This window comes from Novosphingobium pentaromativorans US6-1 (assembly GCF_000767465.1).
GTDB lineage: Bacteria > Pseudomonadota > Alphaproteobacteria > Sphingomonadales > Sphingomonadaceae > Novosphingobium > Novosphingobium pentaromativorans.
The window spans coordinates 915496-1028627 of record NZ_CP009291.1; the positions used below are offsets into that span (position 1 = coordinate 915496).

123 protein-coding genes and 2 pseudogenes (1 of these 125 running past the window's edge) are annotated in these 113132 nt (G+C 59.9%); 73 read left to right on the forward strand and 52 right to left on the reverse strand.

Translation table 11 applies throughout. The features are described 5' to 3' along the window. Positions 1–425, reverse strand: partial view of a Fic family protein gene (locus tag JI59_RS04180; RefSeq protein ID WP_007015364.1) — the beginning only. It extends 706 nt beyond the left edge of the window; only the first 425 of its 1131 coding nucleotides appear in the window; its start codon is at positions 423–425; the stop codon falls past the left edge of the window. A 37-nt stretch (positions 426–462) separates the two neighbouring features. Here JI59_RS04180 and JI59_RS27015 point away from each other — a divergent pair, with 37 nt between their 5' ends. Beyond that, complete coding sequence (locus JI59_RS27015; protein ID WP_160289721.1) at positions 463–636, forward strand: hypothetical protein; 174 nt, start codon at positions 463–465, stop codon at positions 634–636. 13 nt (positions 637–649) lie between these two features. Further along, a protein-coding gene (locus JI59_RS04190; RefSeq protein ID WP_085997526.1) for an IS3 family transposase occupies positions 650–1821 on the forward strand; the annotation gives its coding sequence in 2 pieces (ribosomal slippage) (positions 650–914 and positions 914–1821; 1173 coding nt in all). Between the two features lie 418 nt (positions 1822–2239). On the opposite strand, the gene JI59_RS27960 is transcribed toward JI59_RS04190, so the two are convergent. Both JI59_RS27960 and JI59_RS25540 read right to left on the reverse strand, forming a co-directional pair. Beyond that, positions 2240–2368 (reverse strand): hypothetical protein, encoded by a 129-nt coding sequence (locus JI59_RS27960; RefSeq protein ID WP_274378222.1) that lies wholly within the window; start codon positions 2366–2368, stop codon positions 2240–2242. After that, a complete protein-coding gene (locus JI59_RS25540) occupies positions 2365–2820 on the reverse strand; it encodes a helix-turn-helix domain-containing protein (protein ID WP_138921437.1) in 456 nt (151 codons plus the stop codon). Before JI59_RS25540 ends, JI59_RS27960 begins: the two co-directional genes overlap by 4 nt. 246 nt (positions 2821–3066) lie before the next feature. Here JI59_RS25540 and JI59_RS04200 point away from each other — a divergent pair, with 246 nt between their 5' ends. Further along, positions 3067–3267, forward strand: coding sequence for a hypothetical protein (locus JI59_RS04200; protein WP_038575494.1), 201 nt, complete (start codon positions 3067–3069; stop codon positions 3265–3267). Positions 3268–3684: 417 nt separating this feature from the next. Further along, complete coding sequence (locus JI59_RS25545) at positions 3685–4428, forward strand: competence protein CoiA family protein (protein WP_160289722.1); 744 nt, start codon at positions 3685–3687, stop codon at positions 4426–4428. A gap of 313 nt (positions 4429–4741) precedes the next feature. Here the strand turns inward: JI59_RS25545 and JI59_RS04210 are convergent, their stop codons facing one another. After that, on the reverse strand, positions 4742–5884 hold the full coding sequence (locus JI59_RS04210) for an ImmA/IrrE family metallo-endopeptidase (RefSeq protein ID WP_007014031.1): 1143 nt from the start codon (positions 5882–5884) through the stop codon (positions 4742–4744). Beyond that, positions 5862–6272, reverse strand: coding sequence for a hypothetical protein (locus JI59_RS04215; protein WP_038575497.1), 411 nt, complete (start codon positions 6270–6272; stop codon positions 5862–5864). The genes JI59_RS04210 and JI59_RS04215 overlap by 23 nt, the downstream gene beginning before the upstream one ends. Positions 6273–6372: 100 nt before the next feature. Here JI59_RS04215 and JI59_RS27020 point away from each other — a divergent pair, with 100 nt between their 5' ends. After that, on the forward strand, positions 6373–6546 hold the full coding sequence (locus tag JI59_RS27020) for a hypothetical protein (RefSeq protein ID WP_153811641.1): 174 nt from the start codon (positions 6373–6375) through the stop codon (positions 6544–6546). A gap of 93 nt (positions 6547–6639) precedes the next feature. Here JI59_RS27020 and JI59_RS04225 read toward each other — a convergent pair whose 3' ends face one another. The 3 genes from JI59_RS04225 to JI59_RS04235 all read right to left on the reverse strand — a co-directional run bounded on the left by JI59_RS04225 (position 6640) and on the right by JI59_RS04235 (position 10509). Next, positions 6640–7452, reverse strand: coding sequence for a DNA adenine methylase (locus JI59_RS04225; RefSeq protein WP_007014028.1), 813 nt, complete (start codon positions 7450–7452; stop codon positions 6640–6642). Positions 7453–7598: 146 nt separating this feature from the next. Then, positions 7599–8639 (reverse strand): phage portal protein, encoded by a 1041-nt coding sequence (locus JI59_RS04230; protein WP_007014027.1) that lies wholly within the window; start codon positions 8637–8639, stop codon positions 7599–7601. Position 8640: 1 nt separating this feature from the next. Further along, positions 8641–10509, reverse strand: a complete 1869-nt coding sequence (locus JI59_RS04235) for a terminase large subunit domain-containing protein (RefSeq protein WP_007014026.1) — start codon at positions 10507–10509, stop codon at positions 8641–8643. A 188-nt stretch (positions 10510–10697) separates the two neighbouring features. On the opposite strand from JI59_RS04235, the gene JI59_RS04240 reads away from it, so the two are divergent. The 8 genes from JI59_RS04240 to JI59_RS25555 all read left to right on the forward strand — a co-directional run bounded on the left by JI59_RS04240 (position 10698) and on the right by JI59_RS25555 (position 16413). Beyond that, positions 10698–11576, forward strand: coding sequence for a GPO family capsid scaffolding protein (locus JI59_RS04240; protein WP_038575499.1), 879 nt, complete (start codon positions 10698–10700; stop codon positions 11574–11576). 55 nt (positions 11577–11631) lie between these two features. After that, on the forward strand, positions 11632–12660 hold the full coding sequence (locus tag JI59_RS04245) for a phage major capsid protein, P2 family (RefSeq protein WP_007014024.1): 1029 nt from the start codon (positions 11632–11634) through the stop codon (positions 12658–12660). A 157-nt stretch (positions 12661–12817) separates the two neighbouring features. Continuing rightward, a complete protein-coding gene (gene gpM, locus JI59_RS04250) occupies positions 12818–13546 on the forward strand; it encodes a phage terminase small subunit (protein ID WP_038575500.1) in 729 nt (242 codons plus the stop codon). A gap of 112 nt (positions 13547–13658) precedes the next feature. Further along, on the forward strand, positions 13659–14132 hold the full coding sequence (locus JI59_RS04255; protein ID WP_038576948.1) for a head completion/stabilization protein: 474 nt from the start codon (positions 13659–13661) through the stop codon (positions 14130–14132). Next, a complete protein-coding gene (locus tag JI59_RS04260; RefSeq protein ID WP_007014021.1) occupies positions 14132–14350 on the forward strand; it encodes a tail protein X in 219 nt (72 codons plus the stop codon). The genes JI59_RS04255 and JI59_RS04260 overlap by 1 nt, the downstream gene beginning before the upstream one ends. Before the next feature lie 4 nt (positions 14351–14354). Further along, a complete protein-coding gene (locus tag JI59_RS25550; protein WP_007014020.1) occupies positions 14355–14843 on the forward strand; it encodes a phage tail protein in 489 nt (162 codons plus the stop codon). Then, complete coding sequence (locus JI59_RS04270) at positions 14843–15313, forward strand: phage virion morphogenesis protein (protein WP_007014019.1); 471 nt, start codon at positions 14843–14845, stop codon at positions 15311–15313. Before JI59_RS25550 ends, JI59_RS04270 begins: the two co-directional genes overlap by 1 nt. Positions 15314–15501: 188 nt before the next feature. Next, positions 15502–16413 (forward strand): hypothetical protein, encoded by a 912-nt coding sequence (locus tag JI59_RS25555; RefSeq protein ID WP_138921436.1) that lies wholly within the window; start codon positions 15502–15504, stop codon positions 16411–16413. 89 nt (positions 16414–16502) lie between these two features. Here JI59_RS25555 and JI59_RS04280 read toward each other — a convergent pair whose 3' ends face one another. Continuing rightward, positions 16503–16829, reverse strand: a complete 327-nt coding sequence (locus JI59_RS04280; RefSeq protein ID WP_052117832.1) for a hypothetical protein — start codon at positions 16827–16829, stop codon at positions 16503–16505. Between JI59_RS04280 and JI59_RS27025 the strand changes: the two genes are divergently transcribed. Continuing rightward, on the forward strand, positions 16828–17007 hold the full coding sequence (locus JI59_RS27025) for a hypothetical protein (RefSeq protein WP_038575502.1): 180 nt from the start codon (positions 16828–16830) through the stop codon (positions 17005–17007). The two genes, JI59_RS04280 and JI59_RS27025, sit on opposite strands and share 2 nt — an antisense overlap. A gap of 98 nt (positions 17008–17105) precedes the next feature. Here the strand turns inward: JI59_RS27025 and JI59_RS04290 are convergent, their stop codons facing one another. From JI59_RS04290 to JI59_RS04320, 8 genes are read right to left on the reverse strand one after another with little or no spacing between them, the layout of a single operon-like run. Next, positions 17106–17555 (reverse strand): D-Ala-D-Ala carboxypeptidase family metallohydrolase, encoded by a 450-nt coding sequence (locus tag JI59_RS04290; protein ID WP_007014016.1) that lies wholly within the window; start codon positions 17553–17555, stop codon positions 17106–17108. A gap of 4 nt (positions 17556–17559) precedes the next feature. Next, complete coding sequence (locus JI59_RS27030; protein WP_007014015.1) at positions 17560–17721, reverse strand: hypothetical protein; 162 nt, start codon at positions 17719–17721, stop codon at positions 17560–17562. After that, on the reverse strand, positions 17718–18080 hold the full coding sequence (locus JI59_RS04295; RefSeq protein ID WP_038575504.1) for a hypothetical protein: 363 nt from the start codon (positions 18078–18080) through the stop codon (positions 17718–17720). Before JI59_RS04295 ends, JI59_RS27030 begins: the two co-directional genes overlap by 4 nt. Before the next feature lie 57 nt (positions 18081–18137). Further along, complete coding sequence (locus JI59_RS04300) at positions 18138–18380, reverse strand: hypothetical protein (protein WP_007014013.1); 243 nt, start codon at positions 18378–18380, stop codon at positions 18138–18140. Positions 18381–18393: 13 nt separating this feature from the next. Then, positions 18394–18774, reverse strand: a complete 381-nt coding sequence (locus tag JI59_RS27295) for a tail fiber assembly protein (RefSeq protein WP_007014012.1) — start codon at positions 18772–18774, stop codon at positions 18394–18396. 13 nt (positions 18775–18787) lie between these two features. Further along, positions 18788–21277: a gp53-like domain-containing protein gene (locus JI59_RS04310; RefSeq protein WP_007014011.1), complete on the reverse strand. Its 2490-nt coding sequence runs from the start codon at positions 21275–21277 to the stop codon at positions 18788–18790. A gap of 12 nt (positions 21278–21289) precedes the next feature. Beyond that, the gene (locus tag JI59_RS04315) at positions 21290–21844 is read right to left on the reverse strand and encodes a phage tail protein I (RefSeq protein WP_007014010.1); all 555 of its coding nucleotides are present in this window, start codon (positions 21842–21844) and stop codon (positions 21290–21292) included. Then, positions 21841–22737 (reverse strand): baseplate assembly protein, encoded by an 897-nt coding sequence (locus JI59_RS04320; protein WP_007014009.1) that lies wholly within the window; start codon positions 22735–22737, stop codon positions 21841–21843. The genes JI59_RS04315 and JI59_RS04320 overlap by 4 nt, the downstream gene beginning before the upstream one ends. A gap of 114 nt (positions 22738–22851) precedes the next feature. Between JI59_RS04320 and JI59_RS04325 the strand changes: the two genes are divergently transcribed. The 9 genes from JI59_RS04325 (at position 22852) to JI59_RS04360 (ending at position 30002) form a co-directional block, all read left to right on the forward strand. Next, positions 22852–23403, forward strand: coding sequence for a phage baseplate assembly protein V (locus JI59_RS04325; protein WP_038576957.1), 552 nt, complete (start codon positions 22852–22854; stop codon positions 23401–23403). Between the two features lie 40 nt (positions 23404–23443). Then, positions 23444–23800, forward strand: a complete 357-nt coding sequence (locus JI59_RS04330; RefSeq protein ID WP_007014007.1) for a GPW/gp25 family protein — start codon at positions 23444–23446, stop codon at positions 23798–23800. 10 nt (positions 23801–23810) lie between these two features. After that, entirely contained in the window at positions 23811–24938 is a 1128-nt protein-coding gene (locus JI59_RS04335; RefSeq protein WP_007014006.1) for a phage tail sheath subtilisin-like domain-containing protein, read from the forward strand. A gap of 24 nt (positions 24939–24962) precedes the next feature. Next, positions 24963–25472: a phage major tail tube protein gene (locus JI59_RS04340; RefSeq protein WP_007014005.1), complete on the forward strand. Its 510-nt coding sequence runs from the start codon at positions 24963–24965 to the stop codon at positions 25470–25472. Positions 25473–25594: 122 nt separating this feature from the next. After that, positions 25595–25930, forward strand: coding sequence for a phage tail assembly protein (locus tag JI59_RS04345; RefSeq protein WP_007014004.1), 336 nt, complete (start codon positions 25595–25597; stop codon positions 25928–25930). A 20-nt stretch (positions 25931–25950) separates the two neighbouring features. Further along, positions 25951–26070: a GpE family phage tail protein gene (locus tag JI59_RS26065; RefSeq protein WP_274378223.1), complete on the forward strand. Its 120-nt coding sequence runs from the start codon at positions 25951–25953 to the stop codon at positions 26068–26070. Position 26071: 1 nt separating this feature from the next. Further along, a complete protein-coding gene (locus JI59_RS04350; protein WP_007014003.1) occupies positions 26072–28615 on the forward strand; it encodes a phage tail tape measure protein in 2544 nt (847 codons plus the stop codon). Next, on the forward strand, positions 28615–28989 hold the full coding sequence (locus tag JI59_RS04355) for a phage tail protein (RefSeq protein WP_007014002.1): 375 nt from the start codon (positions 28615–28617) through the stop codon (positions 28987–28989). The genes JI59_RS04350 and JI59_RS04355 overlap by 1 nt, the downstream gene beginning before the upstream one ends. Further along, entirely contained in the window at positions 28989–30002 is a 1014-nt protein-coding gene (locus JI59_RS04360; protein WP_007014001.1) for a contractile injection system protein, VgrG/Pvc8 family, read from the forward strand. Before JI59_RS04355 ends, JI59_RS04360 begins: the two co-directional genes overlap by 1 nt. Before the next feature lie 21 nt (positions 30003–30023). On the opposite strand, the gene JI59_RS04365 is transcribed toward JI59_RS04360, so the two are convergent. The 6 genes from JI59_RS04365 to JI59_RS04385 form a co-directional block, all read right to left on the reverse strand. Continuing rightward, on the reverse strand, positions 30024–30491 hold the full coding sequence (locus JI59_RS04365; RefSeq protein WP_038575507.1) for a DUF6941 family protein: 468 nt from the start codon (positions 30489–30491) through the stop codon (positions 30024–30026). After that, a complete protein-coding gene (locus JI59_RS26070) occupies positions 30488–30919 on the reverse strand; it encodes a helix-turn-helix domain-containing protein (RefSeq protein WP_160289723.1) in 432 nt (143 codons plus the stop codon). The genes JI59_RS04365 and JI59_RS26070 overlap by 4 nt, the downstream gene beginning before the upstream one ends. Then, positions 30897–31385, reverse strand: coding sequence for a hypothetical protein (locus JI59_RS26635; protein WP_138921434.1), 489 nt, complete (start codon positions 31383–31385; stop codon positions 30897–30899). Before JI59_RS26635 ends, JI59_RS26070 begins: the two co-directional genes overlap by 23 nt. Before the next feature lie 40 nt (positions 31386–31425). Next, positions 31426–31884, reverse strand: a complete 459-nt coding sequence (locus JI59_RS27555; protein WP_338042175.1) for a DUF6161 domain-containing protein — start codon at positions 31882–31884, stop codon at positions 31426–31428. Next, positions 31830–32588, reverse strand: a complete 759-nt coding sequence (locus tag JI59_RS26640; protein WP_144401104.1) for a hypothetical protein — start codon at positions 32586–32588, stop codon at positions 31830–31832. The genes JI59_RS27555 and JI59_RS26640 overlap by 55 nt, the downstream gene beginning before the upstream one ends. A 90-nt stretch (positions 32589–32678) precedes the next feature. Beyond that, positions 32679–33071, reverse strand: coding sequence for a DUF6232 family protein (locus tag JI59_RS04385; protein WP_007013999.1), 393 nt, complete (start codon positions 33069–33071; stop codon positions 32679–32681). A 506-nt stretch (positions 33072–33577) separates the two neighbouring features. Here JI59_RS04385 and JI59_RS04395 point away from each other — a divergent pair. Beyond that, positions 33578–34749 (forward strand): IS3 family transposase gene (locus JI59_RS04395; RefSeq protein WP_085997526.1). Its coding sequence is split into 2 segments (ribosomal slippage): positions 33578–33842 and positions 33842–34749, totalling 1173 coding nucleotides; the frame shifts between segments, so codons are not numbered across the junction. A 57-nt stretch (positions 34750–34806) separates the two neighbouring features. Here the strand turns inward: JI59_RS04395 and JI59_RS04400 are convergent. The 3 genes from JI59_RS04400 to JI59_RS04410 form a co-directional block, all read right to left on the reverse strand. Next, a complete protein-coding gene (locus tag JI59_RS04400; RefSeq protein WP_038575514.1) occupies positions 34807–35625 on the reverse strand; it encodes a hypothetical protein in 819 nt (272 codons plus the stop codon). Between the two features lie 130 nt (positions 35626–35755). After that, entirely contained in the window at positions 35756–36814 is a 1059-nt protein-coding gene (locus JI59_RS04405) for a type I restriction endonuclease (RefSeq protein WP_007015835.1), read from the reverse strand. Between the two features lie 173 nt (positions 36815–36987). Beyond that, positions 36988–37185, reverse strand: coding sequence for a hypothetical protein (locus JI59_RS04410; RefSeq protein ID WP_007015834.1), 198 nt, complete (start codon positions 37183–37185; stop codon positions 36988–36990). An 81-nt stretch (positions 37186–37266) separates the two neighbouring features. Between JI59_RS04410 and JI59_RS04415 the strand changes: the two genes are divergently transcribed. The 6 genes from JI59_RS04415 to JI59_RS04440 all read left to right on the forward strand — a co-directional run bounded on the left by JI59_RS04415 (position 37267) and on the right by JI59_RS04440 (position 41992). Then, positions 37267–37539 (forward strand): hypothetical protein, encoded by a 273-nt coding sequence (locus JI59_RS04415; protein WP_038575516.1) that lies wholly within the window; start codon positions 37267–37269, stop codon positions 37537–37539. A 155-nt stretch (positions 37540–37694) separates the two neighbouring features. Further along, a complete protein-coding gene (gene tnpA / locus JI59_RS26075) occupies positions 37695–38024 on the forward strand; it encodes an IS66-like element accessory protein TnpA (RefSeq protein ID WP_203226079.1) in 330 nt (109 codons plus the stop codon). Next, positions 38021–38374: an IS66 family insertion sequence element accessory protein TnpB gene (tnpB, locus tag JI59_RS04425; protein WP_038575295.1), complete on the forward strand. Its 354-nt coding sequence runs from the start codon at positions 38021–38023 to the stop codon at positions 38372–38374. The genes tnpA and tnpB overlap by 4 nt, the downstream gene beginning before the upstream one ends. Before the next feature lie 50 nt (positions 38375–38424). Continuing rightward, complete coding sequence (gene tnpC, locus JI59_RS04430; RefSeq protein WP_007015831.1) at positions 38425–39978, forward strand: IS66 family transposase; 1554 nt, start codon at positions 38425–38427, stop codon at positions 39976–39978. Beyond that, positions 39975–40556 (forward strand): UPF0149 family protein, encoded by a 582-nt coding sequence (locus JI59_RS04435; RefSeq protein ID WP_007015830.1) that lies wholly within the window; start codon positions 39975–39977, stop codon positions 40554–40556. The genes tnpC and JI59_RS04435 overlap by 4 nt, the downstream gene beginning before the upstream one ends. 56 nt (positions 40557–40612) lie before the next feature. Further along, positions 40613–41992, forward strand: a complete 1380-nt coding sequence (locus JI59_RS04440) for an anti-phage dCTP deaminase (RefSeq protein WP_007013998.1) — start codon at positions 40613–40615, stop codon at positions 41990–41992. Positions 41993–42018: 26 nt separating this feature from the next. Here the strand turns inward: JI59_RS04440 and JI59_RS25560 are convergent, their stop codons facing one another. Beyond that, the gene (locus tag JI59_RS25560) at positions 42019–42678 is read right to left on the reverse strand and encodes an XRE family transcriptional regulator (RefSeq protein ID WP_052117833.1); all 660 of its coding nucleotides are present in this window, start codon (positions 42676–42678) and stop codon (positions 42019–42021) included. Between the two features lie 86 nt (positions 42679–42764). Here JI59_RS25560 and JI59_RS26080 point away from each other — a divergent pair, with 86 nt between their 5' ends. From JI59_RS26080 to JI59_RS04490, 10 genes are all read left to right on the forward strand, one after another. Then, positions 42765–43073 (forward strand): helix-turn-helix domain-containing protein, encoded by a 309-nt coding sequence (locus JI59_RS26080; protein ID WP_007013996.1) that lies wholly within the window; start codon positions 42765–42767, stop codon positions 43071–43073. After that, positions 43070–43522 (forward strand): hypothetical protein, encoded by a 453-nt coding sequence (locus JI59_RS04455; RefSeq protein ID WP_007013995.1) that lies wholly within the window; start codon positions 43070–43072, stop codon positions 43520–43522. The genes JI59_RS26080 and JI59_RS04455 overlap by 4 nt, the downstream gene beginning before the upstream one ends. A 3-nt stretch (positions 43523–43525) precedes the next feature. Continuing rightward, a complete protein-coding gene (locus JI59_RS25570) occupies positions 43526–43912 on the forward strand; it encodes an Ogr/Delta-like zinc finger protein (protein ID WP_052117835.1) in 387 nt (128 codons plus the stop codon). An 85-nt stretch (positions 43913–43997) separates the two neighbouring features. Further along, complete coding sequence (locus JI59_RS27035) at positions 43998–44171, forward strand: hypothetical protein (RefSeq protein WP_007013993.1); 174 nt, start codon at positions 43998–44000, stop codon at positions 44169–44171. Positions 44172–44188: 17 nt separating this feature from the next. Continuing rightward, the gene (locus JI59_RS04470; protein WP_007013992.1) at positions 44189–44389 is read left to right on the forward strand and encodes a hypothetical protein; all 201 of its coding nucleotides are present in this window, start codon (positions 44189–44191) and stop codon (positions 44387–44389) included. Further along, a complete protein-coding gene (locus JI59_RS27965) occupies positions 44386–44511 on the forward strand; it encodes a hypothetical protein (protein ID WP_007013990.1) in 126 nt (41 codons plus the stop codon). Before JI59_RS04470 ends, JI59_RS27965 begins: the two co-directional genes overlap by 4 nt. Next, positions 44508–44687: a hypothetical protein gene (locus JI59_RS04475; RefSeq protein ID WP_007013991.1), complete on the forward strand. Its 180-nt coding sequence runs from the start codon at positions 44508–44510 to the stop codon at positions 44685–44687. The genes JI59_RS27965 and JI59_RS04475 overlap by 4 nt, the downstream gene beginning before the upstream one ends. After that, the gene (locus JI59_RS04480) at positions 44684–44965 is read left to right on the forward strand and encodes a DUF2312 domain-containing protein (protein WP_052117836.1); all 282 of its coding nucleotides are present in this window, start codon (positions 44684–44686) and stop codon (positions 44963–44965) included. Before JI59_RS04475 ends, JI59_RS04480 begins: the two co-directional genes overlap by 4 nt. Before the next feature lie 2 nt (positions 44966–44967). Continuing rightward, entirely contained in the window at positions 44968–45165 is a 198-nt protein-coding gene (locus JI59_RS04485; protein WP_007013988.1) for a hypothetical protein, read from the forward strand. Continuing rightward, positions 45149–46204: a tyrosine-type recombinase/integrase gene (locus JI59_RS04490; RefSeq protein ID WP_038575520.1), complete on the forward strand. Its 1056-nt coding sequence runs from the start codon at positions 45149–45151 to the stop codon at positions 46202–46204. The genes JI59_RS04485 and JI59_RS04490 overlap by 17 nt, the downstream gene beginning before the upstream one ends. Positions 46205–46563: 359 nt before the next feature. On the opposite strand, the gene JI59_RS04495 is transcribed toward JI59_RS04490, so the two are convergent. Beyond that, positions 46564–47265 (reverse strand): VIT1/CCC1 transporter family protein, encoded by a 702-nt coding sequence (locus JI59_RS04495; protein WP_038576967.1) that lies wholly within the window; start codon positions 47263–47265, stop codon positions 46564–46566. A 323-nt stretch (positions 47266–47588) separates the two neighbouring features. Between JI59_RS04495 and JI59_RS04500 the strand changes: the two genes are divergently transcribed. Continuing rightward, complete coding sequence (locus JI59_RS04500) at positions 47589–47963, forward strand: SpoIIAA family protein (RefSeq protein ID WP_007013984.1); 375 nt, start codon at positions 47589–47591, stop codon at positions 47961–47963. A 44-nt stretch (positions 47964–48007) separates the two neighbouring features. Here the strand turns inward: JI59_RS04500 and JI59_RS04505 are convergent, their stop codons facing one another. The 4 genes and pseudogenes from JI59_RS04505 to JI59_RS04520 all read right to left on the reverse strand — a co-directional run bounded on the left by JI59_RS04505 (position 48008) and on the right by JI59_RS04520 (position 55920). After that, positions 48008–48811, reverse strand: a complete 804-nt coding sequence (locus JI59_RS04505; RefSeq protein ID WP_007013983.1) for a universal stress protein — start codon at positions 48809–48811, stop codon at positions 48008–48010. 75 nt (positions 48812–48886) lie between these two features. Beyond that, positions 48887–51349 carry a heavy metal translocating P-type ATPase gene (locus JI59_RS04510; RefSeq protein ID WP_007013982.1) on the reverse strand — a complete coding sequence of 821 codons (2463 nt, stop codon included), beginning with the start codon at positions 51347–51349 and terminating at the stop codon, positions 48887–48889. 109 nt (positions 51350–51458) lie between these two features. Further along, a pseudogene (locus tag JI59_RS04515) lies at positions 51459–54476 on the reverse strand (efflux RND transporter permease subunit); the annotation flags it as partial. Between the two features lie 74 nt (positions 54477–54550). Then, positions 54551–55920, reverse strand: a protein-coding gene (locus JI59_RS04520; protein WP_144401105.1) for an IS3 family transposase whose coding sequence is annotated in 2 segments (ribosomal slippage) — positions 54551–55570 and positions 55573–55920 — 1368 coding nt in all. Because the reading frame shifts where the segments join, the coding sequence is not laid out codon by codon here. Between the two features lie 85 nt (positions 55921–56005). On the opposite strand from JI59_RS04520, the pseudogene JI59_RS04530 reads away from it, so the two are divergent. The 6 genes and pseudogenes from JI59_RS04530 to JI59_RS26655 form a co-directional block, all read left to right on the forward strand. Then, positions 56006–59038, forward strand: a pseudogene (locus JI59_RS04530) (efflux RND transporter permease subunit); the annotation flags it as partial. After that, on the forward strand, positions 59017–59379 hold the full coding sequence (locus JI59_RS26085; RefSeq protein ID WP_138921433.1) for a copper-binding protein: 363 nt from the start codon (positions 59017–59019) through the stop codon (positions 59377–59379). The pseudogene JI59_RS04530 and the gene JI59_RS26085, both read left to right, overlap by 22 nt. 680 nt (positions 59380–60059) lie before the next feature. Further along, a complete protein-coding gene (locus tag JI59_RS04540; protein WP_038575523.1) occupies positions 60060–60704 on the forward strand; it encodes a class I SAM-dependent methyltransferase in 645 nt (214 codons plus the stop codon). Positions 60705–61046: 342 nt separating this feature from the next. Beyond that, complete coding sequence (locus JI59_RS28110) at positions 61047–61394, forward strand: hypothetical protein (protein ID WP_338042178.1); 348 nt, start codon at positions 61047–61049, stop codon at positions 61392–61394. Positions 61395–61409: 15 nt separating this feature from the next. After that, positions 61410–61808 (forward strand): hypothetical protein, encoded by a 399-nt coding sequence (locus JI59_RS26650; RefSeq protein WP_138921432.1) that lies wholly within the window; start codon positions 61410–61412, stop codon positions 61806–61808. Positions 61809–61865: 57 nt separating this feature from the next. Then, positions 61866–62099 carry a hypothetical protein gene (locus JI59_RS26655; protein WP_138921431.1) on the forward strand — a complete coding sequence of 78 codons (234 nt, stop codon included), beginning with the start codon at positions 61866–61868 and terminating at the stop codon, positions 62097–62099. A gap of 36 nt (positions 62100–62135) precedes the next feature. Here JI59_RS26655 and JI59_RS04550 read toward each other — a convergent pair whose 3' ends face one another. After that, the gene (locus JI59_RS04550; RefSeq protein WP_338042176.1) at positions 62136–62873 is read right to left on the reverse strand and encodes a DUF6629 family protein; all 738 of its coding nucleotides are present in this window, start codon (positions 62871–62873) and stop codon (positions 62136–62138) included. A gap of 125 nt (positions 62874–62998) precedes the next feature. Between JI59_RS04550 and cls the strand changes: the two genes are divergently transcribed. Together cls and JI59_RS04560 are read left to right on the forward strand one after the other, a co-directional pair. Beyond that, on the forward strand, positions 62999–64492 hold the full coding sequence (cls, locus tag JI59_RS04555; RefSeq protein ID WP_007013972.1) for a cardiolipin synthase: 1494 nt from the start codon (positions 62999–63001) through the stop codon (positions 64490–64492). A 186-nt stretch (positions 64493–64678) separates the two neighbouring features. Next, positions 64679–65977 carry an ATP-grasp domain-containing protein gene (locus tag JI59_RS04560; RefSeq protein WP_138921430.1) on the forward strand — a complete coding sequence of 433 codons (1299 nt, stop codon included), beginning with the start codon at positions 64679–64681 and terminating at the stop codon, positions 65975–65977. Positions 65978–66090: 113 nt separating this feature from the next. Here the strand turns inward: JI59_RS04560 and JI59_RS04565 are convergent, their stop codons facing one another. From JI59_RS04565 to JI59_RS04575, 3 genes are all read right to left on the reverse strand, one after another. Beyond that, positions 66091–66834, reverse strand: coding sequence for a Bax inhibitor-1/YccA family protein (locus tag JI59_RS04565; RefSeq protein WP_038575525.1), 744 nt, complete (start codon positions 66832–66834; stop codon positions 66091–66093). A gap of 204 nt (positions 66835–67038) precedes the next feature. Then, positions 67039–67635, reverse strand: a complete 597-nt coding sequence (locus JI59_RS04570; RefSeq protein ID WP_138921429.1) for a hypothetical protein — start codon at positions 67633–67635, stop codon at positions 67039–67041. 69 nt (positions 67636–67704) lie between these two features. Next, positions 67705–68502 (reverse strand): slipin family protein, encoded by a 798-nt coding sequence (locus tag JI59_RS04575; RefSeq protein WP_007013968.1) that lies wholly within the window; start codon positions 68500–68502, stop codon positions 67705–67707. 358 nt (positions 68503–68860) lie between these two features. Here JI59_RS04575 and JI59_RS26660 point away from each other — a divergent pair, with 358 nt between their 5' ends. The 13 genes from JI59_RS26660 (at position 68861) to ppk2 (ending at position 78173) form a co-directional block, all read left to right on the forward strand. Next, positions 68861–69112 (forward strand): hypothetical protein, encoded by a 252-nt coding sequence (locus tag JI59_RS26660; RefSeq protein WP_138921428.1) that lies wholly within the window; start codon positions 68861–68863, stop codon positions 69110–69112. A gap of 166 nt (positions 69113–69278) precedes the next feature. Beyond that, complete coding sequence (gene atpD, locus JI59_RS04580; protein ID WP_038575527.1) at positions 69279–70694, forward strand: F0F1 ATP synthase subunit beta; 1416 nt, start codon at positions 69279–69281, stop codon at positions 70692–70694. 3 nt (positions 70695–70697) lie between these two features. Next, on the forward strand, positions 70698–71090 hold the full coding sequence (locus JI59_RS04585) for a F0F1 ATP synthase subunit epsilon (protein ID WP_007013965.1): 393 nt from the start codon (positions 70698–70700) through the stop codon (positions 71088–71090). Further along, the gene (locus JI59_RS04590; RefSeq protein WP_007013964.1) at positions 71080–71418 is read left to right on the forward strand and encodes an AtpZ/AtpI family protein; all 339 of its coding nucleotides are present in this window, start codon (positions 71080–71082) and stop codon (positions 71416–71418) included. Before JI59_RS04585 ends, JI59_RS04590 begins: the two co-directional genes overlap by 11 nt. Then, positions 71411–71725, forward strand: a complete 315-nt coding sequence (locus tag JI59_RS26090; protein WP_039857584.1) for an ATP synthase subunit I — start codon at positions 71411–71413, stop codon at positions 71723–71725. Before JI59_RS04590 ends, JI59_RS26090 begins: the two co-directional genes overlap by 8 nt. Next, on the forward strand, positions 71715–72416 hold the full coding sequence (locus JI59_RS04595) for a F0F1 ATP synthase subunit A (protein ID WP_007013962.1): 702 nt from the start codon (positions 71715–71717) through the stop codon (positions 72414–72416). Before JI59_RS26090 ends, JI59_RS04595 begins: the two co-directional genes overlap by 11 nt. Positions 72417–72441: 25 nt before the next feature. Next, on the forward strand, positions 72442–72723 hold the full coding sequence (locus tag JI59_RS04600) for a F0F1 ATP synthase subunit C (protein ID WP_007013961.1): 282 nt from the start codon (positions 72442–72444) through the stop codon (positions 72721–72723). Positions 72724–72726: 3 nt separating this feature from the next. Next, entirely contained in the window at positions 72727–73596 is an 870-nt protein-coding gene (locus JI59_RS04605) for a F0F1 ATP synthase subunit delta (protein WP_007013960.1), read from the forward strand. Next, positions 73593–75215, forward strand: a complete 1623-nt coding sequence (locus JI59_RS04610) for an alternate F1F0 ATPase, F1 subunit alpha (protein WP_007013959.1) — start codon at positions 73593–73595, stop codon at positions 75213–75215. The genes JI59_RS04605 and JI59_RS04610 overlap by 4 nt, the downstream gene beginning before the upstream one ends. Next, positions 75212–76102, forward strand: a complete 891-nt coding sequence (locus JI59_RS04615; RefSeq protein ID WP_038575529.1) for a F0F1 ATP synthase subunit gamma — start codon at positions 75212–75214, stop codon at positions 76100–76102. Before JI59_RS04610 ends, JI59_RS04615 begins: the two co-directional genes overlap by 4 nt. 283 nt (positions 76103–76385) lie before the next feature. Beyond that, complete coding sequence (locus JI59_RS04620; RefSeq protein ID WP_038576986.1) at positions 76386–76658, forward strand: DUF2933 domain-containing protein; 273 nt, start codon at positions 76386–76388, stop codon at positions 76656–76658. A gap of 17 nt (positions 76659–76675) precedes the next feature. Beyond that, positions 76676–77365 carry a methyltransferase family protein gene (locus JI59_RS04625; RefSeq protein WP_038575531.1) on the forward strand — a complete coding sequence of 230 codons (690 nt, stop codon included), beginning with the start codon at positions 76676–76678 and terminating at the stop codon, positions 77363–77365. A gap of 31 nt (positions 77366–77396) precedes the next feature. Then, complete coding sequence (gene ppk2, locus JI59_RS04630; protein WP_007013955.1) at positions 77397–78173, forward strand: polyphosphate kinase 2; 777 nt, start codon at positions 77397–77399, stop codon at positions 78171–78173. Between the two features lie 266 nt (positions 78174–78439). Here ppk2 and petA read toward each other — a convergent pair whose 3' ends face one another. The 3 genes from petA to JI59_RS26100 form a co-directional block, all read right to left on the reverse strand. Next, positions 78440–79024, reverse strand: coding sequence for a ubiquinol-cytochrome c reductase iron-sulfur subunit (petA, locus tag JI59_RS26095; protein WP_081474001.1), 585 nt, complete (start codon positions 79022–79024; stop codon positions 78440–78442). Between the two features lie 332 nt (positions 79025–79356). Beyond that, complete coding sequence (locus JI59_RS04635; protein ID WP_238532573.1) at positions 79357–80229, reverse strand: lysophospholipid acyltransferase family protein; 873 nt, start codon at positions 80227–80229, stop codon at positions 79357–79359. A 206-nt stretch (positions 80230–80435) separates the two neighbouring features. After that, positions 80436–81208 (reverse strand): IS5 family transposase gene (locus tag JI59_RS26100; RefSeq protein WP_085997509.1). Its coding sequence is split into 2 segments (ribosomal slippage): positions 80436–80875 and positions 80875–81208, totalling 774 coding nucleotides; the frame shifts between segments, so codons are not numbered across the junction. A gap of 918 nt (positions 81209–82126) precedes the next feature. Between JI59_RS26100 and JI59_RS04655 the strand changes: the two genes are divergently transcribed. Together JI59_RS04655 and JI59_RS04660 are read left to right on the forward strand one after the other, a co-directional pair. Beyond that, entirely contained in the window at positions 82127–83011 is an 885-nt protein-coding gene (locus JI59_RS04655) for an SAM-dependent methyltransferase (RefSeq protein WP_274378220.1), read from the forward strand. Beyond that, on the forward strand, positions 83008–83715 hold the full coding sequence (locus tag JI59_RS04660) for a lycopene cyclase domain-containing protein (protein WP_007013947.1): 708 nt from the start codon (positions 83008–83010) through the stop codon (positions 83713–83715). Before JI59_RS04655 ends, JI59_RS04660 begins: the two co-directional genes overlap by 4 nt. A 71-nt stretch (positions 83716–83786) precedes the next feature. Here the strand turns inward: JI59_RS04660 and eno are convergent, their stop codons facing one another. After that, on the reverse strand, positions 83787–85064 hold the full coding sequence (gene eno / locus JI59_RS04665) for a phosphopyruvate hydratase (protein WP_007013946.1): 1278 nt from the start codon (positions 85062–85064) through the stop codon (positions 83787–83789). A gap of 496 nt (positions 85065–85560) precedes the next feature. Between eno and ppsA the strand changes: the two genes are divergently transcribed. The 4 genes from ppsA to JI59_RS04680 all read left to right on the forward strand — a co-directional run bounded on the left by ppsA (position 85561) and on the right by JI59_RS04680 (position 91372). Then, positions 85561–87987, forward strand: coding sequence for a phosphoenolpyruvate synthase (ppsA, locus tag JI59_RS04670; protein ID WP_007013944.1), 2427 nt, complete (start codon positions 85561–85563; stop codon positions 87985–87987). Continuing rightward, a complete protein-coding gene (locus JI59_RS04675; RefSeq protein WP_038575539.1) occupies positions 87984–88991 on the forward strand; it encodes a hydroxyacid dehydrogenase in 1008 nt (335 codons plus the stop codon). Before ppsA ends, JI59_RS04675 begins: the two co-directional genes overlap by 4 nt. Before the next feature lie 499 nt (positions 88992–89490). Next, on the forward strand, positions 89491–89655 hold the full coding sequence (locus tag JI59_RS27045; RefSeq protein WP_153811639.1) for a hypothetical protein: 165 nt from the start codon (positions 89491–89493) through the stop codon (positions 89653–89655). A 187-nt stretch (positions 89656–89842) separates the two neighbouring features. Beyond that, positions 89843–91372 carry a multicopper oxidase family protein gene (locus JI59_RS04680; RefSeq protein WP_007013941.1) on the forward strand — a complete coding sequence of 510 codons (1530 nt, stop codon included), beginning with the start codon at positions 89843–89845 and terminating at the stop codon, positions 91370–91372. Positions 91373–91552: 180 nt separating this feature from the next. Here the strand turns inward: JI59_RS04680 and JI59_RS04685 are convergent, their stop codons facing one another. The 5 genes from JI59_RS04685 to JI59_RS26665 all read right to left on the reverse strand — a co-directional run bounded on the left by JI59_RS04685 (position 91553) and on the right by JI59_RS26665 (position 98145). After that, positions 91553–93187, reverse strand: a complete 1635-nt coding sequence (locus JI59_RS04685) for an alpha-D-glucose phosphate-specific phosphoglucomutase (protein ID WP_007013940.1) — start codon at positions 93185–93187, stop codon at positions 91553–91555. 144 nt (positions 93188–93331) lie between these two features. Next, positions 93332–95146, reverse strand: a complete 1815-nt coding sequence (gene edd, locus JI59_RS04690) for a phosphogluconate dehydratase (protein WP_007013939.1) — start codon at positions 95144–95146, stop codon at positions 93332–93334. A gap of 155 nt (positions 95147–95301) precedes the next feature. Further along, a complete protein-coding gene (locus JI59_RS04695; protein ID WP_038576994.1) occupies positions 95302–96012 on the reverse strand; it encodes a CBS domain-containing protein in 711 nt (236 codons plus the stop codon). After that, positions 96012–97067, reverse strand: a complete 1056-nt coding sequence (locus JI59_RS04700; RefSeq protein ID WP_038575541.1) for a type II glyceraldehyde-3-phosphate dehydrogenase — start codon at positions 97065–97067, stop codon at positions 96012–96014. Before JI59_RS04700 ends, JI59_RS04695 begins: the two co-directional genes overlap by 1 nt. Before the next feature lie 244 nt (positions 97068–97311). Next, a complete protein-coding gene (locus JI59_RS26665; RefSeq protein WP_161601691.1) occupies positions 97312–98145 on the reverse strand; it encodes a hypothetical protein in 834 nt (277 codons plus the stop codon). Between JI59_RS26665 and JI59_RS04710 the strand changes: the two genes are divergently transcribed. Further along, complete coding sequence (locus JI59_RS04710; protein WP_203226080.1) at positions 98125–98718, forward strand: helix-turn-helix domain-containing protein; 594 nt, start codon at positions 98125–98127, stop codon at positions 98716–98718. The two genes, JI59_RS26665 and JI59_RS04710, sit on opposite strands and share 21 nt — an antisense overlap. Positions 98719–98784: 66 nt before the next feature. Here JI59_RS04710 and JI59_RS04715 read toward each other — a convergent pair whose 3' ends face one another. The 6 genes from JI59_RS04715 to JI59_RS04735 form a co-directional block, all read right to left on the reverse strand. After that, positions 98785–101136 carry a heavy metal translocating P-type ATPase gene (locus JI59_RS04715; protein WP_238532572.1) on the reverse strand — a complete coding sequence of 784 codons (2352 nt, stop codon included), beginning with the start codon at positions 101134–101136 and terminating at the stop codon, positions 98785–98787. Between the two features lie 12 nt (positions 101137–101148). Next, positions 101149–101334, reverse strand: coding sequence for a hypothetical protein (locus tag JI59_RS26670; RefSeq protein ID WP_007013933.1), 186 nt, complete (start codon positions 101332–101334; stop codon positions 101149–101151). A 24-nt stretch (positions 101335–101358) separates the two neighbouring features. Continuing rightward, positions 101359–102006 (reverse strand): RNA polymerase sigma factor, encoded by a 648-nt coding sequence (locus JI59_RS04720; RefSeq protein ID WP_007013932.1) that lies wholly within the window; start codon positions 102004–102006, stop codon positions 101359–101361. Positions 102007–102204: 198 nt separating this feature from the next. Continuing rightward, complete coding sequence (locus JI59_RS04725) at positions 102205–103134, reverse strand: DMT family transporter (protein WP_038575545.1); 930 nt, start codon at positions 103132–103134, stop codon at positions 102205–102207. A 241-nt stretch (positions 103135–103375) separates the two neighbouring features. Beyond that, on the reverse strand, positions 103376–104035 hold the full coding sequence (locus tag JI59_RS28170; protein ID WP_081473995.1) for an RNA polymerase sigma factor: 660 nt from the start codon (positions 104033–104035) through the stop codon (positions 103376–103378). A gap of 630 nt (positions 104036–104665) precedes the next feature. Next, positions 104666–105607 (reverse strand): 1-phosphofructokinase family hexose kinase, encoded by a 942-nt coding sequence (locus tag JI59_RS04735; protein WP_007013928.1) that lies wholly within the window; start codon positions 105605–105607, stop codon positions 104666–104668. A 469-nt stretch (positions 105608–106076) separates the two neighbouring features. Between JI59_RS04735 and otsB the strand changes: the two genes are divergently transcribed. From otsB to JI59_RS04755, 4 genes are all read left to right on the forward strand, one after another. Next, positions 106077–107651 carry a trehalose-phosphatase gene (gene otsB, locus JI59_RS04740; RefSeq protein WP_007013926.1) on the forward strand — a complete coding sequence of 525 codons (1575 nt, stop codon included), beginning with the start codon at positions 106077–106079 and terminating at the stop codon, positions 107649–107651. Then, positions 107644–110070 carry a glycoside hydrolase family 65 protein gene (locus JI59_RS04745; RefSeq protein WP_007013925.1) on the forward strand — a complete coding sequence of 809 codons (2427 nt, stop codon included), beginning with the start codon at positions 107644–107646 and terminating at the stop codon, positions 110068–110070. The genes otsB and JI59_RS04745 overlap by 8 nt, the downstream gene beginning before the upstream one ends. Before the next feature lie 171 nt (positions 110071–110241). Then, positions 110242–110631 (forward strand): DUF302 domain-containing protein, encoded by a 390-nt coding sequence (locus JI59_RS04750; RefSeq protein WP_038577000.1) that lies wholly within the window; start codon positions 110242–110244, stop codon positions 110629–110631. A gap of 9 nt (positions 110632–110640) precedes the next feature. Then, complete coding sequence (locus JI59_RS04755) at positions 110641–111135, forward strand: hypothetical protein (RefSeq protein WP_203226081.1); 495 nt, start codon at positions 110641–110643, stop codon at positions 111133–111135. Between the two features lie 358 nt (positions 111136–111493). Here JI59_RS04755 and JI59_RS04760 read toward each other — a convergent pair whose 3' ends face one another. Beyond that, the gene (locus JI59_RS04760; RefSeq protein WP_007013922.1) at positions 111494–113131 is read right to left on the reverse strand and encodes an L-lactate permease; all 1638 of its coding nucleotides are present in this window, start codon (positions 113129–113131) and stop codon (positions 111494–111496) included. Position 113132 lies beyond the last annotated feature (1 nt).

The following is a 113132-nucleotide window of genomic DNA, read 5'->3' on the forward strand; positions in this document are numbered from 1 at the left end:
TCATGCGTCCGGTAGCGCCCGACATCGGCAATATCCCGGCGTCCGTTCATCAACATCGCGTGCCACGCAAATAGCGTCTGATCGTCGAGTGGCGCTGCATGGTTCCGGTAAACATCGGCCATGAGCTCGGCGGCACCGGCCTCCGCCGCACTTGCACGGCGCGAATCTGTGGCAAAGCCCAGATGCTTGGCCAGCGACGATTGAACGCTGTCGCGGTCGAGAATTTCGCCCTCGATGGCGGAGCTCTCGACGACCTCCTGCGATATGAGTTCGACAGTCAGGCCATCGCGCGCATCGGCATCTAGGTGGTGCAGCGCGCCGATGACAACGCCGGAGCCTTTCAGGAACTGCTCTTCTGCCGCACGGATGCTATCCGCATCGAAGCGGAATTCAGGCCAATCGGGAAGCTGCCAATTCCAGCGCATGATGGATAAGATGCCTTTCTATCAATCATGATATAGCATGATTATGATTGATAAAGCGATAGCCAATCAATCACAAGCGGCCAAGATTTTCGGCTGCCGGTGGAAAGACACCGCATTGCACCCCTTTGAGTTCGCCAGCGGCGAAGGGGCGACAAGTGCGGTGACGTGGTGCTGGAAATCTGGACAGGGTGTTAAGCTCATCCCGACCTAAGGAATGGACGGGAATGAAGAAGACGAGAAAGCGCTACAGCGCGGAATTCAAGGCGAAAGTTGCGATGGAGGCGATCCGTGGTGAACTGACGCTGGCGGAACTGGCTGCGAAGCACGGCGTCCACCATACGATGATCGGGGGATGGAAGCGTCAGGCGGTGGACGGGATGGCCAGCCTGTTCGACGGCGGTGAGCAGGCGTCGAAGACGGAGACCGAAGCGGAAATCGAGAAGCTGCATGCCAAGATCGGGCAATTGCTGGTGGAGCGGGATTTTTTGGCGAAAGCCTCCGGTCGATGAGCGCGGGCCAGAGGCGATTGCTGATCGAGCCTGCTCACCAGCGCCTGTCGATCGCGGCGCAGTGCCGCCTGCTGTCGATCAGCCGGTCTTCCTATTATTATACGCCTGCGCCTCAGAGCGAGGAGACGCTGGCGCTGATGCGGGTAATCGACGAGACGTTCATGGACTGTCCGTGGTACGGCAGCCGGCAGATGGTGCGGCACCTGCAGCGGCTTGGTCATGCGGTGGGCCGCCGCCGGGTACGACGGCTGATGGCGCAGATGGGGCTGGCGGCGATCTACCAGCGCCCGCGCACGAGCGATCCGCACCCGGAGCATCGGATTTATCCCTATCTGCTGCGGGACATGAAGATCGAGCGGCCCAATCAGGTGTGGTGTGCGGACGTGACATATCTACCGATGCGCCGAGGCTTCCTCTATCTCGTTGCGATCATGGATTGGGCCACCCGCAAGGTGCTGGCCTGGCGATTGTCCAATACCATGGACGCGGCTTTTTGCGTCGAGGCTCTGGAGGATGCCATGGCCCGCTTTGGCAAGCCGGACATCTTCAACACCGATCAGGGCAGCCAGTTCACTTCGCAGGCCTTCACCGGCGTGCTGCGGGCGGCCGAAGTGAAAATCAGCATGGATGGCAAGGGGCGCTGGATGGACAACGTCTTCATCGAGCGCCTGTGGCGCTCGGTGAAGTACGAGTGCGTCTATCTGCACGCCTTCGAGACGGGTTCCGAACTGCGCGCAGGCCTGTCCCGCTGGTTCGCCTATTACAACCATCACCGGCCTCACTCACGCCTTGCAGGCAAAACCCCGGCAGAGGCATATGGGCAAATCGACGCTTCAGATCATGGGGGGCATGCCCCCCATGATCTGATCACCAGAATGGCGGCGTAAACAACAACCGGATGAGCTTAACTTAGCCGCAAACCTGTACAGGAAGGCGGGACCACCTCAGGGGCAAGCGCGGCGCGCGGGGTCGAGGAGGCCTGTCCTAGCCTTAGGGACCGAGCCTACCCCATGGCCATCACGCGCCTTTCGCAAACTCCAGGGACTGATGTTGACCTGCAGGATCTGCCGGAATGTTGGAATGCAGGCGACAGGCGAGCCCACCCACGCGAGGACATAGCCCACCCGGCGACAATGTTCTGAAGCCAAGCCAATTTGCTATGATAAGGTGATCACTTCGATATCGTAGCCTAGATGCTTGCTTCAGGTCCGATCGTGAATTCCCGCCCACGGAATAGGCACCGCCACCTTTCGTGAATTTCGACTACATCGCTAGGTCACGAAGACAGCGCTGCACTGTCAGTTGTCATCCAATAGTCCCGGTAAGCAACATTTTGAGAGCCAGCAGGTACATTGCAGCCATAGCAAAGCCAGCCGACCAAGCTTCTACAAGCAATTTTCGATTGCGTTTTTGACCGTCATCTTCCTTCCTCATGACAGCCCTCGCGAACCTAGTGCATTTTCGTTCATGATTTTTGCCCCCGCAAAAAGAGTGTCCATCTTCTGAAGCGTATCGTGAGAGAGGCGTAGAAAAGATCTGCGCGCATCGACAGGATCCGGGTACCTTTCGATCATTCCGCGCTCGACCAAGAGGTTGACCCAGCGCAGCGCTGTAGTGGCTGGAACTGCCGCGCCTATGCATGCGCTTGAGATGCTGATCCTGCGGTCTTGGACGGTGGCTACATAGAGGTCGAGAAGTATATCCCAGCCCGGTTCACCAAAGAGAATGCTGTCAAACGCCACATCACGCTTTCTGCGAAATGCGTAAAGTTTTTTGGCGCTAGCAGCAGGGTCATCCCCCAAGTGGGTTTGGGCCGAATCAGTGTCCGACGCTTGCTCAGCTGAATTGGCAAGCAAAGAATTTACGATTTCACGAATCTTGAACAAGTCTCTGCAGTCGTGCGTTCCCATGGCAATTCTGTCCCAAATCAGATCGAATCTATTCGGGCAAAGACTTAAGGGTATATATCCATGGCTAATGAGTTAATTTACTGAAAAACTCATTCCATCGAAGGTTAGCCATGCTTCGACGCAAAGGTGCAATCGGACCAAAGCAGCAGATTTGCGAACCTACATAGTTTCACGTAGTCAGACGAAATAGGTCGTGCCCAGCACATTCACATGAGTGCGTAAATGTTTGAAAATCTTCAAGACGCCAAGAGCGCCGTAACAGGATCCGCAAGCGTGCTGCGGGAGCTAATCGACCTCTACGACCGTCACGGTCTCTCCATCGCGGCGGCGCATTTATCGACGGCACTGGATGCCGCGTGCTCGGAAGCAGGGGTCGATCGGGCCATGCTGAGCGCCCAATTTGTCTCTTCAACGGATGAATAAGGCCTTCAACTCCCTCGATTCGCTTTCGGTGCGCGCAAGAGTGGGATTCGTGGTGGGACACGCACCAAGGGCCTGGCTCTCCGGTCCTGCGTAATTTCAATGCAAAGGGCGAGCAGTCGAGGCGCGTGTGAGCAAGCCCGGTGTGGGGGGCTAGATGAATTCTGAGAGAACCTCCCGCTGCAGGTCAATCGGGCATGCTACTTCCATGTGCTGCAATCCAACATCGTGTTGCAGTCTTCTGTTTCTTGACGACCTGATCGAGAAACGACTTCCTGTTCCCGGCGCATGAATTCTTAGGCAGCTAGAGGCGCATCGGGACATCGCAAACAACGGGTCTTCAAATAGAATTAGTCTCAGTTAAAATATACTATGCTTAACTCGCTGGGATTCGAGATTGGCGGTGAATGCGACGACCCAATGATGGTCGTCGCTCTAGATGCCTCTGGTGCTCTGGCTAGGATCGAACAGGTCGCTCGTGGTCTCGCTTGCTGCTGCACATGTGTCAGCTGCAAGGGGCCTCTCATCGCACGACAAGGTGAGATTAATGCTTGGTCATTCGCCCATGTATCAGGCGGGGATTGTGGCGCCAGAGAGAGCCAAGCGCATCTCTTCGGCAAGCAGATCATCGAGGCGGCCGGCGGACTGCATTTAGCAAGCCGCAAGAAATGGGGCGCGATTGACTCCGACTTTCAACCTTTGGACGAAATCGTCCTAGAGCAGCGCTTCGGTGATGTCCGTCCCGATCTTCTATGCAGCTATCGCGGCGCTGAACTCGCTATCGAGATCAAGGTTACGCACGCCTGCACCCCCCGCAAGCTGGCCATCTATCGGTCTGCGGACATTTCCGTGCTGGAGATAGATCTGAGCAGTGTCCGGCACAAACGCGACGAAGAGCTGGCCACAGCTGTCCTGAGGACCGCCCCCAGGCATTGGCTTCACCGCAGTGGGGGGCGTCTAGTCCCTAGCAAGCCACCCGAAATCGGAAGCTTGAAACAAACATCGACGCGCTTTGCGCGACCGAAGGGTATGAGGGCAGAAGAATGGCAGAACATGGGAACTCTCGAAAAAGTGGAGGCTGTCTATCCCGCGAGCCGGGAGCGCAAGATGCTCGAATCCAAACATGCGACATGGCACGGACGACACGGCAAACGTCATCCCTAAAAGTCATTTGAGCAATTGGATGGGAAGCTCCGCATGGTTGCCGAATTCGGAATAGCCAGTTTGCGGCGGAAATGCCCGTGTTTCAGTCGTTTGTCATCGCACTCGCGAAATCTGGAGGCCGCCGTTTACATTGACCAAATCGAAGGGCGAAGATCTCGGAGAGCGCTCATCCGATGCACATTGCGCGAACGTCTGCAACTCGACGAAACAAGCCTCGCAGCATCGCGGAAACACGTCAACCGACTCCGGGCACCGCCATCAGACGCATGGTGCGGAATCTCTCCGTATCCGAAGTCTGGATGCAGAAGTACGATTAGGGCCTGCCGTTCACATCAACAAAAATATCTCGAAACATCTCGTATTCGGTCTGAAGCGGGCCCCGGCGGCCATTGGGCTTGTCGAACATATCCGGCGGTGAATGCGGATGGGCATGGCACGCTGACCTGAAGTTCTCGTATCGCGCTGCGGCAGACGGATAGCCCGGCCCAAAGTCTAGCCCTGCAGTCCAGGCCTCAACCTCGACCCGGCTCCAGACATTGAAGAAAAGTGCGATCACCGACACCGAGACGGCACGGGCGGCCTCATACTCCGAAGTGTAAACCACATTTGGCGCGTTACCGGCATGTGATATTGCCTCGAACAGGCTTTCGAGGCCGCCTTTGTGCCATTTGCTTTCTTGCTCGCGGTACCAGAGCCCTGACATCATCATGTCCGCAATCGGCCCCTGACCGGTGACCGGCGGTTCCTCAGCAAAGACTGTTGGCGGAATATATATGTAGTCGAGAACCCATTTCGCGGCGATCTGGTCGGCCTCTAATTCCATGTTCTCCCTCGATTTGCGGCGACGCAGCGGGTTCCACGACGGGCGGTGGCGCAAGATATGAGCGAGCTCATGGGCGACGACAAAGCAGGCGAGCGAAATGAGCCTGAGAAAAAAATGCGTTGCGGTTTGGCGGGTGGCGCGCTCGCCCGTGTCCCGCAGTGTTCTTTCCAGGAAACACTGCCGCAGCCTTTCATCCTCCCGCCAAACCCCAGACTCGTTTCGGACAAAGTTCCTCGCCGAACGGGTGATAAGCTTCTTGATCTCCTCGTTTGTCAGGGTCGGTCCGTGAACGAGGCTGCCGTCAAAGGCATAGAGTGCCTCATAGGCAGTGTGGAGTTCGGAAATGTCGCGGATAAGCGACATCACACTCCGGCGGATGGTGATTGTCCCGCTTTTCAGGTCAGTGTTGGCATAGTATCCGGGCGTATTCTCAAAAACGAGATTGAATGTTTCAGGGGGTTGGACAGAATTGTCCGCATAACGCGAGGTTGCTACTAGCCTCTCAAGTGCACTGTCGAAGAGCGGCGCGGGGTTCTTGGAAATCGCATCGACGAATGCGGGCATGCACGCGACGTCCTCGAAGGCCGCCCGCGCCAGAGCCTCATAGTCTTCACGCGCTTGTGGGCTTGTCATCTTCCCGCATTTCCAGCGCGGCTGCCCGTGCTTTCGCAAGTTCCGCATGGGCAACGCGAAGCGCCTCCTGCGCCGCGGACAGAGTCTGGTCGGCTGTGTTCTTGCCATCAATGTAAATGTTGATGTGGCTGGCCGAATTCTTTTCCGTCAGCCAAACACCTACCAACCCGCCCGCGAGGAGTTCACCCGTCGTCCGGGTCAAACCCGCAAGTTCGGTGTGCTCATTGCGCGAAAGAAACCACCACAACAGGGCAAGCCCAATTATAGCTAAAATGGCTATTATGATCCGGCCATTTTGGGCGACAAACTTGCCCTCTGGCTGCCTCTGGCCTGGAACAGGGGTGAACCCCATGGCTTCCTGTTTCTTGAAAAACAGCACGGTTTCCACCTTTCCGCACAGTCACATTCACCTAACCTACACTGGACTTAGCGAAGACTCACGCGCTTTCCGTATTGAACCGCGCCGGGTTTGCAGGAGCCTACAACTCGTGAGAAGGATCGACATCACGAGAAAGACGGCGAACGAGTCTTCTCTTCAAGTGCGCGAGCGGGTCGTGCGGATGGTCTTCGACAACGACAGTCAGCATGGCCCAACCTCGCAGGCGATCATGTCGATCTCGGCGAAGATTGGCGGTGCGGATAGGGATATGAACCGCCGCTAGTGCGAGTCGGCATCCAAGACCTGCCCTTCCGCAACCGGCCAACTTCAGCCATTGGCAGTGATGCATCGACAAGATGTACCACTGCCCCCGGTCTCAGCCGGTGATGATCACCTCGCCCACGGCCTTGGCCTTGTCGCTGCCACCCACCGTGTAAGTCAGCCGCTCTTCGCGGAACTCGAACCCTTCGAAAATCCGCCGCACCTCGGGGTGATCATTGAGCGACAGGACGAACCGCCCCCGGATCCCGCGCAGCTGCTCGGCCATAAGCTCGAACTGGCCTCGGTCGAACAGATCGCGGCCATAGTCGCCCTCACAGCCGAAGTAGGGCGGGTCAAGGTAGAACAGCGTGCCCGGCCGATCGTAGCGCGCGATGAAATCCGACCAGGGCAGCCGCTCAATCACGACGCCGGCCAGGCGCTCATGCACTGCCTCGATCATCGGCCCCAGCTTCGTCACGTCGAAGCGGGCCGGCGTCGACGGATCCACGCCGAAGCCGCGCCCCCTGACCTTCCCGCCGAACGCCAAGCGCTGGAGGTAGAGGAACCGCGCCGATCGCTGCAGGTCGGTGAGCGAGCTGGGCTCCAGCGCCAGCAGCTTCTCGAACCCGGCCCGGCTCGTCACCTGCCAGCGAAGCATGTCCAGGAAGGCGAGGTAGTGGTGCTGGATCACGCGGAAGAAAGTGGCGACGTCTTCCGACCAGTCGTTGATCACTTCCGCCTTGGGCCGCTGGTCGCGGCGCAGGAACACGCCGCCCATGCCGACGAAGGCCTCGGCATACGTGCGATGCTCGATCGAGTTGATCAGCGCGACCAGGCGCTTGGCCAGCTGCCGCTTGCCGCCGATGTACGGCGCCAGCGGCCTCACCGGCTCGACCGGATCGAGGATGGATTGGGGATTCGACAGCATCGCCTTTGTTTCCTATTTGTTCTCCCGCCGATTCGGCAGGCGGGATGGTCCCGAGGCGGGACCGATCAGGATCATGACGAGCGTGCTTCGTCGGACTTGGGGCGTTGGCGCGCCCCGGTCCCCCGCCTATCGACGGGGCAATTTCATCAGCTGGCAGGCAACTGCATCGCGATGGCCGGTCTCTCGAACCTCACGGCCTCCACGCCCAGCCAGTCGTTCACCTCGCGCATGCGCTGCTGGATCGGCATGATCTCCATCTCGTAGAAGACGGCCGCCGCATCGGTGACATTGCCGAAACCGCCGGTGTTCTTGGGCACGATGCCGAGCAGCTGGGGCGGCACGCGGTGCGCGGCGAGCAGGTCCTGCGCGGTCACGTCCTTGATGTTGAGGAACTCGTCCTTGGCGCCCACCTCGGCGATCGGGATCACCTTCACGCCGTTCTCCTTGCCCTTCGGGATATGCAGGTAGAGGTTGCGGAAGTTGCCCGGCCCCTTGGCATCGCGCATCGCCTTGCGGATCATGTCGCTGTCGACGTTCCCCAGCCCTTCCTCCGAGATATAGAGGATGAAGCCCGCATGGCTGCCGTTGAGGTAGTAGCGGCGGCGGAACAGGGTCGCGCTCTCGTTGAGCAAGCCCGACTGCAGCGCCGAGAGATACTCGGGCATGCCGTAGATCTCCTGCATCGGATCCGGCTCGAGCAGGTGATGTACGCGCCCCGGCGCGAACTCTTTCGCATCGGAGATCGACCAGGTGCGCGGCACCCAGAAATACTGCTCCGGCTTGAGCCCTGCGCGCATGTAGGCGGCGGGCAGCGGCGTCACGGCCAGCGCCTTGCCGGAAATGCTGTCGAGCCGCTCGAGATAGGCATTGCCCATGATCAGCCAGTCGAGCGCCCAGCGCGCGAAGTCCGACCGGCTGAAGATCTTGCCGGGCACGAAGCTCGCCGCGAGCAGGTTGCGTTTGAACAGGATCGCGCTCTGGTGGTGCGGCGCCATGCGATAGGCCCGGCCAAGCCCTGCCTGCGAGATCGGCGGTTCGTACCACTTGCCGTTGTGAGCCACCTCGAACAGGTCGAAGATCTCGCGCCGGTCGATCACGCTTTCCGGATCGCCGAAGGTGAAGGCCTGCGCCGAGGGGACGGCCCCGCTGTCGTTCGCCGCCATCGGCAACGTCGTCTGCTCGGTCATTTCAGGAAATCTCCACGGTAGAACCCCCGCCGACAGGTTCGGTGATGTCGAGCGGTTCGAAGAACAGGGCGTGCATGATCGCCCAGGCAAGGTCGGCATGGCCTACGCCGCCGGCACGGCTCGCCACGTATGTCACTTGCGTGCCGCCCTTGGTGATCTCGGGCCGGATCGCCATGAAGGCCTGCATCACGTCCAGCCACCCGGCGTCGAACTCGAGGCGGCCGGTGCTGATGACGTTCTTCGCCTTCAGCACCATGCTCGTCTTGGTCTGGACCGAGTAGGTGATCGCCTGCGCCATCGGGAACCACTTGGACACGAGCTGGTGAACGGCCTTGCCTGCCCCGGTCGTATCGATGCCGATGCGCGTGACGTTGTACTTGGCGGCCATTTCGCGAATCGCGTCGGCCTGCCCCTGAAAGTCCCTGCCCTTCAGGCGTTTCTTTTCCAGAACGCGGAATTTGGCCCCAGGCCTGGTAGGCGCGGCGACGGCGACCAGCGCGGCGTCGTCACCCGTCCCGCTCTCACTGGCGTTGGGATCGTAGCCGATCCACACCTCGCCCGCGTAGGGCCGCAGGGCATAGGGCTGGTAGTCCTTCCACACGTCCCAGCTGTCGACCATGCAGCGGCGCATGATCTGGAACGGGAACATCGACTGGCTGTCGTCCAGGAAAATGCAGCGAAACAGGTTGTCGAATTCGTCGAGCGCGTACTCGAGCTGCAGCTCCTCCACGTCGACCAGGTTGAAGCCCCCGGCGATCGCGTCGAAGACGGTGACGATCTGGCGCCAGATCCCGTCCGTGCCCAGCACCCCGTCCTTCAGCGCATCGTGCCCGATGTCGATCTTGATCCGGTCGGCCTTGGCGCGGCGGCGGTTGAAACGCTCGCCCGTCCACATCGGGTAGGCCTCGTGCGCCAGCGTCGAGGGCGTCGAGAACAGCGTGCGCGTGTACTGCTTCTGCGTCGCCATGGCGCTGGCGACCTTGAACAGCTCCTCGAAGCCGTAGATCCAGAAGCACTCGTCGATGATGACGTCGCCGTGATAGCCCTGCGCCGTGCGGTAGTTGGTACCGAGGAAGTACAGCTCCACCGGCTCGAGGCCTTCGCCCTCCTCGCCCTCGCCGCGCTGGATCACGATGGGATCGCCCTTCAGCGTGATCCCGCAAACCTTCTGCACCCACTGGACGATGTAATTGCGGAAGATGTTCGCCTGAGCGCGGCTTGCCGAAATGAAGATCTGGTTCTTGCCGGTTTCCAACGCGACCAGCAGACGCTCGCGGGCGAAGTACCAGGTCGCGCCGATCTGGCGCGATTTCAGGATCATGCGCGTGCGCAGGCTGGTGGTGTCCAGCCAGACCGACTGGTGCCCGAACAGCGAGCTGCGCATGTCCTCGCGCAGCTTCCCAGCCATCTCGGACGTAATCAGGTTCTTGGTCTTCTCCTTCTTGGCGTTGGTCGCCTTCGCCCCGTTCGCCCGGTCGGGATTGAGGTCCGCCTCGTTGCCGCCATCGACGTACCTGGCGACCCGCGCGAGCCGCTCGAACTGGCGGCCGAGCAGGTCGATCTCCTTGAAATCGCCGCCGGTCTTCCTGTCCTTGGCCATCAGCTGCAGGTAGCGCTCGAGCGTGCCCTCCTCGGCGCGCATGATCGCGGGCGCAACGTCCCACTTGTGCCGGGTCTTCCAGCTCGAAACCGTCGAATAGGGCAGGTCCAGCTCTTCGGCGATCTGGCTGACCGTCCAGCCCCGCCAGTAGAGCGATCGCGCCTTCGTGCGCTGCGCGACGATCGCGGGCACGCGCGCCTCATCGCCGCCGCCGCCGTCATCGGCAGCGCCGTCCTCGTCCTCGGTGTCGATCTCGGCCGCCAGCGTCATGAGTGCCACGCTATGGGCGAAGCGCCGCCCCGGCTAAGGGCTGCGGTTGTAGGCCCTGCCCTTCACAACGCGCCCGCGTTGCGAAGAAGCCGCGGTACCTGTCCTTTGGCGTTCATCAAGTCGGTGCGTTCCCGCCAGGCGCAAGATCCGACCCGCACGACGACAGACCCAAGGACCGGAGCTTACCAATGGCGAAGACGCGATTTTTCCGAGTGGCCCTCGAAGGTGCCACCACCGATGGGCGCCAGATCGAGCGCCAGTGGCTGCTCGATGCCGAGGAGACTTACGACCCGCAGACCTACACCGCGCGGGTCAACATGGAGCACATTCGCGGCTTCAGCCCCGAAGCGCCGTTCAACGGCTACGGCAGCATCGTCGCGCTCAAGACCGAGGAAGTGACCGTCAAGCTCGGCGGCAAGGATGAAAAACGCCTCGCCCTCTTCGCCCAGATCGATGCCAACGACCAGCTCGTAGCAATCAACCGCAAGGGCCAGAAGCTGTTCTCCTCGATCGAGATCGCCCCCGAATTCGCGGGCACCGGCAAGGCCTATCTCGTCGGTCTCGCCGTCACCGACAGCCCGGCCTCGCTGGGCACCGAAATGCTTCAGTTCGCGGCCAAGCAGGGCGAGAATTCCCCGCTCGCCCACCGCAAGCAGGACAAGGCCAATCTCTTCACCGCCGCCGAGGAAGTCTCGATCGAGATCGAGGAAGGGGGTCCGGTCAACCCCGACCCGACCGGCATCTTCGCCTCGATCAAGGGCATGCTCGACAAGATGACCGGCCAGGGCGGCGGCCAGCAGGAACAGAAACACTCGCAGGAACAGCGGCAGGACGATCCGGCCCCGCCGCAGGCGGACGGCAACGCCATGGCCGCCTTCGGCGTCATGATCGGCCAGCTCTCCACCGCCGTGCAGGCTTCGACCAAGGCAACCGGCGAGCAGATCGCCAAGCTCACCGCCGACCTCGCCGCGCTGAACACCAAGGTCGAGGGCGCCCCCGCCGGCACCTTCACCAAGCGAGATCCGGCAACCGGCGGCGGCGAGAACGCCGTACGCACCGACTGCTGATCCACCCACCCATCGCCCGCGCATCCCAGCCCTCCCACCTTTCGAGGACCAAATCATGAAGAACGAAACCCGGGCCAAGTTCAATGCGATGATCACGCAGATCGCGCAGCTCAACGGCATCGATGCGGACGTCGCCCGCACGTCCAAGTTCACCGTCGAACCTTCCGTCCAGCAGAAGCTCGAACAGCGCATGCAGGACTCCAGCGACTTCCTCTCGCGCATCAACATCGAGCCGGTCGACGAGATCATGGGCGAGCTGCTCGGCCTCGGCGTTGGCAGCACCATTGCCGGTCGCACCGACACGGCCAACGGCAATCGCCGGAAGGGCATCGATCCGATCGCGATGGACGATCGGACCTACACCTGCGCCCAGACCAACTTCGACGTGGCGATGCGCTACGCGAAGATCGACAAGTGGGCGAAGTTCAAGGACTTCGAAACCAAGTGGCGTGACAACAACCTCAAGCGCCAGGCACTCGATCGCATCCTGATCGGCTTCAACGGTACCAGCGCCGCAGCCGCCACCGATCGCGTCGCCAATCCGCTTCTGCAGGACGTCAACATTGGCTGGCTTGAGAAAATGCGCACCGAAAACGAGGCGCGCGTGCTGAGTGAAGTGGTCGCAGCCTCCGGCAAGGTGACGTACGGCGCTGGCGGCGATTACGAGACGCTCGACGCGCTGGTCTGGGACGCCAAGGAATCGATGCTCGCCGAATGGGCGAAGAACGATACCGAGCTGGTCGTGATCGTCTCGGTTGACCTGCTGCACGACAAGTACTTCCCGATGATCAACCAGTCGGAAGCACCGACCGAAGAACTGGCGCGCGACGTGATCATGTCGACCAAGCGCCTCGGCGGCCTGCCTGCATATCGCGTGCCGGGCTTCCCCAACGGCACGGTCTTCATCACCCGCTTCGACAACCTCTCGCTCTACTACCAGGACGGCAAGCGCCGCCGCCTGCTGAAGGACGAGCCCGAACTCGACCAGGTCACCGACTATCAGTCGTCCAACGAATCCTACGTGATCGAGGATCTCGAATACGCCTGCCTCGTCGAGAACATCGAGGAATACGTCGCGCCCTGAGTAATGCCCGAGAGGCTTTGACCGGATGACTGCAAGGACCGGCATCATCCGCGAGCCAAGAGAAAAAAGGCGGTTGGTCCCTTGGCCGCCTTCCCTGCCCCCGCCCGTCTCTATCCCAACCGGGCGGGGCAGGTTCCCAACCTGAAGGAGCCCCGCCATGGTTTCACCCGCCCGAGCCAACTTCCAGCGCAAGCTCGCCGCCATGTCCGCAGGCCGGCCTGTCCGGGGCGCCCCCGCGATGCCCACCGAAGGCCCGGTCGCCAGCGAATACCAGCTCCTCCTCGCCGCCCTCGGGCAGGACCTTGCCGCGCTCAGCAACACCCAGTCGACCGAGCGCAAGATCGAGACCAAGCGCGAGATGATCGGCAACTACCGGCCATGGGTCGAAGGCGCCGCCGATGCCGGTGCCGGCGCGCAGGACGAGATCGTCTCGACCATGCTGGTCTGGGCGATCGACGTGCAGGACTGGCCGCTCACGCTCAAGCTTGCACGCTACGTCCTTGGGGCGGGCATCGAGCTTCCCGAACGCTACAAGCGCACGCCTGCCACCCTCCTCGCCGAGGAAGTCGCTGAGATCGGCGTGAAGTCGCCCGGCACCGTGCCGCTCCATGTGCTGCAGGACGTCTCCCAGTTGGTGGCGGACGCCGACATCTTCGACCAGGTGCGCGCCAAGCTGGAAAAGGCCCTCGGCCTCGATTTCAAGGCCAAGGCCGACGCCTTCGAACCCAGCGCCGAGAATGCCGTGGCCGGTGGCAAGCGAGCCCTGCTCTCGGCCGCGAAGACGCACTTCGAACGCGCCCTCTCGCTGCATGAGAAGTGCGGCGTCAAGAAACTGATCGAAGGCATCGAGCGCGAGCTGAAGCAGCTCGCAGGCGATGCCGGATAACGAGCTGCGCCACCCGCGCCGGGGGGCGGAAAAGGACCGGAGGCTATCTGCCGCAAGGTCCGTTTCCCCACCCCCCACTTGATTGAAGGGAAACCCCCAGAAGGAGATCGAAATGGCGTTCCTCGCCCTGCCGCCAGATCCTGCCTCGCCGGAGGGGTTCTCCGTTGAGGGCGATGGCTGGTTCCCGGCGATCGACTGCAACAAGATGCGCGATGCCCTGCGCATCGGTGAGATGGTCACGAACGCCCGCCTGGTCGAAGCGATCAAGGGCGGGCAGCTGACGATCGACCGCGAACTGGCTGACTGGCGCACGGCGCGTGAGGACGAGGGCGCGGCCGACCTGACCGAGGTGGAGCCGACCCGCATGATCGGCGGCGACCACCGGCTCTCCCTGCTCTACATCCGCGCCGTGCGCTTTGCAGCGGCCGCCGAGCTGGCCGAGCTGCACCGCGATCTCACCGCAACGCAGGACGGTCAGGCCCGCGCCGACACCGAAGCCACGACTGCGCAGGAATATCACCGTCTCGCCACCAATGCCGTGCGCGACATCATCGGCACCGGCCGCGTTGCCGTGGAGCTGATCTGATGGCCCGCAATGCTATCGCGCTGCAGGGCGACACGCTGGACCTGATCTGCTGGCGTGAGCTGGGCACGACCGCCGGGAAGGTGGTGGAGCGGGCCTACGAACTGAACGTGGGTCTCGCCGAGGTCGGAACCGTCCTGCCCGAGGGCACTCAAGTCACGCTGCCGGATCCGCCGTCCGCTGCCGCCGGCACCCTCGAAACCGTGAACCTGTGGGACTGACGCGATGAAGAAGCCCGCTTCGCTCCGCAATGCCATCGCCGCCCTTCTGCCGGACATGGCGCGCGATCCGGACCGCCTGGCCATGTGGGTCGAGCGCGGCAACGTGCGCGCCGCCAGCAACCGACAGCAGGGCTTCTCGTGGGAATACGACCTGATCGTCTATGCCGAGAACTTCACCCACGATCCGGCCTTGCTTTTCTTCATCGTCACCCGGTGGCTCCGCACCCAGCAGCCCGATCTGCTCACGGCGAATACACCCGGTTTTCCGTTCGAGGTCGATGTGATCGATGTGAAGACCGTCGATGTGAAGATCACCCTGCCCTTGCGCGAGATCATTACCGCGGCCGACCAGGGCGATGGCAAATGGCAGCTGGCCATTGTCGACGAGCCAGACCCCTTGTTCCCCGATGACGCGCCGCTTCGCGACTATGAGGGTCCTATCACCTCGATCTGGGTGCGCGGCGATGATGATCCCTTCCAGGTCGCGCCCTGATGGCCGATGCCTTCGCCCGTCTGGACTCTGCCGTCAGTGCTTACCTGGAAAGCCTCAGCCCCGCAGAGCGCCGCCGCACGGCGCGAAAGATCGGCATGGCGCTGCGCAAGGCGAATGCAAAGCGCATCGCTGACAACGTCCAGCCCGATGGATCGCCGATGCAGCCGCGCAAGCCGCGCAGACTGAAGGCCGGCAAGGGGCAGCTGAAGCGTGACCGGATGTTTCGCAAGCTGCGCCTCGCCCGCTCCTTCAAGGTCCGCGCGAGCGCAGATGGCGTGTCGATCGGCTTCGAAGGATCTGTCGGCCAGACGGCCCGCGCCCACCAGTACGGCCTGATAGACTTCGTCGGGCGCACCGAGGGCGGCAAGGTCGTGCGGGCCAAGTACCCGAAGCGCATCCTGCTGGGGTTCGGGCCAGATGATCTGGATGCCGTGAACGACATCGTTCTGGATATGTTGCCTAGACTCTGAAACTATCAACTTTGCAGCTATTTGCGAAATTGAAAGCTTCGAAAATTATCTCAGTCAAACTGAGACGATCTGGCGATCCTGAGGCCCGAGATTACAAGTAGCAATTCTTAAGCCATCGAAATGGACTTGCGGACTGGACATTGTTTTGCAATCCAAGCAGTGAGTTAGATGGAAGGTTTGAGCAGTTGGTGAAGGCGCCGCAATCACAAAACGAGGTAGCTCTGGAAGCTAAGGCCACATGCGGCATTATCATGCCAATCGCGGCAATGCTCCCCAAGTACGAGGCATCTCACTGGGTTGATGTTCGACGGGTTATCGATGTCGCGATCGAAAAAGCTGGAATGGTTCCCCAAATTGTATCGGACTCCTTCGAAGGCGACGTTATCCAACGTCGGATCATCAGTAATCTTTACGAGAATCCTGTCGTGGTCTGCGACGTTTCTGGCCTAAATCCGAACGTTATGTTCGAACTCGGAATGCGTATTACCTTTAAGCAGCCAGTAGTTATCATTACCGATGATTACGCAACAATACCGTTCGACACGAAAGTGATCGAACACATCGGGTACCCTCGCGATCTACACATTCATCAAACCAACGAATTCATTGATAAGTTAGCAGATCGCATCAATCGCCTTCATAATCAGAAGGAGGAGGGAAAGTTCCGCTCATTCATCGAGGAGTTCGGCACTTTTGAAGTCCTTGAACCTACGAAGAAGATAGTTGATTCAGAGAAATTCATTCTCGATGAAATTAAAGAACTGAACCGAGCTGTAAGATCACTCAGTAACGTCAAGCCTTCACATAGAAGCATTGCAAATTTGATAAACGGGCAAAGTGGTAATCGAGCAGGCGTCTTAGACATTGAACTGAGACGCGATATAGATAATTCAGATGTCGATCATATATTGGAATTTTTAGGAACGCACTTCAAATCAAACCCAGTCGAAATTCGAGGTGGTTCGCAAGGACAAAAAACTATTCGAGTTATTCTCGGAGAATCAAGTGAAGACAGAATGAATTTAATACAAAAACAACTAATATCCAGTCTTCCGGACGAACTAACTAGAAAAATTCACAGTGTTTTATACTCAAATTAAATAATTTGTTGAATAATATCTAAAACAAACATCGTATTTTTGTCTATTAACTGATTAAATATTACAGCCCGTCGACCGGGGCTTGAACTTCAGTCATGCAGCCGCTCGTACCGCTCGGCCGACGTCTCGCCGCAGACAAAGTTCGAACCGCGCTCATTCATCCAGCGACAGCTGCGCACGGCAGCGTCGTGAACCCGGTCTCCCCAAGCCTCGATCTCGATATTGTAGGCCTCGCGTGCAACCTCATCGGTCGCGATCGCGGCGGTCGGGCGCGGCTTGGCTTGCTGAGCTTGCTCAACGTCCGCCGCAGGCGGGAATTGCGGCTGTATCCTGCCCGTCGCGGCGCAGCCGCTCACAAGCAAGGCGCACCCCAGCATCGTGGCTGTCCCCGGGAGCCGGGCTTTCCAATGCATCATGGTAGTCGTCCTCTTGGGCGCGCTGCGCCCGGTCATCCTTGAGCCGTTGGTCGGCCGCGTGGGCGTCGGCATTGGCCTGCCCCTGGAGCGCCTCGAGGTCCGAAGCGGCGCGATCGTCTTTCACTGCATCCGTCCGGATCGACTGGACCGCCAGGACAAGGGCCGCAGCAACGAGTAGACAGAGCGCGATTCCGGCGATCCACGGCGCTGCCTTCGCCGCCGCGTCTCGCGACAACCCCAGACCCATCAGGCGGCGAGCGATCCAAGCGAACAGCATCAGGCCACCAGTCCGGGCAGATATTGCACGCGCCCGCCGCGCCGAACGGCTGTCAGCTCCATGTTGCGCATGCGGTTCGCGCTGAAGCTGGCATGGATCCAGCCACTCTCACCGAATTCGTAGATAAGCTGGTCGTAGTCGAGATTGTGCCAGATCCATTTGAAGACGGTGATGTTGGGCTGGCCAAGGACGCTGAAGTCTCCGGCCTCGCCCTTGCAGTGCTGGCTCGACTTCGAACCGCCGATCGCGACATTGAGCTGGGGGCAGCGGTAGCCACTGCTCACGATCACCGGGCTGTTGAAGTGCGCCCGCACCGGCTCGAGGACATGAGCGCACAAGCCGCGAAGGTTGGCGACGATCTCTTGGGAAGGCGTATTGTCGATCCCAAGACGCTCGGCCGTTTGCGAGCGGACCATCTCTTCAAGCGTGAAGTGCTTGGACAGTTGCATCGGGTCAGTCCTTTCGGTGGGAGAGGAAGTCGAGCACATGCGTCACCAGTCCGCGAAACTGCGGGTCGATATCCACGATGCGCAGGTGCAGGCGAAGCGAGCGCCAATAGGCGAATGCAGATGCCGCGACGGAGACCAGGACGAGCAGGACAATCCAGATATTCACGGCGTCTCGTCCTTCACGGCCGCGCCGTTAAGCCCCATGCGCCTGCGTACGATCGTCTGCAGCGCGTCGAGGAAGAAGGCGAAGCCGAGCGCGCCCAGCACCATCGAGAACAGCACGACGCCCTCGACCGGCCATGCCCGGATCTTGCCGATCATCACCGAAATCGTTGCAAAGGCGGGTAGCGCCGAGATCTCGGAGATCACGAGCCATCGGCGCTTGCGCCGCCACAGGTCGAGCGCGACCGGATCTGCCGGCGGCACTGGCGCGACACCGAAGAGCAGCCAGCCCAGGCGCGCGCCGCACAAGGCAAGGCCGCCAAACAGCGAGAGCAGCCAGAGCAGAAAGTCGTCGAACTTCACTTGCACTTCCCTCCATCGAATTGGCCGGGCGGCATGGAACGGGCGCGAGCCATCGCCTCAGTCGTCGCTGGGGGCCGGATCGGCCGGCGCCGCGGTGATGACTCCAGCGTCGATCTTGTGCGCCACGCCCATGGCAACTTCCTCGACGCGGGCCTTGGTGGCCGTCTTGTCGTAGCTGCCGTCTGCCTTCAGCACGGCATTGACGTCGCGCTTGTGGACGATCTCGCCACTGGTGAAGGTGACCGAGACGGCTCGGGTCTCGGCATTGAAGGCGCCGATCTTGAAGGAGAGTTCGGACACGGGAAGTTCCTTTCTAGGCTGGAGCGACCGGCCACTCAGCAGCGGCCGGATCGGTGACGGTTTCGGGAAGATCGCGCAGGGCCTGCCGGTAGGCGGCCCAATCGGATCGGAGTTCATCGGCCAGCGGGCTGTCGGGCATCTGCGTCCAGTCGCAAGCCCGCAGCAGCGCGTCCCGCCGCGCGCGCAGCGTCATGAAAAGTTCGGCAACAGTTGCCGCGTATTCGACGGCGACAGGCCGGCCATCGGCATCGGGCCGGATCACTTGGCCCTGCGCCTGACCTTCGAGGACGGCGGCGTATTCCTCGGCGGATAGCTCGACAGCATCCGCCGGGATGATGGTTCCCGCCGTGTCGAGATAGAGGGCTTCGGATTCCGGGCTGAAGAAGTATTTCACGCTCGATCTCCCCTTACCGGCCGATCGCCAGCCACGTGAAATTGGCGCCAGTCGTGCTGGAGTTGGTCACGTAGCCGGTCGTGTTGTTGAAGGTGGTGTTGTGGCACTCGCCTTCGGTGCTGGTGTTCGTCGTGCCGCCCATGGCGGAGAAGAAGCACCTGTTGGAGAAGGCCTGCGGGTAGGTGATGGTGGTCGACGAATTCGAGGCGCAGTAGCCGGTCCCGGTCTGAATGTACCAGGTGACGCCGCCGATCTCGAACGCAAGGACGAGCGCAGAAGCGGTATCGACCAGCACCGTGAAGGCCTTCTGGAAAAAGGCCGCCTGGAGGCCATCGAGCAGGTCTGCGTCCAGGCCGCTGCCAGCACCATCGTTATCGGGCCCCCACAGGTTATAGGCGCCGCGCCACATGCTGGCGCCCTTGATGTTCAGGACATTGCCGTTGAGGTTCGGCTCGGTGACCAGCGCGCCCTGATCGGTGGAATCCACGGTGGCCTTAAGCCGTGCGCCGCTCCACCCGATGTAGATCTTGTTCGTGCCCTGACCAATGCCGCCGCCCTGCTGGACTGGTGTGTAACCAAGGCGGGCGGGGATATCGGCGAACCAGCTTGCATGGGCGCCGTCCAGCAGATCGGCGTCGAGGCCGCTGCCGCTGCCGTCGTTACCCGAATGCCATGCTGTGCCGGCGTTGATAGAAACAAGGCCGGATGAATTGATTGAAATCCTTTCGGAGCCGGCTGTTTCATCGGTTATCGCAAAACTGCCATTGTCCTTCTGCAAAACGCGATAGTTTCGCCCGCCGTTGGGATTAACCAGCGCAATGCCGCCATTAAGGCCGCCACCGCTGAATTGCTGCAGCGTAGAAAACGTGTTCATCGCCGAAAACGTGTTTGCCGCGGCCAGGCGCGCAAGCGCAGTCGCCTGATAGCCGTCCACGCTGTCCGCATCCAGGCCGCTGCCGCTGCCGTCATTACCCGAATGCCAGACCGCGCCGCCGCTCGCCCCGAAGTTGAAATCCAAGGTTCTGACGCCGCTGGAAAAGTAGCCCAGCATCCGGAAGCCGTCGCCATAAACGTCAATAGACGGGTCGCCGGTCATCGTACCGGACGGCGCCCGGGCAAAGTCGATTTGCCCGCCTTCGTTTCCTGCGGCCTGCGCTGCGCCCACCAGGAGGTTGCCATTGAACGCTTGCCGGACGCCTATATCCGTTCTTGCAAACGCGCTGCCATGCAGGCCGTCGAGCAAGTCCGCATCCAAACCGCTGCCGCTGCCGTCATTGTCGGCGCGCCAAACGGTGTTTCCGTTGAACGTAAGCGAAGACTTTACCTCCAGGCCATTGTTCATCGTAACAAGGCCGGTCGCGAGCGTAATATTGAAAGGGCGCGCGGAGTTATAGGCGCCGCTTGCGCTTGCGCTTGGATCGCTCAAGAGGAAATAGAAGTTGGAGCCATCGGCGCGCAGGATCGTGCTGGGCGAATTTGCGCCAGCATAGTGGATAATCAACTGGCTCCCAGCCACGTCGATTACCTGTGCGGAAGTGAACGTGTTCTGCTGCGTCATTCGCGCGAATGCGTTGGCGTGGAAGCCGTCTACAGTGTCAGCGTCCAAGCCGCTGCCGCTGCCGTCATTGTCCGGCCCCCACAGTGCATTCCCGGCGCGGTTCATATAGGCGCCATTGATGCCCAGTCCGCCGCTCGCCAGATAAGGGTCCGTCACCAGGTTGCCCTGGTCGGTAACGTCGACGGTCGCCTTGAGGCGACTGGCAGCACTCCACCCGATCTTGATGACATTGCCGGCAAGCTGTCCGTTGCCCGTGCCTTGCTGGACCGGATTGTAGCCGAGGCGTGCCGGGATGTTGCTGTACCAGCTGCCCTGCTGCCCATCGAGCAGATCGGCATCGAGGCCAGAACCCGCGCCATCGTTGCCGGGGTGCCAGATGCCGGTATTGTTCGCGCCGAAGCGGGCATCGAGCCATGCATTCACGGCGTCCTTGACCATCTTCTCAGCCGGTACGCGGCTCGCGCTGCTCCCCCCGATGGCCTCCGCCAGCGTCGAGAGTTCGACGACGCCCATCTGCTCGGTGGTCGCGGGCGGGTTCAGGAAATTGGCATCGCCGAAGGTCAGGTCCGTCGCATCGACATCGGCAAACTGGACGTCGATCGCGAGCAGCATGAGCGCCTGCGCCGACTTCTCGACCAGCACATCCGCCTGCCCGTAGATCGCAAAGAGCGTGCCGTCGCCAAGGTAGAGCGCGAGACTGCGCACGGTGAAGACGTCGCCGGTCTCGTCCCGCACGATCAGGTGGATCGTATCGTCGGCCACGACATCGCCTGAGAGCGTGACGATGCGCTTGAACTCGCCGGGCAGAGCAGTCGCCCCGGGATCGGGCGTGACCGCGGTGCCGGTCAGGCCGACCTGCGCGATCGTGACCGGGGCGGTGCCGGTGTTGCTCGCATTCACGAGTGCAGCGCGGCCTGCATTGGTGACGGTGAGGGTAAGACCCATGAATTCCTCCGGTCAGGTCGCGGCCGGCGCCGTGCAGGACAGGCGGGCGAAGATGGTGGGGCGCACGGCAGCGACCAGGCCGACACCGGCCTGTGTGTTGATGCCCTGCGTGAAAGTGAATGTGCTGCGCACCGGCTTGGCGCGGCTGACCTCGGCAATGACCTGATCGACGAAGGCGGCCGAGGCCGGGGCGTCGGCGTGGTCTAGATTGAGCACGAGGCTGAAGGTGTGCGGGTCGCCCTTCGGCTCGCTCTGCCACCATTCGCGAATGGCAACCGATCCGCCGAAGCTGGCAATGACCGCGCGCACTGATTCCGCCGTGCCCTTGCGACGGGCAATGGAGATCGCCTGGCGCACACGCTCACGCTTGATGCCCTCGGGCCAGCTGGTCGACCAGTTGTCGAGGCTGAGGCCCCATGCCAGCCAGGGCAGCAGCTCGATCGGGCAGTCGTCGGGCGACCAGACCGAGCGGATCGCCGTGGCAATGTCGAGCCGGGTGGCGCCGACCTGTTCAAGCGCAGCCTCAAGCGGCGTGGATCCAAGAGGCAGGAGGCTCGGGTACGTCATTCGCCGGTCCCGGCGTAGTTGACCGTGGTACCGGTGCAGTAGGGCGCCTGCGTTCGCGAAATAACGATATCGGCAGCAGGCGTGGTCAGCTCCACATTCTGCACGCCCTCGACGTGGAGGGCGGCGAAGATAGCCGAGCGCGTGATGTCGCGGCCAATGCGATGGCTGGCCTCGACATAGGCATCGAGGCTGGCCTGCGAGGCCGCAAGCACGACACCGCCGTCAGGACCGCTGAAAGTGGTCAACGTGGCGTCAACGGCGTACTCGACGATCTCGGCCGACTGGACGGTGACGAAGTCGGTCAGCGGGCGGCGGGTCTCGTCCGAGACATAGGCATCGACCGTGGCCACGAGATCGACCGAGGCCGCGCCATCTCCAGTGCGTGAAAGGACCGATACCAGCACTTCCCCGGCAGCCGGGCTCGTAGCGCTCGCGTCCAGCACATCGGCATCAGCCGAGAGCGCGTGGAAGATGTAAGCGCCCTCCGGTCCGGCGACCGAATAACCTTCGGGCGCGAGAACCATGCGGCGGCGGAAGTCGGCATCGCTCTCCATGACGGCAGGAATGCCCAGCGCCTCGTCGGCCGGGCTCAGCGTGAAGCGGGTGATGCCGAAGAGCGCGGCGATGTTGTCGAGATCAGCGCCCACCGCATAGGCGGGCATGATGGCGCGCGCCGCATCGTTGATGCGCTGGCGCAGGAGCAATTCGCGGTAGGCGAAGAGCTGGAGCAACTTGACGACCGGATCGCTTTCCACCGTCGCATCGAAGCCGGGCAACAGGTCCTGCAGCTGGGCCAGCGCGGCCGCGTAGATCGTCTCGAAGTCCAGCGCCTCGACGATATCGGGCGCGGCGAGGCGGGACAGATCGACAGCGGTGAAAGTTGCATCGGCCATGTGGCAAGCTATCGGCCAGCCTCCGACATCTCTGCCACCCGTGCGCGTTGTGAAAGCCGCGCTCTACAATACCACTGGGTGGCGGCTTGGCGCGGCATCGGCATTTTCGCTGTCATGCGAACTCCACAGGACACGCCCACCGACCCCGATGCGCTGCTGCGCTATGTGACGATCGCCTCGGTCGACCTTGCCGCCGCGCGCTGCTCGGTCACGATCGATGCGAGCGAGGAAGACGGCGCAGTGGAAAGCCCGCCCCTGCCCTGGCTGGCGCCGCGCATGGGCGATACCAAGGCGTGGCTGCCGCCGAGCGTGGGCGAACAGGCACTGCTGCTCTGCCCCGGCGGCGAGATCGGCGCCGGTGTCGTCGTGGGCGGTCTCACCTGCCACGCCAACCCGGCCCCGATCGACGAGCCGGTCGCGCTGCTGCGCTTCAAGGACGGGGCGAGCCTTACCTACGATCCCGATGCGCACGAGCTGCTGCTGCAGCTGCCGGCAGGTGCCACCACGGTGCTGGCCTCCGATGGCGGGATCGACCTCATCGGCAACGTCAACCTGACCGGTACGCTGACGGCCAGCGAGGATGTGACCGCAAGCGGCGTAAGCCTGAAGGGCCACAAGCACGGCGGCGTCCAGGGTGGCGGCAGTCAGACGGGAGGCCCGGTATGAAGCCGCGCGGGCTCATCGCTCTCATACGGCGGGGGCGCCTGTGACCAGTCTGACCGGCATGGCGCGCGATACCGGCGCGCCGCTCTCGGGCGAGGATCACCTGGTCCAGTCGATCGGCGACATCCTCGGCACGCCGCTCGGCAGCCGGGTGATGCGCCGCGACTACGGCTGCCTGCTCTTCGATCTTCTCGACCGCCCCGCCAACCGCGCCACGCTGCTCCTCTGCACGATGGCGGTGGCCATGGCCCTCGCCCGCTGGGAACCGCGCATTGCGGTCCGCCAGGTGACCTTCGAGGGCGACCTCGCCGCCGGGCAAGGCAACGTCACGATCACAGGCAACCGCACCGACATCGCCGCCAATGCCTTCACCCGCCTGACCATCCCGCTCACCCGATAGGAGCCGACCCATGCTGCACGGCATCAAGACCAATATCCTCACCGCGGGCACCCGCGCCATCGCCGCCCTGGCAAGCGGCGTCATCGGCCTTATCGTTACCGCCGACGATGCCGATGCGGCCGCCTTCCCTCTCGACACCCCGGTCCTCGTCACCGACCTGCGCGCCGCGCTGGCCAAGGCGGGCACCTCCGGCACGATGAAGCCCTCGCTCGAGGCAATCTACGACCAGACAAGCCCCATCCTGATCGTGGTGCGCGTGGCCGAAGACGATCTCGATCAGGACACGGCCGTCATCGGCGATGCGGGAACCTACACCGGCCTTTACGCTCTGCTCGCAGCCGAATCGGTCTGCGGCGTGCGCCCGCGCGTCCTGGGGGCGCCGGGTCTCGATACGCAGACCGTCACCACCGCGCTCGTTACCGTCGCCCAAAAACTGCGGGGCATGATCTATGCCGCCGGCATCGGCGACACGATCGCGGACGTCGTTCTCTACCGCGCCAACTTCTCAGCCCGCGAGCTGATGCTGATCTGGCCCAACTGGTCGAACGGCTTTGCTGGCGATGCTGTCGCCCGCGCGCTCGGCCTGCGCGCCCGGATCGATGAAGAGACCGGGTGGCACAAGTCGATCAGCAACGTGGCGGTGAACGGGGTCACCGGGATCTCGCAGAGCCTCTTCTTCGATATCCAGGACGAGACCACCGATGTCTCCACGCTCAACGATGCCGAAGTGACGGCGCTGGTCCGCTCGCCGGCCGGCGGGTTCATCTACTGGGGCAATCGCACTTGCTCGGACGAACCGCTCTTCGCCTTCGAGCCTGCCGTTCGCACCTCGCAGATCCTGCAGGACGAGATTGCCCAGGGCCTCGTCTGGGCGAGCGACAAGCCGCTCACCAAGTTCCTGATCAAGGACGTGCTCGAGACGATCAACGCGCGGATCCGTAGCCTTGTCGTGCAGGGCCGCCTGATCGGCGGCAAGGCATGGTTCGACCCGGCCCTCAATGCCGATGCCGACCTCGCCGCCGGCAAGCTGGTGATCGACTACGAGTTCACCCCCGCCGCTCCGCTGGAAGGCCTGACCCTCAACCAGCGCATCACCGACAAGTACTACGCCGACCTCGCTGCCGAACTGGCCGCCTGATCGACCTGAAACAGGAGAACTACGATGGGCTTCCCCTCGAAACTGAAAGATATGAACCTGTACGGCGACGGCGACAGCTGGAAAGGCGAAGTCCCCGAAGTCACCATTCCCAAGCTGGTCCTCAAGATGGAGGAATGGCGCGGCGGCGGCATGCTCGGCCCGGTCATGATCGACCAGGGCTTCGACAAGATCGAGTTCGAGTTCAAGGCCGGCAGCCTGCTGCTCTCACCGCTCAAGCAGTTCGGCGCGACCACTGTCGATGCCGCGCAGCTGCGCTTTGCAGGCGCCTACCAAAACGATTCCACCGGCGCGGTCAACGCGGCCGAAATCGTCGCGCGCGGCCGCTACAGCGAGGTGGACTTCGGCAGCCAGAAGCCGGGCGACGATACCGAGACGACCTACAAGATGGCCTGCAGCTACTACAAGCTGATCCTCGACAACCAGGAGCTGATCGAGGTCGACCTGGTCGCGGGGATCTTCACCGTCTTCGGCGTCGATCGCCGCGCCGAGATCCGCGAGGCCATCGGCTCGTAACGCCTTTCGGGGGCGCTTTTTCCTCCCCTGAGGCGCCCTCACCTTCCCCCTCCCGGCGAATTCTGGCGGGCGCGCCGGGAGGGGTTTTCCGTTTCGCCTGCCGCTGAGAAGGAAAGCCCGCCATGGCCGAAGCTGCCACCCAAAAAGCGCCCCAGACCATCACCGTCACGCTGGTCGAGCCGATCAGACGCACCGGCGGCGACATTACCGAAGTGGCCCTGCGCAAACCCAAGGCCGGCGAGCTGCGCCACCTCAAGGTCGAGGACCTGTTCGCTACGGACGTCAACGCTCTGATCGTGCTGCTGCCGCGTATCACCAATCCCCCGTTGATCGCCTCCGAGATCGAGCAGCTCGAGACCGAAGACCTCCTCGAGATCGCCGGGGCCGTGAAAGGTTTTTTTATGCCGCCAGCGATGAAGGAAGCCATCGCCAGGGCATTGGGCACCGACCAGAGCTGATCGAGGAATGGATCGCGGACATCGCCGCGATATTCCACTGGCCCCTGCCCGACCTCGAGGCGATGGACCTGCCCGAACTGGCCATGTGGCGCGAGCTGGCCGTCAAGCGCTGGAACCGGATGAACACGGCGGAGAAATAACATGGCCGACAACAAGCTGAACCTGCTGGTCAAGTTCACCGGCGTCGACAAGCTCTCCGGCTCGATCAAAAACATCGTCGGCGCCGGCAAGGCAGGCTCGGCCGCCCTCAATGATCTGCGCAGGCAAGCCGGCCAGGGCAAGGCCGCGATCCGCAAGCTCAATACCGAGATCAAGGAGAACCAGGGCGAGCTTGCCCGGGTGCGTGCCGAACTGGCTTCGGGATCCATGCGCAGCGGCCTTGCCATGGCCGAGCAGGAGTTGGTGCGCGCGATCGAGGAAGCCAACCGGCAGATCGGGGAGCAGGAAGATGCTCTGGGCAGGCTCAACCGGCAGATGGACGCGCAGAAGTCGCGGCTCGAGCGCATCGCCTCGCTCCAGTCCCGCGCAGGCAAGGTTGCCGGCATGGCCGGAAAGGCCGGTGCCGCCGCATCGGTAACGATGACTGCCCCGCTCATCGCCTTCGGCCAGCACGCCTTCACCGCTGCGGCTGACGCGGCCGAGCTGCAAAGCGCGTTCGACTATACCTTCGGCAAGAATGCCGAGGCGATGAACCAATGGGCAGACCGCACCGGCGCGGCGCTGGGCCGCACCAACGTCGAGCTGAAGGAGGCGGCGAACACGTTCGGGATCTTCTTCAACCAGGCGGATCCCGCCAAGTCGGCCGGGATGAGCCAGCAGTTCGCGGTTCTCGCGCAGGACCTCTCCAGCTTCTACAACGTCGATCCGGGCACCGCGCTGGAAAAGCTGCGTTCGGGCCTGACCGGCGAGAGCGAACCGCTGCGCGACTTCGGCGTCTTCATGAACGATGCGGCGATCAAGGCGCAGGCCCTCAAGATGGGTCTGAAGCCGGTAGGCAAGGAGCTTACCGAGCAGCAGAAGATCATGGCGCGCGCCGCGTTCATCATGGAGAATACGAAGAACGCGCAAGGCGACCTTGAGCGGACCAGCGATTCCACCTCGAACAAGCTGCGCGCTGCAAACACGGCCTGGCAGAACCTCAGCCTCACCGTGGGACAGGAACTGATCCCGGCCCTGACGCCCGCGATCACCGCACTCACCGACATGCTCAAGAGCTTCTCGGGCCTCTCGCCGCAGACGCGCAAGTGGGTGGTCATCCTTGGCGCCGGTGCGGCGGTGCTCGGCCCTGTCCTGCTCGGCGTAGCGGGGCTCGCATCGGCGGTCGGCTCGCTTGCCCCGCTGTTCATCACCGCAGGCACCGCCGGGGCCGCAGGCGCGGCAGGTGTCGGCGCGGCGGGAACCGCGGCAGGCGGGGCAGCGGCGGGCTTCGGGGCGCTCGCGCTCTCGGCGCTCCCTGTCATTGCCGCGGTCGCCGCCGTCGCAGGCGCCGCCTATCTCATCTATTCGAACTGGGGCGCGATCTCCGGCTTCTTCCAGGGCATCTGGACCTCGATCTCGGGCGCCTTCACGCGCAACTGGACGACGATCCGCAACGTGCTGCTGGGCGGCGTGGTCATTTTCATGCCGCTCGTGGCCGGCGTGATTTATTTTGCCTCGCTGATCTACCGCAACTGGGACAGCATCAGCGCGGCCACCAGCGCGTTCGTGGCGAAGGTCGCCGGAATCGTCGCGCCATTCATCAAGCCCTTCGTCGCGATAGGATCCTATCTGGGCGGCCTTGCTGCCAAATTCTTCGGCTTCGGCACGAATATCGTCTCCGGACTGATCAACGGCATCGTCTCGATGACCGGGGCGGTGATCAAGGCGATCGTCAACCTCGCGGCCGGTGTCGGCGGCAAGTTCGCAAGCCTGCTAGGCATCAAGTCGCCCTCGCGCGTCTTCATGTCGATGGGCGGCTTCATCAACGAGGGCCTCGGTATCGGCATCGAGCAGAGCCGAAACAAGCCGGAACAGGCAGCGGCAAAGATGGCGCGTACCGTCATGCAGTCTGCCGCGATCCCGGATGACTTTGCGCGCACCAATGCTGCGCGCCTCAATGCGGCGCAGGACCTGCGCAATCTCGCCGCCACTGGCAATCCGCTGAACGGCGCCGCTCCATCCTCGCGCATCGGCCTTGAGCGGTACCCGGCAGGCGACAGCGAAGCGCGCGCCAAGCCTGCTGCCTCCCCTCGCGTGTCGCTGACCCGGATCGTCGGTCTGGCCGGCGCCGGCGCTCTCGCTGCCGCACCGGCAGCTGCGCAGGCAGGTATCGAGCGGGCAAGCATGGCCGGTCTGGGCGCGAACCTCGCAGCTATCCTGAAAGGCAATGGCTCGCCCCCGAACGTCGGCCAGATGGCGGCCGGTCTACTTGCTCGCGGCGGCGAGACCTCCGGGTCCCAACCTGCAGAGTTCAGAGCGCCGCAACGCCTGTCGATCGGCGAGATTGCCAGGGCGATGGCGCCTGCCGCTCGCGGCCAAACCACTGCGCCGCGCGACGGCCCGCCGCCTGCATCGCCCTCGAAAATCGAGATCCACATTCACCAGCAGCCCGGTGAGGACGGCGAGGCGCTTGCCCAGCGCATCATGCGCATCATCGAGCGCAAGGAGAAATCTCAGCGCCTGAGCCGACTTGAGGACAGCTTCTGATGCTCGCAGCCCTTGGCATGTTCGTCTTCGAAACCAACTCCGCCCTCTTCGATCGCATGGGCCGCGATCGCGACTGGCGGCATGAACGCACGCCCCGATTCGGCGCACGCGCTGCCAGTCAGTTCACCGGGCCGGGCGAGGACCGGATCACGCTGGTCGGCATGCTGGTGCCCGAGATCGCCGGATCCTACTCGGCTATCGAGACGCTCGCCGAAATGGCCGACGAAGGCGAAGCCTGGCAGCTCGCGGACGGGCGCGGCTATTTTTACGGCACCTACACGATCGAGCGCATGAGTGAGGACAGGACCAACCTGCTTGACGATGGCCTTGCCCGCCAGACCGGCTTCACCATCGAACTCTCGCGGGTGACCTGATGGCGGGCTCCACCTACAGTCAGGCGAAGGCGGCATGGAAAGTTACGCTGGGTGGCGAGGACCTGACCGCAAAGCTCGCACCGCGCCTGATCTCGCTGCGCCTTTCGGAAAAGAACGGCGAGGAAGCAGATGAGTTGGAGATCGTCCTCCACGATGCCGATGGCAAAGTCGCCATCCCGCCCGAAGGCGCGGTCCTGCGCGTCCAGCTTGGCTGGGAGCGCGGCAGCGCCGTAACGCCCGGCCTTGTCGACAAGGGCAGCTTCACAGTCGACGAGGTGGCATGGGACGGTCCTCCCGACAGGCTGTCGATCCGCGCCCGCTCGGCCGACCTGAAGGACAGTTTCCGCACCAGGCGTAACAAGACGTGGAAGGATGCGACCATCGGCGCGATCGTCGATGACATTGCCGTTCGCCACAGCCTGACGCCGCGGTGCCATGCGGACCTCTCTGGCAAGGCGATCGCGGCGGCCGAACAGGGCAACAAGAGCGACATGCAGTTCCTGCGCGACCTTGCTCGGCGCTACGACGCTACTGCGACCGTGAAGGCCGGCACGCTGATCTTCGCCCCGATCGGCGCGGCAACCACGGCCACCGGCGCGACTATCCCGACCTCGACGATCTCTCGCCAGCAATGTTCGAACCATACCTGGCGCCGCGCATCGCGCGAAAAGGCGCAGGACGGTGTTGAAGCGCAGTGGCACGACAAGGACGACGCAACGCGCAAGACGATCAGCACCGGCGGCACGAACCGGAAGCGGCTGAAGAAGATCTATTCCAGTGAGGCCGACGCTAAAGCGGCTGCCGTGGCGGAATCGAAGCGGCTCAAGCGTGCTTCTGCCAATCTTGAGCTAACGCTTTCCTATGGAGATCCGCGCCTGGCGCCGGGCACGAAGGTCAGCGTTTTGGGATTTAAGGCAGATATCGACGCAACCAATTGGCTGATTACCGACGCCGTTCATGACATGGATGTTCGCGGTCTGTCTACTCGAATAACATTGGAAGTTGCTGCCTGATCGGCAGCATCGGCCGGCTGCCTAGGTTGCGGGCAACTTTTCAACTTGACGAACGGTCAAGCTTCCAATCCGGTGTTGGTTTTCGTCAACTATTGCGACAGCCCGGAGGGTCATGTCGCGATCAATTGATAGCAATGGCATCCTGACACTAAATTTCATGCCAAAGATCTTTTTCTCATCTCCGAAGCCGGGTCTGTACTCCGGTTCTGGCATTTCCTCGATTGGGGGGACACCAATCTGCACGATTGTTTCAACTTTGTCGGAAGATAAATGCTTCTGGATCTCGAAGCTTACCTGCTTTGGCAACGCGTGCGGATCAATAATGATTGTAGCAAAGCAACATAGTTGGGGAATCGTTGCTGGCAGAGACGCCTGTAGAAACATCTCGCCGTTGTACGTACCGACCAAGGTAGTCTTGCCGTTAATCTCGTCCCGGATATCATCACAAAAGATCGCGTAGCCACCAGGCGTTGTCGGATGAATGATCATACTTCAATCGCTGCTATTTTAACTTCGGCAACTTGATCTTCCAAATTCACTGGTTTTCTCGCTGCAGTCTGTCCAGCACCAAAAGCATACATTGGCGTCGAGCCACTCGATGCAGTCTGAGCAAAAACCGGTGGTATCGCCTGAGTGTGGTTTGCTCCTGCGATCGTTGAACGCTCGACAAAATCGAACTCGACATCATAGCCCAGCAAGTTTGCATATTCGGCTACACGGGCAATTGAAATGTCATCACGTCCATTCAGTTGCCGATTCACAACTGATCGATGCACTCCAAGGCAATCGGCCAAGGCAGTCTGCGTCAACCCATCCTTTCGGCGCTTTTCGTATGCCTTTTGGATTGTGCGATGAACCTTAGCTACCAAGCGTGCAGCAGCACGCCGATGGCCTTTAACACCAGTTCGATAGGACATCGTCAGGTTCCGTTCCCTGAATAAATTGTACATCGTCGCCGAATAGCTGAGATCGAAGATGGGCCGCCTCAGCTATATAGCCCCGGTAGGTATGGTGCTCTAGAATTCGCCACTTCGCATCCACTGCAGTTGCGATGAAACAATCCTTCTGATGAAACCATCCGAACATTCGCACATCAGGTGTTTTAAGTTCCCAGACGCCATTTTCCTGAGGAATTAGACATTTGAATTGGGTCCCCACCGCTATTTCAACACCTTCGCAGAAATCGGCCAGCAATCCATCGAGTTGTTCCTCGGGCAAAATCTCAATGTGACGGTCTGACTTCGTTCCTACTATGCGCTGTTCGATCTGTTCCGGCACGCGAGCCAACATGTAAATTCGACGTTCCTCAAGGCTTCCTGGACCTAAGTCTGGATCGTAGGCAACAAGCGCCCCAGTTTCAACGAGCTCTAACAGTGTTGACATGTAAGTCAACAACCCTTGACAAGGGATGAACGGGCGTTTGTCACGACTTGGATACGATGCGCGAAAGCAGCAACGGTAGGCCGATGTCACCCGGCCCATCATCCTTCACCATACCGTCAGCACTGCTTCGAAAGATTGACGCCAGCACAACTGCGCGCTCTTCAGGGCTAAAATCTTCACGTGTTTCCATTGAAAGAAATGCTTGCGTCATAACGGCTTTTTCGAGACATTCCGACTTAAGGTGATGCTCGCTGAGGTACAGCTTGGAGAACAGCCTTCCAGCCCAGAAAATCAGTGTCGTCACGCCCAGAACGGCACCACTGACAACTATATAAACTGGCGTCCTCAACGATTGGTCAGCATTACTTAGCCCTAGCAAGTAATCTGCAGACCAAATCGCTATCTCGTATATTGCCCACGCGGAAAGTGCGAAGTACGCTAAGGTTATAAGCCCCAAGCGACCTCCCAACTCCCATGAGACTTCGCCTTGTCCTTCCAATATTGAACCGGCGCAGCCAAAGCCATCTGCACTTTGTAACGCTGCTCAGTCTCCTGAATACTGGAAACCGCTTCCCAGTTCTCCGTGTACATCTTGGACTGACCATCATTCCAAAGCTTCCGGCTTCTTTCGAAAAGCTTTCGAGCAGCCAAACGATAGGCCTTGCGCCGTGAGGCGTAGCCCGCTCGTTGATCAGCCTCCAGCTTCTGGAATTTAGATTCAATCCGCCCGAGACCTTCGCGATAAGCACGCCGTTCACTATTGAACACCGCTTTATCGAGCTTCGCCAGCGCATAAGCTGCACTTGCAGCCTTGAGCGCTGCAGCAACGCCGACAGGGTCTCCTCTCCAATTAATCTGAGAAGGCGCCATGTCTAGCAGCATAAATTGCATTGCCGGCGTTCGCCCGGTCAATTGGTAGGCGTCCAGTATCCTCATCCCTTCGTCTGATTGACTAGGTCTCGGCCCAAGATGGCTAGGATGAAACAAAGCCTTCAACGCGCGCGCAATGTGTTCCTTACCTTCAGGTTCGGCGAATACGGCATCGACATTTCTAAACTTCGCGATCACATCGGTGAAGCGATCATCGGGAGCCTCCGCTAGCCAGGACCAAGCTTCCTTTTCGCTTTGCCACCAATCTTCTAGATCGCCTCGTGAATGGAAAGTCCGTCGAAATTCGCCCGTTTCGAGTGTAAGATATGCCACTTGCTGTCACCCAACTGATTTACAGAAATCGAGGCGTTTGCGACCTTCCACTAAGAATTGCGCGTACAAGCAGCTGTGAATGACAGGCACTCAGCGTCCCTCCATCATTGCAGCCTCGATCGCTGTACGCAGTTCGTAGATCGCCTCATCGTCCTGTGACTTCGTCGCCTGCACCTCACCTGACGAAGTCGCCAACATCAAATGATAAGTCGGCTTGGGACGAGACCGGTAGGCCAACACCGTTATCACAGCCAGAATGGCAGTGATCCCCCACGAAGCCGTTGAATCACCCTCCGACGAAACTGCCGCGCCCATTGCTGCCAAGGCGAACAGGATCGTCAAAAACAGTAATGCAATCCATAGGCAGCCGGACTTGTGTTCCACCCGCACATCAACCGAGTTGATCTTGTCGATGGCGTAGCTCTTTGACCCGAAGCGGGCGAAGTGGACATCGACTGATACTGTTCCGCGTTGATAGACCATCAAATTCCCCCCCAACGAAATTTTGTATATCACTTCGCCGCTTGCGGCTCAGCGCGCGCCTCGCGCAGATCGATCCTCGCGTTGTAGCCATGCTTGCTGACCTATTCGCGCTTCGACTTGTGTTTCGGTTTGGGTTGCTTCGGCCATATAAGATCGAATCCAGATCCATTACGCCACGCCGTGCCGAACCCGTTATCAATGGCTAACGCGAGATCATCTGCGTGCGGCTTACAGTCAACGACAATCAGAAGTTCAGGATCGCCAGCGTGCTTCTGATGATAGTCTAGTAGCTGCCCAATTGCCGCACGAATAGCAAAGCGTACGGTTGCCAGATCACAAGGCTTGATTTCAACAAGGATATGTCGGCCTTTCTTGTCGACATACCTTACGTCGACCCTCTCAATATTCGGCTCGATCGAAGAGGCGCCGGATCCCGCAAGGTATGACGTGGTGCTGGAAATCTGGACAGGGTGTTAAGCTCATCCCGACCTAAGGAATGGACGGGAATGAAGAAGACGAGAAAGCGCTACAGCGCGGAATTCAAGGCGAAAGTTGCGATGGAGGCGATCCGTGGTGAACTGACGCTGGCGGAACTGGCTGCGAAGCACGGCGTCCACCATACGATGATCGGGGGATGGAAGCGTCAGGCGGTGGACGGGATGGCCAGCCTGTTCGACGGCGGTGAGCAGGCGTCGAAGACGGAGACCGAAGCGGAAATCGAGAAGCTGCATGCCAAGATCGGGCAATTGCTGGTGGAGCGGGATTTTTTGGCGAAAGCCTCCGGTCGATGAGCGCGGGCCAGAGGCGATTGCTGATCGAGCCTGCTCACCAGCGCCTGTCGATCGCGGCGCAGTGCCGCCTGCTGTCGATCAGCCGGTCTTCCTATTATTATACGCCTGCGCCTCAGAGCGAGGAGACGCTGGCGCTGATGCGGGTAATCGACGAGACGTTCATGGACTGTCCGTGGTACGGCAGCCGGCAGATGGTGCGGCACCTGCAGCGGCTTGGTCATGCGGTGGGCCGCCGCCGGGTACGACGGCTGATGGCGCAGATGGGGCTGGCGGCGATCTACCAGCGCCCGCGCACGAGCGATCCGCACCCGGAGCATCGGATTTATCCCTATCTGCTGCGGGACATGAAGATCGAGCGGCCCAATCAGGTGTGGTGTGCGGACGTGACATATCTACCGATGCGCCGAGGCTTCCTCTATCTCGTTGCGATCATGGATTGGGCCACCCGCAAGGTGCTGGCCTGGCGATTGTCCAATACCATGGACGCGGCTTTTTGCGTCGAGGCTCTGGAGGATGCCATGGCCCGCTTTGGCAAGCCGGACATCTTCAACACCGATCAGGGCAGCCAGTTCACTTCGCAGGCCTTCACCGGCGTGCTGCGGGCGGCCGAAGTGAAAATCAGCATGGATGGCAAGGGGCGCTGGATGGACAACGTCTTCATCGAGCGCCTGTGGCGCTCGGTGAAGTACGAGTGCGTCTATCTGCACGCCTTCGAGACGGGTTCCGAACTGCGCGCAGGCCTGTCCCGCTGGTTCGCCTATTACAACCATCACCGGCCTCACTCACGCCTTGCAGGCAAAACCCCGGCAGAGGCATATGGGCAAATCGACGCTTCAGATCATGGGGGGCATGCCCCCCATGATCTGATCACCAGAATGGCGGCGTAAACAACAACCGGATGAGCTTAACTTAGCCGCAAACCTGTACAGGAAGGCGGGACCACCTCAGTAAGTCTCAAAATCCGATTGCAGTTTATGATGCTTCGGCGTGACCTGGACCTCGTTCTCTTGCAGATAACGAGAGTAGGAATTTATCGCCGTTCCAGCACTCCGCACGCCACTGCCGCGACGAGGCGGCGGTGCATTACGGACGCCTGCTGATTGCACAGCATCAAAATCATCCGTGGAAAGCCAAGCAAGCCCAGGATGCGATGCAGGCAGCGCTTCCTGGACAATAGCTAAAGCTTGATCAGGCCTGATCGCCTGATAGCTGCCATGCATTTTGACGATAGCCTGGCGAGGCACTGAGGTTCCTGAAGGAATAACATCGTCGGGAACAATCTCAATTGGTTTGTTGAACCATACGAAATGCGATTGAGGGCATCGCCATTGAACCGCCGAGTGCGCTTCCTTCCAATGTCTATCGAATTCCGCTTTGCTCGCCTTCCGCTTCCTGATCCCCTCCAGTTCCCAAAGGTCTTTGCCGTTTGCCTTCAGCTTGAGGTCCTTCGCAATTGCGCTACGATCGTCCTCGTCGTTCGCATAGACAGCGCAGGCTAGGCCTACAGCATAGAATCGACCATCGCGCATGGTGGTCATAATTATCCCGAGATCGCCCCTAGCGGCATAATCGAACATCAAGCCTTTCCCTTGGGTATGGAAGACCTTCCAGCCATTCCAGACCCAATCGGTTCTGCCGTTCCACTCTTCATGGCCATAGCCATGCTCACCGGCATAACCACCCGAAGTCACTTCGCCTGTGGGACCAAGATAGCCATTGTTGTTCCAAACGACTGGCTTCAAAACCACCATCTTTCCCATCATCGAATCCTACTCATTGTCGGCCCAGCAAGCACCGAATGCTTGCGAACAACTAACGGCCAGAAATTTGCGCTTGAGACAGCTTTAGTGACGAAGAGGACCGCCGATTGGCCGTCCCCTTACATCGGGAAAGTCACTTCCCCGCCCCTTCCAGCTCACTAACCCGCCCGAGCAGCGCATCGGAATGCTGGTAGATGTCAGTCGGACCCGTCACCGAGTAACGTTCCTCGTCCTTGCCTGAGAAGAGACCGAGGTAGCGGGCGGTTGGGCTGTTGAAGTGTAGGCGCGCGATGGTGCGGCGGTTGTTGTCGTCCAGGAGGACGGCGCAATAGGACTTTGCATCGCGCATCACGATACGTTCGGGGTTCACCGACTTTGAGCAGATGGCGCGGATGATGTTGAAGCCATCGATCTCAACCTGCGTGGTTTCGATGCCGTCGCTCTCGGGCGCGGGCTCATCCGCCGGTTCGGGGTCATCATTGCGGGTCATGGCGTTTTGCAAACGCTCGTCGATGCCCTGCCGAATGATTGCGCCGATCGCCTGAGTGATCGCGCCCTGGTATTTCTCGCGGACCTGCTTGGTGAGCATGCCATCGTGAAGGCGTGAGGCGACTACGCGCACGAACTCTTCGGAAGGTTCGGCGAACTCCTTCTTCAGTTCAGCCATCACCTGAGACTGCAGCTTGAGCGTGCCGGCTTGGGCGACGATGCGCTCGACATCGAACTCGGCCTTCTGGAAGGCGCTGAGATGGCGCAGGTCCGACTTGCGATATTCGTCCAGGTTGAACGTGAAGAACGGCTTTTCGTCCATCATGTTGGCTTTGTCGGAGTCCGTGAAAAACTTGTAGACGACGCCGTTGGTGAGGAGCGCGACACGGGCATCGGTCGCCGCAAAATACCGGAATAGCTGACTGGCGTGCTTGATCGACAGATCGCCGTTGACGGGTTTGCACTCGACCAGAACAGTGACCTCACCGCTCACGCAAAGGGCATAGTCGACCTTCTCGCCCTTCTTGGTGCCGACATCGCAGGTGAACTCCGGCTTCACCTCTGCCGGATTGAAAACATCGAAGCCCAGCGCGCGCAAGAATGGCATCACGAGCGTGGTTTTCGCAGCCTCCTCTGTCTCGAGAATCTCGCGATGCTGGCGTAGACGAGCCTGCAGCTCAGCGATGTTGGCTTCGAAGTCCATTTCACCCCCTAGTAGTCAAGCAAATGCCGAGACCACTAGAAGTTCACGGCATATCGATTGCCCCTACTAAGGCAAATGCGTAAATCAGCGATGATATGAACAAATTTTAATCAGGTGAAATTACTGCCCCTGAAAACATCGAGAGATGTCAAAAGCACATAGATTACGCTTGGTCAGATTAATGCAGAGGGCTGAGCCATCACCTGCGCTTGACTTGCCCGCCCTTCCCGGCGTTGCTCGTGCAAATGATCAATTGCCTGTTGCCACTCGACCTTCAGCACATAATGCCCACCCATTCGGCGAGCCAACCTGTCAGCAGTGCGGGACACTTCGTCGATAGCCTCTAGAGTGCGCGGATCGCTGATCGTCATCTGGCCTCCCCTTCATTGGCACTTGCTTTTGTCACTGAAACACATTCCTTTTGCCATCGCAATGCTGCGAGAGGAGGGAAAATGCCGGACGAGCCGAACGCGATCATATATCCTGAATTGGTTTTCGGAATCGCCGGCCCCATCGGTATTGATATCGACGCAATTTCTCAAACGTTGACCGAAGCGTTGCAAGCTGTGGATTATCGCACGCTACCCATCCGCATCACAGACGAAATTGAACGCGAACAAACCGAAATTCTGAAGCCAGTATCGAACGACTACGAATCAACGATGGCTTACAAAATGGATCATGCAAGCGCGATTTGCCGCAGGTATGGTTCTCCTGATACGTAACCGCTGATCCTACCCCACGTATCCGTGTGCTGCGCTGAGGACTAAATCCGCACGAGACGATGAGGAACTCGGCAGTGACGGATGAGATTGATACCGGGTCAAACGGGGATTTGACGTGTGCGTCGCACAGTGCAATTTCGCGTTTATCCGACAGTTTGGCGTCCACACGGCGGCGCTACGAGCGGTGGCCGGATGAAGAGCGTGACCGCATTCTTGCTGAGAGCTTCGCGCCTGGGAGGACGGTGGCGCAGGTCGCACGGGATAACGGTGTTGGCCTGGGCCTGTTGCACTATTGGCGTCGACAGGCGCGGGCAGCGGGCGTTGTCGAGGAATTGCGGCTCGTACCCGTGACGGTCGTTGCGGAAGCGGAGCAGGCGAGCCAGACCGCCGGCATGGAACTGATCGTGCGCGACGTGACCGTTCGTATCCGGGGTGCGATCGAGGCGGACCATCTGCGCACGGTGCTGGCGGCGATCCGCGCGTGATCCCCATCGATGGAAGCGTGCGGATCTATGTGGCCACGCAGCCCGTAGACTTCAGGGCCGGGATTAACCGGCTCATGGGACTGGTGACGCATGTGCTGGGCCATGACGCCTGCGCCGGGGATGTCTTCGTCTTCCGCAACAAGGGAGCAGATAAGGTCAAGCTGGTCCGTCATGACGGGTCCGGCGCGGTTATGGCGACGAAATGGCTCGACCATGGGAAGTTCCATTGGCCGCCGGTGCGAGGTGGAACGCTGGCTCTGAGCGGGGCGCAGTGCGTGGCGCTGCTGTCTGGTCTGGATTGGCAGAAATTGCCGTCGCAAGAGGCCCGTCGCCCTGCATTTTATGGCTGAAATCGGTGGTTTTTAAGTGGCGGCGGGAAGCCTGTGTGGTATAGGCAACCATGCCCGCCGGAGCCGACGATCTTTCTGAAAATATTGAGCAAATGGCAGCCTTGGTGTGTGAGCTCCGGGCTGAAATTGCACAGCTGCGCGCACTGCTCAAAGGCGTAGGCCATCAGGCCTTCGGCAGCCGGTCGGAACGCGCCGGCGTCATCCTGGGAGATCAGGGGCTGCTCGATCTGGGCGATCTGGTCAGCACGCCGGTCACCGCGGCGAACGACGACGAGGTGGCCGAGGAACGGCCCTTGATCCGGCGCCCGCGCAGGAAGCGTGGCATGATGGCATTACCCGCCCATCTCGAACGGGTGGAGCGCGTGATAGAGCCCGAAGCGCTGGATTGCCCCTGCTGCGCAGGCAAGCTTCACAGGATCGGCGAAGACGCCAGCGAAGCTCTCGACTGGGTGCCAGCCATCGTGCGTGTCATCCGTACCGTGCGACCGCGCTACGCCTGCCGCAACTGCCGTGAAGGCGTGGTCCAGGCGCCGGCCCCGCGCCGCGCGATCCCCGGCTCGATGGTCACCACCTCGACCCTGGCCTGGATGGCGACGGCGCGCTTCGCCTGGTCGATCCCGCTTAACCGGCAGTTGCAGATGCTGGCAGGGCAAGGCGTCATTCTCGACCGGGCCCTCCCGAGCCGATGGATGCGCAAGGTCGCATGGTGGCTCAAGGCGCTCTATGAGCGCCTGCTTGCCTACATCCATGGTCAATCCCGAATATTCTGCGACGAGACCCGGATGCCGGTTCTCGAGAAGGGACGAAAACGAACCCGGATCACACAGTTCTGGGCCCATGCCTGCGACGACGGACCCTGGTCTGGCCCGGCAAGGCCCGCCGTCGCCTATATCCATGCGCGCGGTCGCGGGCAGGCTGAAGCGCGCCAGCAGCTTGCCAACTATCAGGGCATCCTGCAGGTCGATGGGTACGCCGCCTACAAGGCGCTCGTCCGCAAGGGGGCGGAAGGGATCACGCTTGTCTTCTGTCTGGCTCATACTCGCCGCAAGTTCGTCGACGCCTACCGCAAATCTCCGTCGCCCGAAGCTGCCGCGATCATCGCCCTGATCGGTGAGGTCTACGCCATCGAGGCCCGGGTGCGCACCGGCAGCGCAGCAGAGCGCCTGATCGCCCGTCAGGCCGAGGCCCGGGAAGCGATGAACAGGATCAAGGCCCAGATCGACGACATACTGCCCAAGCTCTCGCCCAAATCCGATCTGGCCAAGGCGATGCGCTACACGCTCAATCATTGGAAGGGGCTGACGCTGTTCCTGGAGGACGGTCGCATCGAGGTCGATACCAATACCGTCGAACGCGGCATGCGAAATGTTGCCCAGGGCAGGAAGGCGAGCCTCTTCGCCGGCAGCGAGGAAGGGGCCCAGACCTGGGCTGTCCTGGCGTCACTTCTCCAGACAGCTCGCCTCAACGGCCTTGATCCGTACACATGGCTGAGCGACGTTCTGGAGCGGATCGTCTCGGAGAAGGTGAAGATCAACGAACTCGACAGTCTCCTCGCCTGGAACTGGCGCCCTGCACACGAGCCGGTTAAGGCCTTGGCGGCATGAGATCCAAACGGCACGCATCCGGGGGCAGAACCCTCTCGCTCGAGCAACTCGAGATCTGGCTGGACGCCCTCGACCCGCCGGTTGCCGGCGTCTCCTCGATCGACGGCTTCCTCGCTGCGCTGGCGGCAGGCCCTTGCGTCATCGATCCCGACGTATGGCTCAAGAGCATCCTGCGCGAACACACCCGAAGCGCGAGTTCGGCACCTGCACGCAGAACGATTCTCCAGCGCTACAACCGCATCTGCATCGAGCTTGCCGAGCAGCCGGAGATCTATGCGCCGATCTATATGCGCACCGAGGATGGCGAGGTGTTGCTCGAGGACTTTGCCAACGGCTTCTTTACCGCGATGCATCTCGACATGAATGCCTGGACCCCCTTCGTAGATGATCCCGAGTTCGGCTTGCCGCTAGCCGCCATCCTCGGCCACAGCACCCTTACCGGGGGGGCCTCCTTGATCGAGCAACTCGACGATCCGTCCGCCAATCACGCTCTCGCCGATACCTGGCGCATGGTGCCCGAGATCATCTCGTTCCTCCATGACCACTGCGCCTTCGCACGAACCATGACGGCGCTCTGACGGCTACCTCGTCAGCTCCTGCGTGGGGCCGGTGCAGCGGTTACCCTGATACACTGATGCGCTTTGCTATGCGGGCCATAAGGCAACGGCGTGCCGAACAGTTTGAGTGTGCTGAAAAGCAGGAAAATGGCGGAGCTTCGCCGCCGGCGGAAACTGTCTCCCCACAAACCGCATACATCGTCCGGCAGTTAAAGCGGCCAGAAGAAGTTGAACTCCTTCGGAGAGTTTATGGTCGGCAATTTATCCTAGTTTCGGCTTATGGCTCCGCTGAAAGCAGAAAACGGATCATCGAACAGAAATTGAAGCGCTCTTTGCAGCTTGATGTTCCAGACCATGAAATCAGCGCTAAAGCTGACAAACTCATGCATCGAGATATGAATGAAGACGGTGACGCTCATGGTCAGCACCTCCGTGAAACTTTCCACAGAGCAGACGTGTTTATTGATGGAATTCATAAAGAGGAAATGAAAGCGAAAACCGTTCGATTCATAGATGCATTATTTGGCAAAACGGAAATCGCGCCAACCAAAGCAGAATATGGAATGTACGCAGCCAAATCTGCATCGTTGCGGTCTAGTGATCTTTCTCGGCAGGTTGGTGCAGCGATTTTTTCTACTGATGGAGAAATCATTACCCAAGGCTGCAACGAAGTACCCAAAGCCTTTGGCGGCACGTACTGGGACGGTGAAGAACCGGATTTTCGAGATATTAAAATCGGCCACGATCCCAATGATCTTCTTAAACGTGAAGTCATTCGAGATCTGATGGAACGATTGCAACGCGGGGGGCTGCTGTCGGACGAAGCGAGAGAAATAGGCAATTCCGCTCAAATTGTTGATCGCCTCACTCAAAAACCTTCTTCTTCTCCCACGGTTGGAGAGGGAGCTCTATATGGCGCCGCGATCACCGATCTCACAGAATATGGGCGCGTGGTGCACGCAGAAATGTGTGCAATCTGTGACGCAGCCCGGTTAGGCCGCTCATTGAAAGGAGCGACGCTCTATTGCACGACCTTTCCTTGTCACAACTGCACGAAACACGTCCTTGCAGCGGGAATATCAAAGGTCGTCTACATGGAACCTTACCCGAAGAGCAAAGCGAAGGAACTCCACGAGAACGAGATCGAAATCGAACAGGATAGCGATACCCATGTCTCCTTCATGCCCTTCCTTGGAATCTCTCCCTACCGATATCGAGACATTTTCCAGAAAGGGAAGCGGAAGAAAAACGGTGAAGCGGTCGAATGGTATCAGGGATATCCACGCCCGATGATCGATTCACCGGTGCCAACCTATGTTGATCTAGAAGCTTGGGAAATTAGTCAGCTCGCGGGAGACTTCGCAACCCCTTCACAAAAAAACGAACCTCACGAAGCCGAGGTACCATCAGATGTGAAACAAGACAAAAGCTGGTGGCCCTTCAAATCTCGCAGCTAAATCGCGATAACTGGCAAATTTGGTCTTCACATCTTTCGTACAGTAGCAACAACGCGGCCTAAGATGTGCATTTCGTCGTCGTAAGCTGTTGCGTTGGAGACGTGGGGGTTGTCGGCCATCATTTCTACGCCGCCGTTTGGGAGGGCGCGGAGGCGTTTGATGGCGCCTAGGCCGGCGTAGGTTATGGCCCAGATTTTGTCGCTGATGTTGAGGTTTTGTTGAGAGCAGTCGATCAGGAGGAGGTCGCTGTCGCGCAGGGTCGGCTCCATTGAGTCCCCTGCCCCCTGGGCGAAGAATAGTTGCTCCGGCGCTGCTCGCGTGTAGAGGCGCAGCCACTCAATCGGGAAATGCCGGATCGTCTCGGTTACGGGAACGTCCAGGTAAGTCGAGCCCATGCCCAGCGACAGGTCGATTTCACGAACCGGGACAAGGCCAAGCTCTGAGGCCACACTCTCCGTCGACGGCACGGGCACATAGCCCTTGCCCGGATCGTCTGTCTCTCCGGTCAGATATTCTGCCGTAGTTTGCAGCGCACGAGCGATCTTGTGGAGCTGCGACGACCCGGAGCTGATGCCAGCCTCTAGCTTGGCAATCGTCCCCTGAGAGACCTCAGCCGTCCGTGCCAGCTGGGTTTGTGAAAGCCCTAACTCGCCACGACGCTTCGCAATTCGCTCACCTACACGCATAGCAGAGGAGATTATTCCATCGGGAATAATAGGGAAGCTTCGATTTACCCTTGACCGGATTATTCCTTTTAGAATATTCCATAGTCATGCCCGACGCCATCACACCATATGAAGCCCTTCTCCAGGCAGTCGAAACTGCCGGGTCGCAATCCGCTCTCGCTCGAGCCTGTGGCGTCGGGCAACCCGCCGTCTGGAAATGGCTCCAGGTCAAGCGCCTGCCCGCCGAGTATGTCCTTCGTATCGAAGCCGAAACCGGCGTTTCGCGCCATGACCTTCGCCCTGACATCTACCCTCGCGAGGTGCCTCATGCTCCCGGCGCATTCACGGGGGTAGACCGAGGCACGGCCAACGTCTCCTTCAATGGACACGCCATTTCGCAGCAGGCCCGCGCATGACCAAGCGCCGCGAGCCCCTCACGTACCAACACACGCTCACCGGCGTTGCCTCCCTGATCGGGTGGGATCGCTGCGGGGCAATCTGCGGCGTCTCCGAACGCAGCGTGCGCAACTGGTCCGATCCCGATTGCGAGATCGAAATCCGCATGATCGACGCCGAGCGGCTCGACCGCGCCTATATCGAACATGGCGGCGCATACGCACCGTTCCATCGCCTGATGAGCCTGCGCCTCGAGCTGGCGGTGAAGGAAGCCGCACAAGCCGACATGGCGCGCGCCGCGGCAGACGCTGCCAAGGAAAGCGGAGAGGCCGTAGCGGCCCTGATCGAAGCGTCGATGTCTCCCGATGCCGAGACCCGGCGCCGCGCTCGCAAGGAAGCGGAGGAAGCGATCTCCTCGCTCACATGCGCGCTGCGCGCCGTCGAGCGGCAGGAAGCTCTTGGAGTCTGAGCGATGTCCGGGACGAACATGCAGGCACAGGCGCCACGTCAGCTGATCGTCGCGGACGACGATGCTGGCCGCTTTGCACCGCTCTATTGCCCGCACTGCCGGGCACGCGGCCTCGTGCGCTCCAGCAAGCAGGTCACCGGACAGCACCGAGACATCTACTACCAGTGCTGCAACATCGCCTGCGGCCACACCTGGCGCGCCTCGCTGGCCTACGACTACGGCATCGTGCCGAGCGCGATCCCGGATCCGCGAGTAAACCTGCCGCTGCGCCAGATGACGCGGCAGCAAGCGCTCGAATCGATGCGTGAGCGCGACCCGAGCCAACCCGACATGTTCGACGCCGATCCAGATCCACCCGGCTCCGCGGATACCGCCAAGCCGCCGGGCTGATCCCGGCCGCCCCAAACCAGACGCCCGCCAGCTGCCCGCCAACCAGCTTTGACCGACCCGCCACACGGGAATGGAGTGTTGCGCCGTGCCCAAATCCCCGATCCATCCCAACCATTGCCGCTGCCAGCGCTGCGCGCCGCGCCATCCGGCATCGAATGATCGCGCGCCCTCTCCTTGGGCTTTGCTGATCGCAATCGGCGCACTGGTCCTCGCCTCGGTCGCCCTGCGCGACTGCCTCTCCACCTGGTCCAGCTTCTAGAAAACGGGAGACTCCCCATGCGGACGCACAAGCATATCCAGGCGAAGGCCCGAATCGTAGGCTTTCCCTTCACCTTTCAGTGCACTGCCTGCGAATCGGTCGAGCATCGCCGGACCCCGATGCTTCCCGCTGGCTGGGCCACCGTTGAGGCGGCCGACGACGTCTATGCCTACTGCGGCGAGTGCGCCCCGGTACTGCCTGCAGGAAGCGTGCAGTGAACGTCGCCGCACTTTGGCGCAGTACGCCCGCACCGCTTCGCCGGGAGACGGCGGCTCTCGCAGCGCTAACTCCGGCGATCCTCGCGGCCTTCGCGGCCCTCTGGACGATGCTGCCGACATGATCCGGATTTCCCAGCATATCCGCGAGGGCCGCGATGCCGTGATCGCCGAGAGGCTGCACCGCGGAGTTCCGGCCATCAACCCGTACGCCCCGAAAACCAAGCGCGGCCTCTTTTGGCAGCGCGGCGCCGAGCAGGCGCGCGAGGCGATCGACCAGCTCATGAGGATCGGAGCATGAAGACTGCACAACAAGTGTCCCTGCCTGTCGAAATCGGCGAGAGCCGCCGCCCCGCCGACGATCGACTGCGCCTCCTGATCGAGCGGATCGAGCGCCTCGAGGAAGAGAAGAAGGGCCTGAGCGACGATATCCGCGACATCTACAACGAGGCCAAGGCCGTTGGATACGACGCGAAGACGATGCGCCAAATCGTGCGGCTGAGGAAGATGCGGCCCGACGATCGGCGCGAAATGGACATGATCCTAGACACCTACAAATCGGCGCTGGGGATCGACTGACCATGGCCCGCACCCCCGCAGCATTCCGCCAGGCCGATGTCGTTCGCGCGGTCAAAGCCGTGCGTGCGGCGCAGGTTGCCGTCTCCGGCGTGGAGATCGCGCCCGATGGGACGATCCGCGTGCTGACCGGCGTAGCGCCTGAAGCACCCTCCTCACCCTTCGATGAATGGAAGCAGAAGCGCCATGCGAATGCGACTTAAGGGAATCAACCGGACGACGCGCAAGCTCTCGTCCGGCAAGACCGTCACCTACTACTACGCCTGGAAAGGCGGCCCGCGCCTGGAAGGGACGCCCGGCTCGCCCGAATTCGTCGCCAGCTACAACCGCGCCGTCACTGCGAAGATCCCGCCGCGCAAGGACCAGCTGATGTCGGTCCTCGATCTCTTCGAAGATTCGACCGAGTTCACCGACCTGGCCGAGCGAACCCGCAAGGATTACCGCAAGCACCTGCGGGTGATCGCGGCCGAGTTCGGAGACTTCCCGGTCACCGCACTAGAGGATCGCCGCACGCGCGGCGAGTTCCTCGCTTGGCGCGAACGCCTCGCGATCAAGTCGCGGCGGCAAGCCGACTATGCCTTTGCCGTTCTCGCCCGTGCGCTTTCATGGGCGTACAATCGCGGCCTCGTCCCGGTGAACCCTTGCGAGCGCCCCGGCCGCCTCTATCGCGCCGCGCGCTCCGAGAACGTCTGGACGGACGCCGATGAAAAGGCCTTCCACGCGAAGGCACCGGATCACCTGCGGCTCGCCCTCACCCTCGCGCTCTGGACCGGCCAGCGGCAAGGCGATCTCCTGCGCCTGAAATGGGCAGCCTACGACGGCGAAACGATCCGCCTGCGCCAGCGCAAGACGAAGGTGCCGATCGTGATCCCTGTGGGCGCGCCTCTGAAAGCAGCGTTGAAAGCCGAAAAGGATCGATACGCGCAGGAGAACAAGGATCTGCCGGAAACCATCCTCGCGACCGTGCACGGCACCGCCTGGACCGAATCGGGCTTCCGCGCCTCATGGCGAAAGGCGTGCATCAAGGCAGGCGTAACGGACGTCACCTTCCACGACCTGCGCGGCACCGCAGTGACCCGCCTGGCCATCGCCGGCGCCACGGTTCCCGAGATCGCAGCGATCACCGGACACAGCATGAAAGAGGTCGGGAGCATCCTCGACGCCCACTACATGCACCGCGACCCAGCACTGAGCGAAGCGGCCATCCGAAAGCTCGAAGGGAGAACAATTTCTACCAACTAAACGCCCAACTGCCCGGGCGATCTTGTCTTAAATCTGGGAAAAATGCTTTAAAATCAATGGTAGCGGAGGAGGGACCAACGCGCACTACCTATCTATTTGTTATAACATATTTATTTAACAAAACCGTCGCAAAATACCCCCAACGATACCCCCAATTCAGGTCCCTGCGACGAACTGATTTAGTTTTGCGGTAAGCCGATTCTGGTAGCCAGTTTGGAGCTCCAGCCAGCACCCGTTTTGGCAATTTGCCTCGAGAGTTTCTTCCGAATCCATCCTCGGGAGCATCGCGATTCCCGTCACCAGATTGAACATCCCGTATGCGGTTCCTCTGAGTTCCGGTGGGGCGGCGACTGCAAACCTCATACGACGGTACCGAAGACCGCTCCGATGCCGGCCGTCAGTGCCATGGCAAGTGCACCCCAGAACGTCACGCGCAGCGAGGACCTGAAAACATTGGCCCCGCCGGCGCTCGCGCCGATGCCTCCGAGCAGAGCGAGAAAAACCAGCGAGGCGATCGAGACGCCCGCAACCAGAAATGAGCGCGGCATCAGCAGGATCATGGCGAGAGGCATCGCGGCACCAACGGAGAATGTCGCAGCAGAGGTCAAAGCTGCCTGGATCGGGCGAGCTGCAGTGACTGCTGAAATGCCGAGTTCGTCGCGGGCATAGGCGCCAAGCGCGTCTCTCGCCATCAACTGGTCGACGACCTGGCGCGCAAGGTCAGGCTCGACACCGCGCTCCGTGTAAAGACGGGTCAGTTCCTCCCGTTCGAATTCCGGCTGCCCGGCAAGCTCCGCCCGTTCGCGCGCGAGATCGGCCTGTTCGGAGTCCGATTGTGAGCTGACAGAAACGTATTCCCCCGCCGCCATCGACATGGCCCCGGCGACGAGGCCGGCGACGCCTGCGATCAGAACCTCGGAGGTGGCGGCGGATGCCGCCGCCACGCCGACGATCAGGCTCGCGGTCGAGACGATCCCGTCATTGGCGCCGAGCACAGCCGCCCGCAGCCAACCGATGCGCGAGACGAGATGGATTTCGGGGTGCTGGTGAAGACGAGAAATCGGCGTTACTCCTGATCGTGGGACCACACCACTTGCAATGGCATGATCTGGATGAAGTAGCTTCAACGTTGCTCTGATTGTCGAAGGCCAAGTGTTATAAGCGTCATTCCAAGCAGGAATAGGGCGGGTTAACGGCCCGGCCTATTCCTGTTTCATGGCCCGCGCGCGTTCCCACGGAGCCTGATTTACAAGGGTGTTCATGGCGGCATGCTGGGGTTCGGGAATGGCGACCATGAACTTCATCGGCATTTGACAGCCGCGCAAAATAACCGGCAACTGTTGGCCTCGCACTGGTATGACTGCGGGCCAATGGGAGAAACGGCATGCTGGAAATTCTGGACAGTCGCGACGATGTAATAGCCATCAAGATGTCGCACAAAATCACGGGTGCCGACCTGGAAACTACCATGGATTGCCTGGTTGAAGCGTTGGCGAAACACGAGATCATCCATGTGTTCGTGGAAACCGAAGCGATCGACGGAATCGAAATTTCCGCCCTCCCCTCACACATGGCGCGGGCCATGCCCTTGTTCGGCAAGCTTGATCGTTTTGGCCGCGTGGCCGTGGTCGCGGATCAAGCGTGGGTCCGCCTAGAATCACGGCTCGAAAGTGCACTCCTGCCCAACATCAGCTACAGGGCGTATACGCCTGAAGAACGCGAGCAGGCGTTGGCTTGGGCCTGCGGTATCTCCCCTTGACCGCTGGCCCGATGATCGACCGATGGTCGTGCCGACTCCCATCGTTAGGCGCACATCAGCCAGGAAAATCCGGCATACCCCGCAAGCTTGTCCGTGACATCGCCCAATAAGCGCTCGCGCAGGCTGCGCTCGCCCTTGACCCCTGAAACAACCAGATCCGCTTCCCAGAGAAACGCTTGCCCCATAATGTCAGTGCCGGGGTTGGAGTGGGCGCTTGGCAGATGCTCGGCGTCCGCTTTGAGTCCCTGCTCGTTCAGGAATGCCGCAATCTGTTCCAAGCGTTCGCGAGAAACTTCGTCACCGACACCGATTACGTAGATGCGTTCCGCCAAGGCGAGCAAAGGGCGCGAAACGCGAAGCGCGCGATTGGCCGATGCGCAATCCTTCCAAGCGACCACTGCGGTTCGCAGGGGAAGTTCTCGCAGTCCTTGCTGGATACGAAGCACCGGCGTACCCGACCGTACAGCAAGATCGATGGGATCCGCCTGGGTGCAAGGGCCGCTGGACGATTCGATCGTCGCCAGCAAATCCGCACAATATAGCTGTTCCAGTATGCGGTCGTTTGGCTCGCCAATTCCTTCGTACCAGGCGACCGGCAGCCCGGTTTCGGCAAAGGCCGCTTGAAATGCTTTTCGCGCTCCGGCCAAGTGCACGGTCATGCGCGCTTCCTCCTGCATCGCCGAGAGGGGGCTTGCCACGAGTGCTCCAACTGGGCTCGATTTCGGCCAAGCATAGCAAACGCCAGAAAGCCGGGCTTGCAGGCGCCGATTGAGATCGCGCGCGCAAGCAAGCAGAAAGTCCAGATTGTCCTTGGGGCACGCGTCGATCAGCAGGTTGTATTCAGACATATTCCCCTCCCGAGCATATCGCAGCGGTCACAATGAAGACATCGCGCATCGTGCGCCAAGTCGTCAGTTCACATCTCATCGAAAATCCTTGTAAGCAAGCAGCCGCAATGCGTTGAACACGACAACCAAGGTCGATCCTTCGTGCATGGCCACCGCTGGACCAATGCCGAGCCCAAAGATCGTCGCCGGTAACAGGAGTGCAACCACTCCAAGACTGACGAAGACATTTTGGCGGATGATCGAGCGGGTCTGGCGGCTAAGTCCGACCGCAAAAGGCAGATGGGCAAGATCATCCGCCATCAACGCCACGTCGGCAGTCTCGAGAGCGACGTCTGATCCAGCGGCCCCCATGGCGATGCCAACGGTCGCACTGGCCATCGCCGGCGCATCGTTGACACCATCACCGACCATGGCGACCTTTGTCTCCGCGCTCAGTTTCTTGATTGCTTCGACTTTGTCCTCCGGCATCAGGTCACCCCAGGCCTCGTCGAGTCCGACTTGTTTCGCGACCGCGTCTGCAACGCGCTGGTTGTCTCCCGAGAGCATGATCATGCGACGGATGCCGATTGCGTGAAGGCGTTCGATCGTCGCTCGAGCTGCTTCGCGCGGCGTATCCATCAAGCCTATGGCGCCGAGATCCCGATCACCGCGACGCACGACCATCGTCGTATGCCCGCTTTGACGAAGTTGCTCGATGGCCTCCGCCATGGCCTGCGAAAGAGGAGCGACGCCATCGGCGCCAAACATTTCGGCCTTGCCAATGAGAATCTGCTCACCGTCGACCACAGCTGAAACCCCGCGTCCTGTCAGGCTATTGATCTGGCTGGCGGAGGGCACTGCGTGGTCACCAATGTGCGACTTACCATCCCGGGCGATAGCCTGTGCCAGCGGATGGTCGCTGAGGCTTTCAACTGCGACGGCTAACGCCATCAATTCTTCTTTCGACACGCCAGACGCAGGGATGATTTCGCGAATGCGTGGCTCGCCGCTGGTAAGGGTTCCAGTCTTGTCGAAAGCGATGGCATCCAGCGAGCCCAGCAATTCGAGCGGGGCGCCTCCTTTGATCAGGACGCCGCCCCGAGCAGCACGGGCAACTCCGGAAAGCACAGCGCTCGGGGTTGCGATCGCAAGTGCGCAAGGACTCGCTGCAACTAGCACCGCCATGGCGCGATAGAAACTATCGCGGAACGGTTCGTCGACAACGACCCAGGCAAAAAGCAGGACCGTGGCAAGGCCAAGCACCGCCGGTACGAAGACACGTTCGAACCGATCGGTGAAGCGCTGGGTGGGTGATTTTTGCGTCTCGGCTTCGCTGACCATGCGGACGACTTTGGCGAGCGTACTGTCGCTCGCTAGCCGGGTCACTTCTAATTCGATGACCCCGCTGCCATTGATCGTACCGGCGAAGATACGGGATGCGGCATCGAGCCGGTCCGCATTGGCACGGGCCAGAGCGGGGTCGGAAACCGCGCGCTTGTCGACGGGAATGCTCTCACCGGTCACCGGCGCCTGGTTGACCGCGCTATCACCCTTGATAACGAAGCCATCTGCTGCGATCCGCTCGTCGGGCTTGACGATCACGACATCGCCGACCACGAGTTCCTCGACAGTGATCTCCGCAGTGCTTCCATCATTCCTGCGCACAAGCGCGGTTCGCGGAGCGAGTTCGGCAAGCGCTTCGATAGCCCGCCTCGCCCGGCCCAACGCGTAATGTTCGAGTGCATGGCCAAGGCTGAACAGGAAGAGCAGGAGCGCTCCTTCGGCCCAAGCTCCCAGCGCGGCGGCGCCTGCCGCCGCGACAAGCATCAGTGTATCGATCTCGAAGCGTCTGAGCCGGAGGTTGTCGATGGCCTCTCGAACGGTGAAAAAACCACCGAACCCGTAGGCCGCCACGTAGCAGGCGAAAGAGAGCCAGACAGGCGCAGCGTCCCAAAGTTTGCTTACGGCAAATCCAGCCGCCAGCAGCGCGCCGCAAGCCATCGCGAAAATCAGCTCGGTGTTGGCTCCGAACGGCCCCCCGTGATCGTGGTCGTGGTCGTGCTCCTCCTCGCCATCTGCTTCTTCTTTGGGGACGTGGGCAGGCTCGGCCGATAGTTCAGTTGGCGCGGCTCCCATTCCCGTAAGCGCATCGGCGAGTGTGTCTTCGGCGATCACTGCCCGCTCAAATTCGATACGGACCAGTCCGGCCGGATTGACATTGACCTCGAGGATCCCTGGGAGCTGCGCCAGCCGATCGCCGATCGTTCGCGCCCGTCGGGCATGGAGCCCGGCGATTTGCCAGATTATGTGTCCATACTGGCTCGCGATCTCGGCTCCGGCGGCACCGACTTCAGCCCGGACGGTCGAAAGCGAAAGTGTGTCGGGATCGTAATCGATGCACAGCTTCGCTGGTTGATTGGCTGTTGCAGGGACGACGTGGACTTCATCGACGCCAGTGCGCGGTCTCAATCGGCCGATAATTCGTTCGACGCAGGCATCTGCGGCATCCGCCACCCCAGGCAAGACGAGCGGAATATCGAACTGCGCTTTTTCCGTCATGCCGGTTGTCCTTCAATTATCTCGAGGCGAGCCGCTGGATATCCCGGCCCAGCGGCCCTGAAAAAATGAGCGGCCGACGCATCGTCGCTGACACGGCCGCCCACCATATTCACTTGACAGGCAATTCGCTGCCGAACTTGTCGACATCGCCGTAGTCACCCGCGACATGATGCTTGTGGCGTCCCCGCAGCAGCAAGTGGCTGATGGCAGGCAAAACGAACAGCGTCAGCAAAGTCGAGGTGATCAAGCCGCCGATCACGACGATCGCGAGCGGCTTCTGCACCTCGGCGCCCGTACCGGTGGCGAGCGCCATCGGCACGAAGCCGATGGCCGGAACGATGCCCGTCATCAGGACCGCACGAACGCGCTCCATCACGCCTTCGCTGATCGCCATATCAACCGGCTTGCCTGCGTCGATCCGCGTGTTGATGCTGGTCATCACGACCAGTCCATTGAGCACCGTCACACCCGAAAGAACGATGAAGCCGACAGCAGCAGAGACGGAGAAGGGAAGTCCAGTCAGAAGCAGCGAGAACACGCCGCCGGCCAGCGCTAACGGAATTGCCGAATAGACCGCAATCGCCTGACGCACGCCACCTAGTGCCAGAAACAGGATGCCGAAAATCGCGGCGAAGATGATCGGGATAACGACCGACAATCGTGCCGACGCGGCTTGCAGGTTTTCAAACTGACCGCCCCATTCGATGAAGCTGCCTGTAGGTAGCTTGACCTGGTCTGCGACCTTTTTCTGTGCTTCGGCAACGAATGAACCCAGATCATTGCCGCGCACATTGGCCTGCACGACAACACGGCGCTTGCCATTTTCACGGCTGACTTGGTTCAAGCCTTCGGAGAAGCCGAACTTCGCCAGTTCGCGCAAAGGCACCGATGCGCGCGCGCCGCCTTCGCCGGGTAGCAGCACAGGGAGCGCGCCTACTGCGTCGAGATCATCACGCGTTGCCCGGTCGAGCCGCACGACAATGTCATAGCGCCGGTCGCCTTCGAACACGATGCCAGCGTCCCGGCCGCCAAGCGCTATGGAAACAGTATCGCTGACATCCTGAAGTGTCAGTCCGTACCGTGCGATGGCATCTCGGTCGAACTGGACGTCGAGGACGGGGAAACCGGCGGTTTGCTCCACCTTCACGTCGGCAGCGCCGGGGACCGTTTTCAGCACAGCCGCCACTTGCTGGGCTGCGCGGCCCATTTCCTCGAGATTGTCGCCATACAGCTTGATCGCGATGTCACCGCGCACGCCGGCTATAAGTTCGTTGAAGCGCAATTGGATGGGCTGGCTAATTTCAAACGCATTGCCGACGAGTGGCTCGAGCTTCTTCTCCACCCGTTCGATCACATCGTCCTTGGTGCTGACACCCGCAGGCCAGGTTTCCCGAGGCTTGAGAATGATGAACGTATCCGAAGCGTTGGGCGGCATCGGGTCGCTCGCAACTTCCGCCGTGCCGGTCTTGGAATAGATTAAGGCGACTTCCGGCAATGTAGCGACAGCCTTCTCGACCTGGAGTTGCATCTCTTGCGATTTGTTGAGCGAGGTCGAAGGAATACGCAGCGCCTGCATGGCGAGATTGCCTTCACCCAGTGTCGGGATGAACTCGCTGCCCAGCATGGTGAACACCAGACCCGCAGCGGCAAAGGTGCCCGCTCCCGCGCCGATCCACGGCCAGGGACGATCGATCACCCTCCTGAGCACGGGCTCATAGCGCTCCTTCACCCATGCGATCGCCCGAACTTCCTTCTCGGCCACTTTACCGCGGATCAGCAGCGCAACCATTGCGGGCACGAAGGTCAGGGAAGCGATGAAGGCGCCGGCCAAAGCCAGCATGACCGTGATTGCCATGGGCGAGAAGGTTTTGCCCTCGACGCCGGTGAAAGTCAGCAGAGGCACGAACACGAGGAAAATGATCGCCTGGCCGTACAGGGTCGGCTTCACCATCTCGCGCGATGCCTCGAACACCTCGTGCAGCCGCTCGGTCACACTGAGCAGCCGCCCTTCATGATGTTGCCGTTCGGCCAAACGCCTCAGGCAATTTTCGATGATGATGATCGAGCCATCGACAATCAGGCCGAAATCGAGCGCTCCCAGGCTCATCAGATTGCCCGATGTGCGGGTGAGGTTCATGCCCGTTCCCATGATCAGGAACGAGATCGGGATGACAAGCGTGGCAATGATGGCCGCGCGGATGTTGCCGAGCAGCCAGAACAGCACAATCGCGACGAGGAACGCACCTTCCAGCAGGTTCTTTTCAACCGTGCCTATGGTTGCATCGACCAGCTGAGAGCGATCCAGAACCGACTTGACCGTAATGCCGGGCGGGAGCGATTTGGCGACCTCTTCAAGGCGATCCGCGACTGCGGAAGCGACCACCCGGCTATTGCCATCGGCAAGCATGAGCGCGGTTCCGACAACGATTTCCTTGCCGTTTTCGGAAGCCGAGCCGGTGCGCAGTTCGCCGCCGATCTGGACAGTGGCAACGTCGCGAACCGCGACAGGGACACCGCCACGACTGGCAACGGTCGCGCGGCCGATTTCATCGACCGAGCGGATGCGGCCATCGGCGCGGACGAGGAAGGCTTCGCCGCCCCGTTCGACAAAGTTCGCGCCGACAGAGATGTTGGCGCGTTCGAGGGCTTCGGCCAGTTCGGAAAAGGAGATGCCGTAAGTCGAGAGCTTGGACGCATCGGGCTGGACAACAAACTGCTTCTCATAGCCGCCGATCGAGTCGATCCCGGCAACGCCTGACACTGTCTTGAGCTGCGGGCGGATCACCCAGTCCTGAACCGTGCGCAAATAGCCAAGCTTGGCCACCTCATCTGTCAGGATTTCACTAGACGGTGTCATATAGGAGCCGTCTGGCTGGAACCCTGGCTGGCCCGCGACTTTGGGCGCGGCCTTGCTGCCGGGTTTGGCAAAATCGACGGTGTACATGAGCACTTCGCCAAGTCCGGTTGAAACCGGACCCATTTGTGGCTCGACCCCTTCGGGCAAAGTGCCTTTTGCCTGATTGAGCCGTTCGGCCACCTGCTGGCGCGCGAAATAGAGATCGGTGTGATCCTCGAAGATCACTGTTACCTGGCTGAAGCCGTTGCGCGAGATCGAGCGGGAGCTTTCTGTCCGTCGTCAGAACATTTGGCGCAACTCGCGGCGTAAATTAGCGGAGTGCGGGCCTCGTCTGGGGGCTGATGTTATGCGGCGAGCTTGCGGTGTTGCAAGCGCCGATGCTCGATGGTCTGTCGTTTGATCCTTTCACGCTGTTGGATGATGGCCGGTGCCCTGCCGAAGTAGGCGTCGGCGGGTGTCACGTTGTTCAGGCTCTCGTGGTAACGCTGGTGATTGTAGTGCTCGACGAAGGCCTCGATCTGGATCTCGAGGTCGCCGGGCAGGAAGTAGTTTTCCAGCAGGATGCGGTTTTTCAAGGTCTGGTGCCAGCGCTCGATCTTGCCCTGGGTTTGCGGGTGACACGGGGCGCCGCGCACGTGGCTCATCTTCCGAGCCTCGATGTATTCAGCCAGTTCGCCGGCGATGTAGCTGGGGCCGTTATCGCTGAGCAGCCTGGGCTTGTGCAGCACCGTAGCGCTGTCGCAGCCCGAAGCTTTGAGGGCGAGGTCCAGCGTGTCGGTCACGTCTTCGGCTCGCATGTTGGTGCACAGCTTCCAGGCGATGATGTAGCGCGAGAAGTCGTCGAGCACGGTCGACAGGTACATCCAGCCCCAGCCAATGATCTTGAAGTAGGTGAAGTCGGTCTGCCACATCTCGTTGGGCCGGGTGGTCTTGGTGTGGAACTGATCGGCGGCCTTGATCACGACATAGGCCGGGCTGGTAATCAGATCGTGGGCCTTGAGCAGGCGGTAAACCGTGGATTCTGACACGAAGTAGCGCTTCTCGTCGGTGAACCGCACCGCCAGTTCACGCGGGCTGAGGTCGGTCGCGTCAGCCTCCAGCGCCATCTCGATGATCTGGTCCTGGATGTCGTCGCCGATGCGGTTCCACACCCGGCTCGGCGCCGATGGCCGATCCTCCAAGGCTTCCGGCCCGCCCTCGAGGTAGCGGTCATACCAGCGGTAGAACGTCCGACGGGCGATACCGAGCTGGTCCAGCGTCCGCTTGGCGGGCAAGTGCGACTGCTCGACGGTCCGGATGATCTCGAGCTTCTCGGATGCAGGATACCTCATTCGTCGTCGCCCCCATCCGCGATCATGCTTTTTTTCAGCAAACGGTTTTCGAGTGTCAGGTCGGCCACGCATTCCTTCAGGGCACGAGCCTCGCGGCGCAGGTCCTGCACCTCGCCAGTGGTCGCGGCACGAGCGGTGTCACCGGCCAGGCGGCGTTTGCCCGCTTCCATGAACTCCTTCGACCAGGTGTAGTACAGGCTCTGGGCGATGCCTTCCTTGCGGCACAGCTCGGCAATGCTGTCCTCGCCGCGCAGCCCATCAAGCACGACGCGGATTTTGTCCTCGGCCGAGAAGTGGCGACGGGTCTGACGCCGAATGTCCTTCACCACCCGCTCAGCAGGGGCCTTTGTCGGCGATTTTTTCAAGGAGGGTTGGGGCTTCATCTTCGTTCCTTCGTCACTACGACGAAGCCCCAACCCTCCTTAATTCACAACCTCAAATCTGTGCCAAAGGCGCTGACGGGGGACAGTCCAGGTAGTGATCCGCTCCAACTATCCGGGCCAGGCGCCGCGGCTGGTTGAAGACCAAGTCACCTACCCGCTCGCCACCACGATGCTCTCGGTTCCCGGCGCCAAGACGGTGCGCGGCTATTCGTTCTTCGGGGACAGCTATGTCTATGTGATCTTTGAGGATGGCACCGACCTATACTGGGCGCGCTCGCGCGTTCTCGAATACCTCAACCAGGTGCAGGGGCGGCTTCCCGAGGGCGTGACCAGCGCGCTCGGTCCCGACGCGACCGGGGTGGGCTGGATCTACGAATACGCATTGGTCGACCGCACCGGAGGCCACGATCTGGCGGGACTGCGGAGCCTCCAGGACTGGTTCCTGCGTTACGAGCTCAAGACGATTCCAGGCATTGCCGAAGTCGCCAGCATCGGCGGCATGGTGAAACAGTACCAGGTTGTGCTCGATCCCTATCGCATGGCGTCGCTCGGCGTCACCCATGCCGAGATCGTCAAGGCGATCCGCGCCTCCAACCAGGAAGCGGGCGGGTCGATCGTCGAGATGGGCGAGGCCGAATATATGGTTCGCTCGTCGGGCTATCTCGCGACGCTCGCCGATTTCCGCTCCATTCCGCTGCGCGTCGCCGGCGCCGCGATCCCTGTGACGCTGGGCGACGTAGCGACAATCCAGATCGGCCCGGAACTGCGGCGCGGTATCGCCGAACTCAATGGCCAGGGTGAGGTGGCAGGCGGTGTGGTGATCCTGCGCCAGGGGGCCGATGCGCGCAGTGCAATCACAGCTGTCGAAGCCAAGCTCAAACAGCTCAAGGCAAGCCTACCCAAAGGCGTCGAGGTTATCACGACGTATAACCGGGCCCAGCTGATCGACGCCTCGGTGGAGAACCTGACGCACAAACTGATCGAGGAATTCATTGTCGTGGGCTTGGTCTGCGCGCTGTTCCTCTGGCATGTGCGTTCTGCTCTGGTAGCGATCGTCACGCTGCCACTGGGCGTCCTCGCCGCCTTCATCGTCATGCGCTTCCAAGGCGTTAACGCCAATATCATGTCGCTCGGCGGCATTGCCATTGCCGTGGGAGCGATGGTCGATGCGGCGATTGTCATGGTCGAAAACGCGCACAAACATCTGGAACGATGGACGCACGCCAATCCCGACCGCAAACTGGTCGGTCAGGAGCGTTGGAAGGTAATAGCGGACGCCGCGAAGGAAGTGGGCCCGGCGCTGTTTTTCAGTCTTCTGATTATTACCTTTTCCTTCATCCCCGTGTTCACCTTGCAGGCGCAGGAGGGAAGACTGTTCGCTCCGCTCGCCTTTACCAAGACCTATGCAATGGCGGGAGCGGCCATTTTGTCGGTTACACTCGTGCCGGTCCTTATGGGATGGCTGATCCGCGGGAAGATACCGTCCGAAGAGAAAAATCCGATCAATCGCGGGCTCACCCGGGCCTATCGACCGGGACTCGACTGGGTTATGCAGTGGCCGAAAGCCACATTGGCCATCGCAGGTACAATTTTTCTCACGACCCTCATACCCTTCTCTCAATTAGGCGGGGAATTCCTGCCCCCATTGGACGAGGGCGATCTCCTCTATATGCCGAGTGCTCTCCCTGGTCTCTCGCCAGGCCAGGCATCCGCGCTGCTTCAGCGTACCGACCGCCTGATCAAATCGGTTCCCGAAGTCGAGACCGTATTCGGCAAGGCGGGGCGGGCCGACACCGCAACCGATCCCGCTCCATTGACGATGTTCGAGACGACCATCCGCTTCAAGGAGCGCGAGGAATGGCGCGAGGGGATGACGACCGAGAAGCTGATTGAGGAACTTGACCGCACCGTGAGGGTGCCGGGGCTGGCGAATATCTGGGTCCCGCCGATCCGTAATCGGATCGATATGCTGGCAACAGGAATAAAAAGTCCGATCGGAGTAAAGGTCTTTGGTGAGAGCCTGGCTGATATCGACAAGGTGGCTCAAAGTGTGGAGCGCGTGGCCAAAACCGTACCGGGCGTAAGTTCCGCACTGGCAGAGCGTCTGACCGGCGGCCGTTACGTCGATGTCGACATCGACCGCCTCGCAGCCGCGCGTTACGGGCTCAACATCGACGATGTGCAGATGATTGTGTCGGGCGCGATCGGCGGTGCCAATGTGGGGCGAACGGTTGAGGGACTGGCGCGTTACCCTATCAACGTACGCTATCCGCGTGAAATACGTGACAGCGTTGGCGAATTGCGCGCCCTTCCCGTTCTGACGCCTTCCGGCCAGCAAATCACACTTGGCACCGTAGCGAAGATCAAGGTCAGTAGCGGGCCGCCGATGCTGAAAAGCGAGCAGGGCCGGCCCACCAGTTACGTCTATGTGGATGTCCGCGACCGTGACCTGACCTCGGTGGTGAGCGATCTTCAAGATGCGATTGCCGCCGATGTCAATCTTCCGTCCGGCGTCAGTCTTTCTTACGCCGGTCAGTTCGAATATCTGACCCGCGCAGCGGAGCGCATGAAAATCGTCATTCCGGCGACCCTGGCCACCATCTTTCTGCTGCTCTATCTGATCTTCCGCCGCTTCGACGAAGCGCTGTTGATCATGGGGACTTTGCCCTTCGCGCTGACCGGCGGCTTCTGGCTGCTCTACTGGCTCGGATACAATCAGTCAGTCGCCACGGCGGTGGGGTTCATCGCTCTTGCCGGCGTTTCGGCAGAGTTCGGCGTGATCATGCTGATCTATCTCAAGGCAGCGCTCGAGCAGCGGGCCGATCCGGATGTGGAGGAAGTAAACCAGGCAATCCGCGAAGGCGCGCTCCTGCGCGTTCGGCCAAAGGCAATGACCGTGGCGGTGATCCTCGCAGGCCTGTTCCCGATCCTTATCGGCACCGGTGCAGGCTCCGAAGTTATGAGCCGCATTGCCGCCCCGATGATCGGCGGCATGATCACCGCGCCTCTATTGTCCATGTTTGTACTTCCAGCCGCATATTTGCTGATGCGGCGACCCCGGAGGCCAAAACCCACCCCAACCGAAGGAGAAGAACAATGCCTATCCCAACCCGCCTGAAAATCCTGCTGGCCGCTCCGCTCGCGCTCGCCGCGTGCGGCAGTGAAGCAGACAACACGTACAGGAACGACACGGCTATGACGGCCGACATGCCCATGATGCAGTCAGGCGAAACCGGCGTGACTGCAAGCGCCGAAGGTACGGTCACGAAGATCGACGCTACCGCGGGCACCATTACGATCGATCACGGACCAGTACCCGAAGCCGGATGGCCAGCCATGACCATGGGGTTCACCGCAGATCCGGCGCAGCGCGCGTCCGTTACCGAAGGAGACAAGGTGAACTTCACCTTCAGAAAGACCGAAGGCGGAGGAGAAATCGTGTCGCTGGCGAAAAAATAGGAAGATGCGAGAGGTGCGGGGTTGCCATCTCGGCACCTCTCGCAGCTCTGTCGTCGGACTGGGAAAGATGAAGCTGGTGAGCAAAGCCAGTTTGGGACCGAGATGATGCTCCACGCAATTGGCGAAACAGCCTTCGTTCTTGCTGTTCTCGAAGATGGCGGAATCTGCGGCAACGACCGACGCCATTGAACCGGCATCGCGCGCGGAGAGGGTAGTGAGGTAAGCAACAAGCGAAGCCTCGGTACCTGAAGCTTCTTCGTTCACTGCGCTCGAATGGCCGTCCGAATGCATTCCATGGCCCGAGTGATCCGAGGTCTGCGCCAAAGCAGCCACGGATGCTGCCGCGATGCTGAAGGCGATCAAGCATAGCGGAAAAGTCTTCTACATTCATATGTCCTTTTCTGCACCCAAATTTGGGTGCCACCCATGTCCTTGCCGCTGCGGTCGTTTGATGAGCACCAGTCAATCCCTCTCCAGGTGTCCCAGAGTATACGTCTGAGGCGGTCTCGGCTTCATATTTTTTGAGGGGAAGACGTGGCTGGCTCGTATTTCTCTGTGAAATCACTTTTGTCGCCGTGAAAGTACCGCCGATTTGGAAGCAGGACGTTGATAGCGATGCATTTACATGGGCCGAAATTGCCTGGCGCAATGCTCGGCAAGTCTTCAGGTCTGGTCAAGGCATGAGCAAGACGAAGAATTATACGCCCCCGTTGGGAAAAGGGGCCACGTCGGAATACGATAAGACAATCCGCCGGTGGACGAGGGAAATGGTCTGGCGGAATGCAATGTTGGACTTGCTCGCTCCAAAGCCGGGAGAAGCCATTTTGGACATCGGCAGCGGCACGGGGAGTTTCGCGCTTATGGTCAAACGCCGTGCGCCGCACGCAATTGTCGCTGGAATCGATCCCGATGAGGAAGCGCGAGGCATTGCCCTCGCGAAGGCCGAAGCTGCCGATTTGCACATTCAATTCGGTAAAGGTTTTGCAAGTGATGCGATCCCGGCAAGCGCAGATGCTGTGACATCGAGTCTCGTGCTGCATCAAATGCCGCTTGCCGAAAAAGTAATCAGTCTGGCAGCAATGTTCGAAGCGCTTCGACCCAGGGGACGTCTAATTTTGGCCGACTATGGCCAACAGAAGCTCCTCATGCGGCTCTTGTTTCGGCTCACGGTCCAGCGGCTCGATGGCGCGGCCGACACCCAGCCCAACGCGGACGGCATTCTTCCCGAATTGGTGGGTGAAGCCGGTTTCATCAAGGTCGTCGAAAGGTTGCGGGTACCAACCGTCACCGGTTCGATCGCGATTTTCACGGCGAAAAAACCATAAGGAAGGGATCGTAAGGCTATGAATAGGATAAAGAGTATAAAATCCGCTGTTGCCGGCCTGTTGTTGGCAGTTCTCATCAGCCTAACTCTGGCGGCAGGCCCTGCATACGCGCATGGCGAGGAAGAGCATGGCGAAACTCTCGCCGCATCCGTGAAAAGTTCGCCCGGCCATGATGAGACAATGCCATCGGAGCAGATGTTCGGCGAAGCCTCCGAAACCGGTCACTCAGATGGTGGACACGATGAAGTTTCAGGCGGTCACGCTGAAGACCAAACTGGCGCTCTCGGGGTACTCAAACGCCTGCACCCTGCCACGGTCCACTTCCCGATCGCGCTCTTCCTGATGGCCGCGCTCACTGAGCTGTTCATAATGTCTCGCCGAGGAGCAGGTCTCGATACAGCCGTGCGGGCCATGATATATGGCGGCGCAGCGGGCGCGGTCGTCGCAGCCGGGTTCGGGTGGATACACACTGGGCTGTGGTTTGGCGGCGAAACCACAATGCAGGCGCACCGTTGGCTGGGTACACTCCTGGCGATATTCGGACTGGTCCTTGCTGGGTTGGCGAAGCGTGGCGGCGATAGCCGCGCGGCGCTTCGCACGCTTCTCTTCCTCATCGCCGCTGTGGTCATCGTTCAAGGGTTTCTGGGCGGTGAACTGGCGCACGGTCCCGACCACCTCAAAATATTCTAACCGAAGGATGATGCAATGCGAAAAACCTATCTAACGCGGCTGACTGCGCCAGCTTTGGCCGCAACGTTGATCCTTGCTCTGACTGCTTGCGGACAGGAACCGCAAACACCCCCAGAAGAAGCAAATTCGGAGGTCGCCGAGACAGCAGATCCGTCAACTCCGCCCGAACCGTTGCCGACCGAGGAGACGACTTCCCTGCCAATAGAAAGAGAACAAAAGTCCGCCGCCGAGCCGGTTCAGCCTGCGCAGACCAAGGCAAGTAACGCTACCCTTGAGCGCGGCCAAGCCGACCCGCACTGCAAAGGCGGCGGCAATAGCTGTGTGCCGTCAGACGCAAGCGCTAGCGCGCCCATCGATCCGCATGTCGGCCACGACATGGAGACGATGTCTGATCACGACATGAGCGGAATGTAAAAAAGATTGACAGTGAAGCGACCCGGGGCACTTCCTTTGTTAAGACTGGAGAATTCGATGGACGAGAAAAGATCGAACGAACAGAAAAAGAAGGCAGTTGGCGCGCCGCAAGGTACGATTCCGGGATGCGCTGCCCGAAAGGAAATCAAAGAGATAGACGATGCGGGTCGCGACTCGTTTCCCGCCAGTGATCCGCCCGGTTGGACGTTAGGCAGGGACAAAGCCGCTGAAAATCTGTGTCCTCAAGACGTCGCGGCAAAGAAGGACAGGAAAAGAAAGCGCCGATCTTGACCGCACCGTCGGTGCGGGACGTTCCGTATGCAGGGGTCAGGTGGGAATGCTGTCAGGGTGGATTGTGTCCTGCGGCAGGCTGCGGATTCTGTATATCATGAACACCAGGTAAAATGACATCAGTGCGCCCAGGAAGCAGAATACGGAGATATAGGCATAACTAAAGAACGCGTATGTAGTCATTGTGGCAATGGCAATGAGAACTCCGAAGACCCGCACTTCGCGGCGCGTCGCCAGAAGAGCCGGCAGAATGATCAATGCCAGATAGGCGGCGTAGGTCAGGTTACGGCCGGCAATGAAATCGAACAGCTCCACCCCGCCATAGATGATGATGTTGTCGAGCAATTTTACCGTGAGCCAGTCCGGATGCACCAGATAGGGCAGGAAAAGGCCCGCCCCCAGGATGCCGCCGATGATGGACGCCACGAGATAGAATGGCTTGCGCTTTACCGGTTCGACGAAGTAGATGGAAAACGGTATCCAGACCGGCCAGGCGAGCCAGGAAAAGAACATATAGGCGGCCGAAAACCCTTGAACCGCTTGCAGATCTCCGGCTGCACCGCTCGTCCACACAAAGCCTTCGAAGAGCTGCTGAACACCGAAAAGAAGCGGCAGTGTGCATAAGGGAACGAAGCGGCGGTCTGTCCGATACGCGAGATAGACGCTCAAGCCCCCTGCGGGTATCAGCGAAGCTGCGGCTGTGAAACTGGCTTCGGCCGAAAAACACATATCGCTCCCCTTCGGCCTCTCGTTTTCGTCAATGGTACAGTCCATTGCAGATCATCGACAAATTTCCAACCCAAGAACGAACATCGGATGCCGTTCTGATTTACTAAGCAGCATTGCGATGTTCTGGTTCGGTTTCAGCGGGTAAGGGAGTTGGGATTCAGTAGTTGCCCATGTGGCACCTGATCACCGATACCAACCTCAGGTTTCATTTGGTGACTTGGCGGGAGCCGCAAAAGAAAATGGCAATTTCGCTCGGATTTCTGATTGCAGTGCTCGAATGGAGCATTCGCTTCCTTGCTTTGATGATTGTGCCTTTTCGGCGAACTCCTGATTCGGCGAGGACGTGGCTGTTGCTTATCCTCTTTCTACCCATACCGGGACTCATTCTTTACTTTCTGATAGGCCGGGCCCGTTATTCCAGGCGGAGGCGCGCCGCTCTCAGGGACGCCGCAAAACTGTTCGACGATGCCGCGCAGGAGATTGCGCACTCAAAAGCGTGCCAGAAGCCGGTTCTGCCCGACAGATTTCGGCACGCCGCCCAGCTTATCGAAAAAATGGGCACACTTCCCCCGCTTGGCGGGAACATCGTCGACCTGCTCGGCGATTACGAGCAGGTCGTCGGATCGCTTGTTCAAGAAATCGAACGCGCCAGACATCACATTCACCTCGAAACCTATATCTTTGCCGCCGATCGCACCGGCGGGCTAATAATCGATGCGCTCGGCCGCGCGGTGGCCAGAGGTGTGACATGTCGTGTGCTTATCGACGCGGTGGGGTCGCGCCGCTGGTCCCGTGAGGTGGCCCGGCGTCTTCGGGATTGCAAGGTTGAAGTCGAGTTGACTCTGGAGGTCTCGCTCTGGCGAAAAGGATATCGCCGAGCTGACCTGCGCAACCATCGCAAAATCGCCGTATTCGATGGAGAAATTGCGTATATTGGCTCGCAAAACATAATCGATTCCGAAGCGGCAAAGGGTATTGTTAACCAGGAACTGGTGAGCAGGGTAGAAGGTCCGATCGTGGTTGAGGCGCAATCGGTTTTTGCCACAGACTGGTTTCTTGAAAGTGGTGAAACACTGGTCGGGTCGTCCTATTTTCGCCATCATCCAACCTCGGGATCAACCACAGCCCAACTCCTGGCAAGCGGTCCCGACTATGGCTCGGCCGGCATTGGCCTGCTGGTTGATGCGTTGATTCATGCCGCGGGAGAAAGCGTGGTGATCACCACACCTTATTTTATTCCCGAGGAGCCTCTCCTTGAGGCGCTGCGAACTGCAGTGCTCCGCGGCGTAGCGGTGCACCTGATCGTGTCCCAGATCAGCGACAGCCGAATCGTGCATCTCGCTCAGCGATCCTATTATTCCCAGCTACTGGAGATGGGAGTCCAGGTTCATCTGCACCGGAAGCACTTCCTGCACGCCAAGCACATTTCGATTGACGAGGAAATTATGCTGATCGGCTCGAGCAATGTCGATGTTCGTTCCTATCTCCTCAACGCAGAAGTGACCCTTATCGTTTATGAGCGAGATGTTGTGCGCGATCTCGCGCGGCACCAGCAAAGGGATATGGCCGCGAGTGAAGATCTCGACAGCTTGGCCTGGAAGGCTCGCCCGCGCAGTGTCCGGTTCGCCGAGAATATCGCGCGCCTGCTTAGCCCCTTGCTATAAGGAAGGGGGATCGAAGCCCATTTCGATGTCTGCTTTGGCCCAACTACCGGCTCGAGTCCGAATTTGCGGCGCGCCGCACGCTGCGATCAAGACTGTCCGACGCGTACGAATTAGTTAGTATCCTGATGTGCTGACAAAAGAACCGAGCAGTGGGTACTTCGAATCAAGAAACAGGGGTGCACGAACATGACCGGTATATCTATGGCAGCGAATACTGCTGCGCAGCGAGCAAATGCAGCATGCTTCTGCATCACGCTCGAGCGATCGACGCTTATCGACCTGCTCGATCTGCAGACCGGATCCGATGGCTTTGGAGACAGCCTTGTTGGCACCCACCCATATCTATTTGCTGCATCCCCCGTCTTTCTGACCGCGCCAGCCATCGCCGAGATGAGATCGATCGTCGCCGCCATCGAGGCGGCTATTGCGCTGCCCCAATTTCACGCCGCGACGCTGAACTGGGCACCGCCGATCGCAATGCGAGACTTTGGTCCCGCAGGAGCAATGATGGGATACGACTTTCATCTTGCAAACGAGGGGCCGCGACTTATCGAGATCAACACCAATGCCGGGGGTGCCTTTCTCAACGCCGTGCTCGCCAAGGCGCAGCGCACTTGTTGTGACAGCGCTGCCGACGTTGAACGGACCAAGCCCACGGATACCGGGTTTGAAGATCGTGTCGTATCGATGTTCCGGAGCGAATGGACCCGTCAGGGCAGGACGGTACCCTTAAAAACGATCGCGATTATCGATGATTTGCCGAGAGAGCAACACCTGTTTCCCGAGTTCCTACTGGCCAAGGCTGTTCTGGAAAGGCATGGAATCGAAACCATCATTGCGGATCCGCAGGAGCTTACGTCAAGCGCGGCAGGGGTTTCAATTGGAGATCGGCCTATCGACCTCATTTACAATCGACTGGTCGATTTCATGCTTGATGAGCCGAGGCACGATCAACTCCAAGCCGCCTATCTGAGCGGCCAGGTTGTTGTGACTCCCAATCCGTATCTGCATGTCCGGTACGCCAACAAGCGCAATCTCGCATTGCTTTCCGATATGAACCGGCTGAGCCAGTGGGGTTTGCCCACCAGCCAGCTGGAATTGCTGCGAAACGCAGTCCCGCGTACCGTCGTGGTAAAGACTCAAGACGCAGACTCGCTCTGGGCCGACCGGCGCAATCTCTTTTTCAAACCCGCACAGGGATATGCGAGCAAGGCGGCGTATTATGGCGGCAAGCTTACCAAAAAGGTTTGGCAGGAGATCCTCAAAGGCGACTACATCGCGCAAGCCTACACGCCCCCAGGTAAGCGGCGGGTGATCCGAGATGGCATTCCCGTTGAGCTCAAAACGGATATTAGGCTCTACACCTATGGCGGTGGTGTGCTCCTGACCACCGCACGCCTCTACCAGGGGCAGACCACGAATATGCGAACGCCGGGCGGAGGATTCGCGCCCGTGCTGGAACTGGAGGACGAGCGTGGATTGTAAGATCAGGCGGGGTGTGCAAAAGGCTGTGCAGAACCGTTAGCGGCTTTGCCTTGCTGGTCTCGCCTGGCGATTTTGCCAGAATTCGATTGGCTAAGGGGCAACAGCGGTCGTCATCATCGCCGGTCACCCATAAAGCGGAGCAGAAACAGGAACAGGTTGATGAAATCAAGATACAGCGTCAGTGCACCCATTACGATCGCCTTGCCGCGGAACTCGCTACCCTTAACCTCAGAATAGATATTTCTGATCTTCTGGGTGTCATAGGCCGTGAGCCCGGCAAACAGCAGAACTCCGATGCCGCTCACGATGATGTCCATCACCGAGGATTTCAGAAACATGTTGACGAACATGGCGATGATCAGGCCGAAGACGCCCATGATCAGGAACGCTCCCCACGCGGACAAATCGCGCTTGGTTGTATAACCCCACAAACTCAACGCGGCAAAGGCCGATGCCGCCACGAAAAAAGTGCGGGCAATGCTGACCCCAGTATAAGCAAGGAAAATGGTAGCAAGCGACACGCCCATGAGTGCCGCGTAGCTCCAGAACATGGTCTTGACCGCCGTTTCGGAAAACCGATTGATGCCAAAGCTCAGGGCAAGCACCAGGGCCAGAGGCGTGAAAACGGCGACCCATCCCAGCCCTGTCGGTGCTCCGGATGCCGCAAAGAACACTGCGCGCACGCTGTCCGTGCTGGCCACGAATAGCGCGACCAAGCCGGTAAGCAGCAAACCGCTCGCCATATAGTTATAAACACCCAGCATATAAGATCGCAGCCCCGCATCGTAGATTTGCGCGGGAACACCCGGGCGGGACCGCAAGGGGTGCCGATCTAGAGTTTTGAGTGGATCTGCCATTGTGGAACTCCTCCTGCGTCGGACCGCTGACGATGCCGAATTTCTAACCCCGCTCCCTGAAGACGTTTGAGCATCCCAGGGGTTACAGTTTGCGGTCATAATGCAGAACCGCGCGTCAGACGACAAGAGCGGGACGGAGAAGGAAGACCTTGGACGCCCCTGGAACGGACCTGTCCAGCGGGGTCGGCTGCGGCGCGATAGGTTTCAGTCATGGGTATAGGTGAAATGCGCCGTTACCGGCGCAATACGATGCATGGAGTGTGGGATCTGGTTCGACTGTGAAGGCGGCATGTGGGGAGGGCGTTCAACCTTGATGCCGATCCGATAATCAATTCCCCGGGCGAAGGTCGTGTAGCCTCCGAAGGTAAGCGCACCCGCAACCGTCATCGGCTGCAGGCGAACCGAACGTTGTATTCCGCCGGGCTCAACTATATGCGCGGTGACATTGGCTTTTGTTATTCGCGCCCCTGAGGTCTTGTTGAAGATCGCGGCGACAATATGCATGCTGTGAGAGCTTGCAGGCCCGCCGCCATGCATCCTGGCTTCAGGATGACCACTGGGGTGCCCCCGCACCGTTGCGGCGGGGACAACGCCCAGATAGATTGTGAGCGCGCCCGCCGTCTGAACGCCATCGACGACGCCGGCCGTGCTTGCAGTCGGCGCGAATAGCATTCCCAGAATTCCGGCCAGAGCAATCGCCTTGCGCCAGAGTAAGGGTGATGTCGCGATCACGGGGCTTCTCCTTCTGATGTTCGCCAGTTGCCACCCAGCACGGGTAAGGATTATATTGAACCCCCGCATTTGGCTCTCCAATGCCCTCCCCCGTGTTCATTTCGCCCTGTCGCGAGAGCAGACAGCTTACCTGATGTGCTACGCCCGGTTGGAATCTGTCTGGCCTCTTTGCTTGGCAAGGGTTTCGAACACGCCTCCCAGTTCGATGGGAAACGGGAAGACAATCGTTGAGCTTTTGTCGCCAGCAATAGAATTCAGAGCACCGAGATAGCGCAGCTGCATTGCCTCGGGACGCGCCGAGAGGGTTTCGGCGGCTTCCAGCAGCTTTTGGGCCGCCTGTTGTTCCCCTTCCGCATTGATTACTCTGGCCCGGCGCTCGCGCTCGGCCTCGGCCTGCTGGCCGATCGCACGGATCATGCTTTCCTGAATGTCGACATGCTTGATTTCGACATTGGCGACCTTGATGCCCCAGGCGTCGGTTTGGGCGTCGAGAATCTCCTGGATGTCCTTGTTGAGTTTGTCGCGCTCGGAGAGCATCTCGTCGAGTTCGTGTTTGCCGAGCACCGACCGAAGCGTGGTCTGCGCCAGTTGACTGATCGCGTATTCGAATTGCTCCACCTGGATGATCGCGCGCTCTGGATCGATCACGCGGAAATAGATCACGGCGTTGACGTGGATCGAGACGTTGTCGCGCGAGATCAGGTCCTGGGTCGGCACGTCAAGAACGATGGTGCGCAGGTCCACGCGTGCAATGGTCTGCACGAACGGGATGATAAAAATCAGCCCCGGACCCTTGACCCCGGTGAAGCGACCGAGCGTGAATATGACCGCGCGCTCATATTCACGTAGAATGCGGATTGTGCCTGCCAAAACTGCCAGCGCAATGAACAGGATGATAATTATGGCGAAGATGTTGCCGGGCGCTTCGTACTGCATCTCTTTCCCCTATCGCTTTTATTCTGACATGTGCTGCTTCCCCGAATCGGATGCACTCACTTCACCAATGACGCGACAGAAATTGGAACCTTACAGAGCCATGAAATGGAGCAAGGTCGCCAGACCATAAATCGCCGCCGTCCATAGCAAATCGGCGTATGGGGGAATGACGGTGATGTCCCGAGTCCGGTCCGGGGCGGCCTGCCGTGAAATGATCCGGGCTAAGCAATGATGCATGTCAGGTGTTCGGGCTCAGGACCGGGAGGCTGGGAAAAGACCGATATTATTGCATCGACCAAGCCAGGTTCTTTGGGGCGGCGCAGGCTAAGAAATCAGATTCCAAGTGTAAGAATCGCAGATGAAGAACGTCAAAATCAATGGCAACCACTGCAGCGGTCCCAATCGCGCCGCAGTTGACAAAAACGACTTTGCAGACGGAGATTCTCACATGCAGTCCAGCTTGAAACACGCCGAAAACCATTCGCACAAATCAGATGGCTGCCGCGACAAGCCACGATCCGGTCGAGAGCAAGGCAAGGTAAAGCGAGAAGCGCCGACCGAAGCCAAGCCGTCGGGAGATGCTCCTCGCTGCTGTTGCTCGCATTCATGATTTTGATCGTTCCTGCGCGCGATAATGGTGATAAACAGCACCGCGCAGGCGTTGTTCGAGGGGCGGAGCCCTCCCCCCTGCCCGTTCTCCGCCTCTCGAACCTTGCACAGTTGCCGGCAGTTCGGTCGCCAAAGACAGCTGGCAAGTGCATCTGGCACGATGTCACATGAACACTGAAACGCGATCATCGAAGGCTGGCGTAGTGGTCTCGGTTCGCGGCAGTGTCGTTGATGTTTGTTTCGAGGATCATTTACCGCCCATCTATTCGGTGCTTCGCGCCGGCTCGGACAGGCAGATCGTTATTGAAGTGTTGGCGCAGCAAGATGCCCGCCATGTGCGCGGGATTGCCCTGACACCCACACAAGGCCTTGCTCGCGGAACGACTGTGGAGGACACAGGCGGACCGTTGAAAGCTCCCGTAGGCAAGGCAGTTCTCTCACGGATGGTCGATGTATTTGGTAACGCGATAGACCGCGAAGCTGCCTTTTCAGATGTCGAATGGCGTTCGGTTCACAGGGCTCCGCCCTCGCTGATGCACCGTTCCACCAGATCGGAGATCTTCGAGACCGGTATCAAGGTCATCGACGTCCTGGCGCCGCTGGAGCGCGGGGGCAAGGCGGGACTTTTCGGCGGCGCGGGCGTCGGCAAGACGGTGCTGCTGACCGAAATGATTCACAATATGGTCGGACATAATGCCGGCGTCAGCATCTTCTGCGGCATTGGCGAGCGCTGTCGGGAAGGCGAAGAGCTGTACAATGCGATGAAGGACGCCGGCGTCCTTCAGAACATGGTGATGGTGTTTGGTCAGATGAACGAGCCGCCAGGCGCGCGTTTCCGCGTAGGGCATGCGGCACTGACAATAGCCGAATATTTCCGCGACGATGAGCATCGCGACGTGTTGCTGCTCGTCGACAATATCTTCCGCTTCATCCAGGCGGGCATGGAGGTATCGGGCTTGATGGGCCAGATGCCGTCGCGACTGGGTTATCAGCCCACCATGGGTACCGAGCTATCGGGGTTTGAGGAGCGCATTGCCAATACTGATACCGGCGCAATTACTTCGATACAGGCGGTCTATGTGCCCGCCGACGATTTTACCGACCCGGCAGCGGTACACACGTTCTCGCATCTCTCAGCGTCTATCGTGTTGTCGCGCAAACGGGCCAGTGAAGGGCTCTTCCCGGCCGTCGATCCTCTGCAGTCCAGATCCAAGATGACTACTCCTGGCATCGTTGGCGACCGCCACTTTGGTCTGGCTCAGGAAGTCCGACGGACACTCGCGCAATATGATGAACTCAAAGACATCATCGCCATGCTTGGCCTGGAACAGCTTTCGCCGGACGACCGCAACATCGTCGCCCGCGCGCGCCGGTTGGAGCGATTTCTGACGCAACCCTTTTTCACGACCGAACAGTTCACGGGCCAAAAGGGCAAACTGGTTAGTCTTGAGGACGCGCTGAGCGGCTGCGAGCGCATCCTGCGCGATGAGTTCAAGGACTACCCCGAAAGCTCGCTCTACATGATCGGCGAGATCGATGAAGCCAAGGCGAAATCTCAGTCGGAACACGAAGCTGCGGCCTGACCCATGAATCTCAAGATTCTCCTGCCGTTCGAGATATTCGCCGAGAAAACTGGCGTGATGCGCATTATCGCGGAGACGCAGGACGGATCATTTGGCATTCTGCCGCGTCGCCTGGATTGCGTGGCGGCCCTCGTCCCCGGGATATTGATTTACGAGACGCTCTCGGACGGGGAAACCTTTGTGGCCGTCGATGAAGGCGTAATCGTCAAAGTTGGGGCCGACGTGGTCGTCTCCGTCCGCGGCGCCTTGGCCGGGACCATCCTTGGCCAGTTGCGCGAGGCGGTGGAAAGGGAATTTCTGACATTGGACGAGCGCGAACAAGACATGCGCTCTACATTAGCAAAGCTGGAGGGCGATCTTATTCGCCGTATGGTGACGATCCGCGATGAGCGATAAGCCGAGCAATACTCCTGAAACGCAAAAGCGGTCGTTCGGTCAGGCGGTCGGCACTAAAGCGGCGCGAAAGCTCAAGGCTCGGCGCAATACCGACAAAGGCGTCTGGTTCGGTTTGGGAATGATGGGGCTCGTCGGCTGGTCGGTAGCGATCCCGACGCTGCTCGGCGCTGCGCTCGGCATTTGGTTGGATCGACGTCATCCAACCGAATATTCCTGGACGCTGGCCCTGTTGGTGGCGGGCCTTGTCATCGGCTGCTTCAACGCGTGGCACTGGGTTGCCAAGGAAGACAAGGAGATGCGCGACGATCTGGACGACGGCCATGAATGAATTGGGAGCGCTGGCACCATCCTTAGGCGCGGGCCTTCTGCTCGGTGCGTTTTTCTTTGGCGGACTCTGGTGGACCATCATCAGGGGCGTCTCATCGAGGCAGCCGGGACTTTGGTTCATGGGCAGCATGCTGGTGCGGACGGGTATCACCATGGCAGGATTTTATCTTGTGGGAGGAGCACATTGGGAGCGATGGCTGTCGTGTCTCCTTGGCTTTCTGGTCGCGCGTTATATGATCAAATGGCTGACGCGTTCGTCAGGAAAGATGCTCACCCGCTCGGCAGCGGAGACGCGTCATGCGCCTTAGTCCCGACGACATGATCTTCTGGCAGCATGGCTTTCTCAAGCTCAATGGCACGATCGTGTTCACATGGGTTCTGATGGTCGTGCTGGCCGTTGGTGCAAAGCTCATCACGCGCAATCTCTCCACGGCGTTGCACCGTTCGCGCTGGCAAAATTTTCTGGAAATCATCGTCACCGGCATCGAGAAGCAAATTGAAGATGTGGGCCTCCGTCCCCCGAGGAAGTATATCGGCTTTCTGGGCACGCTCTTCCTGTTCGTCGCGCTGGCCAGTCTGTTCACGATTGTTCCCGGCTACGAGCCGCCGACGGGGTCGCTTTCGACAACCGCGGCTCTTGCGCTGAGCGTTTGGGTGATCGTGCCCGTATTCGGCATTCAGGAACAGGGCCTGGGCGGATATCTCAAATCATATTTGGAACCGACAGTCATGATGCTGCCGTTCAACATCATCAGTGAGCTTTCGCGCACATTGGCGCTCGCGGTGCGCCTGTTTGGCAATATGATGAGCGGAACGATGATTCTAGCCATCTTGCTGACCGTCACGCCGTTCCTCTTCCCGGTCGTCATGAGTGCGCTCGGACTGCTCACCGGCATGGTGCAAGCCTACATCTTCAGCATCCTGGCCACGGTGTACATCGCCGCCGCTACACGCGTCAGCGGTCCCCGAACAGTACTAAGGCCAGGCCCTTCAGCATGAACACCGCCAACAAAAAGGAGCCACCATGGATAGCGCGACGCTTATTGCGATTGCTTCAATCGTCACTGCCGGACTGACGATCGCGTTGGGGAGTATAGGACCCGCGCTCGGCGAAGGGCGCGCGGTTGCCACGGCCTTGAGTTCGCTGGCACAGCAGCCTGACGCTTCATCCACAATCACGCGAACCTTGTTTGTGGGATTGGCCATGATCGAGTCGGTCGCGATCTATTGCTTCGTGATCTCGATGATCCTTATTTTCGCCAATCCGTTCTGGAATAATGTAATCGCTCAGGCTGCGGGAAAATAGGTAGTGCTCGTCGATTGGTTCACTATCGGTGCGCAGGCGCTCAATTTCCTTATCCTCGTGTGGTTGCTGAAGCGCTTTCTCTATCGGCCCATCCTCGACGCCATCGACGTGCGCGAACAGCGGATCGCTGCGGAACTTGCCGACGCCGACGCAAAAAGGGCTGAGGCCCAACGCGAGCGCGACGAGTTCCAGCACAAGAATGCGCAGTTCGATCAGCAGCGCGCTGCCCGCATGACCACGGCGATGGAAGAAGTGAAGGTGGAACGGCAGCGTCTCATGGAGGAAGCGCGCAATGCCGCCGATGCCTTGAGCGCCCGATTGCGGGAAACGCTGCGAAGCCAGGCTCAAGACCTCAATCAGACCATCGCCCGGCAAGCGCAGCAGGAAGTGTTTGCCATTGCGCGAATGGCGCTGAAGGATCTTGCTGCGGCAAGTCTCGACGAGCGCATGGGCGAGATATTCATCGCGCGACTGCGTGCGTTGGACGGGGAGACCAAAGAGCGTTTCGGCAAGGCCATCAGGACTACAACCGAACCGGCGCTCGTGCGCAGCGCGTTCTCTTTACCTCCCGCGCAGCGCGTGGGAATCCAAAGGGAGCTCAAGCAAATTTTTTCAGATCAAATCGACGTCCGGTTTGTCGTCGCGCCCGACTTGGTCGGGGGCATTGAACTGATCACGAATGGACAAAAGATTGCCTGGACCATCGCGGATTACCTGACATCGCTTCAAGACCAGGTCGATGCGCTTCTTGCGAAAAGCGGTGAGATCGAGCCCCAACCCACGGTTGAGCCCGCGCCGAACTCCCGGGCGAAGAGCGTCGCGATGACGTCATCGCTGGCTGAACCGTCAGTGACGAATAGGAAGCGCAAATGAGCGCCGAGCCCGAAAGCTTGCAGAGTGCTCTCGACAGTGCATTGGCCGGAATAAGCCAGGCGCGGGAAACGTTCAGACCGCAGCTGATCCCAAGAGAAGTCGGCACCGTCACCAGCATCGCCACAGGTGTCGCCAAGGTATCCGGGCTTCCTTCGGTCGGCTTTGAGGAACTGGTGAGATTTTCCGACGGCACGCTCGGCATTGCGTTCAACGTCGATGAGGATGAAATCGGCGTCGTGCTGCTCGGTTCGCATTCTCATCTGAACGCCGGCGATGAAGTCGAGCGCACGGGCCGAGTCATGGATGTGGTCGTGGGTGATGGACTGCTAGGGCGCACTATCGACCCGCTTGGTCGTCCGCTCGACGACAAAGGCCCGGTCATCGCCAACGAGCGCCTGCCTATCGAACGCACCGCGCCGCACATCATGGATCGCGTGGCGGTCACGACTCCGCTCCAGACCGGGATTAAGGTGATCGATGCCCTTATTCCCGTTGGCCGCGGTCAGCGCGAACTGATCCTCGGCGACCGGCAGACAGGCAAGACCGCCATTGCCATCGACACCATTCTCAACCAGCGTGGTCAGAATGTGCTGTGCATATATTGTGCCATCGGCCAGCGCGCCTCCGCTGTCGCAAAGGCGGTAGCGACCCTGCGGGAGGCGGGCGCACTGGACTATACCGTCGTCGTCGTTACCGAGGGCAATGATCCACCCGGACTGACCTTCATCGCGCCCTACGCCGCGACCAGTATCGCCGAGCATTTCATGGCGCAGGGGCGCAACGTCCTGATCGCTTATGATGATCTCACGCAACATGCCCGCGCTTACCGCGAGTTATCCCTGCTGTTGCGCCGCCCGCCTGGCCGCGAGGCCTTTCCCGGCGATATCTTCTACATTCACGCGCGGCTGCTCGAACGGGCAACGCATCTGCGCGAGGAACTCGGAGGTGGGTCTCTCACGGCGCTGCCGATCGTTGAAACCGAAGCGCAGAACCTGTCTGCATATATTCCGACCAATCTGATTTCGATTACCGACGGCCAGATATATCTCTCGCCTTCCCTTTTTGAATTGGGCATATTGCCTGCCGTCGATGTCGGCAAATCCGTCTCGCGCGTCGGCGGCAAGGCGCAGCGCGCTGCCTTTCGCGCCGCGGCCGGCAATCTCAAGCTCGCCTATGCACAGTTTGAAGAATTGGAAAGCTTCGCCCGGTTTGGTGCCCGACTGGATGAAGATACCCGCAAGACCATCAACCATGGACGCCGCATTCGTGCCTGCCTCCAACAGCCCGAAAGTGCGCCGGTGTCGGTCCCGGCGCAAATTGCGATCCTGCTAGCCGTAACCGCGAAGCTCTTCGATCCGGTTGCGCTTGACCAGATGTGGGCTGCCGAGGACGCGGTCCAAAAAGCAGCTTTGAAGATCCCCGACGACGTGCGTACTCGATTGGTGAGCTCTGCCAAGTTGAGCGAGGAAGATCGCGAGACGATCATCAAAATCGCCCGACAGGCGCTCGCTCCGCTCCAAACCCTACCGGTCTCTCAAGGCAGCGAAGAGACCGGAGGCGGTTCCGCGTCACTCGCTGCTCGACCCGAACCTGCGGTGGACATGCGGGACAAGTCATGAGCAACACAATGGAGAGCCTGCGGCGAAAGATTCAGAGCGCCGACGATCTCCAGTCCGTCGTCCGGACGATGAAGGCCCTGGCCGCATCGAGCGTAGGACAGTTTGAAAGATCAGTACGCGGATTGGCGGATTACCAGCGCGCTGTGGAACTGGGGCTAGCCGCCTGCTTTCGACAAAGCGCGGTTCCGCTTCCGATGAGAGACGAGGAAAGGCTCGGCCAGACAGAAGCAATCAGCGCCATCGTTTTCGGTTCGGATCAAGGTCTGGTTGGGCAGTTTAACGACGTGATCGCCGATTACGCGATCACGACGCTTGCCGCGTTTTACGGCAAATCCCGGGTGTGGGCGGTCGGGGAACGCGTTTATGCACGCCTGGCGGATGCCGGATTGCAACTGGTGGGCCTCTTGCCAGTGCCCAATTCCATTCAGGCCATCATTCCGCTTGTCGCACAGGTTCAAATCGCCAGCGAAACGGAAGCAGCCAATGGGGCAAATAGCAGTCTTTGGGTGTTCCATAATCGGCCGTTGTCCGGCGCCCTATACGAACCGACCAGGCAACGGCTGTTGCCGCTCGACAAGCAATGGCAACAAGATCTGCTCCATACCCCCTGGCCAACTACGAATTTGCCTGAAATCGTGGGTGGCAATTCCAGGACCACGCGTGCCCTCATTCGCGAATTTCTCTTCATCTCACTCTTTCGGGCCTGCGCAGAATCGCTGGCCAGCGAGAATGCGAGCCGACTGGTAGCTATGGAGCGCGCCGACAAGAACATCAGCGAATTGCTCGAGCAGCTCCACGGCACCTTCCATCAGCTACGCCAGGGCGACATCGATGAAGAACTGTTCGATGTCATTTCCGGCTTCGAAGCGCTGGCAGGAACGCGGTAGCTGCAGCGGCCAGAGCAAACCTCACCGGACTGGCATTGCCCATCATCGCTCTATGATACGCCCAAGAGCCAGAGCCAAGGGATAGCAGCGTTTTCTCGCAGATTCATACTCGATAAGGGGCCGGTGCGGATCTGCTGAAGCAACTGTAATATCGCTCGCTGCCGTGCGTCCATGATCTTGAGGCGAGCTCTCCTTTGTTTGAAGGCGATCGCCCTTTGGCCTTTGGTGGGAGCAAGATATGAGGCAAGGTCACAAGCACGCGTCGGATAGGCGGGGATGGCGGATGCCGATTGTCTTCCTCGGTTTCGCAGCGATTGCGGGGTATTTCCTGTTTACCGAACATAGGGTTCACGCGCTCAGCATTCTCCCCTGGGCTTTGCTCTTGTTGGCCTGCCCGCTGCTCCACATGTTCATGCACGGAGGACATGGTGGACACGGAGGTCATGGCGGCCAAGGCGGTGACGATGATCAGGGCGTCAGCAACGACGGCGAGAGGCAGGTCAGCGATCAACACAGCAGGCATAAGGTCGCTGATACCCGTGCCCGTCGCCGATAGTCACGGAGAAGCCTGACATGCATAGCGACTCATCCGCCGCTTATGGACTTTGGGGTCTGGTGATCCTCAACTCCGCGATCTTCATTTTCTTCGCGTTCAGCTTCTTCAAGCCGCAAACCAAGCGCGACTGGCGATCATTCAGCGCTTTCAGTGCCTTTCTTGTCGCCCTTTTTGCCGAAATGTATGGATTCCCGCTGACCATCTATCTGCTCTCGGGCTGGCTACAGAGCAACTATCCGCAGGTGGACTGGTTCTCGCATGACGCCGGCCATCTGCTCGAAGAGCTGTTCGGCTGGCGAGCCAACCCTCATTTCGGGCCGTTCCACATCCTCAGCTTCGTCCTGATCGGCGGTGGCTTCTGGATGATATCGAGCGGTTGGGCACGGCTGTACCGTGCCCAGAAGCAAGAAATGCTCGCCACCGAAGGTATCTATTCCTACGTCCGGCATCCGCAATATGACGGCTTCATTCTCGTCATGCTTGGCTTCCTGTTCCAATGGCCAACCGTCTTGACGCTAGCGATGTTTCCGGTCCTGGTTGTCATGTATGTGCGGCTCGCCCGGAGCGAAGAGCGCGAAGCACTCGCCGCTTTCGGCCAGGATTATCGGGCATACATGGCGCGCGTCCCGGGTTTTATTCCCAGGCTGTCGCGTTCGCGGTCAGATGAGCCGAAGCCGCCCAAAACCCGACCGCGCCGTCCGTTCTAAACGAAGTCCTAATAGAGATTGTCAAATCGATATGAGCAAGAACAAGCAGGACAAATCTACGCCCGGCTACGGCGAGCAGCTCCATACGCTTCAGATCGGGCTTAGCGCGTTACAGCGTCAGGTGATTGCCGGCGGCCGCAAGTTGCTGATTATTCTCGAGGGGCGAGATGCGGCTGGCAAGGATGGCACGATCAAGCGCATCGTCAAACATCTGAGTCCACGAGACACCCGCGTGGTAGCCCTTGGCGCACCGTCCGACCATGATCGTCGATCCTGGTACTTCCAGCGCTGGACGAGCCATCTTCCTGCGGCCGGCGAAATCGTCCTGTTCAATCGCAGCTGGTACAATCGTGCTGGTGTCGAGAAGGTGATGAATTATAGCACGGAAGCTGAATATGAGGAATTCATGGCGACCGTGCCGCTGTTTGAGCAACTTCTCGCACATTGCGGCATCACACTGGTCAAATATTATCTCGATATTTCGAAGGATGAACAGAAAAGGCGTCTGGAGGCCCGCCGGAAAGATCCGCTGAAGCAGTGGAAGCTCAGTCCGGTGGATGATCGAGCAATTAAACGCTGGGATGCCTACAGTGCGGCTCGCAACGAGATGCTTGCCCGTACACACAGCGTTGCCGCACCTTGGACGGTGGTGCGAGCCGATGACAAACACCAAACCCGGCTTTCGCTCATCAGCGATCTTCTGACCCGTTTGGGGGAAGCGCCGCGTACCGATTTAGGCTTGCCCGATCCCAATACCGTTTTCCTTTACGACAGCGCTGCCCTCAAGCAGGGCCTTATCGCGCCGTGAAGCGCGACACGTCGACATGTGGTGCCGATCAAAAACGGTTGCGACTCCACAAATCCCACATCCCGGGATGCCGCCACTCCAGGAATCCGGATCCCACCTCGCCCCGGCAGCAAGGGGTCCGTTGGTTGAGGGCTGGCCAGGAATCCGTCCCTTCAAAATCGATAGCACCTGATTTCTTAAGATCGTCAGTAACGCGCCTGGAAAGGTCCTACCCCTTCCCGATATAGCCTAATGAGAGCCTAAGGGCCGCGCCCGGTCGATAGGCGCTACTGTCCAATATGCACTATCGAATCGCCTCGGAAGGCATATGGTGGAACAGCGAGATTTCGCGGCGCCGGGCCGCGCCGAACACGTCCTGAAGCATCGTAAACCGATCCGTGGCAAGGGCAGAACCATCCACCATATCTTCCCCGGGGATCTCCGGGGCTTTGGCCGAGAGGAACGCAGCCTAAATGCGTACAAACACCAATGACAATGAGCCATGGATCTCTCTGCACCCGCTCAGCGTCCGTTTGCGGATCAATAAGACTCGAATTGGCATCGTCAGCTCTCGCCCGGGCAATCTCTTCGCCGGTACGACGGGCGATGAAAACGGGCTGCCCTCGCCAATTGACGGTAATGCGCTGTCCAGCTTCAACTGAAGCTAAGTCAACGTCTGTCGAAGACTGCGCGAGGACCTCAGCCGACGGATTCATGCTATCGATCAATGGCCACAAAGCAATTACCGCTCCGGTCCCGGCGGCTGCAACCGGAGCGATATTCAGGAAATCCCTTCTTCTCATTTCCGGGGGGCGGATGGCCGCACCGGATGCACAGGCTTGAGGCGGATCGCTGCTCATATCGTTCTCCATCCGGTTCGGCCTGTGACGTTTCCTTTCCCAGATGCGTCTATTGCCGTCGAAATTGTAGACGCGGCGCGCGCTGGGCCCTTACAGTTTGCCGTGCGGATCAAACACCGCTCGAGCACTGATATAAGCCTATTCGCAGCGGTACGTCCTTCTCCGCGGCGCTTGGCCCTACCGCCGAGAACTCTTGGAAGCCAAGAAACGTCTAATAATGTTGGGAGCATCACTGCAAATGATCATAGCCCTCGGATCAGTGGGCCCGATTTTTGCCGCTGCGCTTCACACACGCAAAATCAAACTGAAACAGCGCTTGAGGTTCCTATCAGAGGCGCAGGACATCATTCCCTATCGTCTGCCTTCCTTGAATCCGATCGAAGAGCACAAGGATTTCTCATCAACTGCCTTGCCCTTTCGGCCTGCATGCGAAATTCAGCGTCCCGCGCGAATTCTGTAATGTCCAATCCGGGCTCAAGGACTGGTAGATAAGATACTGTTATAGTGCCGGGTTTTTTGAGGCTCCCACCAACGCCCCAAAACTTGCCTGAGTCGACGACAACCGGCAGAACCTTTGCCCCCAGTGCACCGTAGAGCAACTCGACCCCGCGCTTGAAATGAACTTGTTCATGCGCGCTTTTGCGCGTGCCCTCGGGGAAAATGAGTACTGAACGTCCTTCGCTGAGCGCTGCGGCGCCCTCGACTTTCATCTTGCGAAGCGAAGAGGCCGCGGAACCGCGCGCTATAACGATCATCGGTGAGTTCTTCAGGAACCAGCCAAGGATAGGAATACCCAGCAGTTCGTCCTTGGCGATGATCGATACCTCCGGGAACAGCACCAGCGCGGCAAGCGTCTCCCAGACCGATTGATGATTGCAGATGATCAGACAGGGCTCCGGCGGGATATTGCTCCGTCCCTCTTCGCGGAAATCGAGCCCGACAATCCAGGAGAGTCCGAACAGGACGCCGCGTGCCCAGATACGCGTGAATTTTCTAACTGCCTTTGGCGGCGATCCCAGGAGCCATAAGACCGGTATCACAATTCCGAACGGAGCTGTCCATAGTATCCAGGCGGCATCGAACGCCCAGGAACGCAAGATCTTCATTGCACTTTCCCTGCGAATGCCGAAACCAACGTTAGCGCGCTGTTTCGTCGTGCTCTCAAGACCAGGGTTCGATAGTTCAGCATTTCCCAGCAAACCTTTGCGTGCGCTCATCGTTCGATTCCTACTTGTTCAAGAACGGGCGGCAGCGATGCAGGCCTGAATTCCCAGATTGGAACGCCAACCATAGGGACGGCGCTGGTTCGTCAGGATTACACTGGCAGCGGCGTCTGGTTGTCCCGTATCGTTCAGCGACGCACGCAATGGGGTCCAGCACGTGTAATCAGGCCGAGTGATATGCGTCTGACTAGGCTCAGGACTCATTGATTGAGCCAGAAGATGACCGTTGCGGCGATACAGATGGCGGACATGAAGGTGTGGGCGCATCTGTCGTAGCGGGTGTGGATGCGGCGCCAGTCTTTTAGCCTGCCGAACATGATCTCGATTTTATGGCGCTGGCGGTAGAGCGCGGCATCGTGCGGGATCGGCGTTTTCCGGTTGCTCTTTGATGGAATGCAGGCGGTGATCTTGCGCTCTGCCAGGGCGGCGCGGAACCAGTCGGCGTCGTAGCCCCTGTCGCCCAGCAACGCCTTGGCCTTGGGCAAGGCATCGACCATCAGCGCCGCGCCCTTGTACGCGCCCTTGTAGTCGCTCATCTGCCCTTCGCTCAGCAGCATGACCAGCGGTCTGCCCTGGCCGTCGCACACGGCATGGAGCTTGGAGTTCAGGCCGCCCTTGGTGCGCCCGATACGTCGGGGAACAGCCCCTTCTTGAGCAGACTGGCCGCCGTCCGGTGCGCCTTCAGGTGAGTTGCGTCGATCATCAGTCGGTCAGGCTTGCCGCCCTTTGCCGCGAGGTCCGCGAAGATCTTGTTGAACACTCCCATCCGGCTCCAGCGAATGAAGCGGTTGTAGATCGTCTTGTGCGGGCCGTAGGCAGCCGGCGCATCACGCCATCGCAGGCCGTTCCTGATCACGAAGATGATGCCGCTGATGATCCGACGATCATCGACCCGCGGCACCCCGTGCGACAGTGGAAAATGCGGCTCGATCCGGCGCATCTGCGCCTCCGACAACCAGATCAGATCACTCATGGCAGCGCCTCCTCGCGCCGCCATTGAATCAACCGATCATCGCCTCCGCAAGCAATTTAATAGGTCCTGAGCCTAGCTGCTCCGGATCATTGCCCATCGTGTTTTTGCGACCGGAAATGAATTTCGACGCCATTATAAAAGCCTTCCGATAAGGTCGGTTCGCCAGGCACCTGATGCGTGCCGAGCTTGCCGAAGAATTTCAGAGTGACAAGCCCGTTGCAGCCAGAGGAAGGGGGCACCGGCGCTTGCAACTTGAAGCACGGCGGGACGTTCCTGGACGGCGCCTGCCTCCCTCGGGAGGACGGTTACTTCGCGCTTTCTTTTGCCCTCGCTCCACTGTGTGCGGGATTCAAGCCACTCGTAATCCTGCCGCGCGGGGCCGCCAAGATCTTGGTGACCCTTCATTCGATCACGGCCTGCGGGATTGCCTCCGTCCGGCAAGTTGGCGGCAGGCGTGCTGCCTCTGTGTAAGAAGATCACGTGTTTATCGTCTGTAACTTCAGCTCTGCTTTAGTTCGGGAAGGATGATCTTCTATGCACACTCCTGTTTCGCCATCGGCGCGCTCCCTGCCGCTTTTGTCGCCTATGCTGAAGTCCATGATCCGAAAGGGCCACTTGGTTATCGTCGACGCAAGGGGCGAACGGCATACATTCGCCGGGGATGGTGATGGCCGAAGGGTTACGGTGCGACTGCACGACAAAAGCCTGCCGCTGCGAATGGTGTTCAATCCGTCGCTGGCCTTGGGTGAAGCCTACATGGACGGCAAACTGACGATCGAGGAGGGTTCGCTGCAGGATCTCCTTCATTTGCTGTTCCAGGGTCTTGACGCGTTGGATGGTCATCCGGTTCAGCGCGCGCGCGCAAAATTCGCGCGAGGCCAAAGTCAACGCAATCATCGGCGCCGCTCGCAAAGAAACGTGGCCCATCACTATGATCTGGCGGGCGCGCTCTATGATCTGTTCCTTGATCAGGATCGCCAGTATTCATGTGCCTATTTTACGGACGCCGGGCAAACTCTCGACGACGCACAAGCTGCCAAAAAACGACACATTGCGGCAAAGCTGCTGCTCGAGCCGGGCTGCGAGGTACTCGATATCGGTTCGGGCTGGGGTGGTCTTGCGCTCGAACTCGCGCAATCGGCAAACGCCAATGTAACCGGGATCACGCTGTCGACCGAACAATTGGCCGCAGCAGGTGCGCGCGCCGAGGCAGCCGGTCTCTCCCACCAGGTTCGGTTCGAACTCAAGGACTACCGGGAGACCGAAGGCACGTTCGATCGTATCGTTTCGGTCGGCATGTTCGAGCATGTAGGACCGCAAGACTATTCGACTTTCTTCCAAACGGTAGGAAGCAGGCTCAAACCTGACGGCGTGGCCCTGATCCATTCGATCGGGCGCATGGAACCGCCCGGAGGTGCCGATCCCTGGATCAGCAAATATATCTTCCCCGGCGGCTACATCCCTGCGCTTTCGGAAATGATCGCGACAGTCGAAAAGGCGGGCCTGTGGATCACCGACATCGAGATCTTGAGGGTGCATTATGCCGAAACGCTGCGCCATTGGCATGATCGCTTTCAGGAGCGGCGCGCGCAAGCGGCCGAAATCTACGACGAGCGCTTTTGCCGGATGTGGGAATTTTACCTCGCTGCCTGCGAAATGCTGTTTCGCGAAGGTCCGTTGATGGTTTTTCAGTTGCAACTCGCCCATCGCCGGGACGCGGTGCCACTTACGCGTGACTACATTACTGATCATGAGAGACAGGCACTTGCTGACGTGCCCGAGAATGTCAGACACAGGGCGTGAATTGGTCCCACGATTTTGTCTGGTTGACGTGGTCGCTGGCCTTCCTTTTGGCATTCGCCCTGATCTACTTCGCATTTCCCCCGCACAGAAAGCTTATGTTTCGGGGCGCGCTTGGCACGGCGCCACTCGGCTTGAGCGAGCCTTTATTCGTGCCTGAGTACTGGGATCCTCCCAGCCTGTTCGATCTCGCCCAAAAGACCGGCTTTGACCTTGAAAGTATCATCTTCTCGTTCAGCATAGGTGGCATTGGCGTGGTGCTGTATAATCTGATGACCCGTCAGGTGACGGCGCCCGCCGGCTTCCATGACCGGCACCGCTTACACCGTCTTGCGCTGGCGACACCGGTGCTTTTCTTCGTGCCGCTCATGACCCTTGGCTGGAACCCGATATATCCGGCGGTCGTTGCAATGGCGGCAGGCGCTGGCGCTGCCATATGGTGCCGCCCGGATCTCTTCGCCAAGACGTTGATTGGTGGGCTTCTGTTCCTCGTCTTCTACACAATTTTCATCCTCGGACTTCGGATAACCACGCCGAACTATATTGAAGAGGTCTGGAACCTGCCGGCCCTATCAGGATTGCTGCCTGCCGGAATACCGATTGAAGAACTGCTATTCGGGGGTGCTTTTGGCCTCTACTGGGCAAGCGTATACGAGCACCTGACCTGGTCGAGGTCCTCGCCGTTACTTAAACCGGGAGATGTCTGATCAAAATGGCTTCCCCGTTTCATGGAGGACCGTCACTTCGAACCACTGGCAAACCATGCGCCTGACAATTCTTATGCGACGAAAGGCGATGAGAAGAGGGCTTCGGCGCCGAGCTCGCGTTCGATTTCCAGCAAGCGATTGTACTTGGCGAGCCGCTCGCCCCGGCAGGGTGCCCCACCTTTGAATTGACCACCGGTCATCGCAACAGCAAAATCAGCGACAAAATCATCCTCCGTCTCGCCGGAGCGATGGGAAAATTTATAGCGCAGGCCAGCTCGCCGGCAGAGTTCGATTGCTGCCACCGTCTCGGTCACAGTGCCTATCTGATTGGGCTTGATCAAAACAGCGTTGGTCGCCTTCTCGTCGATCCCACGACGGATGAAGCGCGGGTTGGTGACATACAGGTCATCGCCGACAATCTGGATACGGTCTCCCACTGCGGCGGTCTGTTTGGCAAAGGCGGACCAGTCGCTTTCCGCAAAGCCATCCTCAATCGAGACGATCGGGAAGGCAGTTATCCAATCAGCGTATACCGCCAGAAGGTCGTCGCTCGATATGCTCGATGGGCCCAGTCCGGGCAGAGCATATCCATCATCTCCAAAAAAAGATGTCGCAGCGGGATCCAGAGCGATCGCGATCTGTCGGCCAGGTTCGTAGCCCGCCTTTTCGATTGCTCGCACGATCAGTTCCAACGCCTCACGCTCGTTTTTCAGGCGGGGCGCGAACCCGCCTTCGTCGCCTACGCCTGTGGCAAAGCCGTCCTGTTCGAGAAGCCCCTTCAGCGCATGATAGGTTTCCGAACCGAAGCGCAGCGCTTCACTGTAGGTCGGCGCGCCGTGCGGCACGATCATGAACTCCTGCATCTGGAGTCCATTGGCGGCGTGCTTGCCACCGTTGATGATGTTCATCATAGGAACCGGGAGACGCCGCGCCGTGGAACCTCCGAGATACTGGTAGAGCGGCATTTCCATTGACTGAGCAGAGGCGCGGGCGACCGCCAGCGAAACGCCCAGGATAGCGTTGGCACCGAGCCGCGCTTTGTTCTCAGTTCCGTCAAGCTCACACATCAGCCGGTCGATTTCCGGCTGCCGCACAGCATCTATTCCGATGAGGGCGGGCGCAATTTCGCGTTCGATATTTTCGACGGCCTTCAATACCCCGCGACCTGCATAGCGCGCGCTATCGCCGTCGCGAAGTTCATGGGCCTCGAACTGACCCGTCGATGCTCCCGAAGGGACCGATGCACTCGCAACCGTGCCGCCCTCCAGGCGGACCGTCACCTTGACCGTAGGCCAGCCGCGGGAATCGAGAATTTCGCCAGCTTTGAGCCCGGTTATCGTTCTCTTCATTCGATGTGCTCCTCAAGCGGGCCGCTTTTCAAACCCGCGGCCCTTGATCAATACCGATCTGCCAAGCCTCGCCCTCAGGATGCGTAATGCGTCAAAGCCAGGCAGCGGATTGAGCACCATTCTCGCCACCCCTTCTACGTTGCTCGTCTCGATGACAAACTGACTGCATTTCCGACTCTGTGTGAAAGAGACGTCAAAGCGATCCATTCCTTACCGTTTCATCGCCTTCATCCATTTCGGCGGCATTCCTCCGCCTGGCTCGAACGTCAGTTCGGACCGCGCGCTGGCCTGGATTGGAACGATTTCGCCCTGTGCCAGGATTGGCACCGCACTGTAAGATCGTTTGGTGAGCAGCGTCCTTCTCAGGGAAAAACGCTACCTCTGCTTTCGAGAGCATCTCAGGAGAGAGATCTCCGGTTTTGCCGTAAGCGCGGTCGGACGCGAATAATTTGGTCAGGAGGCAACCTTTCTGACCGTGTACGCAAGGAGCCCATCGATGACGGAAAAACGCATAGCCTGGTTTGAGACCCTGAACGTAGGCGACGTTCCCCGCGTCGGCGGCAAGAACGCCTCTCTTGGCGAGATGGTACGCACACTCAAGGATAAGGGGGTGCGTGTGCCGGGCGGCTTTGCGACAACTGCCGCCGCTTTCCGCGAATACGTGGCTGCCAACAATATTGAGCCGGAGCTGCGCGCCCGCGTTGAGGCATTGAAAAACGAACAAACATCGCTGCACGAAGCGGGCGAAACGATCCGCCGGCTGTTTCTCGACGGAGAATTCCCGGAGGCGATCGCCGAGGAAATCCGGGATGCCTATCGCGAGCTTTCCCGCCGCAGCGGCCAGGCCGAGATCAGCGTTGCTGTGCGCTCGAGCGCGACCGCTGAAGACCTGCCCCAAGCGAGCTTTGCCGGCCAGCAGGAGACCTTCCTCAATGTGCGCGGCGAACGCGCGCTGCTCGACGCTTGCCGGCGGTGCTATGCATCGCTGTTTACCGATCGCGCGATCAGCTATCGCGAAACCCAGGGGTTTGATCATCTGGAAGTCGCGTTGTCGATCGGCGTTCAGCGGATGGTGCGCTCCGACCTGGCAGGGTCGGGGGTCATGTTTTCGATCGACACGGAAACTGGATTTCCCGGAGTCGCCGTGATCAGCGCCGCATGGGGTCTCGGCGAAACCGTCGTTCAGGGCGCGGTCGACCCCGACAAGTACCTCGTGTTCAAGCCATTGCTCGACGACCGGCGCTACACGCCCATCATCGAGAAGACTCTGGGCGCCAAAGAGACCAAGATGATTTATGCGACCGGCGGCAGCACCCGCACCGCAACGGTCGCCACCACCCAGAAAGAGCGCCAGGCTTTCGTCCTCAGAGAGGACGAGATACTGGAGCTGGGCCGCTGGGCCGCGACGATCGAGGATCACTACGGCCGGCCGATGGACATGGAATGGGCCAAGGACGGAGAGACCGGCGAGCTTTACATGGTTCAGGCGCGGCCGGAGACGGTGCAGTCGTCCCGTCAAACCGGTCATATCAAGAGCTATCGCCTGAAAACAAAGGGAAAGCCGATCATCACCGGCGCGGCGATCGGCGAAGCGATTGCCTCGGGTCAAGTCTGCGCCATTCGCAGCGCCGCCGACATCGACACCTTCCGCGAGGGCGCCATCCTGGTAACCGGTATGACGGACCCGGACTGGGTACCGATCATGAAGAAGGCAGCCGGCATCATCACCGATCATGGGGGCACCACCAGCCACGCCGCCATCGTCAGCCGCGAGCTGGGAGTGCCCGCCATCGTCGGCACCGGCCACGGCACCGAATTGCTGCGTGACGGACAGGAGATTACCCTATCGTGCGCCGAGGGTGACCGGGGCGTCGTCTACGAGGGCATCCTGGAGTTCGAGTCATCGGAGGTGGATGTTTCCGATCTGCCCGAAACCCGAACCGCGATGCTGGTGAATATCGCCAGCCCCGCCGCCGCATTCCGCTGGTGGCGCCTGCCTGCGCGGGGGGTCGGCCTTGCGCGGATGGAGTTCATCATCAACAATCTAATCAAGATCCATCCCATGGCGCTGATCCATCCCGACCGCGTGGCCGATCCAGAGGCACGGCGCGAGATCCGCCAGCGCACGCGCGGCTACGATGACCCCGTGGACTTCTTTGTCGAGACGCTGGCGCTGGGAATCGCCAAACTCGCGACACCCTACCACCCGCACCCCGTGATCGTGCGCTTGAGCGACTTCAAGTCCAACGAATATGCCCACCTTATTGGCGGCGCCGCCTTCGAGCCCGAAGAGGAAAACCCGATGCTCGGCTGGCGCGGTGCCTCGCGCTATTACGACGAGCGCTATCGCGAGGGTTTTGCGCTGGAATGCCGTGCGCTCAAGACGGTGCGCGAAAGGATCGGCCTTGAGAACGTTATCGTCATGGTGCCATTCTGCCGCACGCTCGAGGAGGCTGATCGCGTGCTTGCCGTGATGAAAGAGAACGGACTCGAGCCCGGCCGGGACGGCCTCGAGATCTACATGATGTGCGAGATTCCCGCCAATGTCTTCCTTGCCAAAGAGTTCGCACAGCGCTTCGACGGTTTCTCGATCGGTTCCAATGATCTCACCCAGCTCGTACTCGGGGTAGATCGGGACTCGAGCGATCTCGCACCGCTGTTCGATGAGCGCAATGAGGCGGTCAAGCGTGCGATCCGCGAAGCGATCGTCCAGGCGCACGCCGCCGGCATCAAGATCGGCATCTGCGGCCAAGCCCCCAGCAATTATCCCGAATACGCCGCGTTTCTGGTTGAAGAAGGCATCGATTCGATCTCGCTCAACCCCGACAGCTTCGTCACCACGCTTCGCAACGTTGCACAAGTGGAGCAGCGGCTGGATACCGCTCCGGCGCAAACAACCTCCGAACCCGGTACTGCGTCATGAAGGTCGTCGTGTTCGAGACAGAAGAGTGGGAACACCAAGCCTGTCTGCGGCTTGAACCCCAGCATGAGGTCGAATGCACACGCGAGCGCCTCGACCCACATACGGCCGCGCCCTACGCTTCCACAGAAATCGTAAGCACCTTCGTGAACTCGCAGCTCGGTGCCGATGTGCTGACCCAGTTCCCGCGTCTCAAGCTGATCGCAACCCGATCTACCGGATACGATCATATCGATTTGGACTGGTGCAAGGCGCACGGTGTCGCGGTAGCGAACGTACCCGACTATGGCGATTCGACCGTGGCGGAACATGCCTTCGCCCTGCTCCTGGCCGTCGCGCGCAATCTGGTCGAGTCGGTAGAGCGTACGCGACGCGGCGATTTCTCTCAGACCGGGCTGCGCGGTTTCGAACTGCGCGGCAAGACGCTCGGCGTCATCGGGACTGGTCGTATCGGGCGCCGTGCGATTGAGATTGCGCGCGGTCTTGGCATGGATGTCGTGGCATACGATCTCTATCCGGATGAAGACGCGGCAACACAACTCGGGTTTCGTTATGCCGATTTAGACGAGGTTCTCGCAGGTGCGGATGCGCTGACACTCCACGTGCCGGCGACCGCCGGAACCGCGAGTCTCATATCCGATCGCGAGTTCGCTCTAATGAAGCCGGACGTCATCCTCATCAACACCGCACGGGGCAATATCGTCGATGTCCCAGCACTGGTGCGGGCGCTGTCCGACGGCAGGGTTAAAGCGGCAGGGCTCGACGTCCTGCCTCAGGAGCCCCTGGTGCGCGAGGAAGCGCAGATCTTTCGCGAGACCTCGACCGACGGCTACGATCTGAAGGCGCTCGTCGCCAATCACGTTCTCCTGCGCTTCCCGAACGTGATTGTGACGCCGCATATTGCCTACAACACTCAGAGTGCTGTCCGGCGCATCATCGAGACTACGGTAGAGAATATCGAGGCGTTCGGGCGGGGAGAACCGCGCCACCTCGTCTCTCTTGCCTAAGTCCGGATCGCGCAAGCCCAGATGGCAGGCAGTGTCAGCCCTTGACTGTTCCCTGCCGTTTTATCTCAGACACTCAGATTGGTGGAGGTGGCTGATTTTGACTGCCTTCATCGTGATCAAATACCGTTCCGATCCTTAAATTGTTTTTTGCGCGGCGCTTGGACTATCCTCGGTCTTCTCGTCGAATCCGTCTATCTCTCAGTCATGCGGGAGCGGGGCGATTCTGCGAAGAGTAAGGAACTGCTGCAATTTCGAGCTGCCACATGCGCGTTGGCCGTCGTCGGAGGACAGAGTGCGGGCGAGGCCTTGCGAGTCTGCAGAAAAGAGGGAAACACATTCCATGGAAAACCGCCGCGCCGCTATGATCAAAACAATTTTTGTCTCGTTATTTCTCCTAGCGGGTCTTGGAATCCTAATTCATTTTGGAGTGAAGCTGCTGGAGTAGGACCGAGAGAAAAGTCTTGGACCTGGTTACTACCTCATGCCTCTAGGATGAGATATGAGCAAAGCAGCTGTTGTGACCGGTAATGCCGACGCCACTACTCTTGGCGATATCTGGCGGGCATTTGCCAACGAGCAGATCCGCAGTGGTCAGTCTGTCTCCGGTAAGGGGCTTTTTGCCCAAATGGCCGAGATTGCGGTTGCCAAGGCAAAGGAGGGGTGAGGTTTGATGGACTTCACTTATAACGCCACAATCGCCTTCATGCTGCCGATCTTTCTGTTAGCGACGCTCAAGATTATGTACGTTATGAGCTTGGCTTAGTTTTTACCCCGCCCCACAAGATCGTCAACAACGGTCGAAGTTCTGGGAACACCCTGATTGGTTATTTCGCGTTGAAGTGAGGCAAGCAATGGCAGACATACTCACCCGCCGCCGGGCCTTGCATCTCTTCGGCGGGGCAGCGTCGGCGCTCGCAATCGGTCCCCTGAGCGGGTGCGACGCGCTTTCCGACACGCGGAAGGCTGCGACACTCGCATTGGATCGCCGCCCCTTAACGATTCCGCCGCTAGAGCAAGGAAAGCAAATTTCTGGCCAGCGGGTCTTCGATCTGGTCTTGAAGCGGGGCACAACCTCGTTCTTTGAAGGCGTTCAAACTCCGACCATCGGCATCAATCAGTCCTATCTCGGTCCTACTCTGCAAATGCACCGCGGGGATCGCGTGCGCATGTTGGTCAAGAACGAGCTTGGCGAACATGCAACTCTCCACTGGCATGGTTTCGAACTGCCCGCGTCTGCCGATGGTGGGCCGCACCAGACGATCGCCCCCGGCGCCAGTTGGTCGGCTGCCTTTGAGGTGCGGCAGCGCGCCTCACTCTATTGGTGCCATTCGCATGCGCTGCGCCGGTCTGGACCGCAGGTCTATGCTGGACTTGCCGCGCCCATTTATGTCCGCGACGAAGAAGAGGATGCTCTCGGCCTGCCCTCAGAGTACGGCGTCGACGATATACCACTGGTGGTGCAGGATCGGACTTTCGCGAGCGACGGCTCACTTGTCTACTCAAGCAACATGCAAAACGGGATGATGGGCATGATTGGCGATGTCCTGCTCGTAAACGGCACTCATGAACCAGTTTTTGAAGCGCGCTCGAACAAACTGCGGCTGCGCTTGCTTAACGGCTCCAATGCCCGTTTTTACGAATTTGCCTTCCGCAATGGACAGACTTTCGATCTGATTGCGAGCGACGGTGGTCTGCTTAAGAGGCCATTTCGGGCGAGCCGTGTCCGACTTGCTCCCGGCGAACGCGCGCAAATCGTGATCGACCTCGTGGACGATCGCCCTATCGATCTTGTCGCTGACAGTGTCAGCAATATGGGAATGATGGGCGGTGGCAGAATGATGGGAATGGGGGGTATAATGCGCGGTCAACGTGGTGATGCCTTACGAGCTGACCAGTTCGCCGTCCTTTCCATTGTCCCGGCCGAGGATCGGCGCAAGGGCGAACCGCTTCCATCCGAACTAACAAGCTTTGCAGCGCCAGACCCGGCACTCGCCGTTGCGACACGCCGCTTCGTTCTTGGAATGGGAATGGGGATGATGAGCGGTTTCACCATCAACGGAAGATCGATGAACATGGCTCGCATCGATGAGCGCGTGCCGATCGGCCAGTGGGAGATCTGGGAGGTCGAGAACGCCTCGATGATGGCTCATCCCTTTCATATCCATAATGCCCAATTCCGCATTCTTGATCGCGGCGGCCGGGCGCCCCCGCCTCTCGAAACGGGGTTCAAGGATACGGTCGTGGTCAATCCTGGAGAGACGGTGCGGCTGTTGCTCCGCTTCGAGCAGAATACCGATCCCGAACTTCCCTACATGTATCATTGCCATATCCTTGAACACGAGGACGCGGGGATGATGGGCCAGTTTGTAGTAACTACCTGAGGGAATGTTCTGGCGCGTCAAGGCTTATTGGCACAGGGAAGCGCTTGGGACCAAAGTTCGCCGCCGGCATCAGCCGTCACCGGGTCAGCCGAATGCTTGGATTCCGCCATTGGCATTTGCACACTCGTTGGGCCAGAAGGCGTCGGGGAGTGAGCCGCTAGTAGAGCCAGTCAAGTCTGCTCAGGTTATGACGGAAGGCTCTTCTCGCCCAAGTCGCTTGGGGATTTCAGCAAAATCGCGCGCGATCGCCGTAAGCTCGGTCAACGCCGATTGCACATCCTGGCCCTGGCGCTGCAAATCCGGTTCGTAGCGTTCCAAATAAAGCCGCAAGGCAGCATCGCTGCTCCCGGTACCGGATAGTCGATAGATGATGCGAGAGCCGTCCTCGAACAGTAGCCGAATGCCCTGATGCGGCGTCAGACGGTGATCGACGGGATCTGAATAGCTGAAGTCGTCGGCAAAATGAACCATCGACCCGCCAAGCTGGCGTCCGTTCAACTCGCCGATCCGCCCGCCCAATGAATCCATAAGGGCATTGGCGGCCGCGACATCGAGCGCTTCGTAGTCGTGCCGGGCATAAAAGTGACGCCCATATCGTCGCCAGTGATCTTGAACGATCTGGGCCAATGGTTGCCGCCGCTCCGCCAGGATAGTCAGCCACAGCAAGACGGCCCATAAGCCATCCTTTTCGCGGATGTGATCCGAGCCCGTCCCAAAACTCTCTTCGCCGCATAGCGTTATCTTGCCGGCATCCAGCAGATTACCAAAAAACTTCCAGCCAGTCGGCGTTTCGAAGCAGGGAATGCCGAGATCATCGGCGACCCGGTCGAGCGCGCGACTCGTCGGCATCGAGCGCGCGACGCCGACGAGGCCCGCACGGTAGCCCGGTGCGAGATGCGCATTTGCGGCAAGAACGGCCAGGCTGTCGCTCGGAGTCACGAAGAATCCGCGACCCAGGATCATGTTGCGATCACCATCTCCGTCCGAGGCGGCCCCGAAATCAGGTCCGCCGACACCATACATGATCTCAACCAGTTCCCGGGCCCGAGCCAGGTTCGGATCTGGCTTGACGCCGCCGAAGTCCGGCAACGGCACGCCGTTGACGACGGTTCCGGCCGGAGCACCGAGACGGTCCTCAAGGATTGCGCGTGCATAAGGACCCGTAGCTGCATGCATGGCGTCGAACCGCATTCGGAAGCCGCCGCTCCCGAGAAATTCCCGAAGGCGATCGAAATCGAAAAGAGTCTCCATGAGCGCTGCGTATTCGCTGACAGGATCGACGATCTCAATCGTAGTACCGCCGAGACTGGATATACCGATGCGGTCGATATCAACATCCGGCGCATCGATGATACGATAAGAAGCGATCTTCTGGCTCAGTGCATAAATCGCTTCGGTGAGATTCTCCGGTGCCGGGCCACCGTTCGAAGCATTATACTTGATCCCGAAATCGCCATCGGGGCCGCCGGGGTTGTGGCTTGCCGAGAGGATCAGACCGCCGAAGGCGCCGCGCATACGAATAAGATTGGAGGCGGCCGGCGTCGACAACAGCCCTTCACGGCCGACGACGATACGGTCAAAGCCGTGTGCCGCGGCCATCTTGATCACAGTTTGAGTTGCGCGCCGGTTGTAGTACCGACCGTCGCCGCCGACGACGAGGGTCTGGCCATGAGAGCCACCGACAGCATCGAAGATCGACTGTATGAAATTCTCTAGATAATGCGGCTGCTGGAAGACGGATACCTTCTTGCGAAGGCCTGACGTGCCAGGTCGTTGATCCGCAAAAGGACGGGTGCGGATCGTGCGAATGTTCATATCTTTCCTGTCCGTCCGCCTCATCGGGCAACGGGCTCGTCGGGTATCACGCGCTGTAGTCGAACGGTGATCCAACCCACTATTATCATGGCCGATTACTCCACCGTTTGTTCCTTCAAGGCATGAAACATGGAACCCACTTCCTTATAGCCCGGCAAGGGCCAGCATCGCCGAACTACCCTTTTCCGCCTCGTCGGCATGGAGACGCATCATGGCGAACAGCTCGCGGCCAAGACCTGGGTGCTCTTGTGGCGGCGCAACAGGCTCCCGTCGTTCCCATTCCGGCTCGCTTACCAGAGCCGCCAGCAGACCATCGTCCGCCGAGAGGCGAACAAGGTCGCCGTCGCGCAATCGCGCGAGCGGGCCGCCGCCGAGTGCTTCGGGCGAGACGTGGATTGCTGAAGGCACTTTGCCGGACGCACCCGACATCCGCCCATCGGTCACGAGTGCAATTCTGAATCCACGATCCTGCAGAACACCTAGCGGGGGAAGGAGTTTGTGCAGTTCGGGCATACCGTTCGCGCGCGGTCCCTGAAAACGTACGACGACGACCGTGTCGCGGTCGAGCTCACCCGCCTCGAAAGCCATCACCACGTCATCCTGATTTGAAAACACGCGTGCCGATGCCTCGATTGTCCAGCGCTCAGGATCGACTGCACTCGTCTTCATGACGCAGCGCCCAAGATTGCCCTGAAGGAGCCGTATGCCGCCATCGGGGAAGAACGGCGCACTGGCGGGTTTCAGCATGTCGACATTGCCGCTTTCCTGCGGCCCGGCGCGCCAGACGAGCACATCGCCTTCCAACACCGGCTGCTCGGTATAGGCACCAAGGTCGCTGGTCCAGACCGTCAATAGATCCCGGTGGAGATGGCCCGATTGGATGAGCTCACGAGTGACATAGGCCATGCCGCCAGCCGCTTGGAATCCGTTCACATCGCCGGCCCCGTTCGGATAGACCTGCGCAATGAGCGGTACGGCTGCGCTCAACTCCTCAAGGTCGCTCCAGTCAATCTCTATCCCTGCGGCCCGGGCGATGGCGGGCAGATGGATCGTGTGATTTGTCGAGCCACCGGTCGCGAGAAGCCCGACTGCGGCATTGACAATCGCTTTCTCGTCTACGCAGCGTCCGAACGGGCGATAGTCGTTTCCGCCCGCCCCAATCTCGGTCACGCGATGCACCGCTGCGCGCGTCAACTCCTGCCGCAGCTTCGTGCCAGGATTGACGAACGCCGCGCCTGGCACGTGGAGGCCCATCACCTCCATCATCATCTGGTTGGAATTGGCAGTACCGTAAAAGGTGCAGGTGCCGGGCGCATGGTAGGAGGCGCTTTCCGCCTCAAGCAGTTCGTCGTGCCCCACTTTGCCCTCCGCGAAGAGTTGGCGAACGCGCGCCTTCTCTTTGTTGGGAAGGCCGGACGGCATCGGCCCTGCGGGAACGAGGATCGCGGGAAGATGGCCAAAACGGAGCATGCCGATCAGAAGCCCCGGCACGATCTTGTCGCAGATACCGAGGAGAAGCGCACCCTCGAACATGGCATGACTGAGGCCTACCGAAACGGCAAGCGCGATCGTATCGCGGCTGAACAGCGACAATTCCATGCCATCCTGCCCTTGGGTCACGCCATCGCACATCGCGGGAGCCCCGCCCGCAACTTGCGCGGTTGCGCCGACTTCCCGTGCGAAGATCTTGATCTGCTCTGGATACCGGTAATAGGGCGCATGGGCGGACAGCATGTCATTATACGCTGTAACAAGACCAATATTGGTTGCGCGAGCGGCAGAGATTGTCTGCTTGTCATCGCCCGATGCCGCGAATGCATGCGCCAGATTGCTGCAGGATAATGTGCTGCGCCGGGGGCCTGCATTCAGCTGCCGGTCAATGAACGCAAGATAGTCATCCCGGCGCGGCTTGGAGCGCTCGGCGATCCTCGCAGTGACGGCTTCAACGACTGGATTCATGAGTGACTCCGTAAAATCGCAGGGATGGTGCAGACATCAGTGTACATCGCTGCAGAAAAGCCGATTGAAGACTCACTTTGCAGGCGGCTAACGGCGCAATTCGTCAAGCTGATCAGGCAGATTTGCCTCGGCACTTCAGGCTCTCCGCCAGACTATTATACCACCCAGCCATATGCTCCCCACGCATAGGGAGGCATCGGTTCGACGTTCATCTCCAGACCTAGAACCCCTGGCACATTCTCAGCGGCGACTCGGAGCGCGTCTACCTGATCCTGTGAATTCACAATTCCCCAGATTTGCACGATACCCTTCGCAACAATCACGCTAATGCCATAGGACGGCCCCCAATCCGCTTGCTCGATCTCGTCAAGAAGCTGCTTGCGGATCGCCTCATCGGAGACTGACATGGGAGGAGGCACCATGTCCTTGCCCGCCGCAAGTCCGCGTATAAGATCGGCGCGGCTGACAATGCCGACCACTTTATCCTCGCGTAGGACCGGAACACGCTTGATTCGCCTGGATTCGAGCAGGTGTGCCACCTCGCTGCTCAAGGCTTCCTCCGTGACAGTGACGACGTCGCGCGTCATCACGTCGGCGGCGAAACGTCCGCGTGCCTTCACGTAATCCGCCGCGCTGGCTCCGCGCTTGGAGAAATGCCGCAACCACCAGGAACCATGCGGATGGCTACCATCCTCGGTTCTGCGCAGCAGGTCCCCTTCGCTCACAATTCCCGCCAGCTGACCGTCAGACCCGATCACCGGCACAGCGCTGATGTGCCGCTCGAGCAGGAGCCGGGCAACTTCCGGGACCGAGGTTTCCGGCGTAACCGAAACCACCGACGTCGTCATGATATGCTTCATCTTCATCATTGGCCTCCCAGTGCTTGTGTGACCGCACCGATGCCAAGTGCGGCATTGGTCTTGGCGATGGATTCTTTCGGATCGCGCACTTTGCCGACCAGAGCCCTGATCGCATCGATGGTCTCGGGAATGACGATCGCCTGGTTGTCGACCATGTAGCCGTAGAAGAGTTCGTCGCCTTCCACTTTCAGCATGTCCGACCACAGAGCTACCTCATAAAGGTTATCGTGAGGCCGGCCGAGATCGGCCATCAGCTCCTTCACTGTGTTGATTGCCGTCAAACCGTCCGCCATGCGAATAAGGGCGATGCGGCTTGACGACCGAAAGGCTTCGAGTACCTCCTCCTTTTCTGCAGGGCGCGTCAGCTGTACCGCCCAGTAATGCAGGTGCGCCAGGGTCTCGGGCACCTTCACTGCCATCGTGATGACATCGAGTTCGGGATCGACGCTCCGGGCATCCGGGCCCTGGTGGCTCGGAATTTCGGGTTCGGGGACCAGCGTATTCATGATGCCGCCGAGATGGCTCTCCCACGGGTCGGTCGCCCGGCGCAGCAACGTGCCGCGCGCCCGGTGGAGCAGGCCGGCAGGCTTGAGCGCCGTCAACGTCCGGACGATCGAGGTCGTGTTGCAGGAAACAACGCGGGTGCTGTCGCGGTCGAGCGCACTTTCGTAGCTCGCCTCGGCAACGAAAGAATGCCCGGTAACCGCATGTTTCTCACCGCCCTGGACGATGAATTTGATACCCTTCTCACGGTAAATTTCGACGTTCCTGGCCGCAACGTGTTTGGGTGTGCAATCCACCACGATTTCGGCCACCGAGAGCAGATCGTCCAGGGCTCCGGTCACATCGAGACCGCTATCGCGCATCGCGTCGTTGTGCTCGCTCGCTGCGCTATAGAGCCGGAAACCTTTTTGCGTCACCATGCGCGATCGCCAGTCGGCGTTGATGTCCGAAACCCCCGCTAGTTCCATGTCTTCCTGCCGGGCAACCGCGTCGGCCACGCGCTTGCCGATTACGCCATAACCGTTGACGGCCACGCGTGTCTTGCTGGTTGCGTTCATGTCTTTCTCCCCGGATAGATCCTGACTGCTCTTATCATGTCGAAATTCGGTCCTTCTCAAGGTCGGCCCGAACGGGCAACTGCCGCGACCAGTCGAAATCGCCCCAATTCGAGCCGGTATCGGCCTTATGCGGTATGTCACCAGCACCCGCGCGGGGTGCTTCTGAGAGAGACGCGAGAGCAACGGATATCTTACAGATAAAGCGCTTGTGACGGCGAGATAAAACGCCCGGAGAGGGCAGCATTCATTCTTCGGATGCGGGCCCGAGAGCCTCTACGTCCAGACGCCACCGTTCGAGCCAGGTTAAATCGGTATTTGGACCCAGCCCAGAACTGTTTGCAGGTTTTACAAAGTCCTTGAAGAATTCTATTCGGTGAGAGCGATGGCCTGCCGCCTCAAGGCAGGCGAGTACGCCGCGCTGTCCCGCGGCAACGCTGCTTTGCACGCCCTCGCAGTCAAGTTGGCACGCGAGGCTGTCGACGGCGCCGACCATTGCCAGTGGAACTGGCGCGCAATGGCCGACGCCGAACGCTGCCAGATAGTGCGCAACGAGGTGCTTAGGCTTTTGGACCGGTTCGACCCGGTACAGGCAAAGTCCGTAGAGATGACCAGAAGCCACGCTTGCCGCCAGAATCCCGCGCCTATGGTAACTGTCCGGTATTGTCAGCGATCCAGCGATTTGGGCCCACTGGTCGAATGTTAGATCAGGCGTGACCGCCCGGACCAGCGGAAAAGCTTGGGCAATTTGCTCTCTTTCAAGCGGAGCAACGCTGACCACATTCTCAAAATTCGCCTGCTGCGGCATCCGCAACTCCGTCACTGCAGCCAGCAATACTGCCGGGAGGCGAGGAACGTCCTTGATGTGGCTCAATCGCCGCGTTATTATCTGGATGGATCGGAACAGGTTATGAGAAGCGTTTGCGCTGGAAAGACAGAGCCACTCTCGCCCGGTCAGAAGCACATACCAGAACCCTGTGCCACATGCGCCGCCCGCGTCCTCAGCGTGTGCGATGCGATTGATGACTGCGATCTCGACCGACTTGCAGCGATCACCAGGGTGCACGAGATTGAGCCGCATCGAACATTTGTCACCGAAGGCGACCCAGCGGACTACCTCTTCAATATCACAGAAGGTACGGTCAAAGTGTACAAGTTGCTGCCCGACGGTAGGCAACAGATTACCGGTTTTCTCTCCGCTGGCGACTTTCTTGGCCTCTCCTTCCAGGAGAATTATGGCTGCAGCGCCGAGGCGGTTACGCAGGTGCGCTTTTGCCAGTTCCCGCGCAGGAAGCTTTCACAGCTTCTGACCGACTTTCCCGAAATGGAGCGGCGGCTTCTTGGAATAGCCTCCAACGAACTTGCGGCGGCGCAAGATCAGATGCTTTTGCTCGGACGTAAGACCGCACGCGAACGCGTCGCCAGCTTCCTCCTCATGCTATCCCGCCGCGCTGTACGCGCCGGACGGGAAATTGATCCTGTCATCCTTCCTATGACCCGCGCGGATATCGCCGATTATCTGGGCCTCACCGTAGAAACCGTGAGCCGCACTTTTACCCAGCTCAAAAAGGCGGGTGTGGTAGAATTACATGAAGCGGGCATCGTGCATCTCCCCGACCCCGCGGCACTCGAGGAACTCGGCGGGGGCATCTAGAGGACACGACTCCTGCGAAGCCCGTCCTCTCGGTCACAATTGTTCAAACCCCTTTGCAAAGGCAGATCATGCAGCTGCTTCAGCAGGGCGAGCGTTCACCTCCGCGTCGGCTCTGCCGTGCCCTACCCCCTCCAGACGGGTACGCTTGAGCAGCAATGCGTTGACCGCAACCAGCGCAGAGCTGCCCGACATCGCCAGCGCCGCCAGCTCCGGACTGATGACCAGAGGATAGAAAACGCCTGCAGCGGCCGGGAAGGCAATGACATTGTAGGCCACGGCCCAGAACAGATTCTGGTGCATCTTGCGCAAGGTGGCGCGCGACAGCTCGATAGCGCCCACGACGTCATACGGGTCGCTCTTCATCAACACTACGTCCGCGCTTTCCATCGCCACGTCGGTTCCGGCACCGATAGCAAACCCGACGTCGGCCTGCGTTAGCGCTGGCGCATCATTCACGCCATCACCGACCATGCCGACGCGCTTGCCCTGACCCTGCAACTCCCTGACCTTGTCGGCCTTCTGGCCCGGTAATACGTCGGCGAGCACGATGTCGATACCCAGTTCCGCAGCGATACGCTTGGCTGTGCCTTCGTTGTCGCCCGTCAGCATCGCCACGTCGACACCGCGCTCGCGCAGTTTGGCAACGGCGGCCTTCGCGGTGGGACGCGGCGCGTCGGCAATCGCCAACAGACCAAGAATACGTCCGCCATGCGCGACATGAACCACCGTACGACCGTCTTCCTTGAGGCGTTCGGCTTCCCTGGCAAGTTCCACGAAATCAACTCCCTCCTCATCCATGACCCGCCGGTTGCCGAGCAGCACTGTCTCACCGCCGACCTCGGCAAGCGCGCCCTTGCCTTCAATGTTGCGAAAACCGCGCGCCTCGGGCAGCGCGAGACCATCGGCCCGTTCAATGATCGCCAGGGCGAGTGGGTGCTCGGAATCCCGCTCGACAGCCGCGGCTATCCGCAGCACATCATCGTCGCTCTGCCCTTGGGCGGCAACAACTTCAACGACACGCGGCTGACCCATGGTCAGCGTGCCGGTCTTGTCGAATACGATCACGTCGAGTTTGGTGGCATCCTCAAGCGCCCCTGCATTCTTAAACAGAATGCCGTTGGTCGCGCCAAGGCCGGTGCCGACCATTACTGCCATCGGCGTCGCCAGTCCAAGCGCATCGGGACAAGCGATCACGAACACCGTGATGGTCAAGGTAAGCGCGAACAGCAGCGGCGAGCCTATCACCCAGAACCACACTGCGAAGGTTGCGAGCCCAATCAGGATGGCAATCAGAACCAGCCACTGGGAAGCACGGTCGGCGAGCAGCTGGGCCGGCGCCTTCGAATTCTGCGCCTCCTGCACCAGTTTGACGATCTGTGCGAGCGCCGTGTCAGCCCCCACTTTGGTGGCGCGATAGCGGAAGCTGCCGCTCTTGTTGATGGTTGCCCCGATCACCTCGTCACCAGGTGCCTTATTCACCGGCATCGACTCTCCGGTGAGCATCGACTCGTCGACGAGCGATTCTCCCTCCAGAATAACGCCATCGACCGGGATCTTGTTGCCCGGTCGAATAAACACGGTTTCGCCGGCCAGCACCTCCGAAGTTGGCACTTCAACTTCGCGCCCGTCGCGAAGAACCGTCGCCATGGGAGGGGCAAGATCGAGCAGCGCCCGGATGGCCGCAGACGCACCGGCGCGGGCGCGCATTTCGAGCCAATGACCAAGCAGAATGAACACCAGTAGCACCGCCACGGCTTCAAAAAATTGCACACCAGGAAAAAGGAAGGTCGAGCCGACGCTGAAGAAGTAGCCGGTGCCGACCGAAAGGACCACAAGCACGGCCATATTGAGCACGCCGTTTCTGACCGCCCGCCATGCGGCAGTGAAGAATGGCCAGCTCGGATAAAGGATCGCGGCGCTACCGAGCAGGAAGAGCCAGATATCAAGCTTGAGGCCGAAAGGCGGCGCGGGCGGCGTGAACATGCCGCCCATCGGCGAATAGATGAAGATCGGTATGGTGAAGATCAGCGCAATCCAGAAGCGGTTGCGCATGTCGCGGACCATGTCGGCCATGTCCATACCGGCGCCGTGGCCCATTTCATGCGCCATCTCGTCCTGCGCGGGCGCAGACCCTGAATGACCGGCGTGGGCAGGAGTGGCGGCCGGGTCTTTCACAGATGCCGCCATGTCCGGCTCACAAACATGGCGCGGCGTGACACTGCCGCGACAACGAAAGCCGCAAGAAGTCACGGTGCGCCGCAGCACCTCGGCAGAGGTGACAGCCTCATCATAGTCGACGGTCACGCTGGCAGAGGCCGGATTGGCAGCCGCGCTGCGCACCCCTTCCTCTTCATTCAGCTGCTTTTCTACCCCGAGATGATCGAGAACTTCGAAGAGGCCGCCGACCTCCAATGTCACGGTGCCCAATACCTACCTCCTGCAATCTGCCGTCTCGAGTGTCTCTAGCGCCCCGCTGCTCGCCGGGCACATCTGCGTCTGTTCGGCCGCCATCTCACTTTCCTCATCACGCTCGACGCCAATCATCGGCAGGAAAGCAATATCCACCGTTCGCGCGCCGGAAATCTGCACTCCTGAAAGCGAAGCCTCGTCGGTCACAAAGACGTCCCAAAATTGCGGACATTACAGTTTGGAAGCACTTACCAGTTGTTCGCGGCGGCGGCGCCAGCGTTCGGCCTCGTCGCAGCGGCAATCGAGGAAACCATGTATCGGGCAGGTGAGGCACATCTCTTCGAGCCGCTTCTTGAGCGCCTGTCGGCCCCGATGAAGCCTTACCGTGACATTGTTCAAGCTCACGCCAAGGCTCGCCGCCACGCGGTCGCGCGGTTCTTCGAGCAGGTCTACCCGCCAGATCACATCGGCATATTCGGGCTTAAGCGTCGGCAAGAGCTTGTACAGACAATTGCAGATCGCCTCTTCGAGCTCGTCATCCGGCTCGATCGACAGATCTTCCAGGACAATGGGATCCACGATTTCCTCCCGCTTGCGCCGCCTTCCAGAGCTACGTTGATGATCAACGATCGTCGTGGCGAGAATGCGGCTCAGCCAGCCGCGAACGCTGCGCACATCGCGCAAATCGGCAGAGCGCTCGACCGCTCGCAACATAAAGGCCTGCAAGACCTCCTCGGCCTCGTCTGCATTACCCAATCGGCGACGAAGAAAGCCAAGAATCTGCCGATGCCCTTCCACGAGTGCCCGGCGAACCGCAGCATCCGCCGCTCTGGCAGCGATATCCGGATCCTGATCCGTGTTCTGGTCGTCACCCGTCATCAAGCATCTCCAATTTATAGACGTGCCACCTGCGCCGTCCTTACAGGTTGAATTTTAGCTACCAGGCCTGTCTCGCGCGCGCTGCGCAGCTGCCAGGGCTTGCGCGAAGAATGTGAGTGTCCGATGGCCGCGTGCCGTCACATCCGCTCTTAATCTCGGCCCTTGATCAACCCTGACCTTTTATGATGGAATCAAATTTTATTCTTGCGTTCTGGGAGATCTGCTCAGACCTGTCTCGGGGGCAACTGTGACCGATCTCGTGCCATACCGGGTGACCAGACTTACACCCGCTATGGCGAGCGCAATACCGGTCAGCTGCGGCCAGCCCAGGGTTTCTCCATAAAAAAGCGTGCCGATCATCAGTCCGAAAATCGGGATCAGGAAGCTGAAGGCATTGGCCCGGTTGAGCGGTGCTTTTTCCAACACCGAGAACCATAGCCAGTAGACCAGCGCGGTGCCCAGAAGGCTGAGGCCAACAAGCGCGCCGATAAAGGCAAACGACCACTGAATTGACGCTGGCTCCTCCGTCGCCCAGGCGACGATGCCAAGCGGGACGCTGCCAATCAGCATCTGAAGACCCATCGCCATCAGCGCGTCGACCTTTCCCGCAATCCGCTTGATCATCACATTACTAACAGTGATGCCCAGCGCAGCCAGAATGATGTAAGCAATACCGATGACATAGGTTTTCTGCCCCCCGGAAAGGAACTCGGGGGCAGCGATGCTCAGGATACCGACAAATCCCAGCAGCAAGCCAGCCATTCCTCGCCACGTGAGCCGTTCGTTGAGGGCCACGCTCCCGAGCGCGGCGGCAAGCAATGGCTGCGTGTTGGCGATTACCGTGGCAATGCCCGGTGAAATGTACTCCGCGGCGTGAAACATTCCGAGGAACCCCAGACTCGTAGCGCCAAAACCAATGAGAGCCACCATCGCCCATTGGTGCGCTCCCTTCGGCAGCGGCCGACGAAGCGCCAACGCCAGAAAGCTCAAGGCCAGACCCGCCAAAAGGGCCCGGCTTGCCGCGAAAGTTAGATGCGGAGCATATTTGATTCCTGTCGTGATGAGAGGAAAACAAGCGGCCCAGAGCAGCATGACGAGAATAACTTTTGCTATCGTTGAAACCGGCACCGGACTTTGACCTCATATATTCTTGATCCCGGCAACTCCCGCGCCGAGCCGCCATTCTCTTATTGGGAAGGATAACGCCGTGCGCTCAGCAGCGCATCAAAGACGGTCTATGCCATAGCCGCTCGTCAGCGAAACTGCACTCAGATCTTCGAAGATGAACCCTCGCTTTCGCTCCGACCGCGAAAGCCTTCTCACCGGCGCCGACTGGAATTTCGCAAAACCAGTCGGCGCGCGGTAGATCTCAGATCGATGCTCCAGCCACGACGCCACCGTGCAGACCGGTGCGGCGATCGGATGAGCCAGCTGTCCGGGTTGGCGGACTGCAATCGCAGTTCCGGTAACTTCCGAATGAGCAGGAAGAGCATCGTTCCTCAAGCTTGTCCTTCAATGCGCGGCGAGCCCGGTGCAACCGCACACCCACATTGTTAGGCGTGAGCCCGAGACCGGCCGCGACACGTTCGCGCGGCTCCTCCGCGAGATCAACGCGCCGGACGATCTCAGCGTAGTCCGGTCGGAGCGTTGGCAAGATGTCTCCAACGCAGCAGCATGGATTTTCAACCTGTTCCATATCTGGTTGAACAATTGCTTCTGCAGGTTCGGCTGCATAGGCATCCATCGCCCGCTGCCGCGTTCCGCGGCGCCTGTAATGGTCGATCAGCGAATTGCGCATGACCCGGCGAAGCCATGCGTCGACTTTGCCGCTGTCCTTTGGGTTCCGCGCGGCGCAGATCACCTTCACGCAGAAATCCTGGAAGGCATCCTCTGCCTCATCGGGCCGGCGAAGCCGGCGCTGGAAGAAGCCCAGGAATTCGGAACGGCATTCGGTCAGACGTTGCAATACGGCGTCATCGTCGACGGCAGATGGGGATCGGAAAGATCCTTGTGTTGTTGCGGTTGGCATAGCAATACCTCCATGCCGAAAGGGAAATCAAAATGGCGCCCTGCTCGGAGAATGAGCAGCAGACCGCCACCGCGAAAGGTCAGGGATGTGCTCCCAGACGCGGCGGCCGAAATTGACGGCCAGCCCTTGCCGATCGCAAATTCTTCGACTGTTCGCTCGCCCAGTGGCCCGATATCGGTGCATCGAGAGGAGGAATTAAGGAGCTATGCGGTAGAAGGGCGCAGCATGCCGATGACCGGCAATGACCGGCGGTTGCGGGCGAGCGGCCTTGATCGCCCCGGTCCGCGCAATGCTCGGCCACGTGGGCCACTTGCGGAACGGTTGTTGCTGCAGCGGCTGTCAATCCCGTTTCCTGGATATGAAATAGGCTCAGACCGGCGATGAGCAACAGATAGAGAACGAGCCGGCGCAGGCCCACTACAGAAACACGATTTATTAAAAAGGCTATTCTCACCGATTGACACCAAATGCGAAGGCTGAGAAGGTACTCAGTACCATCTGACACCCGCGATGCCTGCCGCGCATTGATCCATATCATCCGGCGTATTTGATTTTGGAGATTCTTCAGGATCGGCCGAAGTGACAGCAACTTATGTGTGGGCTGTTTTTCCGTCGGTCAATTCTGTGCTCTCATGAGTGAGGTGGCGTCTGAGTAGTCAACTCGCCGTAGAGGCGCTCGACGTCCTCCCGGCGGCACAGGCCGGTGCCGGACGACAGCACCGCCGCAGCGCCAGCCGCCATGCCGTAGGCGAAGGCATCGTCTGTCGGGCGGCCCTGCGCAAGAGCAAGAGTCATGGCGGCAACGAAGCTGTCACCAGCTCCGACCGCGCTTTTTGCAACCACATCGAGCGCTGGCTTGCGCAGTACGGCCTGAGCTGTGACGAGCAGCGCACCCTCACGTCCCAGTGTCAGCGCAACCATTTCGGCAGAACCGGCGTCGATGAGTTCTTTTGCCGCCATGACTTGCGCCGCCGGGTCAGCAAGCTTGCGGCCGGCCAGAAATTCAAGTTCGCCAAGGCTGGGTTTGACCAGGTGGACACCGCGCGCAAGCCCTGCCCGAAGTGCATTTCCGGAGGTGTCCAGCACCAGTCGGAAACCCTTGCGGTGCGCGAGGGTGGCCACGGTCTTGTAAAACTCGTCAGGAACACCGCGCGGCAAGCTGCCGCTCGCGACCAGATAATCGCAGTCGAGTTCCTCAAGAGTGTCCAGAATTGCGCGCCACTCCCGCGCCATCACCAACGGACCCGTCGGCACGAAGCGGTATTCCTGGCCGCTTGAGCGTTCGAAAACTGCATGACTGATACGGGTATGGTCCCGGATCGGTATCCGCCGCCGCGCGACCATCGCAGCGTCAAGGAGATCATCGAGTACACCGCCGGTCGCACCGCCGGCAAGATACACCGCGAGTACCGGACCGCCCAGTTCGCGGATGACCCGAGCCACATTGATACCGCCCCCGCCCGGATCGTAGCGCTCATCCGACGTGCGAATCTTGTGGATCGGTCGCACGACATCGGTCTCGGCGGAGCCGTCAATTGATGGGTTCAGGGTCAACGTCACAATAGTCTTCATTTGCTACACTTCCTGGGTTTCTGCCTACCCTGAGACACCATAGGTCTTGCACCGCTTCCTTGAGGCGGGCACCTGCAACGGACGATGCCCGTCGCGATTCGTTACGCGTATTCCGCGGCCCTTGCGACACATCGCCTCAGGACGCAGATCATGCTTCTGGCTATAATTCTTGCGCTGGCGACGATACTATCTCCGCAGATCGGCTCTTGCCTGAGCCAGGGCGGGGTTGCAGCCTGGTTCTAGTGTCGTCCTCAAAAACCTGAAAAATCTCCGGCCCTCGCCGGGACGCGTAAGCGAGGCTTCAAGTGTAATGTGCCGACGGCGAAGCCGTCCTTACAGCGGATATCTTTGTGGCTGCTGCCAAATGCACGCTCACAAAACGGTATGAGTCGCCTGGGACCCACAGCAAGGCAGAGCGCGGAACATGATGCATGAATGAATCGGCGCAAAATGGAGACATTGTTAATCGATGAGCAGGACTCGGATCGATCCGAACGAGGAGGGATACGCCGCCTTCATCTTTGACCTTGATGGCGTTGTCACCCGAACGGCGCGCCTGCACGCTGTCGCATGGAAGCGGCTGTTCGACGAATATCTTTCGCAGCGCAGCAGCCGGCGCAACGGATCAATTCGCGCATTCGAAGATGACGATTATCGGCGCTTCATCGATGGCAAGCCTCGTTACGAAGGCGTGCGCAGCTTCCTCAAATCTCGCAAGATCACCCTGCCCTACGGCGATCCTGCCGATCCCCCCGATCGCAAGACGATCTGCGGCCTCGGCAACCGCAAGAATCTTCTTTTCCAGGAGCAATTGGCAACCGGCGGCGTCGAAGTCTTCAAGAGTAGCGTCGCCTTCATCCGGAAGCTTCGGCGCCTTGGCGTGAAGACGGCGCTCGTCTCCTCAAGCAAGAACGCGGCCGCTGTCCTCGATGCAGCGGGCCTCGTCGACCTGTTCGACGTGCGGCTTGACGGTGTGGAAGCGGAGCGGTTCTCGCTTCGCGGCAAACCCCACCCCGATACCTTCCTCGAAGCGGCGCGGCGCCTCGGAGCGACCCCGGAGCAATCCGTGGTCGTTGAGGATGCCATTGCCGGCGTGGCGGCGGGGAAAGCTGGCGGTTTTGCTCTCGTGATCGGTGTCGACAGGACTGGCCAAGCGGCCGAACTGGAAGCAAATGGCGCCGATATCGTCATCGAAGATCTGGCCGAATTGAAAGTACGGCCGATCTCATCGGTCCAGCGCAGCAAAGCGGCGGAGGCGCTGCCCGACGCCCTCTCCTGCGCCGCCGGCATCTGCGCATTATTTGCCGAAAAGCGCCCTGCGGTGTTTCTGGACTATGACGGCACGCTGACGCCGATTGTCACACGGCCGGAACTTGCCGTACTCTCCGCCGACATGCGCGCTATCCTCGCGGAGCTTGCATCGCATTGTTCTGTCGCCATTGTCAGCGGGCGCGACCGCGCCGATGTCGCCCACCTGGTCGGACTCGAAAGTCTCGTATACGCAGGAAGTCACGGCTTCGACATCGCCGGACCGGGCGGATTGCAAGAGGAGCATGAAGGCGCTTCTGCATTTCTTCCGGCTCTGGATCGGGCCGAGACGCAGCTTCGCGGCGAAATTGCCGGGATCAAGGGCGCGCTGCTCGAACGTAAGAAGTTCGCCCTCGCAGTTCATTACCGCTTGGTCGCGCGCAACCGAATCGCGCACATCCAACGCGCCGCAGCGGGAGCCGCTGAAAACCAGGGCCTTCGCCTTACGACCGGCAAGAAGGTCTTCGAACTGCGTCCCGACCTGGACTGGGACAAGGGCAAGGCCGTCCTCTGGCTGCTCTCGGCCCTCGATCTCGAAGCGGGCGATGTGGTGCCGCTTTATATAGGTGACGATAATACCGACGAGGACGCCTTTGCCGCACTCTGGGACAACGGGATCGGCATCCTGGTGACGGATGCTAGCCGCCGCACCTCAGCTCAATATATCTTGTCGGACACTCAGGCAGTCGAACGCTTTCTGAGATCCCTTTCCGAAAGGCTGGTGCGCCGTGACTAGCTGGATTCTGTCGTATGACAGCTACGACCCGGACCAAGAAGCCTTGCGCGAGGCATTGTGCACGCTCGGCAATGGCTATTTTGCTACCCGCGGCGCTGCCGAAGAGAGCGCCGCGGACGAAATCCATTATCCCGGCACCTACCTCGCGGGCGGCTATAATCGTCTGGTGACCAAAATTGCAAAACGAGAAATTGGCAACGAGGACCTCGTCAACCTGCCCAACTGGCTTCCGCTCAACTTCCGGCCGGAAGGCGGCGAATGGTTCAATTTGCACACCGCCGAAATCTTCTCCTACCGCCAGGAGCTTGACCTCAAGCAGGGCATACTCCGGCGCACCCTGCGCGCGCGCGACCGCGAAGGGAGGGAAACGAGCCTCGCCGCCTGCCGCCTCGTCCACATGGGCGCGCCGCACCTTGCCGCGATCGAATGGACGCTTACCCCGGAAAACTGGTCGGGACGGATCGAAGTTCTCTCCGCTCTCGACGGGCGAGTGATCAATTCCGGCGTAGCACGCTACCGCCAGCTCGGCGGCAAGCACCTGGTCCCGCTGGCATCCGAAGAGTTCGGCGAGGACGGCATCCTCTTGGTGGCCGAGACCAGCCAGTCGTACATCCGGATAGCCGTGGCAGCCCATACCCGAGTCTATGCCGACAAAGTATCGGATAAGATTGAACGGCAATTTCGGCAGGCCGAAGGCTATGCCGCACATGCGTTGAACTTCGAGGTGGCGGAGGGACATCCCGTCACCATCGAAAAGATCATCGCGCTGCATTCCTCCCGGGATCATGCGATCTCTAGCCCGGGGCTGGCGGCCGTAGAAACGCTGAGTGAGGCAGGGCGGTTCGAGAGCCTCCTCGAGGATCACGCCCGCGCCTGGTCACACCTGTGGCACCGCTGCGACATCGTGATGGAGGGTCAAGGCCGCACGCAGATGATCCTGCGGCTGCATATCTTCCATTTGCTGCAGACCGTTTCGCCGCACAGCGTCGATCTCGACGTCGGTGTGCCGGCGCGCGGGCTTCATGGCGAGGCTTATCGCGGCCACATTTTCTGGGACGAGCTCTTCATCTTTCCCTTCCTCAATATGCGGATTCCCGAGATTACGCGCGGCCTGTTGCGCTACCGCCATCGGCGGCTGCCTGCTGCTCGGCGGTTGGCACGGGAAGCGGGATACCGCGGCGCCATGTACCCCTGGCAGAGTGGCAGCGACGGGCGCGAGGAGACGCAGATTCTCCATCTCAACCCCAAATCCGGCCGCTGGTTGCCCGATAATTCGCACCTGCAACGACACGTCAACGCCGCCATCGCCTACAATGTCTGGCGCTATTACCAGGCCACTGGAGACCGGGAGTTTCTGTCCCTTTACGGCGCTGAAATGCTATTCGAAATCGCCCGCTTCTGGGCCAGCATCGCCACCTTCAACCAAATTCGCGGTCGATACGAAATACGCGGCGTGATGGGACCGGACGAATACCACGACCGTTATCCGTGGTCGGACACACCAGGCCTCAACAACAACGCCTATACCAATATCATGGCGGCTTGGGTATTTCGCCGCGCGTTGGAGGCCCGCGCCCTCCTCGATACCGATAGACGGGTCGAACTCGGCGAGACGCTGGCGCTCACCGGCGACGAGATCACCAGCTGGGATGAGATTGGGCGCAAGCTGCTGGTGCCATTTCACGAGGGGGTGATCAGCCAGTTCGAAGGCTATGAACGGCTTCTGGAGTTCGAGTGGGACATCTACCGCGAAAAATACGGCGACATTCGCCGCCTCGACCGCATCCTCGAGGCGGAAGGCGACACCGTCAATCGCTACAAGGCGTCCAAGCAGGCTGACGCGCTGATGCTGTTCTATCTCTTTTCGGCCGAGGAGCTTCGAGAGCTTTTCTCGCATCTCGGATATAACTTCGAAGGCGAGATGATCACGCGAACCGTCGACTATTATCTGAAGCGAACCTCAAACGGCTCGTCGCTAAGCGGCATCGTCCACTCCTGGGTGCTCGCCCGCTCCAACCGTGCGGCATCCTGGACGCAGCTCAAGGAGGCGCTTGAGAGTGATATCGCCGACGGTCAGGGTGGAACGACGCGCGAGGGAATCCATCTTGGTGCGATGGCTGGCACCATCGATCTCGTCCAGAGGGGCCACACCGGGCTCGAGATCCGCGACGACTTGCTGCACCTCAATCCTTGCCTGCCAGAAGAACTCCAAGGGCTGAGCTTCCGCATCCGGCACCGCGGCCAGTGGCTCGATATGGAAATCGGATGTGGGCGTTTAACCGTATCTGCACCCGAGGGATGGGACGGGCCCAGGCGGATTATGGTCGGTGACATGAGCTTCGCCCTGCACGCTGGCGAGCGCAATAAGATCGCATGCGACTACGAGCAGAATGGCTGTAGCCCGATTAAGAAGGTCTAACATATTGAACATCCAAAAAAGTTATAAATCCCTGCCCGCCAGAGACAGCTGCCTGTCCAGGTAGCAACAAGTGACGATTTGGTCCTCTACGAGCGCTGTGTTCGCAGCCTTCGGCCCAATCAGACTCAATTGGGGACGGAAACCAAGCGCATCGACAAAGGAGAAGCAGATGTGAGCTATTATTTTGCCAAGACCATAGAAGCCGGCGACATCGACGCTGCACAGGAGCGCGTGAAGGAAGCGCTGCAGGAGAAAGGCTTCGGCATTCTCACGGTGATCGACCTGCAGGTAGCGCTGAAGGACAAACTCGGCGCGGACTTCCGGCCTTACCGAATTCTCGGCGCGTGTAATCCGAAGCTGGCGTACAAAGCACTTCAGTCCGAGGATAAGATCGGAACGATGCTACCTTGCAACGTCATTATTCAGCAGGCGGGCGCCGACGCGTTCGAAGTGGCAGCGGTCGATCCGGTCGCCTCGATGCAGGCGATAGAAAACGAGGCGCTCAGCGAAATCGCTGCCGGAGTGAGAGACAAACTGGAAGCAGTGATTGCCGCGCTCTGACAGCGATTCATGAATGTATTTCACCCGTTCGTAGCATTCGCTCCTAAGAAGATACCTTCGTATAGAAGGCTCAAGATCAACCCAGCAAGCAAGAAGGAAATGACGATGAAACGTATATTTTTTGTAACCGCGCTAGCCACTGGCCTCGCGATGTCTCCTGCCATGGCACAACAAGCGCAGCACCAGCACGATTCTTCTCACACCGAGGCGGCCGGTCAACCGGACAAAGATGCAGGCATGATGATGGGTTCTGCGGCAATGCAGGAGCACCGTCAGAAGATGGAGGAGATGCGTGCGCTGATGCAGCAGGCGCGAGCCGCCACTAACCCTGCGGAGCGCCAGAGGCTGATGGCCGAGCACCGCCAGAAGATGCAAGAACACATGGCCCGCATGATGCAAGGCGACCAGTCGGCCATGATGCAGGCGTGTCACGAACGCATGATGATGATGCATGACATGATGGAACAGATGGCGGCCCAGCAGAGCGCAACACCGTCCAAATAAGACCGAACCAAGAATGGGCGGTCGTCGGTGAAGCCGGGGCCGCCCACTCTCATCTTCAAAAGGGGCGAACGCCCTGCCAAGAACATGCCGAATGTTGGTTGCGCTCGCCAGCTCCCACCGACGGGCAATTGGTAGCTCCCTCAGTGCCCCCTGGGGTTTTGCTGCGTCAGGGCCAGTAAACGGTATGCGACATCAAATACATGAAGACAATGTTCCGCATCCCGCAGAGGAGCGCATGACGCAAGGGTAGGCGCTTCTCCGCAATCCGCGCCCCCCGCAGCTTGCCCAGAACATCATCATCGCGCCGCTCTGGGGACTCGCCAAAACGCTGTCAGAGCATCACGATGCAGCGCGACAATCAGGATGCGGTGGTTAGAAGAAAGACGATCATCCCTGACAATAATGCGTAGCCGAGCATCGGCACCAAAGTGTAACGAATGATTGTCCCTTCCTTTCGCAAGAGGCCGACGACAGCGGCCGCGGCAACGACGTTTAGAACCGAAACCATATTTCCGGCGTTGGCACCCAGCATTTGCCCCGCCAGGACAATCTTTGCGGACAACCCCGCCTCGCTAGCGGCAGTTGCCTGAAACTGGGCAAAAGTCATGTTACTAAACGTCGCGCTGCCGGAGAGAAAACTGCCGAGCGCGCCAACCAGGGGCGCCACGAGAGGATAGGCCGTGCCGAGTGCGTCGGACGCAAGGCGGGCGAGCTCCATCGGCATGCTTCCCAGTCCGGCGGAGTTCACGTCTGACTGAATGAATATGCGAACCATCGGGACCGCCGCGCCAAGCGCCCAGGCGCTTTTCAACACAGTACTCCAGGTCTCGCGCAGTACCTGGCCGGTTGCCCGGCTGTTCAACCTCTGCAAAGGAAACGTGACGAGGACAACAGCGACGAAAATGGCGCCAGGAAGGTAGAGCGGCGCGACGGTCACACCGATCTCGGTTCCGAAAATTCCATCCCAGGAAACAGCCAACCCCAGAAGCCAGGCCTTCAAGGGGAGATACTCGGTGCGCGTCGCAATGAGCAGGAAGGCAAGGAGCAGATAGGGCAGCCACGCCCGTGCCAGCGCAAGCATGTCGATCGCCGGTTCATCTGCATGCACGACATGACAATCCGGAATCGAGCAGGCAGGCAGCATCCAGCCCTTGAGGGCGATGGGGATCACGCATGCCAAGCCCAGGAGCGAACCGAGCAGTGCTGGCAGTTCCGGCCCGAGCCAACGTGCTGCGCCATAGGCGGGAACCGTATAGGCCAGGCCTGCAAACAGCGCAAAGCGCCATGCCGCAAATCCATATGCCCAACTGCGGCTTTGCGAGAAAAACCGCGAATACATCACGATCAGGACAAGGGGAATCAGGCTGCCGGCGACGATATCGATCGCTGCTGCTTGGACCGCGACATCCTGGAGGAAAGTGGCTGCTGTCCTGCCTCCCATGGCTTCAAGAGCAATTGGAGAAAAATTGGCACCTGTCTGAAGGCCCTCGGCCAATCCGATTTGAACCGGGGTTCCGATCGCACCAAATGTCACCGGGCTACTGTCGGCAACAAGGGCGAGCACAACAGAAGAGATTGGCGTGAAACCGAGCGCTACCAACATTGGCGCGGTGATCGCTGCCGGCGTGCCGAATCCTGCAGCCCCCTCCAGGAAAGCGCCGAATAGCCAACTGATGACAACGATCTGTGCCCGCGGGTCGGGCGTAATGCGGGTGAAACCGACGCGAATTGTCGCCATTGCTCCACTTGCGGTCAGGACCTTGAGCAAGAGGATAGCACCGAAGATGATCCAGAGGATCGATGCGGCGATCACCGTGCCTTCGGCTATTGCCGCCAGAACCTGACGAAGGGGCATTCGCCATGCGGTGACCCCGACAATGGCTGTTAACGCTAGGCTGAGCGGCATGGCCCTGGCGGCGGGCATACGCGCTACGACCAGAAGACCGAAGACCGCAATTAGCGGTGTCATTGCCGCAAAGATCAGATGCAAAGCCAAT

Coding starts and splice junctions, on each gene's coding strand:
- JI59_RS26090 (WP_039857584.1), top strand. CDS start 71,411: ATGAATGAATTGGGAGCGCTGGCACCATCCTTAGGCGCGGGCCTTCTG.
- JI59_RS28110 (WP_338042178.1), top strand. CDS start 61,047: ATGGCCGCGCTCACTGAGCTGTTCATAATGTCTCGCCGAGGAGCAGGT.
- JI59_RS04270 (WP_007014019.1), top strand. CDS start 14,843: ATGGCCGATGCCTTCGCCCGTCTGGACTCTGCCGTCAGTGCTTACCTG.
- JI59_RS04335 (WP_007014006.1), top strand. CDS start 23,811: ATGCTGCACGGCATCAAGACCAATATCCTCACCGCGGGCACCCGCGCC.
- JI59_RS04210 (WP_007014031.1), bottom strand. CDS start 5,884: ATGACAAGCCCACAAGCGCGTGAAGACTATGAGGCTCTGGCGCGGGCG.
- JI59_RS04365 (WP_038575507.1), bottom strand. CDS start 30,491: ATGATCATTCATCCGACAACGCCTGGTGGCTACGCGATCTTTTGTGAT.
- ppk2 (WP_007013955.1), top strand. CDS start 77,397: ATGAGCAAGAACAAGCAGGACAAATCTACGCCCGGCTACGGCGAGCAG.
- atpD (WP_038575527.1), top strand. CDS start 69,279: ATGAACACTGAAACGCGATCATCGAAGGCTGGCGTAGTGGTCTCGGTT.
- JI59_RS26655 (WP_138921431.1), top strand. CDS start 61,866: ATGGACGAGAAAAGATCGAACGAACAGAAAAAGAAGGCAGTTGGCGCG.
- JI59_RS04440 (WP_007013998.1), top strand. CDS start 40,613: ATGCGCTTTGCTATGCGGGCCATAAGGCAACGGCGTGCCGAACAGTTT.
- JI59_RS04620 (WP_038576986.1), top strand. CDS start 76,386: ATGCCGATTGTCTTCCTCGGTTTCGCAGCGATTGCGGGGTATTTCCTG.
- JI59_RS04680 (WP_007013941.1), top strand. CDS start 89,843: ATGGCAGACATACTCACCCGCCGCCGGGCCTTGCATCTCTTCGGCGGG.
- JI59_RS04355 (WP_007014002.1), top strand. CDS start 28,615: ATGCTCGCAGCCCTTGGCATGTTCGTCTTCGAAACCAACTCCGCCCTC.
- JI59_RS04505 (WP_007013983.1), bottom strand. CDS start 48,811: ATGTCTGAATACAACCTGCTGATCGACGCGTGCCCCAAGGACAATCTG.
- JI59_RS04415 (WP_038575516.1), top strand. CDS start 37,267: ATGCCGGACGAGCCGAACGCGATCATATATCCTGAATTGGTTTTCGGA.
- JI59_RS04320 (WP_007014009.1), bottom strand. CDS start 22,737: ATGGCCGATGCAACTTTCACCGCTGTCGATCTGTCCCGCCTCGCCGCG.
- JI59_RS04485 (WP_007013988.1), top strand. CDS start 44,968: ATGGCCCGCACCCCCGCAGCATTCCGCCAGGCCGATGTCGTTCGCGCG.
- JI59_RS04230 (WP_007014027.1), bottom strand. CDS start 8,639: ATGACCGAGCAGACGACGTTGCCGATGGCGGCGAACGACAGCGGGGCC.
- JI59_RS27960 (WP_274378222.1), bottom strand. CDS start 2,368: ATGAGGAAGGAAGATGACGGTCAAAAACGCAATCGAAAATTGCTTGTA.
- JI59_RS25550 (WP_007014020.1), top strand. CDS start 14,355: ATGAAGAAGCCCGCTTCGCTCCGCAATGCCATCGCCGCCCTTCTGCCG.
- JI59_RS04255 (WP_038576948.1), top strand. CDS start 13,659: ATGGCGTTCCTCGCCCTGCCGCCAGATCCTGCCTCGCCGGAGGGGTTC.
- JI59_RS04235 (WP_007014026.1), bottom strand. CDS start 10,509: ATGACGCTGGCGGCCGAGATCGACACCGAGGACGAGGACGGCGCTGCC.
- JI59_RS04400 (WP_038575514.1), bottom strand. CDS start 35,625: ATGATGGGAAAGATGGTGGTTTTGAAGCCAGTCGTTTGGAACAACAAT.
- JI59_RS04550 (WP_338042176.1), bottom strand. CDS start 62,873: ATGGACTGTACCATTGACGAAAACGAGAGGCCGAAGGGGAGCGATATG.
- JI59_RS26650 (WP_138921432.1), top strand. CDS start 61,410: ATGCGAAAAACCTATCTAACGCGGCTGACTGCGCCAGCTTTGGCCGCA.
- JI59_RS04755 (WP_203226081.1), top strand. CDS start 110,641: ATGAATGTATTTCACCCGTTCGTAGCATTCGCTCCTAAGAAGATACCT.
- JI59_RS25545 (WP_160289722.1), top strand. CDS start 3,685: ATGATGGTCGTCGCTCTAGATGCCTCTGGTGCTCTGGCTAGGATCGAA.
- eno (WP_007013946.1), bottom strand. CDS start 85,064: ATGAAGAGAACGATAACCGGGCTCAAAGCTGGCGAAATTCTCGATTCC.
- JI59_RS04570 (WP_138921429.1), bottom strand. CDS start 67,635: ATGCGGGGGTTCAATATAATCCTTACCCGTGCTGGGTGGCAACTGGCG.
- JI59_RS04410 (WP_007015834.1), bottom strand. CDS start 37,185: ATGACGATCAGCGATCCGCGCACTCTAGAGGCTATCGACGAAGTGTCC.
- JI59_RS04290 (WP_007014016.1), bottom strand. CDS start 17,555: ATGCAACTGTCCAAGCACTTCACGCTTGAAGAGATGGTCCGCTCGCAA.
- cls (WP_007013972.1), top strand. CDS start 62,999: ATGTGGCACCTGATCACCGATACCAACCTCAGGTTTCATTTGGTGACT.
- JI59_RS25560 (WP_052117833.1), bottom strand. CDS start 42,678: ATGCGTGTAGGTGAGCGAATTGCGAAGCGTCGTGGCGAGTTAGGGCTT.
- JI59_RS04475 (WP_007013991.1), top strand. CDS start 44,508: ATGATCCGGATTTCCCAGCATATCCGCGAGGGCCGCGATGCCGTGATC.
- JI59_RS04540 (WP_038575523.1), top strand. CDS start 60,060: ATGAGCAAGACGAAGAATTATACGCCCCCGTTGGGAAAAGGGGCCACG.
- JI59_RS04490 (WP_038575520.1), top strand. CDS start 45,149: ATGCGAATGCGACTTAAGGGAATCAACCGGACGACGCGCAAGCTCTCG.
- JI59_RS27015 (WP_160289721.1), top strand. CDS start 463: ATGATTATGATTGATAAAGCGATAGCCAATCAATCACAAGCGGCCAAG.
- JI59_RS26070 (WP_160289723.1), bottom strand. CDS start 30,919: ATGTCCTATCGAACTGGTGTTAAAGGCCATCGGCGTGCTGCTGCACGC.
- JI59_RS26085 (WP_138921433.1), top strand. CDS start 59,017: ATGCCTATCCCAACCCGCCTGAAAATCCTGCTGGCCGCTCCGCTCGCG.
- edd (WP_007013939.1), bottom strand. CDS start 95,146: ATGAATCCAGTCGTTGAAGCCGTCACTGCGAGGATCGCCGAGCGCTCC.
- JI59_RS04225 (WP_007014028.1), bottom strand. CDS start 7,452: ATGCTGTCGAATCCCCAATCCATCCTCGATCCGGTCGAGCCGGTGAGG.
- JI59_RS04700 (WP_038575541.1), bottom strand. CDS start 97,067: ATGAACGCAACCAGCAAGACACGCGTGGCCGTCAACGGTTATGGCGTA.
- gpM (WP_038575500.1), top strand. CDS start 12,818: ATGGTTTCACCCGCCCGAGCCAACTTCCAGCGCAAGCTCGCCGCCATG.
- JI59_RS26665 (WP_161601691.1), bottom strand. CDS start 98,145: ATGCGGCTCAATCTCGTGCACCCTGGTGATCGCTGCAAGTCGGTCGAG.
- ppsA (WP_007013944.1), top strand. CDS start 85,561: ATGACGGAAAAACGCATAGCCTGGTTTGAGACCCTGAACGTAGGCGAC.
- JI59_RS04695 (WP_038576994.1), bottom strand. CDS start 96,012: ATGAAGATGAAGCATATCATGACGACGTCGGTGGTTTCGGTTACGCCG.
- JI59_RS04315 (WP_007014010.1), bottom strand. CDS start 21,844: ATGACGTACCCGAGCCTCCTGCCTCTTGGATCCACGCCGCTTGAGGCT.
- JI59_RS04600 (WP_007013961.1), top strand. CDS start 72,442: ATGGATAGCGCGACGCTTATTGCGATTGCTTCAATCGTCACTGCCGGA.
- JI59_RS27045 (WP_153811639.1), top strand. CDS start 89,491: ATGAGCAAAGCAGCTGTTGTGACCGGTAATGCCGACGCCACTACTCTT.
- JI59_RS04470 (WP_007013992.1), top strand. CDS start 44,189: ATGCGGACGCACAAGCATATCCAGGCGAAGGCCCGAATCGTAGGCTTT.
- JI59_RS04240 (WP_038575499.1), top strand. CDS start 10,698: ATGGCGAAGACGCGATTTTTCCGAGTGGCCCTCGAAGGTGCCACCACC.
- JI59_RS26635 (WP_138921434.1), bottom strand. CDS start 31,385: ATGTCAACACTGTTAGAGCTCGTTGAAACTGGGGCGCTTGTTGCCTAC.
- JI59_RS04560 (WP_138921430.1), top strand. CDS start 64,679: ATGACCGGTATATCTATGGCAGCGAATACTGCTGCGCAGCGAGCAAAT.
- JI59_RS04675 (WP_038575539.1), top strand. CDS start 87,984: ATGAAGGTCGTCGTGTTCGAGACAGAAGAGTGGGAACACCAAGCCTGT.
- petA (WP_081474001.1), bottom strand. CDS start 79,024: ATGGAGAACGATATGAGCAGCGATCCGCCTCAAGCCTGTGCATCCGGT.
- JI59_RS04565 (WP_038575525.1), bottom strand. CDS start 66,834: ATGGCAGATCCACTCAAAACTCTAGATCGGCACCCCTTGCGGTCCCGC.
- JI59_RS04575 (WP_007013968.1), bottom strand. CDS start 68,502: ATGCAGTACGAAGCGCCCGGCAACATCTTCGCCATAATTATCATCCTG.
- JI59_RS04615 (WP_038575529.1), top strand. CDS start 75,212: ATGAGCAACACAATGGAGAGCCTGCGGCGAAAGATTCAGAGCGCCGAC.
- JI59_RS04635 (WP_238532573.1), bottom strand. CDS start 80,229: ATGAGCGCACGCAAAGGTTTGCTGGGAAATGCTGAACTATCGAACCCT.
- JI59_RS04455 (WP_007013995.1), top strand. CDS start 43,070: ATGACCAAGCGCCGCGAGCCCCTCACGTACCAACACACGCTCACCGGC.
- JI59_RS04625 (WP_038575531.1), top strand. CDS start 76,676: ATGCATAGCGACTCATCCGCCGCTTATGGACTTTGGGGTCTGGTGATC.
- JI59_RS04685 (WP_007013940.1), bottom strand. CDS start 93,187: ATGAACATTCGCACGATCCGCACCCGTCCTTTTGCGGATCAACGACCT.
- JI59_RS04340 (WP_007014005.1), top strand. CDS start 24,963: ATGGGCTTCCCCTCGAAACTGAAAGATATGAACCTGTACGGCGACGGC.
- JI59_RS04735 (WP_007013928.1), bottom strand. CDS start 105,607: ATGAAGACTATTGTGACGTTGACCCTGAACCCATCAATTGACGGCTCC.
- JI59_RS28170 (WP_081473995.1), bottom strand. CDS start 104,035: ATGCCAACCGCAACAACACAAGGATCTTTCCGATCCCCATCTGCCGTC.
- JI59_RS04500 (WP_007013984.1), top strand. CDS start 47,589: ATGCTGGAAATTCTGGACAGTCGCGACGATGTAATAGCCATCAAGATG.
- tnpC (WP_007015831.1), top strand. CDS start 38,425: ATGCCCGCCGGAGCCGACGATCTTTCTGAAAATATTGAGCAAATGGCA.
- JI59_RS04585 (WP_007013965.1), top strand. CDS start 70,698: ATGAATCTCAAGATTCTCCTGCCGTTCGAGATATTCGCCGAGAAAACT.
- JI59_RS26080 (WP_007013996.1), top strand. CDS start 42,765: ATGCCCGACGCCATCACACCATATGAAGCCCTTCTCCAGGCAGTCGAA.
- JI59_RS04595 (WP_007013962.1), top strand. CDS start 71,715: ATGCGCCTTAGTCCCGACGACATGATCTTCTGGCAGCATGGCTTTCTC.
- JI59_RS04345 (WP_007014004.1), top strand. CDS start 25,595: ATGGCCGAAGCTGCCACCCAAAAAGCGCCCCAGACCATCACCGTCACG.
- JI59_RS04590 (WP_007013964.1), top strand. CDS start 71,080: ATGAGCGATAAGCCGAGCAATACTCCTGAAACGCAAAAGCGGTCGTTC.
- JI59_RS04720 (WP_007013932.1), bottom strand. CDS start 102,006: ATGACGGGTGACGACCAGAACACGGATCAGGATCCGGATATCGCTGCC.
- JI59_RS27025 (WP_038575502.1), top strand. CDS start 16,828: ATGGTAGTCGTCCTCTTGGGCGCGCTGCGCCCGGTCATCCTTGAGCCG.
- JI59_RS04280 (WP_052117832.1), bottom strand. CDS start 16,829: ATGATGCATTGGAAAGCCCGGCTCCCGGGGACAGCCACGATGCTGGGG.
- JI59_RS04480 (WP_052117836.1), top strand. CDS start 44,684: ATGAAGACTGCACAACAAGTGTCCCTGCCTGTCGAAATCGGCGAGAGC.
- JI59_RS25570 (WP_052117835.1), top strand. CDS start 43,526: ATGTCCGGGACGAACATGCAGGCACAGGCGCCACGTCAGCTGATCGTC.
- JI59_RS04510 (WP_007013982.1), bottom strand. CDS start 51,349: ATGACGGAAAAAGCGCAGTTCGATATTCCGCTCGTCTTGCCTGGGGTG.
- JI59_RS04435 (WP_007015830.1), top strand. CDS start 39,975: ATGAGATCCAAACGGCACGCATCCGGGGGCAGAACCCTCTCGCTCGAG.
- JI59_RS04360 (WP_007014001.1), top strand. CDS start 28,989: ATGGCGGGCTCCACCTACAGTCAGGCGAAGGCGGCATGGAAAGTTACG.
- JI59_RS04310 (WP_007014011.1), bottom strand. CDS start 21,277: ATGGGTCTTACCCTCACCGTCACCAATGCAGGCCGCGCTGCACTCGTG.
- JI59_RS04350 (WP_007014003.1), top strand. CDS start 26,072: ATGGCCGACAACAAGCTGAACCTGCTGGTCAAGTTCACCGGCGTCGAC.
- otsB (WP_007013926.1), top strand. CDS start 106,077: ATGAGCAGGACTCGGATCGATCCGAACGAGGAGGGATACGCCGCCTTC.
- JI59_RS04610 (WP_007013959.1), top strand. CDS start 73,593: ATGAGCGCCGAGCCCGAAAGCTTGCAGAGTGCTCTCGACAGTGCATTG.
- JI59_RS26660 (WP_138921428.1), top strand. CDS start 68,861: ATGAAGAACGTCAAAATCAATGGCAACCACTGCAGCGGTCCCAATCGC.
- JI59_RS04245 (WP_007014024.1), top strand. CDS start 11,632: ATGAAGAACGAAACCCGGGCCAAGTTCAATGCGATGATCACGCAGATC.
- JI59_RS04385 (WP_007013999.1), bottom strand. CDS start 33,071: ATGGTCTATCAACGCGGAACAGTATCAGTCGATGTCCACTTCGCCCGC.
- JI59_RS04405 (WP_007015835.1), bottom strand. CDS start 36,814: ATGGACTTCGAAGCCAACATCGCTGAGCTGCAGGCTCGTCTACGCCAG.
- JI59_RS04260 (WP_007014021.1), top strand. CDS start 14,132: ATGGCCCGCAATGCTATCGCGCTGCAGGGCGACACGCTGGACCTGATC.
- JI59_RS04325 (WP_038576957.1), top strand. CDS start 22,852: ATGCGAACTCCACAGGACACGCCCACCGACCCCGATGCGCTGCTGCGC.
- JI59_RS04200 (WP_038575494.1), top strand. CDS start 3,067: ATGTTTGAAAATCTTCAAGACGCCAAGAGCGCCGTAACAGGATCCGCA.